Origin of the sequence: Nostoc sp. NMS9 (genome assembly GCF_017114995.1) — a bacterium.
Classification (GTDB): Bacteria; Cyanobacteriota; Cyanobacteriia; order Cyanobacteriales; family Nostocaceae; genus Nostoc.
In genome coordinates this window covers 1-88,978 of sequence record NZ_JABXKL010000069.1, presented here as the reverse complement: position 1 = coordinate 88,978, position 88,978 = coordinate 1, and the positions used below count along the sequence as shown (strand labels likewise).

Here is an 88,978-nt window from a genome sequence, read left to right as displayed (position 1 = left end):
CACTTAGGACATTGCATAGCGATCGCTCTAATTCATATTTCTATTCTGCAACGCCCTAAAGTTAGCTGTGCGTTATAGAAAATTATGATGGGAGTTTCCCATAAAACAAAGTCCACTTACACATCACAGTGTCAAGTGGACTTGTTAACTATTTTTAGTGGATCCGAGCAGAGTCGAACTGCTGTCCAAATTGGGTATTAACCCCCCGCTCATTCACAGGTTTAGCCTTTCTGATCCTCAAGGCGGGAATCGTTCATTATCCCGAACGTAGGATGCTCTGATTTGATCTTAGCTAGCAAGCCAACCAGAGAACGCTTACTAGAGCATCCGTTGGGGTTTGGTCTTCAGTCCTTAACGGAGTCAAACTAAAGACGCTCGAACCTATAAGAGGTTTTTAGGCAGCTGCTAGAGCACCCTTACGAGCAAAGCTAACGATGTTATTCGCATTTACTTTTTGTTTGAGCCTTTGATTTCCGAGAGGAGACTCACTCTCGACCTGAATCACAGAGCAGCGTTCGCCAACCTGTCGAAACCGTGACGGACCCATGCGCTTCATACTTCAATTATAATACGCAATTCTTAAAATGTGTTAATAGACAAAAATTTCTGCTTTATGCAAGTACTGCTGAGAAACACAGGGTGTCTTGGTAGGAGCTTGCCTGGAGATGATCGCTATAGTTGGCACATAGGGTGATGTCTTTATAGCCGTTTTCCCGTAAATACATAATAAATTCATCACGCCCAAACCAATGTAGGGGAAGATTTTGTAATTCTGTAGCAACAAGTTTGCCGTCTTTCCATTTTTCGTAACGAATCACAGTCGTGTTAAGTTGATTAAGCCAGTCTATCGAAGATGTAGATTGGAAAAGGATTGTTGAACCATCAGGGCAGTCTAATTGGCGTAGGCTTTGCCCGCCGTAGGCATCACTGTTTAACAATGTTCTCTATTTTAAAATCTTCGATAGGCAACTCTAAATCAATAAAGATTCGCCTTTGTGGTTCCAGATGTCAAGTAAAAGCTTGCAGAGTATTTAGTTAAAAGTCCCAAATACTAAAAATAGCCAATCGCTAATCTTAAAATAATTAGCAATTGGCTATATATTAGAACTCACTACAAATAAATAATTAGCTATACCCTAAGTTAGTGCTTCAGCACCACCTACAACCTCAAGGAGTTCTTGGGTAATTGCAGCTTGTCGGGCTTTGTTGTAAGACAGCGTGAGGGTGTTAATCAGCTCACCAGCATTTTCACTGGCATTACTCATGGCTGTCATCCGCGCTGCTAGTTCACTAGCCGCCGATTCTTGCAGCGCCCGCAATAACTGGTTACTCAGATACAGGGGCAATAGAGAATCGAGAATCTGCACTGGATCTTGCTCGAAGATCATGTCAGGAGCCAACGTGCGGACTTGGCTAGTCACTTTCTCCCGTTCGACTTCAAATTTACCGCCACGGGTTGTCAAGCGGAAGACTTCATCATCGGCTGCTTCTAGACCTTGTGGATCAAGAGGTAGTAGGGTTTGGATCACAGGACGGGAGCTAACTAATGAAAGGAATCTGGTATAGATTAATTCGATGCGGTCAACTTCTTCCGAAAGGAACAAGGAAAGTAGTTGGTCAGCAATCTGATTAGCTTCCGCTGCGGTGGGAATTTGCTCTAAGCCGCTGTAAGTAGCATCAATTGGCTGATCGCGGCGTTGAAAGTACTGTGTAGCTTTGCGTCCGACAAGTACAAATTGATAGTTTAAACCTTCTGCCTTAATTTCTTTGGCGCGGTTTTCTGCACGACGGATAACGTTATTATTGTAGCCGCCGCATAGACCGCGATCGCCTGAAATAACCAACAACCCGACTGACTTAACTTGGCGTTTTTTCAGTAGTGGTAGGTTTGCTTCTTCAAAGCGCAGACGGCTTTGCAAACCATACAATACTTGTGCCAAGCGATCGGCAAAGGGGCGAGTTGCTAGTACTTGTTCTTGCGCCCGGCGCACTCTAGCTGCCGCAACTAGGCGCATGGCTTCTGTGATTTTTTTGGTGTTTTTGACCGACTGAATGCGATCGCGTATTGCTTTTAAATTGGCCATATTCTTGAGTTAGGAGTTAGGAGTTAGGAGTTAGGAGTTAAGAGCTAGGAGTATTTCATTAACTTTTAACTCTTAACTCTTCACTCCTCACTTTAATTACGCTGTCGCTTTGAAGGTCTTCTTGTATTCGGTAAGTGCTTCCTTCAAAGCAGCTTCTTCTGCGTCACCTAGTGCTTTAGATGCTTGTACTCCTTGGACATACTGGGTTTTCCCAGTCTTTAAGTACTCACGTAAACCGGCGGTGAAGGTAGTTACTTGATTTACAGGTACATCATCTAAGTAACCATTAATACCAGCATATAAAATTGCTACTTGCTCGTATACCGAGAGTGGCGAATTTTGTGGCTGCTTGAGGAGTTCGCGCAACCGTTGACCCCGTGCCAACTGGTCTTGAGTGGCTTTATCTAAGTCGGAAGCAAATTGAGCGAAGGCTTGCAGGTCGTCAAATTGGGCTAGTTCCAATTTAATCTTACCGGCAACTTTTTTCATTGCCTTGGTTTGAGCCGCAGAACCTACGCGGGATACGGAAATACCGGGGTTTACAGCGGGACGGATACCAGCGTTAAACAAGTCAGAAGACAAAAATATCTGACCATCGGTAATCGAAATTACGTTGGTGGGGATGTATGCTGAAACGTCACCAGCTTGGGTTTCGATAATTGGTAGGGCGGTCATACTGCCTTTACCTAATTCGTCACTCAGTTTTGCGGCTCTTTCTAACAAACGGGAGTGGATGTAGAATACATCTCCAGGGTAAGCTTCGCGTCCGGGTGGACGACGCAGCAATAGGGACATTTGGCGATAAGCTTGGGCTTGCTTGGAAAGGTCATCATAAATTACCAGGGTAGCTTTGCCTTTGTACATGAAGTACTCAGCAATAGTTGCGCCTGTGTAGGGAGCTAGGTATTGTAGGGTTGCAGGTTCACTGGCGCTAGCGGCGACGACGATGGTGTAATCCATTGCGCCTTTTTCTTGCAATGTTTGCACCACGTTAGCAACTGTGGAAGCCTTTTGACCGATCGCAACGTAGACACAAATTACATCTTCTTCTTTTTGGTTGATGATGGTGTCGATCGCGATCGCAGTTTTTCCAGTTTGGCGATCGCCAATAATCAATTCCCGCTGACCACGACCAATGGGAATCATTGAGTCAATAGCTGTAATACCCGTTTGCATGGGTTCGTGTACAGACCGACGGGCAATGATACCGGGTGCTGGAGATTCAATCAAACGGCTTTCTGGGGACTTGATGTCTCCTTTACCATCGATAGGACGCCCCAAGGCATCTACAACTCGTCCAATTAGGGCTTCTCCTACTGGGATCTGGGCAATTCTACCAGTAGCAGTTACAGAACTACCTTCTTGAATTTCCAGCCCTTCACCCATCAGCACCGCGCCCACGTTGTCTTCTTCTAAGTTCTGGGCGATGCCAATTGTGCCATCTTCAAATTCCAAAAGTTCACCAGACATAGCCTTTTCCAGACCATAAATCCGGGCAATACCGTCACCAACTTGGAGAACAGTACCAACGTTAGCAACTTTGACCTCTTGATCGTATTGCTCGATTTGTTGTTGGATAATGCTGCTAATTTCGTCAGGTCTAATTGATATGCTCATGTGTCTATCTTTTTTGCTTTCGAGACGGAAAAATTCAATAGTTAGGAGTGATGAGTTAAGAGTGATGAGTTAAAAAAGCAAAGCTTAAAAGTTAAAAGTCAAAATAAATTACTATTTACTTAACTCTTAACTCCTAACTCTTAACTCCTAACTCCTAACTTCTAGCTATTAGTTAGGCGCAATGAAAGGCGGCGCAACTGACCCCGGATACTAGCGTCAATTACCTGTGAACCTACTTTAATGATCACACCACCAATTAACTCGCTGTCTACCCTGGTTTCTAGTTCTACCTGGTGAGCATTGGAGATAGCGATGACCTTTTGGATGATTGCCTGCTGTTGAGCTTCTGTGAGGGGAACGGCTGAAATTACTTCCGCTAATACGGTTTGATTCAGCTGCCGCAACAGCGCCAGATACTGTTGAAAAATATCTTCCAAGAATGCAATGCGCCGCTTATCTACCAGTATCAGCAAAAAATTGCGTAAGTAGGGATTAGCGCCTTCACCGAGTATTTGTTTGATGAGAGCTTTTTTGTTCTCAGACTGAATAAACGGGTTGCTGAAGAAGTTGTGTAGCTGTTTGTCTGCCCTGAGCAGTCCCAGGAAAGTACGCGCATCTTCCCCGAATTCTTCTGTCAAGTTTTTCGATTGTGCTATTGACAAAAGTGCCTGTGCGTAAGGTTGGGCTACTTCGGCTGACGCTACCTGACTTGTCATACATTGCCTCCCAGTTGTGCGATGCTGCGGTCAATTAAACCTTGTTGAGCATCGTCGGCAATCCCGCTTTTGAGTTGCGATTCGACTTTTTGCAATGCTAGTGTAGCTACCCGTTGCCGCAGTTGAGCGATCGCTCGATCGGTTTCAGTGTTTAAATCTGCTGCTGCTGTTTGTTTCAAGCGTTCTACGTCTTGCACTGCCTTCGCTAACAAGGCTTCTTTCGTCTTTTGGGCGTTTTCTGTGGCAGATTGGCGGATGCGTTCTGCCTCTGCCTGAGATTGCTTCAACTGCTCTTGCGCTTGGGAAAGGGCAGTCTTTGCCTCTTTTAAGCGCCCTTCTGCTTCCTGAATTGCAGTGGCAATATTGGATTGTCGCTCGTTCAGGATATTGCTTAAAACCTTACGTCCGAAGTAGAATAGTATGCCAATCAGAATCGCTAAATTAATCAGATTGGTTTCAAAAATGTCTAGGTTTAGACCGAAACCACCTTCTGCTGCGCCTTCTGCCAATTCAGAGTGAACAGCGTTCGCTTCTGCGGCAAGTAATAAGAATGTCCCCATGATACCCATTTACAAGTGCGCTGCTCGCTTGCTAATACGTTGTATTTTCCCCAAGGGAAATTAAGTATCTTTTCCCCGAAGGGAAATTAAGTATCTTTCCCCAGAAGGGGAAAAAGTGCCTTTTGTGACACTTAAATTTTGCGCTCTGGACTATGGGCCAATTGCGCGTATGCTTTCACAGAACCAGTCTAGTTAGCTTATCTAACTGGAGTTGGCCCCAATAGTTTTTCTAGAATCTGCCTGCTTAGAGCATCAACTTGTTGCTCTAAGGTGCGAAAAGCTTCTTGCTTTTGTTGTTCTATTTCAACAGAAGCTTGTTCTCGTTGAGTCTGAGCTTCCTTTTGGGCCTCAGCAATTTTCTCGGCAGTAATTTTTTTAGCTTCCAGTTGAGCTGCTTCTACAGTCGCTTGCGATTGTCTGCGAGCGTCTGCGAGTTGCTGCTCATATTCGGTAGCCAAGCGCTCGGCTTTAGCCAAGCTCTCCCGCGCTTCCAGGGTATTCGTTCGGATATAATTATCGCGATCGTCTAGTACCTTGGTCAGTGGCTTATAGAAAATTGCATTCAACAAAGCTGCTAGTAGCAGGAATTGCAATGCCATGAAGGGCAAGGTAGCATCGAAATCAAACATTTGTCTCCTCTTTGGCTGGAGTAGCAGTTTTCGTGGCTAGCAACATCATCCAACCTTTCATATTTTAGAGACCCATAGCCAATAAGGGTCAACTGAACATTAGAACTATTAAGATACCCAAAACATTTCGATTGTAGAGGCGTGATGGTTCACGTCTCCACACTCACAAAAACTTTAAGGTATTAGCCGAAGGGATTAGCAAACAGCAATACCAGGGCAATCACTAGACCATAGATAGTTAAGGATTCCATGAAAGCCAGGGTTAATAGCAGAGTACCGCGAATTTTTCCTTCTGCTTCAGGTTGACGAGCAATACCTTCTACTGCTTGTCCAGCAGCATTTCCTTGACCGATACCAGGGCCAATTGCAGCTAAACCAATCGCTAAAGCAGCAGCGAGAACTGAAGCAGCCTGCACTAATGGATCCATGTTGATTTTCCTTGCTTTGATTACAAAACTAACAGACATTACGTTAACGATTAGAAACGTGGTTTTCACGCTGCACCGGGTTCTTTAAATCGCGCTTTGCGATGTTTTGAGCGAACATGCTCTGGGAACTGTGCTATCAACTGAGAAGTTTAATGCTCCTCATGTTCTTCTCCACCATGCCCCTCCATTGCCTCATGAATATATGCTCCGGCTAGGGTGGCAAAAACCAGGGCTTGAATGGCACTAGTAAATAAACCCAAGGCCATTACAGGCAGAGGTACAAATAGAGGAACTAGCAGCACCAGCACCGCTACTACCAATTCATCCGCCAAAATATTACCAAATAGACGGAAGCTTAGGGAGAGGGGCTTGGTGAAATCTTCTAGAATTGCGATCGGCAATAAAATAGGTGTTGGCTCTATATATTTCTTAAAGTAGCCTAAACCCCGTTTGCTAAAACCTGCGTAAAAGTACGCTAATGAGGTCAGCAATGCCAATGCAACAGTCGTATTGATGTCATTAGTGGGAGCTGCCAATTCGCCTGAAGGTAGCTTGATGAGCTTCCAGGGAATTAGCGCACCTGACCAGTTCGATACGAAAATAAACAAGAACAATGTGCCAATAAATGGCACCCAAGGGCGGTACTCTTTCTCACCAAGTTGGTTTTTGGCCAAATCACGAATAAATTCTAGGGCATATTCCATCAAATTTTGGATGCCCTTGGGAATTCTTTGTGCGTTGCGAGTAGCAGCTATTGAAGCCACTACTAGAATACTAATCACAAACCATGAGGTGAGAAAAACTTGCCCATGAATTTTAAGATTGCCCAACTGCCAGTAGAAATGATGACCTACTTCTAATTCGGCGAGGGGAAAAGAATTAAAGGCGTTTAAGACACTAAGCATTTGCATTCTTCAAGCATTTTCCCCAACGAGCGAGGATTGGGATTACTATCTTTGTGAGCCTGACTTTTTAAGAATCAGGAATGAACGCAATTTGCACCATATAGACGAGGAGCGTGGCTTTGTAAGTTAGAAATCCCAAAAAAATGGGCAGAATCTGTAGCTCACGCCATTGAGTTGCCACGATCATCACTCCCATAAATAGAGCAAAACGAGTTTTGCTCAGACTGGTTTTCTCACTACCAAGCTGCTCAACATCTCTAGCCAACATTTTTAAGTAAACCACACCTGTACACGCCCCAATTAAATAATTTAGGGCAATGTTTAAGGAATAAAAAATCCACACAGAGATAAAAATAACCCCCGTCAAGACAAGCGTGATTACCAACAATCGCTGGAAGAGTTGATAGAACTCTTGCATGGAGTTACCTGATTCTGTGTCTTCAGAACCAGTTTTAGCATCTTGTTGCGTTGTCGGAGTGGGCGCAATTGATTCGTCAGACAAGCTCACGGGACTTGAAACCAGTACAGTTAAATATGATGACTGCACATTCAGTCAGCTGAATCATATCACGATGCGGTAACAATACTTTAGGAAAAAACAATTAACTTCTTGTCAACATCAGAGAGTAAGTGCCGACAGACTAACGCCTACAGCACTTTTACCAAGTCTGTCGAGGTGTACTTAGTAAAAAAGTAAAGATTTTATAGGATATTGATAAATCGAGGGCAGGCAAGATGCCCGCCCCACAATAGTCTTGGGTTGAATATCCCTCTCGATTAAATTATTTTGGCAGTCCGCAGACCGAACAGCAAACCTACAGATAAGCCAAAGAATAAACCCAAGAAGACGACATAAGATACAATTGCAAACATTTATTGCTCTCCAGAATACTTCCTAAATCTATTGAATCATTAGTTGTTGGGTATTGGGTATTGGGCATTGGGCATGGGGCATAGTGCATAGGGCATTGGGCATGAGGTAGAGGAGAAATAGTTAGTGCAACTTCTACTCTGCTTCCCTGGTTCTTACCAACTCCCCAATCCCCTATGCCCTATGCCCATTTCCTAGATTGCGATACAATACACCCCACGAGCGCTTGTTTGGGGTTGGGCAATGACTTCTGTAATTAATGTAAATTTACCAGAGCAGTCTTATGAGATTGTGATAACTTCTCTTCTCCTGTCGGAGACGCTGCGCGAACGAGACGCTACGCGAACGTTGAGCGACGCTAACGCAACTTCGAGTTTAGATCAACTGGGTCAACAGATGGCCAGTCTCCAGCTGGGCAAGAAGGTTTTGCTGGTTTCTAATCCGACGATTTTTAAGCATTTTGGCGAAAGAGCAATTACATCCCTAACATCTGCTGGATTTGAAGTTGCTAGCTGCAATCTACCACCTGGTGAACGCTACAAAACCCTCAATTCCATCCAAAAACTCTATGATGTAGCCTTGGAAAACCGCCTAGAACGTTCTTCTACGATGGTAGCTTTGGGTGGAGGTGTAGTTGGAGATATGACTGGCTTTGCAGCTGCAACTTGGCTGCGCGGTATTAATGTTGTCCAAGTACCTACCTCTTTGTTGGCGATGGTAGATTCGGCAATTGGCGGCAAAACTGGCGTGAATCATCCCCACGGTAAAAACTTAATTGGGGCATTCCATCAACCGCGCTTGGTTTTAATTGACCCAGATGTGTTAAAAACTCTACCTATGCGTGAGTTTCGAGCAGGTATGGCAGAAGTTATTAAGTACGGTGTGATTTGGGATGCCGAATTGTTTGCCCAGTTGGAAGCAAGTAAACGCCTCGACCAACTCCGCTATGTCAAACCTGACCTAATAACCAGCATATTAACGCGCTCTTGTCAAGCTAAAGCTGATGTTGTTGGCAAAGATGAGAAAGAAGGCGGATTACGCGCAATTCTCAATTATGGACATACTATCGGTCATACAGTGGAAAGTTTGACTGGTTATCGTCTAGTAAATCATGGTGAAGCGGTGGCTATTGGTATGGTAGCAGCCGGTCAAATTGCTGTGGATTTGCGACTGTGGGACAAGGAAGATACAGAACGTCAAAATGCTTTAATTCAAAAAGCGGGTTTACCTACTCAGTTACCAGATGGGGTAGATATTGAAGCAATTATTGAGGCGTTGCAGTTAGATAAGAAAGTCCAAGCCGGGAAAGTGCGGTTTGTTTTACCAACAGAGATTGGTGTAGTAACAGTTACCGATGAAGTGCCATCGGATATTATTCGGCAAGTGTTGCGAAGAATGTGAATAATTTGAAAAAGAATTCAGGAGTCAGAATTCAGGAGTCAGAATAAAAGTTAGTTGCTCTGTTCTTCAATTACGAATTAATGAGCCATGATACTCCAAGCCAAAAATCAATTAACTTTGCAAGAGTTCTTGAATCTCCCACCAGGCGAGGGAGATATCACCTATGAACTTGTTGATGGTCAAGCAATTCCTAAAATGTCACCAAAATTTTTTCACGCGAAACTTACTCGGGTTATTCTCAATTTTATTGAGCAATCGTGTGAGGGTAAAGGAGAAGTTTGCCCGGAATGGGCTGTTGCCTTAACTCGTCGGGGACGAGATTGGATGCCAATTCCAGATATTTTATATATTTCTTACGAGCGTTTACCCGCCAACTGGGATGAAAACGAAGCTTGTCCTGTTCCTCCTGATTTGGTGATTGAGATTATTTCGCCGGGACAAACCTTTGGACAAATGGCGGCTAAAGCCAAAGACTATTTGGATGCTAAGGTATTGCGGGTATGGGTGGTAGATAGTAAAGCCAGAAGCATTACTGTTTTTTATCCAGATGCAGCACCACAAACTTATATGGGAGAAGAATTACTCACAGATTCTTTGTTTGAAGGACTGCAATTTACTGTTGAGCAGGTGTTTCAAAAGGCGAAAATACGATTAGATGCTGAATAGCACACTTTTTGTATCTAGCGCAATTCTCTTGCTTTCAACATCTATAGAAATTTAAAGTGACGGAAGTTTACCTACCTTTAGAAACTTGCTTGAGCAACTTATCTGGTTAATTTAGATGGGAACTTTATTTCCGCTATACTGTACTAATAGTTTAGCTGATTAATTCATCCATTTGTAGGAGGTAATTAGCAAGGGAATAAGTATACTTTATTTATAATCAGACCAACACTAATATGGTTGGAAACTGTATTCACGCAACCGATGTATCGACTATGTTAAACCTAATATTCACCAAATCTATAAAAATAAAACCATTGGTAGTTTCAACAGCTTTTTTACTGGTTGTACAGACTTCTGCCAATGCTCAACAAGCATTTCCTAGTTTGACTCCAAGACAAGCTCAACATTTATCCCGTGACTTGGTTCCATATAATTCTCAAGAATTTTTTAGACGAGGAAAAAATTCAATTGAGAGAGAAATTCAAATTCTTAATCAAAGGCAACAGCGCCCAATTAAACCTGTTCTTAAGATTGTTCAGTACCGCAAAGCAAAAGGCCACATACTCAACAAAAACCCCAACCTCTTATCTAAGTAAAAATCATCACCCTTCTATGGTTCCTTCTTGTGCTGTTAATTCTTCAGATGTAGCACATAAACTACATCTCCACGTATCAGAATTACTATGTTTTGCTTTTATATAACAGAGGTTTTGTATTTTAAATAAATTTTGCAACATAATTTTACAATCTTATTCGTCTAGCAAACTCATCAATGCCTGAATTTCAACGTCTTGCTCTTGCGGCTCCGATAATTGAGACTGTAGCTTTAGTAATTGACTCTGTAATTCTTTTGCTACATGAGGCATATCAGACTCTTGTGCAATTTTTAGCTGATTTTCTTTAATTTTGATTTGTTTCAGCAAGTTATTTTCAACATGAATTGAATTGTAATGTTGAGCAATCATAGCTTTACATTTATTATCAATCTATGGAGAGCAATTAAGTTTACCACCTATGTATTATTCCACACTTTTCTCATTTTTTAAATATAGCTATTCTGAGTGAGCTACAAAAACCCTACCCTTAACCCCTGCAAGCAAGGAAGAGACTATCATGTACCCGATATGATTAGGAAACGTTATATAAGATTGATTGATTTAGGGCGGATTTTTAGTAAACGCATTAACTTGTCTGTTGTTCACCGAGTCTTGTAGATATGTTAAAAAATTTTTTCGTGAACAGTATGAACTTAAAGTTGATAAAGAAAAACATTTACACCTTTGTAAAAATTATATCTACAGTGCTTATAACCAGCGCAATTGGATTGGAATCGTGGAATATTTATGCACTAATAAATAATATTAATGTACCAGCCAGCCTTAATCTAGTTTTTTGGATTGAGCGTTTTGCTATGATGAGCCATTTTATTGAGAGCATTATAGCAGCTTTTTATGCACCTTCAAGACAAAAGATGCCAATAAAATATGCTACTTATACTTTTTTTGTAGGCACAATTGGGTTGTTAGAACTGTTTGATCGGCAGGAAGACTATTGACGGTTCTACGCCTTGAAGGTATGGGTTTTTGGATTAGGTTGGTTGCTAGGGTGCGATCGCAACCTACCTATAAAGATTATAAGTTGTTAAATATACCCTAGCAAGCAAAAATCAGGTGCGGGAGTTTCCCAATGAATTTAGGTAACTAATGAATCTGACACTCGGAAGGGAGTATAGTTTGTATAGTTAGCTTTTTGCTGAAATTTTAGTTTGACACTAAGGAATTAAAAAATGTCTACTGATACTGACATAGTTGTTTACGTTGAAGAAAGTGAATTTGATGTCCTTTTAAACGGAAGTGAAGAGAAAGTTGTTGTTGTTGATTTTACTGCTACTTGGTGTGGCCCCTGTCGTTTAGTTAGTCCGTTAATGGATCAACTTGCCCAAGAATATAAAGGTCGTGCTAAAGTCGTTAAGGTAGACGTTGACAACAATAAGCCGATTTTCAAAAAATTCGGTCTTCGCAGTATTCCAGCGGTTTTAATTTTTAAAGATGGTATCTTAGCAGAAACCATTGTGGGGGTTTCTCCTTACGAAGACTTTAGCAACGCTGTTCAGAAGCTTGTTTAGCTAATTCGTAATACTTCGGCTACGCTCAGGACAAGCTCAGTACAAGTTCGTAATTCGTAGAAAAGATCATTAAGGATTACGAATTATTTTAACCATTTACTTTTCGCCTATAATGTGCTTGAAGTAAACCAGTAGGATATTGTTGGGAGTTAATCAGCTCCAATTTTACTTCAGGGGTAGGTGGTGGGAAAAGATATATACCGCCACCTAAGATAGTTGGAATAGTTGAAATGATATATTCGTCAATCAAGCTGTCCTGAAGAAACGAATTGATTAATTTTGCGCCACCAACTAGCCAGATATTTTTAAAACCTTGAGCCTCTATATTAGCTAACGCCTGTTTTACTGGGTCAGAAACAAACACAACGTCCTCACGGTCAGATTGGAAATTACGCTGGGTGAATACGAAGGATTTTTTTTCTGGATAAGGCCATCGATCAAAACCCAGCCCTACTTCATACGTCTTGCTACCTAAGACGATCGCATCAATAGATTCGTAAAAATCAGTGTAACCGTAGTCTTCACCTTCTGTATCAAGGATTGATAGCCAATCAATTTTGCCATCGCTGCGAGCAATGTAGCCATCCAAACTAGCTGCAATGTAAAGTGTAACTTTCGTCATTGTGCTTGGTGAATTTGGTAGTTTGCACTCAATTAATGCAAGCGAACGCAGGCTTATTTTTTCTACAGCATTTTAGCCTTTGTTGATTTATATCACAAAAGAGCGATGTCTACGACGGGCTACGCCTACGCTTACCCAATTACTTACGTTTTTTGATTGTGCGATTTAAAACGACCTGCAATAAATTCTCGCTGAGATAAATGCTTTGTATTGCGTTTGGTGACTCGCTCTCGCCACATCTTGAAACTAGATTCTTTCATTTCGCGCCTCATTAGGGCGATTACCTGTTTCTCCAGTAGCCCAAACTGAGCTTCAATAGCATCAAAAGATGTTCTATCTTCCCATGCCATTTCAATGATGCGATCGATGGTTTGTGAATCGAGGTTAGGTAGCTTCATTTTTTTGCTGGCAATTGATAAATTCGAGCTATATATATTTTACTTTTTGTTTTGGAGAACCGTTGTGTCTGCTGCACCCAGTTGCAGAGCATAAAGGTTGGCATAAACACCCTGCTGATTGACGAGTTCGGCGTGAGTGCCCTGTTCGACAATTTGTCCCTGCTGAATTACTAAAACCTGATCTGCCTGAGTAACTGTACTGAGGCGGTGGGCAATTACGAAACTGGTACGACCTTGGAGCAAACGGGCGATCGCACTTTGCACTAGCGCTTCTGTGCGGGTATCAATACTGCTGGTGGCTTCATCAAGAATCAGAATTTGGGGATTAATTAATACCGCCCGAGCAATACTAATTAGTTGTCGCTGTCCTTGGCTCAGGGGCGCTCCCCGTTCACCTAATTGAGTTGTATAACCCTGTGGTAGTGAGGTAATGAACTCATGCACATTTGCCAGTTGTGCAGCCACTTCGATATCAGCTTGAGTGGCGTAAGGAGCGCCAAAAGCTATATTTTCGGCGACGGTGCCGGTAAACAAAATATTATCTTGCAGGACGATGCCTATTTGACGGCGCAGACTTGCTTGAGTCACGCTACGCACATCAATATCATCAATTTTCACTGCACCGCCAGATACATCATAGAAGCGCAAAATCAAATTAATAATTGTACTTTTTCCCGAACCGGTTGGCCCGACTAACGCAACCATCTGTCCTGGATAGGCGTGCAAATTTACCCCTTTGAGAACCAGTTGATCTGGGTTATAGCCAAACTTGACATTCTCGAATGTTACTTCACCTTGAATAGGCGGCATTTCTGTGGCATTGGGTGCATCTTTGAGTTCTGACGGTTCATCTAGTAATAGAAAGATTCGCTCTAATCCGGCGAAGGCAGATTGAGCTTGGGTGTAAAACTGGCTGAGAATTTGGATAGGGCGGAAGAATTGCTGGACGTAAAGTAAAAAGGATGTCACCACACCCACTGTTGCAGCTCCTGTTACCGCTAGATAACCGCCATAGGCTAGTACACCTGCGGTTGCTAGTGTGTTGAGAAAATCGATAGAGGGCAAAAAGGCTGAAGTAATTGCCACAGCGTCAACGTTGGCATCTCTATTGGCGGCGTTAAGAATGTCGAATTCTTCGATATTCATCTGTACACGATTAAATGCTTGCGCTTCTCGCACGCTGCCAATATCTTCTTCTAACTTGGCGGAAAGTTCCCCAATGGTTTGTCGGGTGACGCGAAATCTGGTTCTTGCCCAACGTGCAAATAAGCTTGTAGTAAAAATCATCAGTGGCACAACTAGATTGCTCAACAAACCAAGTTGCAGGTTGATTGAGAGCATTGCAATCACAATGCCAACCAAACTGAAAGTGTTGCCCAGCATTTGGGCGATCGTCAGTCCAAATGCTTGATTCACGGTGTTGACATCATTCAGCAATCGGCTCATTAAATCGCCTGCTTCGCTGCGATCGAAAAAGCTGAGTGGTAGACTTTGGATTTTAATGAAAATATCTTGCCTCAGTTGAGCCAGCAATCGCTGCATAATCCAGCCGACTCGAAGAATTTGCCCCCGAATTGCTAAGACGCCAAGTCCATAGTTCAGCCCTAGTAGCCCTAATAACAGCAACAGTCCTTGCAAATTCCCTTGTGCAATCAGATGGTCGATCGACCAGCCGATAAAGAATGGCCCAACTGCCTGAGTTAGGGCACCAATAAATACTAATGTCAGGGCGATGGGAATTTCTTTGCGATAAAGCAGCACGTATTGCAAAAAGCGCCGCAGGGTGGAGGGTTGCTGACTCGCGTTTTCCTCAGATGCAACAACGGGAATAGTGCCTCTCATAAAAATTTTGGATTTGAGATTTTGGATTTGAGATTAAAAGTCTTTATTAGAAAGCTGCGATCGAATTTTCCAGCTAGAGTAATTATGCTATGGCGCTTCTGGGTTGAGTGCAATACAGACCTAACAAGAACAGCCCCTTCCCTACAAAGGAATGGGAGTGAGGTTTTCCTAGATCCGGTGAAAAGTCAGCATTGTTAGTCGAAACAATGGCATTGTCAGTCGAAACAATCGCATTGTCAGTCGAAACAATGGCATTGTTAATCGAAACAATCGCATTGTTAGTTGAAACAATCGCATTGTTAGTCGAAACAATGGCATTGTCATCCGAAACAATGGCATTGCAACTCTAAAAGACTTGTGTGTACACCGTAGCTTTTTAGGAGAGAAGTCAAAGTGGATTGCGTCCAAACGAGAACCGCTATAATTGGAGATCATTTTTTCTCCTTCGGCTTTACTTGAGATTCCAAAATTACACCGTAGAGTGGGCTATTTTGCATCAATTCCTCGTGAGTGCCTTGTGCTACCAATCGTCCTTTGTCTATGAGAAAAATGCGATCGGCATTTTGGATGGTGCTAATGCGTTGAGCTACTACAAAGGTTGTACAAGCTTTTTGGCGCATTAAGCCATCTAGTTTGGCTTGAATTTGGGCAGCGGTTTTGGCATCTACAGCCGAGGTACTATCGTCCAAAATCAGAATGCTGTAATCGGTTAGTAAGGTACGAGCGATCGCAATTCGTTGTTTTTGTCCACCAGATAAGCCCACGCCCCGTTCACCCACAATCGTCTCGTAGCCATTGGGTAGACCGCTAATAAAATCGTGCATTTGGGCGGTTTTTGCAACTTCAATCACCTGCTCTAAGGTGGCATCAGGTTTGGCGTAGGCAATATTTTCGCGGATTGTGCCAGAGAAGAGGGTGGTTTCCTGAAAAACAATACCAATATGCGATCTGAGGCTTTTGAGTGTGAAACTTTTTATATCTCGTCCGTCAATGCGAACTGCTCCCGTTGTGACATCGTAAAAGCGGGGAATCAGGTTCATAATTGTGCTTTTTCCGGAACCAGTCATTCCTAAAACGGCGATTAGCTCGTTGGGCTTCGTTTCAAAGGATACTTCTTTAAGAGCTTCGGTTGTCGCTCCTGGATAGCGAAAGGAAACATTTTCAAAGGTAATTCTACCACCGCAGGTGTCAAATGGGACAGCACCAGGGCAATCGTGAATTTCTACCTCTGCATCCACAACTTCATAAACTCGTTCTGCAGAAGCAGCTGCTTGAGCGATCGCGGGTGCGGCAAATCCAATTAACAAAATCGGTTGGAGAATCAATGCTAGGTAGGAGTTAAACGCCACCAGTTCGCCAATGGAGAACCGATTTCCAATCACCTGCGCTCCCCCATAGGCGAAAACTGCCAGTGTTACCAAATTACTCAGCAAAAAGATCAACGGGAAGGTAGCACGGATGGCGCTAATGGTGTTCATGTTTGCCTTGACTAGGCCATCATTCAGAGTTGTATAACGCGACCTTTCGGTTGACTCACGCACAAAAGCTTTCACTACCCGGATTCCTAGCAAGTTCTCTTGCAATACAGCATTCAGGTTGCTCAGTTGCTCTTGTACTTGCCGAAAAAGCTTGTTATTTTGGTTGATGAATCGCGCCATTAACCATGCAGCTATGGGCACTGCTGTGAGAGTAATTAGTGCTAATCGCCAGTTCATCACCAGCAAAAGCACCGAAATACTCACCAATGTCACCATTGAACCGATGACCTGAATTAAGCTAGTGCCAATAAAGGTACGAATCTGCTCAATGTCGCTGGTGACGCGGGTTAGTAGTTGGGAAGTCTGCGCCTGGTCATGAAAGCTGAAACTGAGATTTTGAATCTTGCTGAAAATTTTGTTTCGCAGGTCATAAGCAACACCCTGAGACGCTGCTTCTGCTAAATAGCTTTGTCCAAAATTAAATACACCACGAGCGATCGCCGCGACTACCATCCAGGCAGCGCTGTATAGCACAATTTGGAGGTTTTTTTGCGTGATACCCTGATCAATTCCCCACCGAAATAGTTGTGGGGTTACAGCGTTGGCGATCGTCAACAGCAACAGGCTGACTAATGCTCCCAGTGAAGTCCAACGGTAAGTGCTTAAACTTCTTAGCACGCGCTGGGTTGACTTTATCGACGAAGTTTCCTGGAGTTCTGGTTGCTGAACCACTGCAATTCACCCCTGTATCTTTGGAAAATTATCTCGTACTTTGATTGTAAAAAACCAATTTCTTCTTTGAGAGTGGGGAATGATGAGATAGAGAACAGCCCTGTTCTTTGTGATGAAAATTCCAAGTTTTGAGACAGTGGCATGGGAGAATACATTTTTAGCAAGCATTGCAGCTAATCAATTTCAAGACCGAAGAAAACCAAAGAACAAGAATAATGGCTCAAAATTTTCATAGCAATTCCCAACTCCCCTTAGATATTTCACCTGCTATCAGTCGCACAGCAAAGCCAAGTTCTGAGTTCTACTCTCTTTTTTCTGAAGAAGAAGTTTTAGGGATAATTCATGCATTAGAAGTCAGACGAGAAATACCTCTTAAGTATTCGTATAAAGGTAGAGGTGCAAAAAATTGGGATGATTTTTACCTGAAATATGTTATTCCTAAATGGTATGGAAGAGCAAATGTAGAGATTGACCTTTTAAAAGATAATTTTAAATACCTGAATAGTAGTATCAAAACTGGTAAAAGAGTAAATATTATAGACGTTGGTGCAGGTAACTCCTATCCAGTTAAAAAGTTTATCCGCAGACTGAACAAATTAGGAAAGGTTAAGAAATATATTGCTTTAGATATTAGTGAAGAATTGCTTCATTTATCCAAAAGTAATTTTAGAAAATGGTTTCCACTAGTCGAGTTTATCAGTTCTACAATTGACATCGAAAGTAGTTGTGTACCCAAAAGTTTGTTCCAAAATCAAGCTAGCCTTGAAATTGACGACACAGCAAAAATATTTTTACACTTAGGAGTTACCATTGGGAATCATCAAAATAGAGAGGAGGTGTTCAAAAACTTTAGAGATAGCATGGGGAAAAATGATTTTCTAGTATTCACTAACGAAACAGGTTCTAACTCTAAATGGGATGGAATAGTTAGAGGTGGCTGCAAGTATCATGTAGAAGAAGTCTATGGATGGGTTAAAAAGAAGATTGGGATTAAATCTGAAGATTGTGAACTGGTGAGAAAGTACGATTTAAAAACAGATAGTATTATTGCTAATCTCAAACTACGTCATGATTACACTATAAACTTTAGTCGGATGGGGATAGATAAAAATCTTGAAATTTCTAAAGGTGAAGAGATTACTATTTGGCGACATCACAAGTATGAAATACCTAAACTGTTGCAAGAACTAGAACGTTCTGGACTACAACTTCTTCACTATACTACTAACAAATACAAATCACATATTATGGTGATTTGTAAGGTTGCTAGTAACTAAGTTCTTCACTTAGACTTACTCTGTCATATCCAAAACACTGAACTTACAGAACCTTGGCGTATACCGTGGTTCCCGCATGGATAAGGTGCAGAAAAAACAATTAACCACAGATGAACACAAATACTCGTAGGAACACAGCAATGCCCATAGGTGTCAACTTAACGTGAAAACCTTGTAATGACGTTATATCAAATTTACTCAATTACCAATCAATCCCAAGTCACTCCACCCCGGTTTTGCTGACACAAAACCTCCCCTCCCCTTGCCAAGGGGAGGGGTAAAGTGTATGTGGGACAAGCGTTTGAGCTTAAGTTAACACTAATGGGCAATACCGTGTCTCTAGCAATATATCCATTCAAATGAGAATCGCTATAACTTAGATACAATAATGGCAGCCAGTAGAATTTTTTAGGTCTTTTAGCAAAGATTTTTCTGAACAGTATCTAATATGGTATTAAATATTTCTGATGATGCTAAAAAATCAATTAAATTTGGTTTGTCTATCAATTAAATGTACATCAAACGTGGTCTAGGTTCAGGTACTGAACGCCCCAAATCCTTAGCAGTTTCTATCCATTCCTGCACAACTAATTCTACATTATGCAGGGCTTCTTGATAAGTATCACCGTCAGCAGCACAGCCTGATAACTCTGGTACTTCAGCAATAAAGGCTTGATCTAATTCACTCCAATAGAGAATAATTTCATACCGAAACATCATTTTTACTTCCTAGCTTATATTTGAGAATCACTGCCCGAACTTGTTTAATTTGATAGCTTTTGGCTTTTCCTCTTTTATGTTGCAGGTTCAATATTTCCTCAACATCGCCTTTGACAAAAATACGATGATCGCCACGAATCCGTTCTTCAAAGCCTAGTCTATATAAAAGTTGCCACAGTTGGGCAAAGGGGATATCTGTATCAGAAGTCCCAGAGAGAATTTTTTCTAAAAGTTTGTCTTGCTGACTCACGTTTTTCTGACTGCCTTAATATTTCTATAGTCTCATATTTATTTAAAATCAGGGTATCCAAAAGCAAATCTATCATTTTGCTTCTGAGTAAGAGCATCCCTGATGACAATGACTAGTCCAGTTATCAGGGCAAACTTTAGGCTTGGATACTGCTCTACTAATTTACTTGATTTTAAAAAAGACTAATTATTTAGATGTTACAGATGCTTTCTTTGAAGCGATATTTTGCAGTGAGTTTAATTTTGTGACACCAGTTTCGCCTCTAGTGGAGTGTATCATTTATCTTGACGAATGGTGCTCATTTACCCTTATTACTGGGGTTGTCAGTCTTAATATCGGCTCAATTTATACTTTCACGACTTTTCTAGAATCCTTTAGCGTAACATTCCATAGAAAAGGTATCACCAATTTATAGGTGATGTAGGCAACTACAGAGGGCAAATTGTTGAGATTGCTTATATCATAATGCTGAGGTATAAATCCATCTCAGTCAACATTGTTATTGAGTAAAAAATATTACACGAATATGAAAAACCAGTTTTTAAGTGCAGTTGCATTTTTAACCACGATTAGTTTGACAACAACCGTACAAGCAGCAAATTCTGAACATGTTAAACAGTTATTGGCAACCAAACAATGTCAAAACTGTGATTTGACGAGTGCAGGTTTAGTGATGGCTGATTTATCTGGAGCCAATTTAAGCGGTGCTAATCTCACAGGTGCTAACCTCAGCCGCGCAAACTTGAGCGGTGCAGATTTGCGGGGTGCAAACTTAAGTGGCGCGAGTTTATTTGGCGTTAACCTGAGCGAAGCTAAATTGAATGGGGCAAATTTGACGGGTGCTGATTTGAGAAATACTTATTTAGCAAATGCAGAACTAACTGGCGCTTACTTGAATGGGACTAATTTTCAAGGTGCAGTTGCTATACCATCACAAATTGCTTCACCAGCAGAATTTTATGCTTTGGGTGTAGCAGAAGGGCAAAAAGGCAACCAACAGCAAGCAATCAGTTATTTTAATCAAGCGATCGCAATTAAACCAGAATATGCGGATGCTTATCTCGCTCGTGGTGTCGCCCGTTACCAAATACTAGATAGACAAGGTGCATCCCAAGATGCTCAAGTTGCGGAAAAATTGTTTACATCTCAAAACAACAGTACTGGAACCCTAACAGCCCAAGCTTTTATAAAAGAACTGCAAACACCCGTCAATGAGAAGGTAAGTACTGGTAAACCCAACTTCGTCGACTTTTTGGGAAGTATTGGCTCAGTCTTGCTCCAGTTCTTCCCTTTTTAAAGGGGATAATAACAGTTGACAAATAACAAATGACAAATGACCTTATCTAACGAATTATGGGCAGCAAATCAAGACTTAGCCCAAGCTTGCTTAGAGCATCCTTTCGTTCGAGGCATTGGCGATGGCACTCTTGAGCAAGCTAAATTTGCTTACTACGTAGGGCAAGATGCTTTTTTCTTAGAAGCTTTTGCGCGTGCCTACAGTATCGCCGCAGCTAAAGCACCAGACTGGTTAGGTTTCACCACATTTCATAATTTAGCTAGTGGAGTTTTAGAAGAATTACGGCTGCATAGTAGCTATGCTTCTGAGTGGGGAGTCAATTTGTATTCTGTAGAACCTGCATCTGCCACCCGCCGCTATACTGATTTTTTGTTAGCAACTGCTTGGAGTAAAGATGTGGGTTTAACTGCTGCGGTGATGTCTCCCTGTATGCGTTTGTATGCCTTTTTAGGAGAAAAATTGGCTTGTAACGGTATTCCTAATCATCAATATGCAGACTGGATTCGTACTTATAGCAGTGCAGATTTTCAACCACTAACTCAACAATTAGAAAATTTGGTTGACAATTATGCCGTTAACAATTCCGTTGTGCATTCAACTTATCGTTATGCGATGTTTTGTGAGCGCGACTTTTTTCAGGCTGCGTGGATGTTCAGTTGAGCAAATTCATATCTAGCAACCTTTTTGACCTTTCCTATCCGTCGAACTCACATTGTTTTAAGATATCAAGCCCAGTAAAAATGCTGGGTTCTATTTTTAAACCTATACACAAACACGACTTACGCAACTGTCACAAGCAATGGCACGGTGTAACCGCGCCGTGCGCCTATAACAACTAGGCGATAAACATAGGAACAGCCGGACGTTTTAGTTGCTGAACTAAATAATTGGATAACAATCCATGCTTAATTTGATAAATTGTTTGACCAGTTCTATAAGCTAAATCTTTGAGCCTAAACCAGACTAAAATAGCGCAGGCAATATGATTTCTTTGAATACGACCCTTACGGCATTGACATGATTCAATGCCAGTCAATTGCTTGCTCGTTGCCACTATATTGCCGTTTAGTTATTTATATTTCTACGGCATATCGTTTATCAATTACTGTGTCATCAAAAACTAGATATGCGTTCTCACTCACTTGGATGATATCTTTAACATTATCCCAAAGCAAACGTGGTGTTAACTTTTCATTCTTCAGATAGCGGTTAATTTTATCATGACTAATCTGCTCCAAATGCTCTGCTAAATTTGTGAGAGTATAATTAATCTGACTACTTAACAAGTACTGGCAATAGTTAAGTTTAGTAAATTTCATAAAATACAAGATTTATTTTATGCATCCTTAACTAATTTTCTCATGATTTGAAGAATACTTAACACAGCCGATTACTGTTACTAATTTTCGCAATGCCTTATGAGTATGAGTACGCCACTTTTATACAGTACAGCAGTACTATAAAATAGCGATCGCACTGTGCTAGTTGCGTAAGTTCTGTGATAGAATTTACGTCTTCCCACAAGCGACTGGTGTACATTACAACGATACCGATCTTACTCATCGCCCAACGACGGTGGAACCGCGCGCAGCAGGTGCCTATGGTTACGGAAGAACAGTAGCCGAAGGTAGCACAGGAGCAGACATCTGGGTTCGAGGTGAGAAGGCACTTATTTCTGCCGCCGAACGCCTGCGTCAGCCGCGCCCGCCGACGGGCGTCGGCTGCACGCAATGGTTGGGCTATCCATCAGACTGAAAATGCCTTACCGTCAGTTTGACCTTTTGGTGTCGTCCCATGCGTGGCCCGATTGATCCGGGGCCAGACCTCGTTCGCCATGAGCTCCATGGAGCGCTGGGCGAGCGCTGGATCGGTCCAGTCGTGGCCCGTGTAGAGCAGTGTGCCGAACGCGCCGACCTCGTTGCGGAATGCAAGAATCTGGTCCGCGACGCTCTGGGGGGTTCCCGCGATTACGAGACGCTCGATGCACCGCTTCGTAGAGAGATCGGAATCCGGCTGGTCGGGAAAGTCGCGCTGGACGTCCAGCGCGCCGGCCTTCGCGAGCTTGGTCCTCATGACGTGGAAGTAGAAGTCGTGCGCGCCGTCCTCGCGATGCACGTAGCGATGTGCTGTGGCCTCGTCATCGGCCACGAAAACGCTGCGCGCCACGCGCCACCCGGAAGCATCGGCACAGAGGCCCGCCGATCGCCGGCCTTCCAGGTAGTTCTTAATGTGGGCCCGGACGACGTACGCACCCACGTAGGTCGCCGAGATTCCGGACCAGCCGCGCGCTCCCGCGGCGTGCGGTCCCTGAGCGTCCGGTCGGATCGAGGTGATGGCGATGGGCGGATGGGGCTCTTGCAGCGGTCGGACAGCGACACCCACTCCGATGTTCCGATCGAGCGAGCGCTCCGTGGTGGTCCGGTAGAACTTGCCTTCGATCCGGTACGGCGGCTCTTCGCTCCAGATCCGGCACATGTGCTCGAGCGCCTCCTGGGTCTTGCGATTTCGGTCCGAGCCCAAATCTCCAATGGCTTCTGCGTCACCGGCAACGCCGGGTCCGACTCCCAGGATCAATCGACCCTGCACCAGGTGGTCCACCATCGCGACCTGCGCCGCCACCATCGCCGGGTGGTAGTTGGCGAGCGGAAGCACGCCGGTACCGAAGGTGATCGACGGGCACGCATCGGCGAGATTCGCAATGAAAGCGAGGCTCGAGGTGATCGTCTCGGCCGAGTCGACGAGATGCTCGCCGATGAAGGCCTCGCGGTAGCCGAGCCGGTCGGCGAGCACGACCGCTTCGCGATCCTCGCGGAGAACGTCCCCATAGGAACGGGACGGCGGGTGGACGGGCTGGATGAAGAATCCGAGCTTCAGGGAGTTCTGCATTGAGTCTTTATAGTCGTTCATTCGTTCCGCGCCGCCCAACTATTTTATTATACGGAAAGTTTCCGTATAATCTTTTTTTAATCCTGATATATCAGGCATTCTAAGGAAATCCTGTTTGAATATACGGAAAACTTCTTTTTTACCCCCTTATTTGGGTATTATACCGAATTTTTCCGTATAACCACCCTTCACAGGAGGATTATATGGAATTTTTCCTTATATCCCTTGGTGTTATCAAGAACTTTTCTGTGTAACATCCTGATTTAGAGTATTAAACGGAATTTTTCTGTATAACACCGATGGAACAACGCCCAAAGAAACTGCTTGAACAAGTACAAGATGTTATCCGGCTTAAACACTATTCTTACCAAACAGAGAAGACTTACATTTACTGGATTCGACGCTATATCCTTTTTCATAATAAACGCCATCCTAAAGATATGGGAAGTACCGAAATAGAAACGTTTTTAACGCATCTTGCGGTTAATGAAAATGTGGCTGCATCAACGCAAAATCAAGCACTTCAGGCTGTTCTAAGGAAACGATCACCTTCTGATTTTAATTTAGCGATCGCACTGTGCCAGTTGCGTAAGTCCTGACAAAAAGAAGACGCAAAGGATAAATTTGCGTCTTCTTTTAATATTTTAAAAAATTAGAAACTGAATGTGGTTCTCAATGCACCAATAACAACATCATCATTAGTGTCGTTGTGATCTGGAGATGTTAACCAGATGACTCCAGGAGTAATGGTGATATTGTCACTCAGCTTATACTGGTAGAAAGCCTCAAGATGATAGGATGTATCAGGATCTTTATCTAACCCTGCGATGTTAGAACTTGTTAATTTAGGCTCCACACCAGCGATGATACCTGCTAAGTTACCTTTTTTACCGAGGTCAGGGAAGCCGAGAGTGACAGCATAGTTCCAAATATCAACGTCTCCACGGGTTCCTCTCAAGCTTTGGCTGTTGGTGTATCCAGCCCAACCACCCAAGACGATATTATCAGTAATGCCAATGGATGCTTCGACACCGTAAGAATTACTGGAAAATCCTACTTGCTCTTCTGGTAAACCCTGGATAGCTGCTATATCCTGGAAAGTGGCGGCATTACTACCTGTGAGTAGTGGTTGGTTATAGGAATTGATGTAAGTTAAACCGATAGAAATGCGATCGCTTGGTTTAACTGTTAGCTGCGCCAACGCCCCGTAAGAACCATTAAACAAACCATTATTGGGCGTAGGGTCATTAGCTGTACCACTCAAATACCCTAGACTCAGTGCCAATTTATCACTGAACTCGTGCGTTACTGCCAACCCCGCGCCATTTATCTGGCCATAAATTGGGTTGCGTGTACCAAAGGTGGACAAAGCACCAAAAGCGCCATCACCGTCAAAGAGATTGACAGTACTGGTAATATCATCTGCTGCAGCTGCGTTGGCAAGAGCAGTAACTTGTGTTCTTTCACCCAGAGGGAATTTGTAATACAAGGCATCTATAAAAGCATTAGTGGTACCATCACCAGCAAAAAATAAGTTACCCTCTGGTGTACCAATGTTAGGGCTGAGAATATTATTAGCCTGGATTCTGGTGAACAGCGTATCTTTCCCTGTGAAGCTGGTTACTAATTCTATGCGTGCCCGTACCCCTAAAGTTGTATTCTCGTCTGTAATTTCTGCACCGTTGACTGTATTTCCTGACAACACATCGCTGACAACTGCAACAACTTGTCCTTGCAATTTAGTTGTAGTTGAGAACTGATTCGCCTCCAATTCAGCACTTCGCACTTCTACTGCATCCACACGACCTCGGAGTGTCGCCAGTTCTGCGGAAAAATCTTCTTGCAGCTTTTGTAATGTGGCTAAATCTTGTTTATTAACTAAATCGCCAGTGGCTGTAGCAATAAGTTCGTTAACGCGATCAAGACAAGCATTCAAACCAGCAGCAAACTCATATCGCGTTAATGCCCGATTACCGCGATAAGTGCTATTTGGGTATCCTGCAATACAGCCATAGCGCTCAACTAAGGACTGCAATGCTTGAAATGCCCAGTCAGTGGGTTGTACGTCAGAAAATTGAGATACGGAGGTAACTTGTCCCATTCTCTGATCTGGCGCGATGTTCGTAGCTCTTGCATCTGGATTAGCTAAAACTTGCGGTTGATTGATTTCAGACTTACCCGATGTTTCACCTGCAAATGTAGCAGTATTCACAAATAGCATGACAGCGCAGACTGCTGGACTAACTAGCAGATATTTCCAGAATTTTTGCATTTCTCTCCTCACATTGATCTGCAACTCACACCCAAACCACGTTTTTTTTAACGGGTATTTTATGAGAATATTTGTCAGCAATCTTATCAGAAGTAAGCAACCTTTTTAACAAAAAAAGTCAAGAAATCCTAATTATTTAGGGAAAACTAAATTGCAGAGGGCTGTACCGTCTGAAAAAGCTTTGTTGTTACTCATTACACAGGAAACCCAAAATGATATTATGTACTTAAAATGAGAATGAGAATTATTTTAATATAAAATTTAGAATACGTCCCATTGTCAATAGCGATGATGACAGAGGTAGAGTAAGCATCCGTTTTGAGGAGAAATATTGTGATTGTGAATTGCAGAGAAATTAGAACAGGTAGGCAAAGAAGCGGCATCTTGCCCATAATTGCTCTGCTAATGTTGTCGATGGCTACTGGGTGTAGCCAATCGAATCCAAATCAAGGAACACAAGGAACAACTTCCGAACAGTCGCCGCAAGCACAGGAAGCTGCTTCTACCCCACAAGCACAGTCGGGAAAAACTAAAGTAGTAGCGACATTTTTGCCGATATATTTGTTTACTAAGGCAGTAGCTGGGGATGTGGCAGATGTAGAAATTCTAGTGCCACCTGGTACGGAGGTACATGAATACCAAGCGACACCAGGAAATGTCAAAGTGATCGCTACTGCTAAGGTGTTAGTAAAAAATGGTTTAGGCTTGGAGGAATTTCTGGAAGGTACTGTCAAAAATGCCCAAAATCCCAAATTAACTGAAATTGATGCTAGTAAAGGTATTAAACCCTTAAATGAAATTTCACCTATTGTAAAAATGACGACAGATGAAAAAGGCCACGAACATAGTCAGGGTAATCCTCACGTTTGGTTAGATCCAGTTTTAGCAAAACAGCAGGTAACAAATATTCGAGATGGATTAATTGCTGCTGACCCGGCGAACAAAGCTACTTACGAAGCAAATGCTACGGCTTATATTAAAGAATTAGAAAGTTTAAACAGTGAATTTCAGCAGACTTTGCAGAAAAATCCCAGTTGTACCTTTATTACCTTTCATGATGCGTTTCCATATTTAGCCAAACGCTATAACCTCAAGCAAGTTGCTGTGGTACAAATTCCCGAAGATCAACTTTCACCAACAGATGTCCAAAATGCCGTCAGCGCTGTGAAAAAATACAAAGTTAAAGCTTTATTCAGCGAACCAGGAGTAGATAATAAACTGCTGACCAGCCTCTCTAAAGACTTAAAAATAACTTTGCGTACTCTCGATTCTCTAGAAACTGGCGAAACAGATCCACAGCATTATTTCAAGGCAATGAAAGCTAATCTGCAAACTCTGGAAACATCATGTAAATAGATTAGTCATTTGTCCTTTGCAAATGACCAATGACTAATGACCAATGACTAATGACCAATGACCAATGACTAATGACATTCCTATTTTGAAAGTAGAAGGATTAACTGTCTATCAAGGCAGCTATCTAGCTGTTGGAGATGTTTCCTTTGAATTATTACCAGGAACAGATACAGCCATTGTTGGCCCCAATGGTGCTGGTAAAAGTACCCTGGTAAAAGCGGTTTTAGATTTGATACCTCGAAGTGCTGGAACGATTGAAATCTTGGGTCGTCCAATTTCCAGATTGGGGCATTTACGCTACACGTTGGGCTATATGCCGCAAAACTTCATTTTTGACCGCAGCTTTCCTATTTCTGTCAGCGAATTAGTAGGACTGGGATGGACTAAGGAAGGGAAAAAAAAGAATTCATTTTTTTCCAAGTTGTGGAGACAAGATCGGGAAAAATCGGCAGCAGTAACAGAAGCTTTACGGCGAACTGATGCTTATCATTTACAGCATCAAGCTATTGGTACTCTTAGTGGCGGTCAACTCAAACGGGTTTTATTGGCTTATTGTTTGGTAATACCTCGGAAACTCTTGGTACTAGATGAAGCCTTTGCTGGTGTTGATGTGCAGGGTACAGCAGATTTTTACGCTCTGTTAAATGAATTAAAGCGAGAGGAAGGTTGGACAGTATTACAAGTTTCTCACGATATTGATATGGTAAATCGGCATTGCGATCGCGTGCTTTGCCTGAACCAAAGCATTGTTTGTACTGGTAAGCCAGAAATTGCCCTTTCACCGCAAAACCTGTTAGCAACCTATGGCCCAGGTTTCAGCCGCTACCAGCACCAACATTAAAAGAATTCGTAATTCATAATTCGTAATTAAAGAATGAAAAATGCCAGTAATTATAGATTTCTTCAATGATTGTCAGATAACTTGGCTAGCGATCGCTAGTAGTAATGACTTGCTAGAGTTGTTACAACTTGCCTCAATACAGCGTGCGATCGTCGGTGCTGCTTTGATGGGAATACTTGGCGGGATGTTGGGTAGTTTTGTCACCTTGCGCCAGTTGTCATTTTTCAGTCACGCGGTTGGTCATGCAGCATTAGTAGGTGTGGCATTAGGTGTGCTGCTACAAATAAATCCTACTTGGATGCTGTTACCTTTTACTTTAGTTTTTGGGGTTATTGTCCTCTACTTTATCGACAAAACCGACTTAGCTAGCGATAGCATACTTAGCATAGTGCTATCTGGGGCATTAGCGATCGGTTTAATTCTCACGAGCCTAATTAAAGGATATCGTGGCAACTTGATGGCTGTGCTGTTCGGGGATATTCTAGCGATCGACACCACAGATTTAATTTTGACACTGCTAGTCCTTGTGGGAGGTAGCATATTTTTACTATCAACTCTGCGACAGCAAATTTTATTGACCCTTAACCCCGATGTTGCCCAAGTTCAAGGCGTTCCCGTCCAATTGTACCGCTACGCCTTTGTGGTCTTGCTTTCACTCGCCGTTGCTGTCGCAATTAAAGCTGTCGGTGTTTTACTGGTGAACGCCTTTTTGGTCATTCCCGCCTCCACCGCCAAACTGATGAGTCACCACTTTAGCCGCTTTCTAATCATGTCGGTGATAGTTGGTTCCATCAGCAGCATTGCTGGCATCATTGTCTCAGGTATTTTCAACCTGGCTTCTGGACCAAGTATTGTTCTTGTCCAATTTCTACTATTTGTAGCCGTTTTCATCGGGTTTAAGTTCAGTTTGAAAGCTGCATAACTATTTTTCTCCAAAGACTTGCTATATTCTTTTATCTTTGCTACATTGATTAATCGTGGCTCACAAAAGCAAAAGCCGGGATAGCTCAGTTGGTAGAGCAGAGGACTGAAAATCCTCGTGTCACCGGTTCAAGTCCGGTTCCTGGCACTATCTTAAACCCCTTGAAATTTAATGGTTTCAAGGGGTTTGTGGTTTGTAGGTACTAGCTTATATAGAAAAAGAAAAACTGTTGTAGCTTGGACTTAAATGTGGGGTATTTTTGGATACATTTAGATAGAGAATGGGTGTAAACAAGCTAAGAAGGGGGAGATTTACCAAGTAGTTGAAATCTTGTTAACCTTTATGCTTAAAATTGCACAAGAGGTTTATTTAGCATCTACTCACAGCTAAAGTTGACTCTTTGCAGGACTAACCCCAAGCAATGCTGACTGAAATTTTGCCTTTCCGTTTTGAGTTAGACACGATCGCGATCGCTGGAGCGAGTTTGTGGTCATTGGCGCTATATCTAGGTTTTTCCAAAGTCAATGAATGGGTAATCGAGCAACTCAATCGCTGGTTTAACTTTGCCGAGCGATCGCTTTACACCAGCCAGTCAGAATTTGAAAAGACTCGTAAAGCCAGAGAATCCCAAAATGCTTTCTACGCCTCACTGTTTAGCATTGTGCCTTTTTTGGTAGTCGGCACTTTATGTAACTGGGTTCTGGAAATTAGTTTAGGTGAGAGTTGGGGAATTAGTACAGGTATATTAGCCTGTATGGGTGCTGGCATTTATGAACTTGGGCGCAGGGATGGAGAATCTTCGGATTAAGCCAGAGTAAAAATGAGGTAGATATTGCTCCCATTACTCCCTCATCTCTCCCTACTTCCCAATTTCCTCACCAACAATCTGTGCTATCTTCTGGGCTGCACCGCTTTCACCACGAATATTACGGAGTTTAGCGCGCATATCATCCAATTTTTCTGGATTTGCCAAAAAGTCTAAAACCATTTCCCCAACTTCTTGCGGTTGAAGTTTACCCATAAGTTCTGGCACAATCTCTTCCTGTGCCCAGATATTTGGCCATGCTAATAAACCTTTATGTCTCACAAATCTCAGAAATGACCAATTAATCACCTTAGCAAAGGGCGTACCGACTACTGGCAGATTTGCCAACAATCCAGGTAAACCATCCCAAGAACGCATAGCGTCAAGTTGCTGCGTTGGTAGCAAAACAATCATTGGCACTCCTAAAGCACCGAGTTCAGCAGTGTTTGCCCCCACCGTAGTTAAGCAGATGCAGCACTGGGATAATAAGTGATATGCAGGGTTTTCTTGCCACAGTTCCACAATTAAGCCCGTTGCTGTTTTGAGCAATGCCTTGCCTTTGGCATCCTCTGGGACAATTAAGGAAGCACCGCCAAAGCCAAAGGTTTCAGCCATAGAGTTCTTTTGGGGATCGGCAAAACTAGCTAAAGTTTGTAAATCCAAAGTTGGGGCTACAGGAATCACAAATCTGGTTTGCGGTCTTTTTGCATGAAGGTATTCGGCAATAACTAGAGTTAATGGTACTCCTTGAGCTAATTTTGCTGCTTTTGAACCAGGGAGTAAACCAATGATCGGGGAGTGGGGAGTAGAGAGTAGGGAGTAAGGAGTGCTTACTTGTTCTTGTGCTTCTAGCATCAAATCACCGACAACAGTGAATTTGTGAGAATATTTTTGGGGGATACCGGCTGCAACTTCGGGTTTCATGATTCCAAAGCGATCAATCCAGTTATGCCAACGAGCTTCCCATTCGGCGTAAACAACTGTGCGATATCCGAGCTTTTTGCCTATAATCACTGGAAAAATTTGATCGCCGCCCAAAAAAACAATAACACCGCGACTTCTCCAATCCCAATTTTCAAATGTTTTGCCCCAAAGCAAAAATTGCCAAAAATGTTCTGCTCCCTGAACTCTATCTACTTCTGGGTAAGAAAGAGCGATCGCAGCTTCTTTACCACTGGCATTTGAGCAAGGCGATAATACCACAGAAATCCTCGCTAAAGAACGATCATCCCCTAATTCTTTCCGCAACGCCTTTACTACTGGACGCACCCAGGTTGTTACTTCACCTGGGCCATTTGAAAGGATAAGAATATCTACTTGAGTCATTAGTCAAAAGGCAAATATTACCTAATTTGTTCTTATGTTATAGGTATATACTGTAGCTTGTTAGTGAGATTTGATAACCTGTTTCACATTGATTTTGCATAGAGTCGGCAGTCATTTAATCGCCTCCACTGTCACCTATATAGTGTTTCCCATTCAGATGCGGTACAACGTTATATCCCAATATGTAGGGAACATGCCGTGCCCCTACGGGTGTATCTCACGTAAACGATAACCGCTATATAACAACTATTGGCTTTCACGTGCCTTTAGTTGATGTTACCAAATAATCCAGAATTTTTGATTTTCAATACCTGTTTTAATGGATAAAAATTGACCATTTTCAGATACTTAAATATCAGTAATATTGTCTACTTTATCAAGGAAAATATAGCAATAAAGTTGATTATTATATTTTCTATAAAATGTATATTTTTGAACTTACCCGGTGGTAAGCCTATACGTCCTTCTCAATACAGGTCTTTAAAAGATGGTTAGCAAAGTTTAGGGTGTTGACAATCGCAGCTATGGATAACAATCATAGCTGCGATTATTAATAATTTTTTGGGCAATCTAAAATATAGCCCTTTTTTTTGCTTACCAAACCCATTGTTTAGAGGGTAAACCCTGTGATAAAAGGCAACTACAGCCCATCTGACACTAAAATGTATTCCTCACGCAATTTGCTAATCCGATTTATTCTCGGCGGCACTACTCTGATTGTGAGTATTTCTGCTTATTTTAGCTATCAGGCTGCTCGGAAAATAACGCTAGAAGACTTGAGAGGAAAAGCTTTTTTAGAGGTAAAAATAGGGGTTGATGAAATTGAGGAGTGGTTGCATGTCCGCAAAGTAGAGGTGCAAACCCTTGCTTATACTTCAACTGTACGCTCCTTAGACTGGTCTATCACAGAACCCTATTTAAAGTCAGAAGTTGAGCGGATCGATGAATTTTTCTTTTTCCTAATAGCTACCCCGGATGGTTCATATTTTAATACTAAGGTTGGTCGGTCAAATAAGAATATTAAGGATCGAGACTACTTTCAAAAAGCACTAGCCGGAAAAAGCAACATTTCTGATCCCTTTATCAGTCGTTCCACAGGCATTCCTTTAATTGCGATCGCCACTCCAATCTGGTCAAATTCTCCTACCAATCGTTCACCGATTGGGGTTTTCAACGGCAATGTTAAAGTCGATGGCATTGCTAAGGTGGTCAACTCGTTGCGCTACGGCAATAACAGCTATGCATTCGCCCTCAATTCCCAAGGAGAAGCGATCGTCCATCCCAACTCAACCTTAATGTCAACTGTAGAAAAACCCGCACCCAGCCTGCTGAAAATTTCAGATCGTAATTTAAATGCGATCGCGCAGCAGATGGTAAACAAACAACAGGGAATTCAGTTGATGGAAATTGACGGCACCAAAAAGTATGTTGCTTATATGCCGTTGCGAGAAGTTAATTGGTCTGTAGCTTTGGTAATTCCGCGCCAAAATATTGAATCTCGGCTACAATTCCTCGATCTGATCGCCCTAATTGTAGGTGGATTGACAGTGACGATGATCGCTGTCTTGTGGCAGGTACAAGCCTTTGAACAAGCTCAACTGAAAAAATCTAAAGCAGCGGCTGATACCGCAAACCGGGCTAAGAGCGAATTTTTAGCCAACATGAGCCATGAACTGCGAACGCCCTTGAATGGTATTTTGGGTTGTGCTCAAATTTTGCTGCGTTCTCAAGGTTTGCCGGAGCCAGAGCAATATCATGTAAACATCATTGAACAGTGTGGCTCTCATCTGCTGACTTTAATTAATGACATTTTGGATCTTTCCAAAATTGAAGCGCGAAAACTGGAACTGCATCCTCAAGATGTGCATTTTCCATCTTTTTTACAGGGAATTGGGGAAATTTGCCAGATTCGGGCAGAACAAAAAGGCATTTTATTTGTCTATGAACCCGCAAGCAACTTACCCACAGGGGTTCATGTTGATGTCAAAAGGTTACGTCAGGTTCTCTTGAATCTGCTGGGAAATGCCATTAAATTTACTGATGAGGGTAAGGTTAGCTTCAAGGTTGAGGTAATCGATCAACTTCCTGCTGATGGGCAGACAGAGAAATATCGCATTCACTTTAGTGTAAAAGACACAGGAATTGGCATAACTCCAACCCAATTGGGCAACATTTTTTTGCCATTTGAACAAGTAGGTGAGAAAAAGCATCAGATAGAAGGGACAGGGCTGGGTTTAGCTATTACTCGGCAGTTGGTGCAGATGATGGGTAGCGATATTCAGGTTAAAAGTGAGATCGGTCAGGGTAGTACTTTCTGGTTTGAAATTGCGATCGCCGAAGCCAGCGAATGGGTACAGTCTGCTATGGCTGCATCCCAGGGACAAATCATTGGCTTTGCAGGTAGTTCCCGCACCATCCTGATGGTGGACGATCGCTGGGAGAATCGCACAGTAATTACAAACTTATTGCAACCATTGGGTTTCAATGTGGTTGAAGCCAGCAACGGTAAAGAAGGTTTTGAAAAAGCGATCGCCCTTAAACCAGACTTGGTGATTACAGATTTGCTGATGCCAGAAATGGATGGGTTTGAATTGATTAAACACCTGCGTCATACCCCAGATATCCACGATGTCAAGATTATCGTCTCTTCCGCTAGTGTCTTTGAAGCCGACCAACATCGCAGTCTGCAAGCAGGAGGTGACACCTTTTTGAGCAAGCCTGTACAGGCAGATGAATTACTGCGTCAATTAGAGTGCCATTTAGGTTTGGCATGGATTTACCAGCAGTCTGAGGAACAAAAAATCAACTCTTCGGCTACAACACTTGATAGTTCATCAGATAAATTGACTCCTCCTTCCCCTGATGTATTGCGGGAACTGATGAATTTAGCCAGTAAAGGTAACTTCAATGACATTCTCAAATGGGCAGATAAACTAGAGGAGACAGACACAAAATTCGCTCTCTTTGCTAACCAATTGCGACAGTTAGCGAGGCAGTTTGATGAAGATTTAATCCTCAAGTTTTTGACCGAAAAAGAAAAGGATTAATTTCCCTAAATTTATTTATGGGGATTGTAATGTCTGAATTTTGAATTTGGAGTCTTCGCCTTTGACGTCTCGCAAAGAAGCAATGTGAATCAATATAGGGTAAAAATATTATGACAGCAACGATAGGCGATCAAAAAAATTCCCTAAATAGCGATCCTAGCAGAGGAATTATTTTAGTCGTTGACGATAACCCTGCCAACTTACAAGTTTTATCGAGCTTTTTGGATCAGTCTAGCTTTGAAGTTTGGGCAGCTCGCAGTGGTGAAAAAGCCATTCAGAGATTAGACAATGATAATTTACCTGATTTAATCTTGCTTGATATCATGATGCCGGGTATCGATGGGTTTGAAACTTGTAAATACTTAAAAAGTGAAAGCAATCCTCGTGTCCAGGATATTCCGGTCATTTTTATGACTGCTCTTTCAGATACTGCTGATAAGGTTAAAGGATTGCGATTGGGAGCCGTAGATTATATTACTAAACCTTTTCAGTATGAAGAGGTATTGGTGCGAATAGAGCATCAACTGAAACTGAGAAATTTGACGAAAACCTTGACTGCCAAAAACGCCGAATTACAACAGATTCAAACCCAACTGATTCAAGCAGAAAAGGTAGCAACCTTGGGTCAAATGACAGCAGGAATTGCCCATGAAGTAAATAATCCCATCAATTTTATTGCTGGCAACTTAAATTTTATTGAAGAGTATTTCCAAGAGGTTGTTAATTTACTCAAACTATATCAAAAGTATCTGCCCGATCCACCAACTGAAATTCAAAATGTTATTAAAACAAAAGATATAAATTATTTGTTAAATGATTTATCCAAAATTATTCAATCTATGCAACTAGGTACAGATCGCGTTACAGAAATTGTGTCATCGTTGAATAAATTCTCTCGACACGGAGAAGCAGGGAAAAAACTGGCTAACCTGCATGAAGGTTTAGAAACTACGCTACTCATACTTGGACATCGACTTAAATCAAATGCTCATCGTCCAGCAATTAAATTAATCAAAGAATATGGAGAATTACCACTTATTGAGTGCTATCCAGGCGAACTCAATCAAGTTTTTATGAATTTGATTGGCAATGCGATCGATGCAATTGAAGAAATCCAAAAAAATCAATATTTTGATGAAAACTTTAGACATATTGGGATGATTTGGATTAAAACTGAAGCAATTGGAGAGCGAGTTCTTCTCAGAATTGCAGACAATGGCTCAGGAATCAGCGAAGCAAACCGGACAAAGATATTCGATGCTTTCTACACTACAAAAGTCATTGGTAAAGGAACAGGACTAGGTTTATCTATTGCTTACCAAATTGTAGTTAACAATCATTGCGGCAAGCTAAGTTGCCATTCAACACAAGGTGAAGGTACAGAGTTTGTGATTGAATTACCTATACGATAAATTATACAAATTCAAAAAATGTTTGCAACAGATACCCCACCCCGCCAAAGCGCGCGTGTGGTGCTTATTTGTGATTTATGTAAGAGGTCTAATACCTGAATTCTGGATTAAAACAAGGAAATTGCCATAAATATGCTTAATCAAGGAGTTGCGATCGCCTACAGCGGGCGGTTACGCCATCGCATTACCCTGAACTCTATCGACTTCTTGGTAAGAAAGAGCGATCGCGGCCTCGTTAGCACTAGTATTTGGACAAGGCGATCGCTCTTGTTGATTCCATTCCCAACAAAACACCTATAAACGCGATAGGATCAATACTTATAGATTAATATTTGATCATATTTATAATGTCTTATGGTGACTTCTCGCTGTCAAAAGTAAAACGCGATTTTAACTTAACTACGGTTGAAAATGGACGGTTTTACCCGAAACGCAGTCTATAGAACCTAGTCTTTACCTCAAAGAAGCACTAAGTGAAGGACTACCACTAGCAACAGCAACTGGTTCAGAAAAAGCTCGCTCAGAGTTAATTATTAGTCCAATACTCGTAGAAGTTCGGAAAATTCTGGAGCGCAAAGTCAGCTTTTTTTCTGGTGAAGATTTTACCGTGGCATCGGAACTAGGCTTAAGTGGAGTATGTGATTTTTTAATTAGCCGCTCACCCGAACAAATATTTATTGAAGCTCCTGCGATCGTGATTATTGAAGCGAAAAAAGGTGATTTAAAACCTGGTTTAGGGCAATGTGCAGCAGAAATGATTGCCGCACAAAAATTTAATGAAACCAATAATATACCGATTCAGACAATTTATGGCAGCGTCAGCAGTGGTACAGCTTGGCGATTTTTAAAATTACAAGGGCAAACACTGAGTATTGATTTGAATGATTATCCCGTTCCACCAGTGCAAATACTATTGGGAATGTTGGTTTGGATGGTGCGGGAAGGGTGATTCAGAATCAATTAGTGGTGGATTCAGCAGAAAGTTAAGCCAGTCGCTTGGGCAGGTTTTGAACAAAAAGCTCAGGAGATTGCAAGAAATATGCTGAATGAAGAAGTTGCGATCGCCTACGGCATCGCATTAATTATCCATATCACTGGTTTAACTGTCGATCAAGTTCAGCAATTACAGGATATTTTTGGTGATCAAGATTTAATTATTGTGGAGTAAAAAAGTATGTTTGACCCAATTTCACTTTTGATTGGTGGTGTAATATGTGCAATGGCAGTTTGTGAAATTGTGTATTATGCTTACCTTACCTGGACAATAGTTGTTAATTGGTTTCAAGACTATGAACATTTTGCTACTCAACCTAATAATGTAGCTGCAACTATCAAAACGAAACTAGATAGTGGAGAACATGCTGTTGTTCAGGGTATTTTTAATAAGAAAACTGCTGATGCTGTAGAAACACGTACTGTTAAGTATGATCAGATCGATTCAAATATTGGAGATGCTCACAGAGGAAGTAAAGTTGTTATTTGGCAATAGAATCACACAGAAGTTTTTTTAATAATTGGCATTTATCAAATGAAAGTATCTCAAAATCTAATAATTCAGGGTATAACACCCATTTCATCAATGAAGACTAAGTTTTCTGGGTCTATTTGTTGGACTTTTTGCCAATACTCAGTTCTCAAATTTTGGACTCTTTCTGTTTTCCCTTGGCTGCTGCGTAACGTCTTTTTTTTACTGTTAGTTTTTGTTTTTGCAATGCACGACACATTGTACTTGTACTTACCCAATTATTGTGAGTTGTAGCCTAATGCTCACAGTATTCTAATAATGTTGCATCTGGGTATTGTTCAACCATTGCAGCTAGTTGAACTGAATATCCATGCAACTCACCCTTGATTGCTCCACCTTGTTGTCTCGGTTCTACATGACCTTGAGTCTTTTTTATTGAAAGTAGTTTTTGCACAAAGCTTTTAGCTACACCAAATCTTTGCGCCACTTTTCTGATTGAGGTATCACCTTGAGAGTAAGCCAAAACTATTTTTTCTCGCAAGTCGATTGAGTAAGCTTTCATTTTAAGAGTTGATGCACTGAAATTACTGTACCTCATTTACTTGCAATTTGCTGTAAGTGATTTACTTGACTCAATTAACAGAATTAAATCAGCAAGAATTAATGTTTTGCAATCAGATGATTTATCTCCACATACAAGGGAAAAAATTAGCCAGCAGTTAAAAGAAGCTCTATCTCAAAAAGAGCTAGAAAGTAAGTAATCTGTTAGCTGATTCTCGTCAAAAAAATCCTGTTTATACTTTTTGTTTTTTAGGTTTCTCAATTTAATCCAAAATAAATCCGGTTTATCTAACCAATGTTTTGTGCTAATACAAGGAACAAGCTATGAGTATCTTACCCGAAAGATTACGCCAAAATGCTCTTACCCTATAAGACTAGGACTAGACTCGCAAAATCTTTATACACACTGTAAAAAATACTTAATCAACCCGCACAAGCGGGTTTTGTTTTGTAACTGCGATAATATATAGCCAAATAGGTATTTAACCATTAAAAATAAGTATTGCAAAAATTTTACAAACAAATGAGTTAATACTTTTGGTTAGAGTCAACAATTACAAAGAAATATTTCGTTTTTTATATCGATTTGTGTCATATAGGGGATAAAATGCCTACTGGGCAAGCGTTTTCTGATAAAAAACATATATTGCCTAAAGATCACAAGTTACCTATGGCTAATGATGCCGCTAGGAACTTCCAGAGAGAACACGCATCAAAGGAGCCGAAGAAGCATGTTCACACACGTCAAGTCCACCATTAGACACATTGCGCCTGATAACTTACACGGACGTAGTTTAATCAAGGTGGTCTATGTCGTGCTTGAGTCCCAGTACCAGAGTGCTTTGTCGCAAGCAGTTCGCACGATTAACGCGAACAATCCCAACTTGGCGATTGAAATCAGCGGGTACTTGATTGAGGAACTCCGCGACCCAGAAAATTATGAAGAGTTCAAACGAGAAATTGAGAGTGCGAATATCTTCATCGCTTCCCTCATTTTCATCGAAGACTTAGCACAGAAAGTAGTAGCAGCAGTAGAACCACATCGCGATCGCCTGGACGTTTCTGTTGTCTTTCCCTCAATGCCAGAGGTAATGCGCCTGAGTAAAATGGGCAGCTTTTCTCTGGCACAGTTGGGTCAGTCAAAAAGTGCGATCGCCCAATTCATGCGGAAACGCAAAGAAAAATCTGGTGCGGGATTCCAAGATGGGATGCTGAAGCTTTTGCGAACCCTGCCGCAAGTGCTAAAGTTTTTACCGATGGACAAGGCACAAGATGCTCGAAATTTCATGCTCAGTTTTCAGTATTGGCTAGGTGGTTCTCCAGAAAATCTGGAAAACTTCTTACTGATGCTAGCTGATAAATATGTATTTAAAGGTTTAGAGAAACAAAATTTTGCACCTTCTACATACGAACAGCCGGTGGTTTATCCCGATCTAGGGATTTGGCATCCTTTGGCTCCCAGTATGTTTGAAGATGTCAGAGAGTACCTCAATTGGTATACAGCTCGTAAGGATATTTCTAGCGATCTCAAAGATCCCTTAGCTCCTTGTGTCGGGTTAGTGTTGCAACGCACCCACCTAGTTACAGGGGATGATGCCCATTATGTAGCAATGGTGCAGGAGTTAGAAGCACTAGGCGCACGGGTACTACCTGTGTTTGCTGGTGGTTTGGATTTCTCCAAGCCTGTTGAAGCCTACTTCTATGAACCAAATACCAATACACAGTTGGTAGATGCAGTGATATCACTGACTGGTTTTGCTTTAGTTGGTGGCCCAGCCAGACAAGACCATCCCAAGGCAATTGAGTCACTCAAACGCTTAAACCGTCCTTACATGGTGGCGTTACCCTTAGTATTCCAAACCACAGAAGAGTGGATGGATAGCGATTTAGGGTTACATCCAATTCAAGTAGCTTTGCAAATTGCAATTCCTGAATTGGATGGAGCAATTGAGCCGATTATATTATCGGGTAGAGATGGAACTACAGGGAAAGCGATCGCACTGCGCGATCGGGTTGAAGCAGTAGCCGAACGCGCCTTAAAATGGGCTAACCTCCGCCGCAAGCCGAAGCTGGATAAGAAAGTCGCTATCACCGTTTTCAGTTTCCCGCCAGATAAAGGCAACGTCGGAACCGCCGCTTACTTGGATGTATTCGGCTCGATCTACGAGGTGATGAAAGCCCTCAAAAATAACGGCTACGACTTACCAGACTTGCCAGAATCAGCCGAAGCGTTGATGCAAGAAGTCATCCATGACGCTCAAGCGCAGTACAATAGCCCAGAATTGAACATTGCTTACAAAATGTCGGTTCCTGAGTATGAGGCGCTGACCCCTTATTCTCAACGCTTAGAGGAAAACTGGGGCCCACCTCCCGGACATCTCAACAGCGACGGGCAAAACCTGCTAATTTATGGTAAGCAATTCGGTAATGTCTTCATCGGTGTCCAACCCACATTTGGTTACGAAGGCGACCCGATGCGGTTGTTATTCTCTCGTTCAGCTAGTCCTCACCACGGTTTTGCTGCTTACTACACTTACCTAGAGCAAGTTTGGAAAGCTGACGCTGTACTCCATTTTGGTACACATGGTTCCTTGGAATTCATGCCAGGTAAACAGATGGGGATGTCTGGCGATTGTTATCCAGATAACTTGATTGGTTCAATTCCTAACCTGTATTACTACGCAGCCAATAATCCGAGTGAGGCGACAATTGCCAAACGTCGGAGTTATGCCGAAACAATTTCCTACTTGACACCGCCTGCAGAAAATGCTGGTTTATACAAAGGTTTGAAGGAACTCAGCGAGTTAATTGCTTCCTACCAAACTTTAAAAGATAGTGGACGTGGTGTTTCCATTGTCAACAGCATTATGGATAAATGCCGGATCGTGAATCTGGATAAGGATATTAACCTGCCAGAAACCGATGCCAGAGACATGAGTGCCGATGAGCGGGATAATATTGTTGGCAATGTCTACCGCAAGTTGATGGAAATTGAGTCTCGGTTGTTGCCTTGTGGGTTGCACGTCATTGGTAAACCGCCAAGTGCAGAAGAAGCGATCGCAACTCTCGTCAACATTGCTAGTCTAGATCGTCAAGAAGAAGGACTTCAAGGCTTACCGGGAATTATCGCTAACAGCATTGGGCGTAACATTGACGATATTTACCAAAATAGCGATCGAGGCATTTTAGAAGATGTCCAGTTATTGCAAGATATCACCTTGGCAACCCGTGCAGCAGTTACCGCCCTTGTCCAAGAGCAAATCGACGCGGAAGGACGAGTTTCTCTGGTTTCCCGGTTGAATTTCTTCAACATGGGTAAAAAGGAACCTTGGGTAGAAGCATTGCATAAAGCAGGTTATCCCAAAGTCGATGGCGCAGCCCTCAAACCCCTATTTGAGTATTTGGAATTCTGCCTGCAACAAGTTTGTGCCGACAACGAACTAGGAGCATTACTCAGAGGCTTGGAAGGTGAATACATCCTACCTGGGCCTGGTGGCGATCCCATCCGCAACCCGGATGTATTACCCACGGGTAAGAATATTCATGCACTCGATCCGCAATCTATCCCCACAACAGCAGCAGTACAATCAGCCAAAATTGTCGTAGATAGGCTTTTGGTACGTAACAAGGCAGAAAACGAAGGAAAATGGCCAGAAACCATTGCCTGCGTCCTTTGGGGAACCGATAACATCAAAACTTACGGTGAATCCCTAGCGCAAATTATGTGGATGGTGGGTGTGCGTCCAGTTCCCGACGCCTTGGGACGGGTGAACAAGTTGGAATTGATATCTTTAGAAGAGTTGGGAAGGCCCAGAATTGATGTGGTAATCAACTGTTCTGGTGTATTCCGCGACTTGTTCATCAACCAAATGAACCTGCTAGACCAAGGCGTGAAGATGGCGGCTGAGGCAGATGAACCCTTAGAAATGAACTTTGTTCGCAAACACGCTTTGCAACAAGCTGAGGAAATGGGGATTAATCTGCGTCAAGCAGCGACGCGCGTCTTCTCTAACGCATCTGGTTCCTACTCGTCAAATATCAACTTGGCAGTAGAAAACAGCACTTGGGATAGCGAAGCCGAGTTGCAGGAAATGTATCTCAATCGGAAATCCTTCTCCTTCAATTCCGATAACCCTGGAATGATGGACGAATCTCGGCAGATTTTTGAAAGTACTTTGAAAACTGCTGATGCAACTTTCCAAAATCTCGATTCTTCTGAGATTAGCTTAACGGACGTTTCCCACTACTTTGATTCAGATCCCACTAAGCTGGTGGCAAATCTGCGGGGTGATGGTAAAAAACCAGCATCTTATATTGCAGACACTACCACAGCTAACGCTCAAGTGCGGACATTATCAGAAACCGTGCGCTTAGATGCGCGTACCAAATTGTTAAATCCCAAATGGTATGAGGGGATGTTGAATCACGGTTACGAAGGTGTGCGTGAACTCTCCAAGCGATTGGTAAATACAATGGGTTGGAGTGCGACAGCCGGCGCTGTGGATAACTGGATTTATGAGGATACTAACGAAACCTTCATCAAAGATGAAGAAATGCAAAAACGGTTGATGAACCTTAATCCCCATTCTTTCCGCAAGGTTGTATCAACTTTGTTGGAAGTGAATGGACGCGGTTATTGGGAGACTAGCGAGGATAATTTAGATCGCCTACGCGAGTTGTACCAAGAAGTTGAAGACCGGATTGAAGGCATTGAGTAGGTTTATACATAACCAATAAGGTAGGAGGCATGGTGATACCGTGCCTTTTTCATTTATCTGACTTTTCACGGCAGAATCAAGTTACCGCTAGGTTATTTGTAGGACAATGCTTCGAGATAATCGGTAATTTTTCAGTACCTAACCCTGTGGGCTATCTTGGTATAAACTAGCTACTCTTTTTTAGCTAGAGTTTATCAAGTTTGATTATCTGAACTAAACCTCATCCATCTTGAGAACTGGAGTTTTTCAAGAAGATATATTACTTTAAAGAAGTGGGTGTAGCTGAGAACGAAACAGGGATGCTCAAAGTAGAATGCGATCGTTGGAATCAAAGTAGCTCAATATTCAGGGAAGAAGCGTTAAAAGCAAATCATGCTCGTACCGGCGAGCGTTTAATGGCACTGTACGAGATATGTAAAGGAAAAAGTGCGACAAAGGTAGGCACAGACACAGGGCGTAATCCGCAGACAGTAATGGAGTGGGTACATCGTTATAATCTTTCAGGTATGGAAGCACTGCAATATCAACACACAGGCGGTCATCCCCCCTTTTTCCCCAGAGATCGGGAAAGCTTTGCGAATCTCAGAATCGCAAAGCTTTAGAACAGGCAGCAACACCACCCCAGAAGCAGCAGCAGAATCAAGAATTTTTACCGCGTTGGACATTAAAGCGTTTAGTCGCTTGGATTGACAAGCAATTCGATCTCAAATGTTGCCGTGAATCAGTACGTAAAACTCTCAAAGATTTAGGATTTTCGTGGAAAAAAGCACGTAAACTATTAAACAAAGCTAATACCAAGAAACCTGCCGAGTATCTTGAAAAACTTCAAATTCTCCTCGATGATGCTCTTAACGAAGGACGTTTACTAATTTTCATTGATGAAGGACACATTCATCTTGATTGTGATCAGGGTTATGGTTGGTCAATAAAAGGTGAGCGTTTTTGGGTTAGTTCTAATTCCCCAGGAAGAGAAAAGGCTTCGTTCTATGGAGTCTATGTTTACAACTATGCCAAAGTTAAGATTTTTCCTTACCTAAAGGCAGACCAATTCAATAGGATCGACCTTTTAAAGCATCTGAGAACTGAATTTAGCGAGCGCGACATAACTTGAATTTGGGATGGTGCTCCTGATCACAGAGCGCAATCTGTAAAAGAAGCATTGTCAGTGTTACAAATAGACCTGGAACCATTACCTGGTTACAGTCCTGATTTTATGCCTGTCGAACACCTGTGGCAATGGTTCCGTGAAGATGTGACTTATCATACATACTATCAATCTTCTACAGAACTGATTGAACGGGTTGATTCATTTGAACAAGATATTAATTCCAATCCGTTTGAAATTAGCGTAGGCGTAGCCCGCCGCAGGCATCGCTTCTGGGTGAAAAATCATCTTGAATAAGATGAGGAAAAACTACGGGTTTCAACGTAGACGAGGTTTAACTTGCAAAAATTTGTACACAAAGCTCTAGATGAAGAAAATGCCGATTGATAGCATTAATCAATAGCGTAGGTGTAGCACATCGTAGACATTGCTCTCCATCCTGTGCCCAGAAGCAAGAAATTTAGTCACGAAGGCTGAAAAAATTCATCATCGGTTAGATGGCCACCATCTTGAAAATAAGTAAGATTACATACTGGTGAATCCGTCAAAATCCTTTTGTAATGGAGTGTCGAAATGACATTAGCCAGTCCTCCACAAACAAAGCCTTTAACAGATGAAGAATTACATAAGATAAACGCCTACTGGCGTGCAGCTAACTATCTTTCCGTTGGGCAAATCTATCTACTGGACAATCCGCTACTAAAAGAACCGCTAAAGCTGGAACACATTAAACCAAGACTTTTGGGGCACTGGGGAACAACACCAGGGCTGAACTTTATCTATGCTCACCTGAATCGGGTTATCAAAAAATATGACTTAAACACAATCTACATTGCTGGCCCCGGTCATGGAGGCCCTGGACTGGTAGCCAACACCTACCTAGAAGGCACTTACACTGAGTACTACCACAGCATCTCCCAGGATGCTGAGGGAATCCAGAAACTCTTCAAACAATTCTCTTTCCCTGGTGGTATTCCCAGCCACGTTGCACCGGAAACTCCTGGTTCGATCCACGAAGGCGGTGAACTAGGTTACTCCCTCGTCCACGCTTTCGGTGCTGCCTTTGATAACCCTGACTTAATTGTTGCTGCTGTTGTCGGTGACGGCGAAGCTGAAACAGGTGCTTTAGCGACTAGCTGGCATTCCAACAAGTTTCTCAACCCCGTGCATGATGGGGCTGTACTGCCGATTCTGCACTTGAATGGATATAAAATTGCTAATCCAACAGTACTGGCACGGATCAGCCATGAGGAATTAGAAAGCTTATTTGTAGGCTACGGCTACAAGCCATACTTTGTTGAAGGTGACGATCCCGCAGATGTCCACCAGCAGATGGCGGCGACTCTAGATATAGCGATCGCCGAAATTCAAAGCATCCAAAGGGAAGCCCGCGTACATGGTTTCACTGAACGTCCCCAGTGGCCGATGATTGTTATGAGAACCCCCAAAGGTTGGACAGGGCCCAAGGAAGTTGATGGTAAAAAAACTGAAGGTTATTGGCGATCGCACCAAGTTCCTTTTGGGAACATAGCCAAACAGCCAGACCACCTGAGACTCCTAGAAGATTGGATGAAGAGTTACAAACCAGAAGAACTCTTCGACAGCAACGGTAAACTCATTCCCGAACTAGCAGAACTGGCTCCTAAAGGGCATCGCCGCATGGGTGACAATCCCCACGCTAACGGCGGTATCTTACTGTGCGACCTGAAGATGCCCGATTTTCAAAGCTACGCCGTAGATGTTCTTGAACCTGGGAAAGCGATCGCTGAAGCTACCCAAGTTGCCGGAAATTTCCTCCGGGATATCATGCAACTTAACCAAGAAAGCCGCAACTTCCGCATCCTCGGTCCAGACGAAACGGTATCGAATCGCTTAAGCTCTGTGTTAGAAGTCACAGACCGGGATTGGGTAGCCCAGATCCTCCCGGAAGATGACCACCTTTCCCCCGACGGTCGAGTGATGGAAATTCTCAGTGAAACTTGTTGTCAAGGATGGTTAGAAGGCTACCTCCTCACAGGACGCCACGGGTTTTTCTCTTGCTACGAGGCCTTCATCCACATCATTGACTCCATGTTCAACCAACACGCCAAATGGTTGAAAACTACCAGAGATATTCCCTGGCGTAGACCAATAGCTTCTCTCAATTACCTACTCACCTCCCACGTTTGGCGGCAAGACCACAACGGCTTCTCCCACCAAGACCCCGGTTTTATTGACCATGTAGTTAACAAAAAAGCAGAAATCGTTCGCGTGTATTTGCCGCCCGATGCCAACACTTTGCTATCAGTAACCGATCACTGCCTGAGAAGCCGCAACTATGTCAACGTCATCGTTGCTGGAAAGCAACCAGCATTGCAATACCTCAACATGGATGCTGCCATCAAGCACTGCACCAAAGGCATCGGCATTTGGGAATGGGCAAGCAACGACCAAGATGGCGATCCAGATGTAGTAATGGCTTGTGCCGGGGATATTCCCACCTTAGAAACCTTGGCGGCTGTGGACATTCTGCGCCAGCACTTCCCTGACTTAAAGGTGCGGGTGGTGAATGTAGTCGATTTAATGACACTACAGCCAAAAAGCGAACATCCCCACGGTTTGAGCGAAAAAGACTTTGACACGATTTTCACCACCGATAAACACATTATCTTTGCCTTTCATGGCTATCCCTGGTTGATTCATCGCTTAACCTATCGCCACACTAACCACGATCAGCTGCATGTGCGTGGCTATAAAGAAGAGGGAACTACCACCACTCCCTTTGATATGGTTGTTCTTAACGAACTTGATCGCTTCCATTTAGTGATGGACGTAATTGAGCGCGTACCAAAATTAGGATATAGGGCAGCTTATGTCAAGCAGCATCTGCAAGATAAGCTGATCGAACACAAACATTACATTGAGAAGTACGGCGACGATATGCCGGAAATTCGTGATTGGAAGTGGCCCTATTAAGAGGGGATGAGAGAGACAAGGGAGACAAGGAGGATAAGGTAAAATTTTCTCCCTTGTCTTCTACATCTGCCTTGTTTCTTTTTATCACTGTAATGCTTGTATAGCGCTTTTTGTTTGCGTGAGGTACACCCGTAGGGGCACGACAGTGCCCATTGGTGTCAACTTAACGTGAAAGCCAGCCTAGAACCTAGCTTTTAGATATTGTCTCGTTGCCGTCCTAGAGGCTCTGCCTCCCTTGCTGGCGGCGGCAGAGCCACCAGGAGCAGCATTTCCAGCCTCTGGCTGGAAACGAGGTTTTGGTTTTAAAGGAGTTTCAGCTTAAGTTGACACCTATGGGCACTGCCGTGCCCCTACACCCCGCGATATAATGTTGTACCGCATCTGAATGGGAACCGCTATATAAAGCAATACGCTTAGGTTAAGGGAATTTATCTGTTGAGGTAGCCTGTTCTTGAGCAAAGGGAAAGCTAGCATCTTGTGTATCCACCAGAACTCCGTCCATCCACCTCAGAACTCCGTCCATCCACCTCAGAACTCCGTCCATCCACCTCAGAACTCCGTCCATCCACCTCAGAACTCCGTCCATCCACCTCAGAACTCCGTCCATCCACCTCAGAACTCCGTCCATCCACTTCAGAACTCCGTTCATCCACTTCAGAACTCCGTTCATCCACTTCAGAACTCCGTTCATCCACTTCAGAACTCCGTTCATCCACTTCAGAACTCCGTTCATCCACTTCAGAACTCCGTTCATCCACTTCAGAACTCCGTTCATCCACTTCAAAACTCCGTTCCTCCACTTCAAAACTCCGTTCATCCACCTTTGAACTTCAAACTCCTAACTCCGCACTTCCCACCCTTTTGGATTAGTTGAGTACTAGTGAAACCCAAAAGCATCTGCATAATTTTTTAATTTTGCAGTCAGAAGTACTTAAAGTTACTTAATGCATCAAACGCTACTTACTTTCATGGTTAGCGCTAGGATAGCTATGTATTTTATAAAAGTATAAATATGGCTCAAGCTTTTTACGTAAATCCAGTATCAGGGAGCAATACCAACCCAGGTAGTCAACAAGCCCCATTCAAAACTATTACGCAAGCACTCAAGGTAGCTACTGTTAATACCAAAATTCAACTGGCAGATGGTAATTACAATGCTGCTAGCGGTGAAGTCTTTCCGTTAACGATTCCGTCTGGCGTAACAGTCGTGGGTAATGAAACCAATAAAGGCAATGGCATTTTGATTGAAGGGAGTGGTAGCTATCTGAGCCGTACTTTTGCTGCTCAGAATGTCACATTTGTGTTGCTGGATAAAGCCGAACTCCGGGGAGTGACTGTAACAAATCTAGCTAGCCGTGGTAGTGGTGTTTGGATTGAATCAACTGCCCCTATTGTTGCTAATAGCACCTTTATCAACAATAAGCGGGAGGGAGTATTTGCTACAGGCGATGCTAATCCTGTGATTCAAGGTAATGTGTTCAGTGAGAATGCAGCTAATGGAATTGCGATCGCTAAAAATTCTAAAGGTCAAATTGAAAATAACACCTACTTCAAAACAGGTTTTGGCATTGCCATTAGTGATACTGCATCACCTATCCTTCGAGATAACAGAATTTATGAAAACCGTTCTGGAATCATCATCTCTGGTAGCGCTCGTCCCGTATTACGTAATAATGTCAGTGAAAATAATACTGAAGATGGTATCACAGTGATTGGAACTGCTCTACCGGATATCGGTGGTAATAATAATCCAGGAGGCAATACTCTACGCAATAACGGTAAATTTGATTTACAAAATGCCAGTTCCAACAAGCTGGTTTCTCTAGGAAATAAAATAGATGCGTCTAAAGTCGCCGGAAACATAGAGTTTGCAGATAGTTCGGTTCCAACACCAACTCCAACACCGACACCGACACCAACACCAACACCAACTCCAACGCCAATTCCAACGCCAACGCCAACTCCAACACCAATTCCAACTCCAACGCCAATTCCAACGCCAACGCCAACACCAATTCCAACACCAATTCCAACACCGACACCTACTATTGAATTAACCGATATTGCGAATCATTGGGCAGGTGGGTTTATTCGGGAATTAGTCAAATTGGGGATAGTTAATGGTTTTCCCGATCGCACTTTTAAACCCGATGCAACGATGACACGGGCACAATACGCGGCAATACTGGTAAAAGCTTTCAATCCACCACCAAGCCGTTCCGCAATCCAATTCAAAGATGTACCAGCAGACTTCTGGGCATCCAAGGTAATTCAGCAGGCATATCAAGGTTTATTTCTCTCTGGTTTTCCCGACAATACCTTTAGTCCCAACAAAAATATTCAGCGCGTGCAAGTGATTGTCTCTCTGGTAAATGGACTGGGATTATCTAGCGATGGTACGGCAACTATCAAAGTTTTCGATGACCAAGCTAAGATTCCTGAATATGCTAAGGATGAAGTGGTAAAAGCTATAGACAAGGAAATTATCGTCAATTACCCAAACCTGAAACAACTCAATCCTACCCGCGATGCTACACGCGGTGAGGTAGCGGCGATAGTGTATCAAGCTTTGGTAGATGCTGGTCGTGTAGCAGCGATCAATTCGTCTTATATAGTGACTGCTTGATTAGTCATTGGTCTATTGGTAGTTTTGTGGGGTGTGTTATCGCGTTAGCGTAAGGCACCGTCAAAGATTTTCGGTGCGTTAGGACTAAAGTCCATAACGCACCCTACCAAATTAAAGCTCATCTGGAGCAGGTTTTTTGATTTGTGTGTACACCGTAGCTTTATAAGAGAGAGGTTTTCTAGATGCCGTGAAAAGTCAAAAGAGCGATCGCCACCAAATATTGGCTGCTTTTAATCGTGTTTTTACTTGCCTCACTTTCCTGGAAACCCAGATTAAATCAGGCTTTCTTAATTTTGAATTTTGAATTTGTATTATTACCATCTTCCAGTAATAGAATTGATAACGAAGCCTTTGTAAAGTCTTCAACTATCAAAAGATAGAAGCTCTAGTAGCAGATTTTACCTGTAGAAAAACAAAAATCTGTATTCAAAGTAAGCTTGTAGCATATAAAACGCTTGTAAGATTTTTATGACTTCCCGGATTCGCTTTTTAATGTGCCCTCCTGACCACTACGACGTGGACTATGTGATTAATCCTTGGATGGAAGGGAATATTCACAAATCATCGCGCGATCGCGCCGTGGAACAGTGGCAGGGACTACATCAAATCCTCAAACAACACGCCATTGTAGATTTAGTACCACCTGAAAAAGGCTGGCCTGATTTGGTTTTTACCGCCAATGCTGGCTTAGTTTTGGGCGATAATGTCGTCCTCAGTCGCTTTTTGCACAAAGAACGTCAGGGAGAGGAGCCTTTCTTCAAGCAATGGTTTGAGGCAAATGGTTATACAGTCAATGAACTTCCCAAAGATTTGCCCTTTGAGGGAGCAGGAGACGCACTGCTAGATCGGGAAGGACGCTGGTTATGGGCGGGATACGGTTTCCGCTCGGAATTAGATTCTCACCCTTATCTAGCTAAATGGCTGGATATTGAGGTGCTATCCCTGCGATTAATAGACGAACGTTTCTATCACCTGGATACCTGCTTTTGTCCCCTAGCAAATGGCTATTTGCTATACTATCCCGGCGCTTTTGATTCTTACTCCAATCGCTTAATTGAAATGCGAGTCGCATCAGAAAAGCGAATCGCAATTGAAGAGGCTGATGCAGTCAACTTCGCTTGTAATGCGGTGAATGTGGATAGCATCGTCATTATGAACAAGACGAGTGATGCTTTGAAAACCCGTCTTGCGGATGCAGGTTTCCAAGTGCTGGAAACGCCACTTACCGAATTTCTCAAAGCTGGTGGCGCAGCTAAATGCTTAACTTTGCGGGTGACAGAACCAGTTAGAGATGAAATTCATGCCAATGTCTCGGTAGAAAGCCGCGTCATTCGGATGGAAGGACATTTGCTAGATGCTGGCTTAATTAACCGCGCTTTGGATTTGATTATAGATGCCGGAGGAAGTTTCAAAGTCCTGAATTTCAATTTGGGAGAACAACGGCAAAGTACTTCAGCCGCCGAGGTGAGAGTATCAGCACCATCCCATGAGGTGATGGAAGAAATCATCTCCCGATTGATTGATTTGGGTGCTGTAGATTTACCGCATGATGAGCGAGACGCCAAACTGGAGCCGGTAATCCAAGATGGCGTTGCGCCTGATGATTTCTACGTCAGTACCATTTATCCCACTGAAGTGCGAATTAATGGCCAGTGGGTGAAGGTAGAAAATCAGCGGATGGATGGCGCGATCGCCATTACTCAAACTCCCACAGGTTTAGTTGCTCGGTGTAAAATCCTCCGCGATTTAAAAGTTGGCGAACAGGTAATTGTAGACGTTTTAGGTATCCGCACCATCCGCAAAACTGAATCGCGCGAACTCCGCAGCACTCAAGAATTCAGCTTTATGTCGGCGGGAGTTTCCAGCGAACGGCGCGTAGAATTGGTTGTCGAGCAAGTGGCTTGGGAATTGCGTAAAATCCGCGATGCTGGTGGTAAAGTAGTTGTCACGGCTGGGCCTGTGGTAATTCACACTGGTGGCGGCGAACACTTGGCGCAACTGGTTCGGGAAGGATATGTACAGGCATTGCTGGCTGGTAATGCGATCGCAGTTCACGACATTGAGCAAAATATCATGGGCACTTCTTTGGGTGTAGATATGAAGCGGGGTGTCGCTGTGCATGGTGGACATCGCCATCACCTGAAGGTAATTAATAGTATCCGCCGTTATGGCAGCATTCCCAAAGCTGTGGAGGCGGGGGCAATTAAAAGTGGCGTGATGTATGAATGTGTCCACAATAATATACCTTTTGTGCTTGCGGGTTCAATTCGAGATGACGGGCCTTTACCTGATACCCAAATGGATTTGATTCAAGCACAAGAGCAATATGCCAAACACCTAGAAGGTGCAGAGATGATTTTGATGCTGTCATCGATGCTGCATTCCATTGGCGTGGGAAATATGACCCCGGCAGGGGTGAAAATGGTATGTGTCGATATTAATCCAGCTGTGGTGACTAAGTTAAGCGATCGTGGTTCTGTAGAATCGGTGGGTGTGGTGACGGATGTGGGATTATTCTTGAGTCTGTTGATTCAGCAGTTGGATAAGTTGACAAGTCCTTATGTAAATAAGGTAGGTTAAGAAAACGAACCGCAAAGGACGCGAAGGGCGCGAAGAAAGGGAATGACAAGAGTAGCTTTCAGTGAAGAGTTGCAGATTAATTGGGTCAGTTTTATAGCTGATTTCTTGTTGGTAGGGATGGTTTTTGGCCCGCCTATCGCTCCCTTTTTGGCTGCGTCTGGGGTGTCTTTGCTTCCTGAGATTGCGGACATCATTTATTTCATGGGTAATCATGTATGTCCGCAACCAGATATGGGGTTAGATTTAGCACCACCGTTTATTATGGCTGTGTGTATGCGCTGCTATGGTACTGTCACGGGTTTGCTAGTTACTCGTCTGTTGTATGGGGTAACTGGTGGTAAAGGTTTTTACTGGTTAAGCCAGTATGGCTGGAGTGGTGTGGCTTTAGCTAGTGTGCTGATGATGGCTTATCCTTTGGAATTGGCAGCACAGGTTTTCGGTTTGTGGAGTTTTAATAATTATGTGGTTACGCCTTTTGGGTTAATTACGGGTTTGGCGTGGGGATTGTTTACTATGCCAATCTTGCATGGGTGGCAGGATGCTAAAACTAGCTTGACCCAATTGTAAATTTGCTCGAACAACTTGTAGAACTTCCCTCCACCAATGAATTTAATTTTGCCCAACTGCTTAAATATTGGCAAAATCTTCTAAGGGTGCGATCGCATATTTTCCCCGTTCATCTTGACTAACTAAACATAAAGCTAGTAAGTCTCTATCAATAAACAACTTTGTGGCTTTACCACCTGCATCAATCTTGGCGTTAATCAACTGCATGGCATAGCAGATAGTATCGTAAACCCGTTGGGGATTCATGGCAGTTGTAATAGGTTGATATTTGCTAACTGATTCACACAGTCGGTAAACACCGTGTTCTTGGGATTGGGGGTAGCCATAATGTTTGACGGCTCGTGGTAAGAAGTATCCAGCAGTAATTAGCTGTTTTCCTGACGGACGTACACAGGAATAGCTGCAATCACCAACTGTATCAGCAGCCATACTCCCAGGCATAAATCGTAGAATATTGAAATTTAAAAAATCTGGGTTGCACTTTTCGATGCCAAAGTGAATTGCCTGGATATCGTCTGCAAAAGTTGTCGGTTCATAACCGATAATCTCAGTTTTATCATTGTTGAATTGAACTTTTGGTAATCCCAAAATCAAAAAATAACTACTAGGCAATCCAGCTTTATTCATATCTTGAAAAACTCTTGCAATCTTGGCTGGATAATCAAATGCTTGCTTAATTTGACTGGCAACAGAGCCATTAAATTTGTGGCTGGCTAATGACACTTCTGGTAACGTATGCTCAACTCCAAAAAACATATACACACAGTTATGTTCTACTAGATAACGCATCTGTTCGTAGTTGATTTTATCAATTCTAGTATTTGAACCCCAAACAAATCCTTCTTCTCTCAGAATTTCTGCTTCCCTTTTTGCAGCTTTATCGTGAACTGTAAAAGTATCTACATCTAAATAAACTGCTTCATAATTACGTTCCTTTAATTGCTTTAATTGCCTGCGAAATGAGGCTTCGCTTAATCTCACAACATTATTACTTTCGCTACTTTTATTACAGAAATAACATCCCCAAGGACATCCTCGCTGAGTAAAGAGTTGGGCTGTTTTTAATTGCCTTTTATCTGAAGTTTTAAAAATATCCATATCATGTACTTGTGGTATGTGAATGAAACCAAAATTTTGGTCAATATCATCAAAGTTATTGACTCTTGGTGCAATGGCACGATGAAATATCACATTTCTAGTATCATCAGAAGTGACGCGGTGAAATTTACCGTCTTGATTCAAGAAACACAATCCTGGCAAATATTTCATCTCTTCATAGAAAGTGCCTCTGGCAACGGCATGAGCAATTTCTACAATTGATTCTTCCCCTTCACCATCACAAAAGGCTGTAATCCAAGGTGTGATGCGGGCAATATCTTCAACACTTTTAGTTGCATAACCACCAACTAAAATTGGCACGGTTTCCCTGCTATGTTTCTGAAGCTGTGCAAAAATTTTTTTACTATGCTCGTCAATTTCTGACCATTGAGTTGTTAGACAACCAGCAAATATAATTAAATCAGCATTTATAATTTCATTTAAAACATCATCAAGATGCAAATCAAGACGTTCTAAATCTAGTTGTACAACTTGACTAAATCCAGCATTAACTAAACTAGAAGCTAAAACTGGTAAGGCTTTGTTAGCTCCATTAAAGCTTCTGTGCTTGATAAATTCGCCAATTAATACAATTTTTGCTGAATTAATATGAATGGATGTTTGTATACTTTTAGTTTCAGATATTAACACTATTACACACCTAAAATTACTGTTTTTTGATGGCGTAAAACCCTGGTGATTGAAAAACAATATTAGATTGGATAGAGCGAAAGCAAAACCCAACAAAGTCTTGAGAATGTTGAGTTTACTTAGTCAACCCAATCTCCACTTAAAAAGAGAAAAAGACTCATTAACAATTCAAAATTAAAGACATTTTCAAACGTGGATTTAAACCCCGACTGAAAATGATGCTACCTGTAGAGGTAGGGGTCTTAAACCCTTTGATTTCCGATAAATTATCTCAATAAATAAACAGAAAAACAGAATTATCTATTTGTATTCATATATCCTCAGAAAGATTTTAGAAACAAAATTGCATCATCAATTTATTCACTTTTGAGAAACCTACTGCCTGAAAGCTCAGAGTTTATTCAATAGCACCCAACATTTTTAAAGAAGCTGTTTCAGCATCGGTCAAACCTGTAATACCGCTAATATTCATACGTTCATACAGGCGATCCGGTTTAAGCGATCGCCATCTACTACAAGTTTGCATATCCCACAGCTGAATCTTCTCGTCTTCACCACCACTAGCCAATAACTTGCCATCGGCACTAAAAGCTAGAGAACGAATCGCTGCTGTATGTCCCAATTTCAGGATTTCTACACACTCACCTGTGCTAACTTCCCAGAGAATGACCGTAGTATCAGCACCAGCACTAGCTAAAATCTGCCCGTTGGGACTAAATGCTACTGAGTGGACTTGTTTATCATGCATTGTTAAGGTTTGACTACATTCGCCCGTGCTAAGATTCCATAACTTCACAGTTTGGTCTTCGCTACCACTGGCTAAAAGTTGACCATCTGGACTGAATGCCACTGACCAAATCATGTCTTGATGGTCTGTGAAAGTTTGGATACATTCTCCGGTGGCGACATCCCAAAGCTTAATTTGACTGTCAGCGCTACCACTGGCTAGAGTATTGCCATCAGGATGAAACGCAACTGTCCACACCCAATGGCTATGTCCTTTAATTTTTTTCAGGCACTCACCGCTAGAGATGTCCCAAATGCGAATGCTGCGGTCTTCGCTACTACTGACTAGGGTTTGCCCATCGGGACTAAAACCAACTGTCCACACCCAGTTACTGTGTCCTGTGAGGGTTTGAATGCATTTGCTGTGGCGAATATCTGTGATATCCCAAAGTTTGATAGTATTGTCAGCACTACCACTAGCGAGTATTTGCCCGTTGGGATGAAAGGCTACAGAACGAATCCGTCCTTGATGTTCTCTAAGAATGTGGCATTCTCCTGTTTGTAAATTCCACAGACTGATGGTGTAGTCATCCCTTCCACTGGCCAAGATTTGACTATTGGGACTAAATTTTACTGAATAGACATCACGGGTATATCCTTGCAACACATTGAGGCAATTACCTGTATTTACATCCCACAGCCTAGCTGTTTGATCGTCACTGCAACTGATCAGAGTGCGACCATCTGGACTAAAGGCGATCGCCCATACCTGGCTGTAATGACCTTGTAAGGTTTTCAAACATTCACCCCGTTGGATATCCCAGAGTTTAATAGTTCTGTCTTCACTACCACTGGCCAGGGTTTGCCCATCGGGACTAAATCGTACAGAGTAAATTTTTTTACTGTGTCCCTGCAATATTTCCTCGCATTTACCTGTGTTTGCGTCCCACAGTCTCAGGGTGAGGTCTCTACTACCACTGGCTAGTATTCGCCCATCGGGACTGAAGGCTACAGAAAGAACATCACTGCTATGACCATTCAGCGTTTTTAAGCATCTACCTGTGTTGATATCCCACAGCTTAATTTTGTTATCAGCACTGCCACTGGCAATTAAAGGAGTATTGTTAGTAGTTGTAGACGGTCTGAAGGTGACCGACCACACCCAACCATCATGACCAAGGAGTGTTTGCTGGCAAATTCCTGTAGCAATATCCCAGATTTTAATAGTTTGATCTTCGCCGCTACTGGCTAAGGAAGCACCATCTGGACTGAAACTTACTGAGTAAACTTTATTAGTATGTTCTTTGAGTGTATGCACACATTGGCCTGTTTGCACATCCCAGATTTTAATTGTGTAGTCAGCACTACCACTGGCGAGGAGTTTACTGTCTGGGCTAAAGGCAAAAGCCCAAACCCAAGCAGTGTGACCTGTATAAATGCGAAGTTGTTTAGTATCATAAGTGCGCCATAGCCGAATTTCTCCGGTCATTAAACCTGTAGCAAACAATTTGCCATCAGGACTGAATCTCACAGAAACGACACTAGACATCGTTTCTGTGAATACGGAACCAGTTAAATCAGCATTGGCAAAGCTGGTGTCTTGTAAATTGACACCTTTGAGATAAGCTTGCCAAATAGTCAAACCAGAAAAATCACGCCCACTTAAATTAATTTCGGAATCGTGCCGGGATTTATCTATCTGGAGTTGTCGCAGTAGATTGATTAAGTTACCAGCTGCATAACCTTTGTTTGGGGGCGACTCCTGCTGTAAAGTCCTGAGCATTCGCCGTAAATAAGATTCTAGTTGTGTTGTTGTACCAAAAGCTGTGATTAGCTTTTGCTTAACGGGTTCTAGTATGAGCCGTTCTTGTGTATGCCGGATATAATCAAGCGATCGCACCTGCATTAAAGGGTGGGCGTTAACAAAGTCCAATTTTTTTTTTCGCTCAATTCATCAGCAAACTGTTCGATGTGGCGTTTACTGATATATTCCATCACCACAGATTGCTGGCGGAATCTGCTGGCGGTTGGTTCTTTTTCAATTAGCGATCGCCGTAACAATGACTCAACAACTTCCAGTATTTTGGACTCGGCGTCTGTGGTTTTGAAATCATTTTTCAGTTGTGTCAGAGAAACATATTCCCGATGAAGCGCCAGCCGATACATCACTTGTTTTTCCAATTCTGACAAGCGTTTAAATTGTGTATCTAAAAGCGTGCGAATATCTCCGTAAACAGCGCTTGCTTCCTGGATTTCTTTTAAAAACTCTGTAATGTTATTGCTAAATAAGCCATAAACTGTAGTGGCAACTATCTTTAACGCTAAAGGGTTGCCAGAATATCTTGTGACTAGTTCTTGCAATTGTTCCTCAGTACAATCGCATCCTTTATCCTGCAAAATTTCTTTAGCTTCTGCTAAATTCAGGCTAGATAACTGCAAAACTTTGACTGGCAGATTTTTACCTTCTAGGGCGGCTACTTCTTTTGGTTTTTCCCGACTAGTTAGTAGTAAACAACTATCATGTGATGCTTCTGCCACCTTTTTAAAAAAGTAGCCATAGTTTTCATACTCAGGTTCATATTCACCTGCCCATTCTTCAGTTTTGCCTTCGCCACTGCGTAGCACTGATTCAACATTATCTAAAATGACTAGGCATCGATGTTTTCTTAAAGCATCAATTAGTAAAAGTATTTTGTTATTTTCACTAACTTTTAAGTAATCTTCTGAATCATTAGGTAAAAAACGTAAAATTTGGGTGAGAATGTCATCTAATGATGGGGTATTACGGAGCGATCGCCAAATCAGATAATCAAACTGTGACTGGACTTTTTTGGCAACTTTAGCCGCGATCACAGTCTTACCAATTCCACCCATTCCCAATACTGCTACTAACCGACACCGCAGTGAATCATTACCGACTATCCATTCCTCTAAATCTTGAATTTCTCCATCTCGACCCCGAAAACCCTCTACATCAACAGCTTCACCCCAGTCTTCTTTTGAAGAAATTACGTTTTCATGAGTACCTTGATACTGAGCATATAGCTTCTGTTTCAGGTTATAAATTTTTTTATTACCGCTCCCTTCTATACCTAATTTGCGATAGCTTTCTCCTAATCTTTTTCTCACTGCTGCTTGAGAAATATTCAGTTTCTCGGCAATTTCCGCACCAGAACCATTTTTTAATGCTAACAATAAGGCATCTAGCTCTGCTTTCGTCACACCACGACTATTGGCGACTCCTGTAATGAAATCATCAGGAACCAAAGGCATATCAGCTGCGCTGTTCATCTCATCTAAGCTCCACACAATCTCAGCTCCACACAATATATTTGAGTTATCAGTATGTGAGAATATTTTTTTATAGCATGACTCTCAAGTTTAGAAAAGAGCTTTATTTAGCATTTTGGTAGATTTTACAGTAACTACACAATTTGTTAGCTATGCTATTTCAGTTTATACTCAGTGTCTTTCTATATTTTTATACCAAAAAATAAAAATATAGTCTATTTTTGTCGGGTCAAACCATCTAATTAAAATCTTTTTTGTATAAAAACCTACTTATAGTATAACTTTTTATATCTACGTGAGACAAATTCTCGGCAAAACTATATATATATTTACAAGATTGGATATTTATTAAAAAATATTCCTTGTAAATGCTTGATTTTTTAAAGTAGATATGCTTATCTTATATACAAGTATCTATATGTGAGATACAAAGATAGGTCTAAACTCAACAGCCAACATTAGGGGGGAACTAACATGACTAGCTTCTCACGACTGCCAGACTTTATCAGGAGTTCTAACACCATCAAAACCGTCTTGAAAATAGGAGAACAATCCCCAGAAACCTTACCTACATTGAAACCACAAGAAAGAGGCAGCCCAGAAATTTTAGGAAAACCCAAACATTTGTATGCAGTTGAGTTACCGCTAGTCTTTTCTCACATGAGTCTTCTGCTGATTGAAACCTTGTCGGAAACTCAACACGGCCAGTTAACTATTTCTAGTAAAAAGGGGAAATACGAAACCATCGTAGAACTGAGTGGTCATATTAGCCACCGTCACAAGTTGAGTCAAGAAGAACTGCAAGAAATCCAACAATTACACGAACACATTCTTGAAACTTGGATAGCTTGTAGGCATTTCCACAATCGGAAATAATGCACTACATCGCCACAGCTATCCACAGTTAAGAATACTGCTAGCTTGGTGAAGTCATTAAATTCAATATCTATTTTTCTGAAGACATTTGGCTTTTGATAAATGAGAAGTTTACAAGCCGGTGGTGTATTCTTACACACCCGGCTTTTTGCTTAGGTTTTTTTCCCGGAGGAAATTCTATGAACAGTAACAAACACGATAAAAAGTCTCTTGCTCAACTCCCATTTGAACAGAAGAAAGAAACTATGAAAACCGATCGCACCAATAACGACAATCGACTTTTAATTTTGACTGGCAAAGGACTGAAGTATTTTGTGTGGGCTTTGGCTGGTTTTGCGATCGCTTTTCTTGTGTTTCACGTTTTCGGCGCATCCTTCCTCGCTCAAAGCCTGCTATCTGTTGATGTCTGGATCTGGTTTTTAAGGGTTGCAGCTTCGTTATTTTGTTTGTTTGCGATCGCTATGATTTTTGAGTCTTGGCGTTAATACAAATTTACGGTACTGCTTCAGATAATGCCTTTGGCTTATTTCCATTCAGCCAAAGGCTTCAAATCACAGGAGGTCATATCATGTCAGATAACGGCAACGGCATCAAAGGTGAAGCACTCTCACCAATTTTGCTAATCTTAGTTGCAGGATCGATATCTTTAGCAATTACTAGTTAGCGATCGCAAATATTGTAAATACTAGCGATCGCCATATTTCTTATCGCTGTGGTCTTATACTGGTTGTACCTACCTCCACCTTCTGCGCTCCTTCAACGATTTGGTAAAGTTTTTGTTCAAATTTCTGCATACATGACGACCAATCAAAGTCAAGTATAGAGGGGCGAGCCTGTCTAGTCATATCTGCTTTCAAACTGGGATTTTCCAGAATCGCAATTACCTTTTGGGCGAAATCTGTAGGATTGTTAGGTTGGGCGAGGAAACCGTTACGACCAGGAGATACCTGTTCTGAGGTTGAGGGTGCAACAACAGCAACCAGAGGGGTTCCAGACGCTAATGCTTCGTTATTTGTTGTGCAGAAGTTCTCGGTGACGGAGGGGTTGACAAAAATATCTGCTCTAGCAAACCAACCCAGAAGTTCCGTACCGTGAGATTCACCCCATACAGTAATACCCGCTCCAAACTTTTTAGCACGCTCACGGATCTCTTCATCTAGCGGGCCACTACCAACAATCACCAGATGGACATCAGGAATTTTGGCAGCTATGACTGGAAATATATCAAGTAATTGGTTGACATTCTTTTCAGGTGTGATGCGTCCGACAAACAAAAGAGTCGGTCGGTTATCATTGGGAATTGGATCGTAACAGATGTTTCGCGGATGAAATTTTTCGCAATCGATACCTTGATAAGCGACGTATTCAGCACGTTGACATTTCAGTTCTTCGTATTTAGTCAGTTGTTCTTTAGAAGAGAAGTAATTGAAGTCATAAAACTCAGTAAATTGCTTGACTAAAACAGGAATAATGGGACGAACCAAACTGAAGAACCGATCTCCAAAGTAATATTTGATATACGCAACGATATCTGTATGGAAGAGTGATATTATTGGCGTACCTGTTCGTTTTGCGTATTGAGTGCCGATAGGGCGACCATAACCTTGCAAGAAAAATGAGTATAAACCTCTCATTTGCGCTGCTTCTTCAACCACGATAATATCGGGCTGAAATTTTTCTAGCAACTTGGTATCGCTCCAATGTCGATAGTTCAACGGTTGAGGAAGAGACTTGTAGAATATCAGTGGTTCTGTAGGGAATGCGTAAGCAGAAAAATTGGGGAAAGATTGAATTTCCTCTAAACCAGGCATGGGGCGATCGCCAACATTTTTGGGGTAGCGATCGTTGATTTGCGGATGGATTAAAAAAACCTCATGTCCCTGCTCTAGCAACCAACGAACTCGTTGGTGAACTGCAACGGAAACACCAGTTAAGAAAGGAGCGTACAATCCTGTAAACAGTGCAATGCGAAGTTTTTGCTTAGTCATAATAAAGGGGAATATTTCACAAAATTGCTGGTTTTTAACTTAGGATTTACGCAGCTTATGTTTCATGAACATCCTGATTATTTGGCTCAGAAATTCCCACTAATACAGTTAGACTAAGGATTTACGTATCGTCAAATAGCTGAAATTTTCGATTTTGAAGTGGATGTTTATAGTGCTTCTAGTTTGTGTGCAATAGATTCTGAACTCTCTCCTTCTACAAGAGATGCTTTGAGGCACTCCCCTGACAGCAACAAAAGTTTTTCCGCTTTTCTCTCCTCTTAGGCTACGGTATACACACAAGTCCTTCTGACCCCCTCTAACTCCCCTGATGCCTTGGGGGAGAACCGGATATTTCCCCCCAAGGCATCGCTACCGTGTATACACAAGTCTGAAATAGCTGATTAACCAAGGTTTTACCCCACCCTAACCCTCCCCTTGGAAAGGGGAGGGAACTAAATTTCCGGTCTCCCCCCTTTATAAGGGGGGATTAAGGGGGGTAATTCGACTTGTGTATACACCGTAGATTGGCAAGAGAGGGGAGTAAATCCAGGGTTTGGGCTTCATTACCAAGATGTGTGTACACCGTAGCTTCTTAAGAGAGAGTTAGAGAAAGGTATGGAAAATGTTGGGGATTAAGTAGACTCAATTGCAAACCCGTATATAAACCTGGGCTATAAACTATCAAAACATCCAAAATGCTAAGTTAAAATTCCCCTTAATATATTTGTCTAAACCCTTGCCAAAAATGTAAATGCATTTTGGTAATCAACAAGTAAAAAGGTATATTTTTACAAGGGTTATAGCTAATATAGTTCTACTAAATATAAGATAATATAAGTTGAAGACTAGGGAATGTTTAGTGTAATAACTTTCATGCCCTAGTTGATATTTAGCGATTTAATTCAAAGAGAAACCTTGCTATTAATCGGCTGATCCAACCATTGATAAGGGCGATATTCCACTAAGCGGACATTCCAACGCCCTTTAACGCGATAGCTGACACCGCGCCAGGTAACTGTTGATGTCCGCAGGGATGATAGCATCGCTAACCCATAAACCCACTGTGTTAAGGGAATCCCAATCAACATTTTAATGATTGTAGCAGCTGATAATTTGGCGATCGCCTGGCCATTAGAGCGAACCACTCGCTGTATCTCTAATTCCAACACCAGCATTATCAAGAGTAATCCGACAGTGTAAACTCCATAGCAGACTAACAACACAGCCGCAGCTTCCCATTTTGCCTCTAACAACGACTCTAGAACTAACACGATCAGTAGAGTCGGAAACAAAATGCTAGAAACAGCTTCACTAACAAGAGCCAACCAACGGGGATGATACAGTCGAGAAAAAAGGATAAGGCGCTTGAGATAGTCTATTAAGTTGAATAAATCAGTCTCTTCACGATTGACTATTAGCAGCGAAGGCACAAACTTTACCTGAAAACCATGTTTTTTCAGGATGTCGTGCATCATAAAATCTTCGCCTAAAGCTTGTCCCCACTTATCTAGTAGTTCTGTTTGGCGAAGTACTTCTGTTTTCACAGCCAAAGTTCCACCCCAAGGAATCTGGAAGATAAACATTTGCACTACTGTGGACACATTGCCGACGTACCGCACTAAAGAACCCCAATACCTGCCTGTTGGCACATACCACCGATTGCCGGTTGTTGCGCCGACTTTCGCATCGCCTAGAGGACTGACTAATTCTCGCAGCCAATTCACATGGACTATAGTATCAGCATCTACTAAAGCAACCACCTTATAAGAATCGTCCAACTCACGGACAGCTTGGACTAGAGAACTGCATTTGAGACTACAATTGTTGCGTACTATTCTCAAAGGGCTGATTTGAACATTAGTTGCTTCTTGCTCAGTGATCGTTTCACTAGCAATTTTCCAAGCGGGATCTTCGTGACTATCAACGATCAACTTTAAATCATACTGTGGATAGTTTTGATTTAGGAGCGCTCGCAAACATCTAGGCAAAAACGGATCGGCTCCACGTAAGCAAAGAATTACTGCTGTTTTGGGCAACTGGTCATCTGGTAATAAGTTTTTTTTAGACGAGCGCAGATACCATATAAAGACAAGCGTAAAACACACCTGAATAACCAGCCAACCCATCAAAGACTTAGACAGAAATATTGCCAAATCTTCCATTAAATTTTTAATCTCCGACAGAATAAGGGATTGGGCATGGGGCATTGGGCATGGGGCATTGGGCATGGGGCATTGGGCATTGGGCATTGGTTATTCCCCTCATCCCCCTCATCTCCCTCATCTCCCTCATCCCCACTCCCCACTCCTTTACGAATCCAGCGAATATTTCATGATGATGTTGACTGTTGTATTTTTGTTTACAACAAAACTGGCATCACGAAACTTTGGTGTACCTGTTTGTATGGACACAGTTGGATTTTTGGAAATTCCAAAACCTTCTTTGGGAATACCGAAAAAGTCTTTATTAAGTTTGCGATCGCCATTTTGATCGTCAACCACAGCGACAGCATAAGTTCCAGGCTTCAAACCGGAGAATTCTTTTTTTACAGAAGTGCCATTAATCTTAGCGCAGCCACTTTGAGCTTCACTAGTACTACTCATAGGAAATCCTTTTTCATTTGCATAAACTCGGAAGCAAATCTCACCTTTTTTATGATGTATTCCATTTACTACAACATTAAGTGTTGCAGTTGGCTCTGCGTTCACTGTTTTAGCAAAGCTGATGCTCACTAAAGTAGCAAGCAAAACATGAGATAGTTGAGATAGTTTCAGCATAATTTTGTAGTCAAAATAGGTGATTTTGGGGTTGATAGAAAGCTGCGTTAGTCAGCTTTTATTTGTGACCTGATTCTTTGAAAGAATCACTTGCTCTTTTTTAATTGATGCTGGTTGCCAACCTTTCCAAAGTCTTTGCAACGCCATTAGCAAATCTTTCAGCAAAAGATATTCTGTCCCTTTTAACTGCTGTTGTAGACTTATATGACAAAAGAGCCGCTCATTCAAACTCAGGGGACTACGCCATATAGAGAGTATATACTCCCAGATTATTCTCCAATGTGGCAATAAAACTTGTCCTTTCTTTGCTGAATCAAACCACACTGTATACCCATAAAAATCAGGCAGCATACTCAAGAATGATGTTTGGTTTGTATTTGTTAACAACAAATAATTCGGGAAAAACATACTCATTGATTGTTGCGGATGACTTCTGAAGAAAAACAGGTATTCAGGGATTTCATAAAACCTACCGAGAATACCAAGTCTTAACAATAAAATTCCATCTGCATTACCATAACCACCCATAGGCGGTATCTTTTTCAAAACACTAGCACGAATTACCCCGTAACATTGATAACATAAATGCTTGGTCAGTAATTCGTGAAAACGCTCGTGTGGTTTTAGTGCATCTGCCTTGACTTTGATATCGTAATTTTGGATAAAATTCCCCTGTTCATCAATGAAATATGCCTGGGAGTGACACAAGATTATAGTCGGATCTTGGTCAAGTACCTCAACACACTTCTTGATAAAATCTGGAGAATGTAGATCGTCATAGGCTGCCCATTTAAAATACTCACCCGAAGACAGTTTCAAAACGCGATTAAAGTTACCAGCACAACCGATATTCTTGTCATTGCGGTAGTAACAAATACGTTGGTCTTGCTCGGCATAAGCTCTACAAATTTCTTCAGTTTTATCTGTAGATGCATTATCTGAAATAATTAGTTCAAAATCTTCAAAAGTCTGAGCCAAGAGTGAATCTATGGCTTCTTTGATAAATTTTTCACCATTGTATACAGGTAATCCGATGCTCAATCGTGGCTGATTGCTACTCATAGAAAACAAGTATTCGGAAAATCTGTGGATTAGTTTATGCTTAATCGTAGTTAGGTAGATGCAACGTAAAAAGTTAGAATTTAGAATCCAGAAGTCAGAATTAAGAATACTTTGATACCAAGCTTAATGATTTCAAGTAAATCGAGTCTCTTCTAGCTTATTCATTTTGCAATCATTCTGAATTCTGACTCCTGACTCCTGAATTTCCAAAAATATGTGAACTATTTCATCAAGCTTTGAATATCTGTTTTTTGTAGCCATTCATGTGTTTGCTGCATTCCTAATTCTAGGTCAACTGCTGGTTTGTAATTTAACAGATTTTGGGCTTTGACAATGGAACAAGCGTAAGGACGAGTCATAAAATCTATAGACTCTGGTAAAATATCAACTTTTTTCCGAAAAAGCTTTTGTCCTTGAACACGTAGCTTTAGAAACAACTTAATTTCATCTTTCGATAATGAAAGGGGTGCTTGTAAACCTTCCATTGCTGCTAAACGCATAAAATACTCTTTCCACGAAGTTTCTTGTCCGTCGGTGATATTAAATATTTCACCGTAGATTTCTTTTTCTATTGCGAGAAAGATGCCATCAATCAGGTTATCTATATATACATGATTGATTACTCCTTTAGCATCATTGGCGCAAGCAAATAATTTTTGGCGCATCATCAGAATTGGTCTGACTATCCAGGGGATACTTCCTGGTCCGTAAACATCTCCGGCTCGAATAACGATGATGCCAAAATCTGGAGGATTATTCAGTTCTAAAAGTGCTGTTTCGGCTTCTATTTTCGTTTGACAGTAGGGATTATTTTCGCCAGATAGTGGCCCGGATTCTGTAACACCATCAGGATAATTGAAACCATAAACCATTACACTGGATAGATGCACAAATGTTTTGACACCAGCTTGTTTAGCGGCTTTAGCCATGTTGACAGTACCGCCAACATTAACATCACGAAAATGCTTAATTGCACCAGCTTCTTCGGCAATTTGCTCTGTATGTAAAACGATATCTACTCCCTGACAAGCCTTTTGAGCAATAGTAGAATCGGTGATACTACCAATAATTACCTTTACACCTAAATTCTGTAATTGTTTGTTCTGTTCTGTAGAACTTTGTAGTCCATGAACCTTCATCCCTTGCGCTATGGCTAACTCGGCTATACGCAAACCGACAAATTCATTAATCCCGGTAATTAGGAGAGTTTTGTCTTTGAGGTTCATAAAATCGAAATTATTGTTAAATAGGTGAATTTGAGTTCTTAGATCAAAGACTTTAAGTAATACCAAATTTAAATATTGGTAAATACTTTTAATCTAGAATCTAAAATTGGTATAAGAAGAATTTTTCTGTGGATAGGCTGCACTAATATTCAGATATCAGTCTATATCGTGGCAAAACAATCAAGTCATTTTACTGCCATGAATCAGTTAGAAAATGTCTCCTGGATCTGCGGAGCGGAGTTTATTGATAGCAAGCGCTCCTGATGTTATACACATTAAAACTGTTGAAGTTAAGACAATCACTGCATTATTAGTGGTCATAACTATTGGTAGTTTAGTTGCTTCTGCGGCAAAACTATATAACAATACAGAAGTAATAAATCCTGGGATATAACCTAAGATTGCCAAAATCAAAGCTTGCTGAAATACCACATTTAGTAAATAGCTATTGGCATAACCTATGGCTTTTAAAGTGGCGTAAGCAACAAACTGTGTAGCAATATTGCTGTAAAGAATTTGATAAACAATAACTACACCAACAACCGCAGCCATTGTTAACATCAAATTAAGAATAAAACCAATGGGTGTTCTGACAGCCCAATATTTTTTTTCAAAATCAATGAAGCCTTGGCGTGTAAAAACTTGGACATCATTAGGCAAACTTGCTTGTAAATTTTTCAGTACTGTTTCTGCATTAGTACCAGGTTTGAGGGAAATCAAACCAATATCTATCATATCCGCCGGACGAGTATTGGGATTTATCCTCAAGAAAGTGGAGTCACTAACAAGTAAATTTCCGTCTACACCAAAGGAAGGCCCTAATGTGAATAAGCCACCAATTCTCACTCTATAACCAATTAATGAATTGAAGGGAAATATTTCAATTGTCTGTGCAGTCTCTCCCGCATTAAATTTTTCAGCTATTGGGCCAAACTCTGGGCGAGAACCCCGGTCAAAAAGCATGACATCAGGAGTTTTGAGTTTATCTAAATTTTTCTCAACTTCTGGTAGATTTATCACAGGTCTACCTGGATCGAAACCAATAACGTATATTGAATATTTCTCACCAGTTGCCGGATTTTTCAGTTTGGCAAATTGCAAATACATGGGGCTAACTGACTTTACGCCATCAAACCCCAGAGATTGGTATAAACGAGTCCGCGAAAAACTTTGATTTGAGGTCAAAGATTTATATTGCGAACTAACTAAAAATAAATCTCCTTTGAGATTCTGATGGACTGCGGTTGCACTGGAATAGAGGGCATCCTGAAAACCAAGTTGCACAAACATTAGCAGCACAATAAAACCAATTCCGGCTACAGCTACTAGTAAACGAACTTTTTGCTGGGCTAGCTGTAGCCATGCTAAAGGAATTTTGAAAATCATGGATTTATTTATTATTTGTCATTTGTCATTTGTCATTGGTCATTTGTCATTTGTGAATGACCATATATCCTATGACTAAATATGAATGGCGACATCCACTTGTAAGTTAGTTAAACGAGCGACCTTTTCACTGTCTGCGGGATTATCGATGGAGATTTTCACTTCAACTATTCTGCGGTCTGTATCTGAACCAGGGTTTAAGCTGAAGATGTTTTGCTTGTCAACTTGCCAACCAATCTCTTTTACAGTTCCTTTTATTGTTCCAGTAAATGCAGTGCTGGTAATTGTGGCTTTTTGTCCTACACGCACTTTTTGAACATCGGTTTGATACACCTCTGCAATCACATACATTTGAGATGTTTTACCTATCTCAGCAAATCCTTTGCTGGTGCTGATTACTTCTCCAGTTTTGGCGTGAATTTTCAAAATTTTGCCATTTATGGGAGATTTGATGTAACTTAAATCCAAGTCGGCTTTTGCTTGTTGAACAGAAGTTGTTGCACTGTTGACTTCGGTTTGTGCTACTTGAACATCTACACTACGCACTTCACTAATACTGGTTAGTTGCGCTTGTGCTTGCTTGCGTTGTTCTTGGAATGTGTCTTGAGTTCGCTTGAGGGTGGCTTGGGCTTCTGTTAGTTGCTGTTGTGTAGTCTTTAGTTGCAAAGCTTTGGTATCTGCTATAGAAGCTGCGATCGCACCTTGTTTGTATAATTGCTGATAGCGATCGTTCTCGGCTTGAGCGTTGTCTACTTCAGCCTGGATGCGGGCAATTGTCGCCTCTTGGGTAGCAACGTCCCCTTTATATTGTGGCTCTAAACGGGCGATCGCAGCCTTTTGAGCATCGACATCTCCGGTTTTAGCTCCAGATTTCACCTGCGCTAATTTAGCTTTGGCAACTTGCAGTTGGTCTAAAGCCTGTTGTAAAGCTGTTCTAGAACGACCATAATTTTCAAGATAGGCTAATAATTGCCCTGCTTTAACCGCATCTCCTTCTTTCACCAACAATCTATCTACTCGTACCCCATTATTAGAAGCAGGAGCAGTCAAAGAAGTAACTTCGCCTTCTGGCTCCAAACGTCCTAAGGCAGTCACAGCAACTTTCGCAGGAGTAGCAGCTTTTGGAGGATTCGCTGGTGCTGTCACAACTTTCGGTTTAGACCAATACGGTGTCAAACTATAGAAAGTGATTAATCCAGCCGCTAAAGTCAGAGAAGCTGCTAAAATTACTTGCGATCGGCCTACGGGTTTTGTGAATAATCGACTTTCTTTATTTACTGCCATATTTTCATTCCAATTCTGCTTTTTTAGGGGATAACTTGGTTATATTTAGTCGATTAGAATAGACTCATCCGCAAATTACCAAGAGGGTTTTTCCTCTAGTTTTTCTACCTTAATCAAGTGGATGGGTCTAAATTGGTTTTATATGAATTGTTGTACGCTTTTACCGCCCAAACTTACTATTGTGGCGTGAAAATTAATGGCGTGTTACTTCAAAGCTTCCTAAGTTATATCCTAATTTGATATCTAATCCCGTAGCGTAAAATACAATAGCGCCAGTCAGAAAACTTAACTTTCAAGAACAACGAAGCGCTAAAAAAATGAGAGCAAAAACTGGATAAACTTGTTATAAAGTATGGACTAAAAGTTGATTATTGTCAACTAATTGAATTTGCATAAGTCCTGATTCTATCACTAAAATATTTGATCACAGTAAGATTAGGTGCTGAAAAAATGTACCAATCGCTAATCTATTGTCTAGCAATTGAATACCGACAAATAGTTAGTTATTAAGCAGATTTGATATTACTAACAGATTATAGCGGGGTGTAGGGGCACGGTACATTGGTGTCAACTTAACGTGAAAGCCAGCCTAGAACAAGCTTTTAGATATTGTCTCGTTCCGCTGCTCCGACTGGGAATGCCGTCCTTGGGGCTGCCGCCAGGAGCAGCATTTCCAGCAAGATACTGGAAACGAGGTTTTAAAGGAGTTTCAGCTTAAGTTGACACCAATGGGCACGGTAGTACCCCTACGGATGTAGCTCACGCAAATGAAAAGCGCTATATTATTATCAAGCTTGTGTAATATAAGACACTCTTATAGCGATTTTTAGTAGTGGTAATTCATCAATTACCCTTACTTAAGCTATTAGCCCTGTAATTGATTGCGAGCGGGTCAGTTGGTAGATGAGATACAAAACCTGAGCTTTGCTTCAGTTTACTTTTTACTGAAGATTCATTTAACTCATATTATGTTTATCAAGCAACATACTTAAAATTAATATTTGCTTTATAAATAACTACTTTGTTTCTTAACTTGACTTATATTAAAAAATAACCAAAAACTTTGACTCAATTATGATATTTCTCTGAGAAATAATACTTATAGTTATTAATTTTATCTATGTATTCATTGAATTGTTACTTACTAGACAACAGATTTGTAGTGTTAACTTAATCAAGAGAATATTTATGTTTAACCCGTAGATATCAAAGTCCCTCATCTATTTATTTAGTCATAAATTATACTTTGATGCTGAATTTTATTCAAAATTTATATCAGTAAGAGTATATGGTTATTTATAAAATAACTTTAAAGGAATGATTTAGTTTCTGTAAAGTATGTTAGTGTTTTTATTAATTCAATGCTTTAAAGTGGTTAGACAAACTAGTTATTTAATTGAAATTTTTAAATTAAAAATAACTAAAGATAACTGCTTTGTCATTACCTAGCGATCGTTTAATTACTTTTTCAAATTGCATAAATTCGGATTAAAGGTGGTGTCTTTTCTGTAACGAACTTGTCAACTTTACTGGGTCAAATACCATAAAATATATTATCCCGGACGTTGAAACTAGCTATGACATTGATTGAGATACAGAACGTTGTTATTAACACCAGCTATGTTGCTGTGTTTAGGCTAGATAATCAAACGGTTTCGGGTGAAAAAAATGTTTCTGTTTCCTTAGCTACTCCTCAGTTTTCCTCGCTCCAGTAGGATACCATTGCTCAAAATATTTTAGATTTTGGATTTTGGATTTTAGATTTTTTTGGTTCGTCCTATACCCATTGTGGGTGTAACAAATCTAAAAGAGGCTCGTACCAACGCTCGATTACTCGCTAACGCAAATCTAAAATTGCAAATCTAAAATCCAAAATTGGTTGACCTATTGCCACAATATCAAGAGTCTAGCGTTGTATAACATTTTTTCGCGATCGCAGTGTGCCAAAGTCGCCTGGAAACATAAGGCTTTACCCCGGCAGTATGTATCGTGTGGTGTCGATTTGGAGAAAAGCATTTAGCAAAGATAGGATAGCTAGCTGCTTTACAAAACGAGAGATTTTCATTATTTAGTAGGCAACAGAAATTACTGTAGCTACACAATCCACAGTACTAACTATGCCCTATGTCTGCTTATTCAATTGATACTGCCTTAGCGGAGTTAGAGAGCCTTATCAATAATTGTGAAAAGGCTGTGATGAGGTCTATAGAGGAAAAAAACATGAAGTCAGATAAATCAGATAAATCAGTGTCAATCAACAAAATTAACAGACAATTACAACACAATCCTATAGCCATTGTTGGGATGGCTTCTCTATTGCCTCAAGCCAGAAATTTGCGGGAATACTGGCAAAATATAGTAAACAAAATTGACTGTATTACTGATGTTCCTTCTACTCACTGGAATGTCGAAGATTATTACGATCCAAATCCCAGAACTACTGAAGATAAAACCTACTGTAAAAGAGGTGGGTTTATTCCAGAGGTTGATTTTAATCCGATGGAATTCGGCATTCCACCCAGCATTTTGGAAGTTACAGATGTATCGCAACTATTAAGTTTAGTGGTTGCGAAAGAGGCGATGGAAGATGCAGGCTATGGCGAGAAACGTGAGTTTAGCCGTGAAACTGTTGGCGTAATCTTAGGCGTGGCTATGGCCAAGCAATTAGGAATGCCACTTTCTGCGAGATTGGAATATCCGATTTGGGAAAAAGCACTCAAAAGCAGTGGTTTATCTGACGAGGATACCCAAAAAATCGTTGAGAAAATCAAAAGCGCTTACGTTAAGTGGGATGAGAACGCTTTCCCTGGAATGTTAGCTAACGTAGTCGCCGGACGAATTGCCAATCGCCTAAATTTTGGCGGGATGAATTGCGTAGTTGATGCCGCTTGCGCTAGTTCCTTTGGTGCTTTAAAAATGGCAATTAGTGAGCTAGTTGAGCATCGTTCTGACATGATGCTGACTGGTGGTGTTGATACCGATAACACCATCATGGCTTACATCTCGTTCAGCAAAACACCGGCGGTTTCTCCCAGTGAAAATGTTAAACCTTTTGATGCTAAATCCGATGGGATGATGCTGGGTGAAGGTATCGGGATGATTGTCCTCAAACGGTTAGAAGATGCTGAACGGGACAACGATAGAATATATGCCGTGATTAAAGGTATTGGTACTTCCAGCGATGGGCGTTACAAGAGTATTTATGCTCCCCGCAAAGAAGGCCAAGTTAAAGCTTTAGAACGCGCTTATGAAGATGCTGGTTTCTCTCCCGCTACCGTTGGTTTGATGGAAGCACATGGCACCGGTACAATGGCTGGAGATCCGACAGAATTCGGATCTTTAAAAGACTTCTTTGATGTACATGATGACAAAAAGCAACACATCGCTTTGGGTAGTGTGAAATCGCAAATTGGACACACAAAAGCGGCTGCGGGTGCGGCAAGTTTGATTAAAACTGCTTTGGCTTTACATCACAAAGTATTACCGCCAACAATTAACATTACCGAGCCAAACCCCAAACTCAACATTAAAAATTCATCCTTTTATTTGAATACCGAAACTAGACCTTGGATTCGTCCAGAAGGGGAAGCACCAAGACGCGCGGGTGTGAGTTCCTTTGGCTTTGGTGGAACCAACTATCACGTCGTTTTGGAAGAATATGAAGCCGACCAAAACCACGCTTACCGCTTACATAGTGATGCTAGTGAAGTGCTGTTGTTTGCTCCTACATTAGAGCAATTGTTGAGCAAATCGGAAGAGATTTTAGGTAAGTTGCGATCGCCAGATGCAGCTACACACTATGCACAATTAGTCAAGGAGTGCAAGTCGCCACAGATTCCCCTCTCTGCTCCCAGATTTGGGTTCGTCGCTGAGAATCTGGAAGAAGCTTGCAAGTTTTTGCAAACTAGCATTGACTGGCTGAAACTCAAAGGATCAGCAGCATCTTGGGAACATCCCCAAGGGATTTATTACCGTTCCTCTGGTATGGAGTTGGGTGGAAAAGTTGTCTCTCTGTTTTCTGGTCAAGGTTCGCAATACTTGGAGATGGGACGCGAACTGGTAATGAATTTTCCTTTAATGCGCCGTCTTCATGGCTATATGGATAGCTTGTTGCTCAAAGATAATTTGCAGCCGTTGTCAGAAATCGTTTTCCCTCATCCTGTGTTTGGAGAGGCAGAAAAAAATGTCCAAATTGCTGCCTTGCAACGCACAGAATACGCTCAACCAGCCATCGGGGTGTTGAGTGCAGGGATGTACAGCATACTGCAACAAGCTGGGTTTAAGTCAGATTTTGTTGCCGGTCATAGCTTTGGTGAACTAACAGCGCTATGGGCTGCGGGAGTTTTGAGTACGGAAGATTACTTGTTTCTGGTGAAAGCTAGGGGTCAAGCAATGGCTGCACCTGAAGATCCAGATCATGATGCGGGTAGTATGTTGGCTGTCAAAGAAGACATCAGCAAAGTGGAAGCAGTGCTGAGACATTTTCCTCAAGTTGCGATCGCTAATCAGAATTCTCCCACTCAATTTGTCTTGGCTGGGCCTACCGCAGAAATAGCGAGAGTCAGAGACGCTTTACACGAGAAAGGATATACAGCTGTATTGTTACCTGTATCAGCAGCGTTCCATACACCGCTAATTGCCTTTGCTCAGAAATCCTTTGCGATCGCTACTAAGTCTGTCAAGTTCCAAACTCCCAGAATCCCTGTTTACAGCAACGTCACCAGTAAGCAGTATCCCAAGGAAGCCCAAAATATTCAAAAAATCCTGGAAACGCACCTTTCCAACTCAGTGCTGTTTAAGCAGGAAATTGAAAATATCTATGCGGCTGGTGGTACTTGCTTCGTGGAATTTGGGCCGAGGAGAATTCTCAGCAATTTGGTGAAAGAAATCCTTGGCGATCGCCCACATATTACCGTATCTTTAAACCCCAGCACTCAAAAGAATAGCGATCGCTCCTTACGGGAAGCAGTTGTACAGTTGCGGGTAATTGGTCTGACTTTGAATAACCTCGATCCTTACCAACTTCCCCAAACTATACCCCCAATTGAGACGAAGAAGACATTAAATGTCCGTTTAAACGGGATAAACTACAGATCCGAAAAAACGAAAAATGCCTTCGCTCTAGCTTTGCAGGATGGGCACAAAGTCACATTACCCACACCCGAATATTCTGATGCGGCTCCTTTATTTAGCAGCCCAGGTGTGACTCCAACTCTCGCTGCGATCGAGACTAACGGACATAAAAAATCCACCGCAACAATGAACGGTGTGATCGCGCAAACAGAGCAACAAATGAATCCTGTGACCCTTTCACAACCAGCCCAGGAATCTAAGATGCAACCAACGCCAGAAAAACTTACAAATTACCAACAACTTTTAGAAAGTTTAGAATATCTTCTGACACAGTTCCAGGAAAATCAAGCCGAGAATTTACAAGTTCACGGTACTTATCTCAACCATCAAATGGAATACGCTAAAGCATTTTTCCAACTGATGCAGCAGCAGAATTCTTTGTTGAGTGAAAGTAAATCAACAGCCGAAACTGCCAAAATGAAGCTAGTTGTCATGGAAAGCTTAGAGCGCAGCATGATGCAGTTTCACTCCCAACAAGGCGAAACCCTACGCATCCATGAACAATATCTTCAAGAGCAGTTGGAATATACCAAAAACTTTTTCCAACTCATACAGCAAGAGTATTCTCAAATCATCTCTGGTGAGGGAGCAACTCAACTAACAGAGAAACTCAGCAATTTCACTCCGTTCACCACAGAAACAACTGTTACTGATGCACCAGTACCTCCTACTACCAAGATAGTAGAAAGCCAGCCTTTGCCTGTAACTGAGCCTGTAGCTAAAAATGGCTTAAATGTTACCCAAGCACCTCTCCCGGCTGCTATAGAGCCTGTAGTTGAAACTCCTGTATCCTCAGAGACGCGATCAATCGCGTCTCTACTACCCACTCCCCACTTCCCCACTGTCGAGACAGTAGAGCCTGTAGTCGCGCCACCTATCCCAGTTGTAGAACCCCAAGCCGAGGTTGTAGTCAAAATTAGCTCACCTCCAGTCAACGAAGTTGTTGCATTCACCCCAGAACCAGCACCCACAACTGCTGCACCTGTATCTGGCGCAACCATCGATATTGTTGACTTGGATAAAAACCTGTTAGCCATCACCAGCGACAAAACCGGCTACCCAGTCGAAATGCTGGAAATGGACATGGACATGGAGGCTGATTTAGGAATTGACTCCATCAAACGGGTGGAAATCTTAGGGGCGCTACAGGAAATGTACCCCAACCTACCCAAACCCAATTTAGAAGAACTGTCAGAAAAACGCACCATTGGTCAAGTTGTAGAGTATCTGCAATCCCACGCTTCCAAAAGTGTTTCTGTAGAAATTGCAATTCACGAAGTACAACAAGCAACTGAGATTTCAGTAGAGGCTGCACCAGTAGTTGAGGTAGTTACTGCACCAGAACCCAGCGTAGTTGTCGCATTCACCCCAGAACCAGAAGCCGCTACAAGTGATGAATTTACAAACTTAGGTGAAACCCTGTTAGCCATCACCAGCGATAAGACTGGCTATCCAGTCGAGATGCTGGAACTGGAAATGGACATGGAAGCGGACTTAGGGATTGACTCGATTAAACGGGTGGAAATCTTAGGGGCGATGCAAGAAATGTACCCCAACTTACCCAAGCCAAATATCGAAGAACTCGGAGACCTCCGCACCATCGGTCAAATAGTTGATTACCTACAGCAGTTGGCTGGAGGTGAAAAAAAAAAGTCTGAGCCTGAGTTTGTCCAACAGCAGCCACCGGAATTAGAGCATAATATCCAGCGCCATCCGGTCAAACTCAGAAGTTTAGCAGAGCCAGATTACTTGGATTTCACGTTACCAGAGGGACACATCGGTTTAATTACCGATGATGGTTCCCTCACCACTTATAAATTAACTGAATCCTTAATCGAGAAAGGCTGGAAAGTAGTAGTTATCAGCTTTCCCCAATCGCTCATCGCTCAACAAGCGCCCTTACCCACAGGAGTAACCCGCGTTACCTTAGCAAACTTAAGTGAAGAACATCTTCAACAACAATTGCAAGCGATCGCATCTCACTGCGGAGCGATTGGGGCCTTCATCCATCTACATCCGATGTTTGTAGCAAATCACACCGGAAGTATTTCTTATAACGAATCAGAAAAGGCGATCGTCAAGCACGTATTTTTGATGGCGAAACACCTTAAACCCTCTCTAAACGAAGCCGCAAAGCATGGACGTAGTTGTTTTTGCACAGTTGCTCACCTTGATGGAGCCTTCGGGTTAGAGTACAAAGTTAACTTCGGTGCGATCGGCGCTGGTTTATTTGGATTGACGAAAACTCTGAGATGGGAATGGCCAAAAGTTTTCACCCGTGCGATCGACCTAAGTCCCAGACTTGATGCTAAACAATCAGTACAAAACATCATCGCCGAACTTCACGACCCCAACCTTTATATAAGTGAAGTTGGCTACAGCTCACAAGGACGAGTTACCATCATCGCTGATTAAAAAGCAGATTAACGCCGTGTGCAACTTTCTCTCAAACCTAACCCCCAACCCCTTCCCTACAAGGGAAGGGGAGTAAGAATCAAAGCCTCTCCCCCACAGGGAGAGGTTTGGAGAGGGGTTTCAAGAATAAGTTACACATCAAACCCAATTTATGCAGGTATTCACGAGGATTTATGACACAAACAGCCCAGCTTAGTCCATCATCTGTCTTTGTCGTGAGCGGCGGTGCAAAAGGGATTACGGCTGAGTGTACTATCAGATTAGCCCAACAGCAACCCTGCAAATTCATCCTTCTCGGTCGCTCAGAACTATTAGAAAACGAGCCAGATTTTGCTCAAAATTCTGATGAATCCGCATTGAAAAAATGCATCATGGAAAATCTTCTTTCTCAAGGAGAGAAGCCCACACCCATGAATGTGCAAAAAATATATAACAAAATTACTTCCAGTCGTGAAATTAAAAAGACTCTAGCAGCAATTGAAAAAACGGGAGCTAAAGCAGAATATATCAGCGTCGATGTCACAGATATGCAAGCTTTACAAGAAAAACTTGCCGCTGCTGTCCAACATCAGGGCCCAATTACAGGAATCATCCACGGCGCTGGAAATTTGGCTGATAAATTAATTGAAAAGAAAACAGAAGAGGATTTTGAAAAAGTTTACACCGCCAAAGTTCAAGGCTTAGAAAACCTGCTAACTTGCGTCAACCCTAATCAACTTCAGCATTTGGTTTTGTTCTCTTCAGTAACAGGCTTTTACGGAAATCCTGGACAATCTGATTATGCGATCGCAAATGAAATTCTCAACAAATCAGCCCATATATTTAAGCAAACTTATCCCTCATGTCATGTAGTCGCTATCAACTGGGGCGCTTGGGATAGTGGGATGGTGACAGCAGAATTAAAGAAGATTTTTCAAGAGCGAAAAATTGAAATAATTCCCATTGCAGTTGGAGCGCAAATACTCGTCAAAGAAATGGATAATACCAATCATGCAACTGCACAAGTTGTTATTGGTAGTCCACTAGTTCCACTTGCGGCAGAGTTAGATTTAGAACTACGAACCTATCGTATACGCCGCCAAATGACATTGGAGGCTAATCCATTTTTACACGATCATACTATTGCTGGTTCTCCAGTTTTACCAGCAACTTGTGCAATGACCTGGATTATCAATGCTTGTGAACAATTATATCCCGGTTATCGGTTGTTTAATTACCAAGATTTTAAAGTTTTAAAGGGGATTACTTTCAATGAAACATTAGCGAAAGAACATATTTTAGAAATAGAAGAAATTTCTAAATTTAATCTTGAAGGAATCGAACTTAAAGCCAAAATATCGAGTAAAAACCCAGAAGGGAGAATCCATTTTCATTTTAGCGCTCAACTCAATCTCCAGCGAGAAATCCCATCTGCACCAACTTATGAATCTCTCAATCTCGAACAAGATAACATCATCACCGCTACAGGAAAAGCTTTTTACCAAAATGGGGGAGCTACATTATTTCACGGCCCCGCTTTTCAAGAAATCAAAAGAGTTTTAAACATCACTCCTGAAAAAATCACTACAGAATGTCTTTGGCCAGAACTCACCCCACAGCAACAAGGACAATTCCCTGTCCAATGGGTAAATCCTTACACCACTGACTTGAGTATGCACGCCTTATGGGTTTGGACACAACATTTTCATCAAGAAGGTTGTTTACCTGGAAAAGTAGAAAAATTTGAACAGTTTGCAATGATACCACATAACGAAACATTTTACGTTTCTTGTGAAGTAAAAGCTAAGACACCAAGTAGTGCGATCGCAAACTTTATCATACACGATCGCCAAGGGAAAATATACTCACGAATGCTCGGCGCTCATGCCATTATTTGGTCAATGAAAATGCTCAGAAGCTAGTAATCTTCCTTTAAAGCTCAACACCTATAGCATTCCTAAAATCTCTGTGAAATTCTTTCTCTTCTTAACGTCCTTTGCGCCCTTTGCGGTTCGTTAAAAACAGTAATTTTCACAACTCAAATAGTATTGCTATAACTTGCCACTTCAAAGTTTGGGGAACAGCGTAAATCCTGCCTTTTAATTATCTCTTGCTAAATACCCAAACTCGGAGCATATAAATCGTGGAAAAAATAGCCATCATCGCATTATCATGCCTATTCCCCGATGCAAAAAATCCTGAAGAATACTGGCAAAACATCGTTAATCAAAAAGATTCCACATCCTCTGCAACCGTCGAAGAAATCGGAGTAGATCCGACAATCTTTCACAATCCAGTTAAAGGGACACCAGACAAAACCTATTCCCTCAAAGGCGGATACATCCGCAACTTCCAGTTTAATCCTTCTGAATACTATTTACCATCAGAACTTGTTGCTGGTTTAGATAACACCTTCAAATGGTCATTGTATGCAACTAAACAAGCAATTGTACAGAGTGGTTATTGGGGTAATCAAACTGTCCTGGCAAAATGTGGCGTAATTTTAGGTAATTTGTCATTCCCGACAAAATTATCTAATCAATTATTCTCTCCAATTTACCAGAAAGCTATTAATCCTGCTGTCAGAGAACTTTTGCAGTATGAAGACTTTGATTTAGCTGCTCTCGCAAGTGCAACTAAAGCGTCTTTATACAATGCGATGATATCTGGTTTACCAGCATCTATCATTGCTCAAGCCTTCTCCCTCTCCCAGATTAATTTATGTCTGGATGCTGCTTGTTCGTCATCATTTTATGCTATTAAACTAGCATCTCATTACTTATGGTCACACAAAGCTGATGTCATGTTAGCTGGAGCCATCAGTTGTGCAGATTCCTTATTCGTGCGGATGTTATTTTCCGGTGTTCAAGGGTATGCAGAAAACGGCATTAGCCGCCCCTTAGATAAATCCTCTAGAGGGCTAATTCCTGCCGATGGTGTTGGGATGGTGATGCTGAAGAGATATTCTGATGCCGTCAGAGATGGTGATAAGATTCTCGCCACTATCTGCGGTAATGGACTCTCGAATGATGGCAAAGGTAAGCACTTACTGAGTCCGAATCCTAAAGGGCAAATCCTAGCCTTTGAAAGAGCCTATAATGAGGCAAAGTTTAGTCCCAAAACCATCGATTATTTAGAGTGTCACGCCACCGGCACATTGTTAGGAGATACAACTGAATTCAATTCAATAGAAACATTCTTTGGTCAAAATCAAGCTGCGCCTCTGGTAGGTTCTGCTAAGGCAAATACTGGTCACTTGCTAACTGCTGCTGGCATGGTTGGCTTGACTAAAGTGATTTTGAGTATGTCTCATGATGTAATTCCAGCAACCATGAATGTTTCTGAACCTTTAACTTCAGAAAAAAGTACAGTTTCCGCCGATAAAATTGTTAGAACAGCTACGGCATGGCCGAATAATAACGCACCAATTAAACGGGCGGCTATTAGCGCTTTTGGTTTTGGTGGTACTAATTCTCATCTGATTTTAGAACAAGGAACCACAACACAACCAGTTGAATTAACAGCACCTCTTCCAGCTGTGAAAGTCGCCATCGTCGGCATGGATGCCTTTTTCGGTAACTGCAATGGCTTAGATGCTTTTGAACGCAGTATTTACGATGGAACCCAGCATTTTACTTCCCTACCGCCTCAAAGATGGCATGGGATAGAAAATCAAGAAAGTGTCCTGAAAGAGTACGGTTTAGCAGATGGAAAAGCACCACTAGGGGCATATATCAAAGATTTTGAAATCGATACTTTATCGTGCAAAATCCCACCAAATGAAATAGAGAAGTTAAACCCACAACAATTATTGCTCCTGAAAGTTAGCGATCGCGCCGTGAAAGATGCGAAACTACAGGAGGGTGGCAATGTGGCTGTGATTGTCGCTGCCGAGACAGAATTCTCTGTGCATCAGTTACAGCAAAGATGGAATCTATCTTGGCAAGTTAAGGATGGCTTACTCAACCAAGGAATTTCTCTACCTGCTGAACAACTGGCACAACTGGAAACCATCGTCAAAGATAGCATTCACCAACCAGTAGAAATCGGCGAATATGTGAGTCACATCGCCAACATCATGGCAAGTCGGATTTCTGCTTTATGGAATTTCACTGGCCCTGCATTCACCGTCAGCGCTGGCGAAAATTCTGCCCTCAAAGCGTTGGAAGTTGCCCAAATGCTACTCGCTACTGGAGAAGTTGATGCAGTGGTTGTGGGTGCAGTAGATTTAGCCGGTGGTGTGGAAAATGTCTTGTTCCGCAGCCAATTTGCCCCAATTAATACGGGTGTGAATACGTTGGGTTATGACCAGCAAGCTAATGGCTGGACAGTTGGCGAAGGTGCGGGTGCTATCGTCCTCAAGCGCTACGAAGCTGCTAAGGAAGACAACGAACGCATCTATGCAGTAATTGATGCCATGAGTTTCGCACAAGGTAATTCTACTTTGAGTAACGCTCTGGTAAAACCTGATGCCTCAGCTATCAGCAATGTATGCAAGCAAGCTTTCGAGATGGCAGATATTCAACCCACAGAGGTTAACTATGTGGAAGTCTTTGGTAGTGGCATTCCCCAGGAGGATGAAGCCGAAATCACAGGTTTACTGCAAGCTTATCCGAAAGTGGGCAATGGTTTGCATTGTGCATTGGGCAGCGTCAAAGCCAATATCGGCCACACCTATACAGCATCGGGAATTGCTAGCTTAATCAAAACCTCTCTCTGTCTTTATTACAGGTATATTCCCGCCACACCCAAATGGTCTGGTGTCAAAACACCGCAAGTATGGTCAGGTAGCCCCTTCTATGTGGCGATGGAATCAAGACCTTGGTTTGTCGATAAAGGCGGCACACGCAGAATAGCAGCAATTAATAGCATAGGTATAGATGGCAGTTACGCCCATTTAATCTTGTCGGAAGAACCCAGCCAAGAGGAGCGCGACAACAGATATTTGCAACAAATGCCTTTTCATCTGTTCCCTATAGCAGTTAGCGATCGCTCCACCATCCCCGATCTTCTCAACAATCTCCAAAATACCATAGAAGCTAGTTCTTCTTTAGCAGCTACCGCTAGTCAAACATTCGCTACCTTTGAACAGCATTCTAATCCGAAATACGTATTATCAATCACAGGACGTAACACAAAAGATTTACTCAAAGAAATTGAATCTGCCCGCAAAGGTGTAAATAATGCCTTTGAAAACGGCACAGATTGGCAAACACCTTTAGGAAGTTATTTCACAGCGAAACCATTGGGCAAAACCGGAGCGGTTGCTTATGTTTACCCCGCAGCAGTCAATTCTTATATCGGCATTGGTCGCAGCGTCTTCCGCTTATTTCCGAAAGTCTTCGAGGACTTAAAAAGTAACAATCTCTACAATCGGGCAGCCGATGTTGAAAAGCTAGTTTATCCCAGAAGCTTGCCTAAATTGACAACCAGGCAACTAGAAACACTCGAAAAGCAATTGTTAGATGATTCACTGGCAATGTTTGAAAGTGAAATCGCCTTTGCTAGATACATGACAGCAATTTTCCGAGATGATTTTCAAGTCAAGCCGCAATGCGTTTTTGGGTATAGTTTGGGTGAAACTAGTATGATGGTTGCCCAAGGGGTTTGGAGTGATTTTGAGGGCGGAAGTAACACCTTAAACTCATCACCTTTATTTGGCGATAAGTTATCTGGGCCGAAAAATGCTGTGTGTGAATATTGGGGATTAACAGATTCACCAAACAATAATTTTTGGAATACCTATGTTCTCATGGCTACTCCATCGCAAGTTAGAGAATGCCTGAAACATGAGAATCGCGTCTACTTAACTCAAATCAACACACCAGAAGAAGTATTAATTGCTGGTGATGATGCAGCCTGTAAGCGAGTGATTACAACTTTAGGTTGCAACTCTTTCCCCGCTCCCTTCGACCATGTGATACATTGTGAGGCGATGCGATCGCAGTTCGAGGAAATCAAGAAGGTAAACACCTTACCATCGCAAAATCTTCCTGGTATTGTGTTTTATTCTGCCGCCGACTATCAACCAATCGCACTAGAAAGTGATACCATCGCGCATAACATAGCCAAAGGATTGTGCCAAGAACTTGATTTTCCGCAATTAGTTAATCGTGTCTACGGTGATGGTGTCCGAATATTTCTAGAAGCAGGCGCAGGTAACGTCTGTTCACGATGGATTGATAAAATTCTCGGCAACAAAGAACATATCACAGTCTCTCTAAATCGTAGAGGGATGGATGATCATGCTTCAATGGTCAAAGCATTAGCAAAACTACTCAGTCATCAGGTGAATGTGGATTTATCACCTTTGTACAACAAAGCCCAAGAAATCACTAATCAAAATAAAGCAACATTGAGAACAGTTACCTTGGGTGGAAAAGCAATTGCAGCTACAATTTTGAGCGAAGAAAATCGCAAATTTGTTGAAAATTTGGTTGAGGATATTAAGTGCGATCGCTTCAAAAAACAGCATCCAAACATACCTAATCTTCATCAATCTGAAATCACAGATTCTCTTAATACTTACAACCAAATAACCCAAGAAGAAAATTACTCCTCTAACATCTTGCGTCAGCCAGAAGAAGTAAAACCGAAAAATATCATTGATAACGTTTTTGAAACGAAAGAACAATTACAATCTTCTGAGTCAAGTGCAATTAGACAGCAAATTCCTCTTTCTTCACCACCTGTCATCACTCAAAAAATTAGTAGCATCATCAGCATGTTCGATTTAAATAAGACCCAGTATCAAAAACTCAATGCTAATAATTCAAAAATAACTAAAGCGCACACTGCCTTCTTACAAGCTAGACAAGATTACAGTCAGCAAATGAGCGAAATAATTCAATTGCAACTAGCTTGCGCCCAAAACTTGCTTAACGACGAATCCTGATAATTCCAAATGTAAACTCTTGTCAATATGGTTCGGATAAGATCCCCCCGCCTACGGCGACCCCCTTAAAAAGGGAGTAAAAAAAGAAAATAGCCCCCCTTTTTAAGGGGGGTTGGGGGGATCTTCGAGCGATAAACAAGCTAACCGAACCTTATTGAAACTTTTTCTAAGAGTTTACATCCTTCAACCTTCAACTTTATCATCCATTGCTTGTAATCCGAGGGATAACTGCCGTGACAACCGTAGATACGGTACTAAGTAAACACGATAATGGCCTTAATTTCTCTGCCTGGTCTTATAACAAAAACCAGGTTTGGAAAGGTTCTTTAGAAACTGTATCTTTCGAGAAACAAACCATCAAAGATAAATTGATGGTATTAGATAAACCCTGCTACATCGTGAAAGTTGCCGGAAAAATCGGTGTCACGAATGAGGGGTATTTATCCCCTGGTGATAATGGCACAACCGCACAAGTAGAACTGTTAACATTTGCCGCCCCAATCCGCATTCAACAATTTGGAGATCCGAATTTTCTCTCCTCTCATGGAGTAAAATATGCTTACGTTACCGGCGCAATGGCTGGCGGAATTGCTTCCGAAGAAATGGTCATTGCACTCGGAAAACAGCAAATTTTGAGTTCCTTTGGTGCAGGTGGTTTAACTCCAGAACGTTTGGAAGCAGCCATAAATCGCATTCAACAAGCTTTACCTCAAGGGCCTTATGCATTTAATTTAATTCACAGTCCGAATGAACCTGCAATTGAACGTCGGGCTGTCGATTTATACCTCAAATACCAAGTGAGAACAGTAGAAGCATCTGCATTTCTCGACTTGACCCCCAACATTGTTTATTACCGTGTTGCTGGATTGGGTTTGAATAACGCCAATCAAATTGAAATCAAAAATAAAGTCATTGCCAAAATTTCTCGCCGAGAAGTTGCTACTAAATTTCTGCAACCAGCACCAGCCAGAATACTCAAAGAACTTCTGGAAAAAGGATTAATTACTGAGTTACAAGCAACCCTTGCAGCCAAAGTTCCAATGGCTGATGATATTACCGTTGAGGCTGATTCTGGAGGTCATACAGATAACCGTCCCCTGGTTTGTGTGTTACCTTCTATTATTGCCTTGCGGGATGAAATTCAGGCACAATATCATTACCAAATACCCATTAGAATCGGAGTAGCAGGTGGAATTGGGACACCACAATCAGTATTAGCAGCCTTTATGATGGGTGCTGCTTATGTAATGACCGGTTCCATTAATCAGTCATGCGTTGAATCTGGGGCTTGTGAACATACCAAAAAATTATTAGCCCAAGCAGAAATGGCTGATATGATAATGGCCCCGGCAGCAGATATGTTTGAAATGGGAGTCAAATTGCAAGTTCTCAAACGGGGTACAATGTTCCCCATGCGAGCGCAGAAATTATTTGAACTCTACCGCGCTTATGATTCCATTGAAGAGATTCCTTTGGCAGAAAGAGAGAAATTAGAAAAACAAGTTTTTCGCAAAACTATTGCCGAAGTATGGGAAGGAACTGCGGCTTATTTGTCCCAAAAGAATCCTGAGAAACTTGGGAAAGCAGTCAATAATCCTAAACTGAAAATGGCGTTGATTTTTCGCTGGTATCTAGGATTATCTTCTCGCTGGTCTAGTTCTGGTGAAAAAGGTAGAGAAGTCGATTATCAAATTTGGTGTGGCCCGGCAATGGGCGGTTTCAATGACTGGGTACGCGGTTCCTATCTGTCTGAACCAAATAATCGTCAGGTAGTTGATGTTGCTAATCAAATTATGACTGGTGCAGCCTTTTTGTATCGTGTCCAAAATTTGAAAATTCAAGGACTACAAGCTTCCGATTATTACAGTCAGTATCACCCTGTTCGTTCTACATCATTGTTGGAGATTTAAAAATGACTATAAAACAGTCTTTCACAGCAGACGATATTCAAATATTTTTGGTATCTAACTTAGCTAAGTTACTAGGAGTAGCAACTGATGAAATAGATGTCAAAGAACATTTAGAAAACTATGGGTTGGATTCAGCCCAAGCAATGATTCTAGTAAGTAACTTAGAAAAGTTACTCGGATTTCAACCCTCTCCATTGCTTCTGTGGCATTATCCAAATATTGAGGCTCTTTCACAGCGTTTAGCTGAAGAAGTGCAAGATGGTTCACCGATTCAAGATACAAAGGCAGCATCCTCTAATGCCAACGCTGCACCCTCAATTCTAGATTTAAGTGCCGAGGCTGTTCTTGACCCTACCATCCATCCCAGTGCTGCATCTAATGTGCCTTTGGGTGAACCCAAGAACATCTTTTTAACTGGAGGAACAGGCTTTTTAGGAGCTTTTATCATCCGGGAATTGCTACAAGAAACCAATGCGGATATCTATTGCTTAGTGCGTGCTGCTAATGCCGAAGAAGGCAAAAGCAAACTCCAAAATAATCTGCAACAGTATGCAATTTGGCAGGAAGAATTTAATTCCAGAATTATTCCTATTGTCGGCGATTTATCTCTGCCATTATTAGGTGTTGGCTCTGAACAGTTTCAAATTTTAGCTACCAATATTGATACTATCTATCATAGTGGTGCTTTATTGAATTATGTTTTTCCATACTCAGCGCTGAAAGCAGCCAATGTTTTAGGAACTCAAGAAGTTTTGAGATTGGCATGTCAAATTAAAGTCAAGCCTGTACATTACGTTTCTAGTGTGGCTGTTTTTGAATCCACTGCTTATGCTGGCAAGGTTGTTAAAGAACAGGATGAATTCAATCATTGGGAAGGTATTTATCTTGGTTACTCTCAAACTAAATGGGTAGCTGAAAAGTTAGTCAAAATTGCTCGTGACCGTGGACTTCCTGTAACTATCCACAGACCACCACTGATTTCAGGTGATAGCAAAACAGGCATTTGTAACACACATGACTTTATCAATTTGATGACTAAGGGCTGTCTACAAATGGGAAGTTTCCCTGATGTAGATTATATGTTGGATATGTCACCTGTGGACTATGTAAGTAAAGCGATCGTTTATCTATCACGGCAAAAAGAATCCATAGGTAAAGCTTTCAATTTACAACATCCTCAACCCGCCGCTTTGAAAATGCTAGTTGAGTGGATACGCTCTTTTGGTTATTCAGTTGAGATGATTCCTTATGAAAAATGGCAATCAGAGTTAATCAATAATGTGTCTTCTGTAGACAATCCTTTGTATACTCTGCGACCCTTTTTGCTCGAACGTTGGTCTGATGAACAACTGACTATTCCTGATTTGTACTTGCAAGCTAGAAGACCCCATATTAGCTGCCAAGATACTCTCCATGCACTAGCAGGTAGTTCTATTGCTTGTCCCCCAATTGACTCTCAATTATTTCTGACTTATACCGCCTATTTGATTCAAAGTGGCTTCTTAAATATCGCTTAGTAATTCACAACTTAGGTAGGGTGCGTTATGGAAGCTGTAACACATCCTACAAAATAGTTTTATTTAGTCCATGTTTTTAAAACTCAGTACTACTGAATAGCCAATCTTTTAGATGCCAGAAACAACTCATAGACTAACAGCGGCAATTATATTGCCCTGTTTTTTTATGCTCAATCATGTAAATTTTTAGTATTCACCTCTTGACAGAAGTAATTGAGGATAGAATGGTTAGTGTCGGGCATGAAAGTTTGATTTTACCTGCTGCCTTTTGTGAGTAATTAAAAGCCAGCGCTAGCAGTTTTAAATAACTGAACTTTTTTAATGCCCAACTTATTCGATGCATAAATCCTAAATTTGCGTTTGGACTACTACATATATCCAAGGCATCACACAAGCATTTGAAAGGGTAATAACTCAAGACATTTATCGTCAGTTGAGATATTACGCATACTTAATTGTAGAACGAGAACGACTGTAAATGCAACGCAGCTTCATCAAATTGAATTCACCAACATTCTTACATGAACAAAACACATCAAGGACAGAGCAGACAAACTGCCCTTATTACTGGGTCAGCTGGTGGAATTGGCTACCAATTAGCGTGTATTTTTGCTGCTCATGATTATAATCTAGTCTTAGTAGACAGAAATGGGCCAAAGCTAGTAGAAATTGCTGTTAAATTCCAAGAAGAATTTGGAATTTTTGTCAAACCTATTGTTAAAGATTTATCTATATCAACGGCTCCTGAAGAAATTTTTACAGAGTTGCAAAAAGCCGATATAAATGTTGATGTCCTGGTAAATAATGCCGGATTTGGGATTTATGGATTATTTCACGAAACTGACCTAGCAACTGAATTGGAAATGCTACAGGTAAATTTGGTGTGTCTCACCCATTTAACCAAGCTATTCGTGAAGCACATGGTAAAGCAAGGTGAAGGTAAAATTTTAAACGTTGCCTCAGCTGCTGCCTTTCAACCAGGGCCTTTGATGGCGGTTTATTTTGCTACTAAAGCTTATATCTTATCTTTTTCAGAAGCGATCGCTAATGAATTAGAAGGTACTGGCGTCACTGTGACAGTTCTTTGCCCAGGCTCAACCGCATCAGCCTTTCATGAAAGAACTGGGATGGCTGACTCTAAGTTGCTCAAGGGTAAGAAGATGATGGATGCACGAACAGTAGCCGAAATTGGTTTTCACGCCTTAATGAAGGGGAAAACCATTGTTATTCCTGGTTTTATCAATAAACTACTTGCAAAAAGCGTCAGATTTGTACCCAGAAAGCTGGTGACAAAAATTGTCAGAAATATGCAGGAAGATAAGTAGGGGCATTGGGCATTGGGCATTGGGAAGAAAAACTAATGACAAATGACAAATGACAAATGACTAGGATTAATACTGCCAACACTTTAAATTCCAGCCAAAATTCTCTACAGCAATAGCAGCAACATAATTGTTAGCAGGCACTAGTTCAAAAAGACTCCAGTCTTCAGTTATCTGTAACTTGGCTGGTTCTGTGGGAGTCAGCGAGACTTCAACTTGCTCTAACTGGGATAGTCCATCTCCAGTTGCCTTTAAATAAGCTTCCTTACAAGTCCAGTAACGAAAAAATATCTCTTGCTGTTGGTTGGGAGATAGCGATCGCAACATCTCATATTCTCTCGGTAAAAAGAACCGTTTGGCAAGAGCTTCTAGATCAGACATCGGGCGAATATATTCTAGGTCTACACCAATTTGGCGGGTGCAATTCACCGCACACAAACCTAAATCCTGCGAGTGAGACAAGTTAAACGCCAGTCCACTATCGGCAAATGTATCTGCTAATAGTGGTTTGCCACGGTGTTGATAATTAAACCGCACTTGTGACGGCTGGACACCCAAATAGCGACCTAATATAGTTCTGAGAATACCGCGACCAGCGATGAAACGCTGTCGATGTTCCTGAAAATAAAACCGTTCAGCACGAGCCGTTTCGTCACTGGAAAGAGTTGCTGCTAAATTTTGCAACTGTGTTTCTGGTTGGTCAAGTTCTATGCGCCAGACATGAATCTTATCCGGTAACAAAGTTAAATCTGTCGGTGCAGGTAGCCAGAGATGATTCATTGTAATTCGTAATTCGTAATTCGTAATTCGTAATTTTTATCTTTGCCATTGATTGAGCCAGCGCACTTGACCAATCCAATCAGCAGTTTGTGTCTCTACAAGCAGACAATCTAAAGCAGTAATCAAACTAGATAAAGTCCAACTATTTTGGGCAGCTAAAATAATACCATTATGGTTAGGATAACTTTGTGCCAAAACTAAAAAATCGCGGATATTGAAATTCAGCAGGCAGGAGGCTCAGTTGGAACCCACGTTTAAAAACGTGGGATTGATCTTGAACGCAATGCAAGTCGTTGCACTCTACTCGATACAATTCTTCTTTTAAACTGCGGCTCTAAACCCTGCAAATGCAAGTTTTCATTCATACTTCTTTCCTCCTGCCTCGTGCCCTCAGCATAGCTGCCTTTTATTGTAAAAATACACCTTCTTCTAGCAGTAGCCCCTAACAACTGAGTTTCATCAGTTGCATCTAATGGCATCCAATCTGTGGGAGTTCGGGTGACATCATGACCCTGATTAAGCAAAGCTAAATGTAAAGCTTTAATTAGACATCTCCGAAAACAGTCAAAACTGCTTTGTGACTAGCTTACAAGGCGCATT

Annotated in this window: 70 protein-coding genes, 1 tRNA gene, 1 other RNA gene and 2 pseudogenes; 38 read left to right on the top strand and 36 right to left on the bottom strand. The window is 41.8% G+C overall.

The genetic code is table 11. The annotated features are described in order from the left end of the window. Nucleotides 1-155: 155 nt before the first annotated feature. The 11 genes from ssrA to petL form a co-directional block, all read right to left on the bottom strand. Nucleotides 156-545, bottom strand: a transfer-messenger RNA (tmRNA) gene (gene ssrA / locus HWQ40_RS20770). Nucleotides 546-611: 66 nt separating this feature from the next. Further along, nucleotides 612-938 (bottom strand): hypothetical protein, encoded by a 327-nt coding sequence (locus HWQ40_RS20765; protein ID WP_292781185.1) that lies wholly within the window; start codon nucleotides 936-938, stop codon nucleotides 612-614. A 198-nt stretch (nucleotides 939-1,136) separates the two neighbouring features. Then, the gene (locus tag HWQ40_RS20760; protein WP_292781182.1) at nucleotides 1,137-2,084 is read right to left on the bottom strand and encodes a F0F1 ATP synthase subunit gamma; all 948 of its coding nucleotides are present in this window, start codon (nucleotides 2,082-2,084) and stop codon (nucleotides 1,137-1,139) included. Nucleotides 2,085-2,180: 96 nt separating this feature from the next. Next, nucleotides 2,181-3,701 carry a F0F1 ATP synthase subunit alpha gene (gene atpA / locus HWQ40_RS20755; RefSeq protein WP_292781180.1) on the bottom strand — a complete coding sequence of 507 codons (1,521 nt, stop codon included), beginning with the start codon at nucleotides 3,699-3,701 and terminating at the stop codon, nucleotides 2,181-2,183. 161 nt (nucleotides 3,702-3,862) lie between these two features. Further along, nucleotides 3,863-4,417: an ATP synthase F1 subunit delta gene (gene atpH / locus HWQ40_RS20750; RefSeq protein WP_292781178.1), complete on the bottom strand. Its 555-nt coding sequence runs from the start codon at nucleotides 4,415-4,417 to the stop codon at nucleotides 3,863-3,865. After that, a complete protein-coding gene (locus HWQ40_RS20745) occupies nucleotides 4,414-4,986 on the bottom strand; it encodes a F0F1 ATP synthase subunit B (protein WP_292781176.1) in 573 nt (190 codons plus the stop codon). The genes atpH and HWQ40_RS20745 overlap by 4 nt, the downstream gene beginning before the upstream one ends. Nucleotides 4,987-5,174: 188 nt before the next feature. Beyond that, entirely contained in the window at nucleotides 5,175-5,606 is a 432-nt protein-coding gene (locus HWQ40_RS20740) for a F0F1 ATP synthase subunit B' (protein WP_292781174.1), read from the bottom strand. Between the two features lie 182 nt (nucleotides 5,607-5,788). After that, nucleotides 5,789-6,034 carry an ATP synthase F0 subunit C gene (gene atpE, locus HWQ40_RS20735; protein ID WP_012411162.1) on the bottom strand — a complete coding sequence of 82 codons (246 nt, stop codon included), beginning with the start codon at nucleotides 6,032-6,034 and terminating at the stop codon, nucleotides 5,789-5,791. A gap of 149 nt (nucleotides 6,035-6,183) precedes the next feature. Continuing rightward, nucleotides 6,184-6,945 (bottom strand): F0F1 ATP synthase subunit A, encoded by a 762-nt coding sequence (gene atpB, locus HWQ40_RS20730; protein WP_273762315.1) that lies wholly within the window; start codon nucleotides 6,943-6,945, stop codon nucleotides 6,184-6,186. Nucleotides 6,946-7,006: 61 nt separating this feature from the next. Next, complete coding sequence (locus HWQ40_RS20725) at nucleotides 7,007-7,447, bottom strand: ATP synthase subunit I (protein WP_292781172.1); 441 nt, start codon at nucleotides 7,445-7,447, stop codon at nucleotides 7,007-7,009. A gap of 269 nt (nucleotides 7,448-7,716) precedes the next feature. Then, nucleotides 7,717-7,812, bottom strand: a complete 96-nt coding sequence (gene petL, locus HWQ40_RS20720) for a cytochrome b6-f complex subunit PetL (protein ID WP_084227316.1) — start codon at nucleotides 7,810-7,812, stop codon at nucleotides 7,717-7,719. Between the two features lie 241 nt (nucleotides 7,813-8,053). Between petL and aroB the strand changes: the two genes are divergently transcribed. The 3 genes from aroB (at nucleotide 8,054) to HWQ40_RS20705 (ending at nucleotide 10,473) form a co-directional block, all read left to right on the top strand. Further along, a complete protein-coding gene (gene aroB, locus HWQ40_RS20715; protein WP_292781169.1) occupies nucleotides 8,054-9,211 on the top strand; it encodes a 3-dehydroquinate synthase in 1,158 nt (385 codons plus the stop codon). A gap of 87 nt (nucleotides 9,212-9,298) precedes the next feature. Further along, nucleotides 9,299-9,877 (top strand): Uma2 family endonuclease, encoded by a 579-nt coding sequence (locus HWQ40_RS20710; protein WP_292781166.1) that lies wholly within the window; start codon nucleotides 9,299-9,301, stop codon nucleotides 9,875-9,877. A gap of 272 nt (nucleotides 9,878-10,149) precedes the next feature. Then, nucleotides 10,150-10,473, top strand: coding sequence for a hypothetical protein (locus HWQ40_RS20705; protein ID WP_292781163.1), 324 nt, complete (start codon nucleotides 10,150-10,152; stop codon nucleotides 10,471-10,473). A gap of 153 nt (nucleotides 10,474-10,626) precedes the next feature. Here HWQ40_RS20705 and HWQ40_RS20700 read toward each other — a convergent pair whose 3' ends face one another. Further along, a complete protein-coding gene (locus HWQ40_RS20700; protein ID WP_292781160.1) occupies nucleotides 10,627-10,842 on the bottom strand; it encodes a hypothetical protein in 216 nt (71 codons plus the stop codon). A gap of 278 nt (nucleotides 10,843-11,120) precedes the next feature. On the opposite strand from HWQ40_RS20700, the gene HWQ40_RS20695 reads away from it, so the two are divergent. Both HWQ40_RS20695 and trxA read left to right on the top strand, forming a co-directional pair. Beyond that, on the top strand, nucleotides 11,121-11,432 hold the full coding sequence (locus HWQ40_RS20695; RefSeq protein WP_292781157.1) for a hypothetical protein: 312 nt from the start codon (nucleotides 11,121-11,123) through the stop codon (nucleotides 11,430-11,432). A 231-nt stretch (nucleotides 11,433-11,663) separates the two neighbouring features. After that, nucleotides 11,664-12,002, top strand: a complete 339-nt coding sequence (gene trxA / locus HWQ40_RS20690; RefSeq protein ID WP_292781155.1) for a thioredoxin — start codon at nucleotides 11,664-11,666, stop codon at nucleotides 12,000-12,002. An 88-nt stretch (nucleotides 12,003-12,090) separates the two neighbouring features. On the opposite strand, the gene HWQ40_RS20685 is transcribed toward trxA, so the two are convergent. From HWQ40_RS20685 to HWQ40_RS20675, 3 genes are all read right to left on the bottom strand, one after another. Beyond that, the gene (locus HWQ40_RS20685; RefSeq protein WP_292781153.1) at nucleotides 12,091-12,624 is read right to left on the bottom strand and encodes a dihydrofolate reductase family protein; all 534 of its coding nucleotides are present in this window, start codon (nucleotides 12,622-12,624) and stop codon (nucleotides 12,091-12,093) included. Between the two features lie 143 nt (nucleotides 12,625-12,767). Next, on the bottom strand, nucleotides 12,768-13,022 hold the full coding sequence (locus HWQ40_RS20680; RefSeq protein WP_094351153.1) for a TIGR03643 family protein: 255 nt from the start codon (nucleotides 13,020-13,022) through the stop codon (nucleotides 12,768-12,770). A gap of 39 nt (nucleotides 13,023-13,061) precedes the next feature. Further along, on the bottom strand, nucleotides 13,062-14,864 hold the full coding sequence (locus HWQ40_RS20675) for an ABC transporter ATP-binding protein (protein WP_292781149.1): 1,803 nt from the start codon (nucleotides 14,862-14,864) through the stop codon (nucleotides 13,062-13,064). Nucleotides 14,865-15,055: 191 nt separating this feature from the next. On the opposite strand from HWQ40_RS20675, the gene HWQ40_RS20670 reads away from it, so the two are divergent. Further along, nucleotides 15,056-15,214: a hypothetical protein gene (locus HWQ40_RS20670; protein WP_292781147.1), complete on the top strand. Its 159-nt coding sequence runs from the start codon at nucleotides 15,056-15,058 to the stop codon at nucleotides 15,212-15,214. Nucleotides 15,215-15,295: 81 nt separating this feature from the next. Here HWQ40_RS20670 and HWQ40_RS20665 read toward each other — a convergent pair whose 3' ends face one another. Further along, nucleotides 15,296-17,074, bottom strand: coding sequence for an ABC transporter ATP-binding protein (locus tag HWQ40_RS20665; protein ID WP_292781144.1), 1,779 nt, complete (start codon nucleotides 17,072-17,074; stop codon nucleotides 15,296-15,298). 215 nt (nucleotides 17,075-17,289) lie between these two features. Between HWQ40_RS20665 and HWQ40_RS20660 the strand changes: the two genes are divergently transcribed. Next, nucleotides 17,290-18,351: an L-histidine N(alpha)-methyltransferase gene (locus HWQ40_RS20660; protein WP_292781141.1), complete on the top strand. Its 1,062-nt coding sequence runs from the start codon at nucleotides 17,290-17,292 to the stop codon at nucleotides 18,349-18,351. Nucleotides 18,352-18,858: 507 nt separating this feature from the next. Here the strand turns inward: HWQ40_RS20660 and HWQ40_RS20655 are convergent. Continuing rightward, nucleotides 18,859-19,071, bottom strand: coding sequence for a type II toxin-antitoxin system HicB family antitoxin (locus tag HWQ40_RS20655; protein WP_292781138.1), 213 nt, complete (start codon nucleotides 19,069-19,071; stop codon nucleotides 18,859-18,861). Further along, nucleotides 19,055-19,321 carry a type II toxin-antitoxin system HicA family toxin gene (locus HWQ40_RS20650; RefSeq protein ID WP_292781136.1) on the bottom strand — a complete coding sequence of 89 codons (267 nt, stop codon included), beginning with the start codon at nucleotides 19,319-19,321 and terminating at the stop codon, nucleotides 19,055-19,057. The genes HWQ40_RS20655 and HWQ40_RS20650 overlap by 17 nt, the downstream gene beginning before the upstream one ends. 526 nt (nucleotides 19,322-19,847) lie before the next feature. On the opposite strand from HWQ40_RS20650, the gene HWQ40_RS20645 reads away from it, so the two are divergent. Beyond that, nucleotides 19,848-20,618 carry a pentapeptide repeat-containing protein gene (locus tag HWQ40_RS20645; RefSeq protein WP_292781133.1) on the top strand — a complete coding sequence of 257 codons (771 nt, stop codon included), beginning with the start codon at nucleotides 19,848-19,850 and terminating at the stop codon, nucleotides 20,616-20,618. A gap of 36 nt (nucleotides 20,619-20,654) precedes the next feature. Next, complete coding sequence (locus HWQ40_RS20640) at nucleotides 20,655-21,278, top strand: TenA family protein (protein ID WP_292781130.1); 624 nt, start codon at nucleotides 20,655-20,657, stop codon at nucleotides 21,276-21,278. A 175-nt stretch (nucleotides 21,279-21,453) separates the two neighbouring features. On the opposite strand, the pseudogene HWQ40_RS20635 reads toward HWQ40_RS20640, so the two are convergent. Beyond that, nucleotides 21,454-21,937, bottom strand: a pseudogene (locus HWQ40_RS20635) (hypothetical protein). A gap of 427 nt (nucleotides 21,938-22,364) precedes the next feature. Then, nucleotides 22,365-23,525: an LLM class flavin-dependent oxidoreductase gene (locus tag HWQ40_RS20630; protein WP_292781127.1), complete on the bottom strand. Its 1,161-nt coding sequence runs from the start codon at nucleotides 23,523-23,525 to the stop codon at nucleotides 22,365-22,367. 278 nt (nucleotides 23,526-23,803) lie between these two features. On the opposite strand from HWQ40_RS20630, the gene HWQ40_RS20625 reads away from it, so the two are divergent. Continuing rightward, the gene (locus HWQ40_RS20625; protein WP_292781125.1) at nucleotides 23,804-24,103 is read left to right on the top strand and encodes a phage integrase N-terminal SAM-like domain-containing protein; all 300 of its coding nucleotides are present in this window, start codon (nucleotides 23,804-23,806) and stop codon (nucleotides 24,101-24,103) included. Between the two features lie 53 nt (nucleotides 24,104-24,156). On the opposite strand, the gene HWQ40_RS20620 is transcribed toward HWQ40_RS20625, so the two are convergent. Continuing rightward, nucleotides 24,157-25,776, bottom strand: a complete 1,620-nt coding sequence (locus tag HWQ40_RS20620; protein WP_292781122.1) for an iron uptake porin — start codon at nucleotides 25,774-25,776, stop codon at nucleotides 24,157-24,159. A gap of 333 nt (nucleotides 25,777-26,109) precedes the next feature. On the opposite strand from HWQ40_RS20620, the gene HWQ40_RS20615 reads away from it, so the two are divergent. The 5 genes from HWQ40_RS20615 (at nucleotide 26,110) to HWQ40_RS20595 (ending at nucleotide 29,703) form a co-directional block, all read left to right on the top strand. Further along, complete coding sequence (locus HWQ40_RS20615) at nucleotides 26,110-27,132, top strand: metal ABC transporter substrate-binding protein (RefSeq protein ID WP_292781119.1); 1,023 nt, start codon at nucleotides 26,110-26,112, stop codon at nucleotides 27,130-27,132. Nucleotides 27,133-27,196: 64 nt separating this feature from the next. Next, nucleotides 27,197-27,973 (top strand): metal ABC transporter ATP-binding protein, encoded by a 777-nt coding sequence (locus HWQ40_RS20610; RefSeq protein ID WP_292781117.1) that lies wholly within the window; start codon nucleotides 27,197-27,199, stop codon nucleotides 27,971-27,973. Between the two features lie 40 nt (nucleotides 27,974-28,013). Then, nucleotides 28,014-28,895 (top strand): metal ABC transporter permease, encoded by an 882-nt coding sequence (locus HWQ40_RS20605; RefSeq protein ID WP_292781114.1) that lies wholly within the window; start codon nucleotides 28,014-28,016, stop codon nucleotides 28,893-28,895. A 74-nt stretch (nucleotides 28,896-28,969) separates the two neighbouring features. Next, a tRNA-Phe gene (locus HWQ40_RS20600) sits at nucleotides 28,970-29,042 on the top strand. A gap of 274 nt (nucleotides 29,043-29,316) precedes the next feature. Continuing rightward, nucleotides 29,317-29,703 carry a hypothetical protein gene (locus tag HWQ40_RS20595; RefSeq protein ID WP_292781112.1) on the top strand — a complete coding sequence of 129 codons (387 nt, stop codon included), beginning with the start codon at nucleotides 29,317-29,319 and terminating at the stop codon, nucleotides 29,701-29,703. 51 nt (nucleotides 29,704-29,754) lie between these two features. On the opposite strand, the gene HWQ40_RS20590 is transcribed toward HWQ40_RS20595, so the two are convergent. After that, a complete protein-coding gene (locus tag HWQ40_RS20590; protein WP_292781110.1) occupies nucleotides 29,755-31,026 on the bottom strand; it encodes a lipid-A-disaccharide synthase in 1,272 nt (423 codons plus the stop codon). Between the two features lie 626 nt (nucleotides 31,027-31,652). Between HWQ40_RS20590 and HWQ40_RS20585 the strand changes: the two genes are divergently transcribed. The 6 genes and pseudogenes from HWQ40_RS20585 to HWQ40_RS20560 all read left to right on the top strand — a co-directional run bounded on the left by HWQ40_RS20585 (nucleotide 31,653) and on the right by HWQ40_RS20560 (nucleotide 36,974). Next, the gene (locus tag HWQ40_RS20585; RefSeq protein ID WP_292781107.1) at nucleotides 31,653-34,073 is read left to right on the top strand and encodes a hybrid sensor histidine kinase/response regulator; all 2,421 of its coding nucleotides are present in this window, start codon (nucleotides 31,653-31,655) and stop codon (nucleotides 34,071-34,073) included. A gap of 110 nt (nucleotides 34,074-34,183) precedes the next feature. Continuing rightward, the gene (locus HWQ40_RS20580) at nucleotides 34,184-35,485 is read left to right on the top strand and encodes a response regulator (protein WP_292781105.1); all 1,302 of its coding nucleotides are present in this window, start codon (nucleotides 34,184-34,186) and stop codon (nucleotides 35,483-35,485) included. A 132-nt stretch (nucleotides 35,486-35,617) separates the two neighbouring features. After that, on the top strand, nucleotides 35,618-35,785 hold the full coding sequence (locus tag HWQ40_RS20575) for a hypothetical protein (RefSeq protein ID WP_292781103.1): 168 nt from the start codon (nucleotides 35,618-35,620) through the stop codon (nucleotides 35,783-35,785). A 47-nt stretch (nucleotides 35,786-35,832) separates the two neighbouring features. Continuing rightward, a pseudogene (locus HWQ40_RS20570) lies at nucleotides 35,833-36,434 on the top strand (hypothetical protein). Between the two features lie 90 nt (nucleotides 36,435-36,524). Next, nucleotides 36,525-36,653: a hypothetical protein gene (locus tag HWQ40_RS20565; protein ID WP_292781100.1), complete on the top strand. Its 129-nt coding sequence runs from the start codon at nucleotides 36,525-36,527 to the stop codon at nucleotides 36,651-36,653. A 6-nt stretch (nucleotides 36,654-36,659) separates the two neighbouring features. After that, complete coding sequence (locus HWQ40_RS20560; RefSeq protein ID WP_292781097.1) at nucleotides 36,660-36,974, top strand: hypothetical protein; 315 nt, start codon at nucleotides 36,660-36,662, stop codon at nucleotides 36,972-36,974. Between the two features lie 271 nt (nucleotides 36,975-37,245). Here the strand turns inward: HWQ40_RS20560 and HWQ40_RS20555 are convergent, their stop codons facing one another. Continuing rightward, nucleotides 37,246-37,512 carry an IS630 transposase-related protein gene (locus tag HWQ40_RS20555; protein ID WP_292781094.1) on the bottom strand — a complete coding sequence of 89 codons (267 nt, stop codon included), beginning with the start codon at nucleotides 37,510-37,512 and terminating at the stop codon, nucleotides 37,246-37,248. 730 nt (nucleotides 37,513-38,242) lie between these two features. On the opposite strand from HWQ40_RS20555, the gene HWQ40_RS20550 reads away from it, so the two are divergent. The 5 genes from HWQ40_RS20550 (at nucleotide 38,243) to HWQ40_RS20535 (ending at nucleotide 46,289) form a co-directional block, all read left to right on the top strand. Beyond that, nucleotides 38,243-42,229: a magnesium chelatase subunit H gene (locus tag HWQ40_RS20550; protein WP_292781092.1), complete on the top strand. Its 3,987-nt coding sequence runs from the start codon at nucleotides 38,243-38,245 to the stop codon at nucleotides 42,227-42,229. 299 nt (nucleotides 42,230-42,528) lie between these two features. Next, nucleotides 42,529-42,831, top strand: coding sequence for a helix-turn-helix domain-containing protein (locus HWQ40_RS20545; RefSeq protein ID WP_292781087.1), 303 nt, complete (start codon nucleotides 42,529-42,531; stop codon nucleotides 42,829-42,831). Next, a complete protein-coding gene (locus HWQ40_RS35690) occupies nucleotides 42,750-43,340 on the top strand; it encodes a winged helix-turn-helix domain-containing protein (protein WP_366934016.1) in 591 nt (196 codons plus the stop codon). The genes HWQ40_RS20545 and HWQ40_RS35690 overlap by 82 nt, the downstream gene beginning before the upstream one ends. Continuing rightward, the gene (locus tag HWQ40_RS20540) at nucleotides 43,341-43,631 is read left to right on the top strand and encodes a transposase (protein ID WP_292781191.1); all 291 of its coding nucleotides are present in this window, start codon (nucleotides 43,341-43,343) and stop codon (nucleotides 43,629-43,631) included. 276 nt (nucleotides 43,632-43,907) lie between these two features. Beyond that, on the top strand, nucleotides 43,908-46,289 hold the full coding sequence (locus HWQ40_RS20535) for a phosphoketolase (RefSeq protein ID WP_292781085.1): 2,382 nt from the start codon (nucleotides 43,908-43,910) through the stop codon (nucleotides 46,287-46,289). Nucleotides 46,290-46,756: 467 nt separating this feature from the next. Here the strand turns inward: HWQ40_RS20535 and HWQ40_RS20530 are convergent, their stop codons facing one another. Beyond that, on the bottom strand, nucleotides 46,757-47,110 hold the full coding sequence (locus tag HWQ40_RS20530; protein ID WP_292781084.1) for a hypothetical protein: 354 nt from the start codon (nucleotides 47,108-47,110) through the stop codon (nucleotides 46,757-46,759). Nucleotides 47,111-47,301: 191 nt separating this feature from the next. Here HWQ40_RS20530 and HWQ40_RS20525 point away from each other — a divergent pair, with 191 nt between their 5' ends. From HWQ40_RS20525 to HWQ40_RS20515, 3 genes are all read left to right on the top strand, one after another. Next, a complete protein-coding gene (locus HWQ40_RS20525) occupies nucleotides 47,302-48,915 on the top strand; it encodes a DUF1565 domain-containing protein (RefSeq protein ID WP_292781083.1) in 1,614 nt (537 codons plus the stop codon). 468 nt (nucleotides 48,916-49,383) lie between these two features. Continuing rightward, nucleotides 49,384-51,495 (top strand): TIGR00300 family protein, encoded by a 2,112-nt coding sequence (locus tag HWQ40_RS20520; protein ID WP_292781081.1) that lies wholly within the window; start codon nucleotides 49,384-49,386, stop codon nucleotides 51,493-51,495. Nucleotides 51,496-51,537: 42 nt separating this feature from the next. Next, nucleotides 51,538-52,062, top strand: coding sequence for a DUF2085 domain-containing protein (locus HWQ40_RS20515; protein ID WP_292781078.1), 525 nt, complete (start codon nucleotides 51,538-51,540; stop codon nucleotides 52,060-52,062). 60 nt (nucleotides 52,063-52,122) lie between these two features. On the opposite strand, the gene HWQ40_RS20510 is transcribed toward HWQ40_RS20515, so the two are convergent. From HWQ40_RS20510 to HWQ40_RS20500, 3 genes are all read right to left on the bottom strand, one after another. Continuing rightward, a complete protein-coding gene (locus HWQ40_RS20510) occupies nucleotides 52,123-53,811 on the bottom strand; it encodes a radical SAM protein (protein ID WP_292781075.1) in 1,689 nt (562 codons plus the stop codon). A gap of 397 nt (nucleotides 53,812-54,208) precedes the next feature. Then, a complete protein-coding gene (locus tag HWQ40_RS20505; protein WP_292781073.1) occupies nucleotides 54,209-56,470 on the bottom strand; it encodes a pentapeptide repeat-containing protein in 2,262 nt (753 codons plus the stop codon). Further along, a complete protein-coding gene (locus HWQ40_RS20500; RefSeq protein ID WP_292781070.1) occupies nucleotides 56,443-57,828 on the bottom strand; it encodes an NB-ARC domain-containing protein in 1,386 nt (461 codons plus the stop codon). Before HWQ40_RS20500 ends, HWQ40_RS20505 begins: the two co-directional genes overlap by 28 nt. Before the next feature lie 474 nt (nucleotides 57,829-58,302). Here HWQ40_RS20500 and HWQ40_RS20495 point away from each other — a divergent pair, with 474 nt between their 5' ends. From HWQ40_RS20495 to HWQ40_RS20485, 3 genes are all read left to right on the top strand, one after another. Beyond that, complete coding sequence (locus HWQ40_RS20495; RefSeq protein ID WP_292781068.1) at nucleotides 58,303-58,704, top strand: hypothetical protein; 402 nt, start codon at nucleotides 58,303-58,305, stop codon at nucleotides 58,702-58,704. Nucleotides 58,705-58,883: 179 nt separating this feature from the next. Continuing rightward, on the top strand, nucleotides 58,884-59,189 hold the full coding sequence (locus HWQ40_RS20490) for a hypothetical protein (protein WP_292781066.1): 306 nt from the start codon (nucleotides 58,884-58,886) through the stop codon (nucleotides 59,187-59,189). Beyond that, a complete protein-coding gene (locus HWQ40_RS20485; RefSeq protein ID WP_292781063.1) occupies nucleotides 59,180-59,368 on the top strand; it encodes a hypothetical protein in 189 nt (62 codons plus the stop codon). The genes HWQ40_RS20490 and HWQ40_RS20485 overlap by 10 nt, the downstream gene beginning before the upstream one ends. Before the next feature lie 40 nt (nucleotides 59,369-59,408). Here the strand turns inward: HWQ40_RS20485 and HWQ40_RS20480 are convergent, their stop codons facing one another. The 7 genes from HWQ40_RS20480 to HWQ40_RS20450 all read right to left on the bottom strand — a co-directional run bounded on the left by HWQ40_RS20480 (nucleotide 59,409) and on the right by HWQ40_RS20450 (nucleotide 68,427). Further along, nucleotides 59,409-60,692, bottom strand: a complete 1,284-nt coding sequence (locus HWQ40_RS20480) for a glycosyltransferase (RefSeq protein WP_292781060.1) — start codon at nucleotides 60,690-60,692, stop codon at nucleotides 59,409-59,411. 902 nt (nucleotides 60,693-61,594) lie between these two features. Further along, on the bottom strand, nucleotides 61,595-62,854 hold the full coding sequence (locus HWQ40_RS20475; RefSeq protein ID WP_292781188.1) for a glycosyltransferase family 2 protein: 1,260 nt from the start codon (nucleotides 62,852-62,854) through the stop codon (nucleotides 61,595-61,597). A gap of 147 nt (nucleotides 62,855-63,001) precedes the next feature. Next, on the bottom strand, nucleotides 63,002-63,469 hold the full coding sequence (locus HWQ40_RS20470) for a DUF2141 domain-containing protein (protein WP_292781057.1): 468 nt from the start codon (nucleotides 63,467-63,469) through the stop codon (nucleotides 63,002-63,004). A 51-nt stretch (nucleotides 63,470-63,520) separates the two neighbouring features. Then, the gene (locus HWQ40_RS20465) at nucleotides 63,521-64,531 is read right to left on the bottom strand and encodes a glycosyltransferase family 2 protein (RefSeq protein WP_292781054.1); all 1,011 of its coding nucleotides are present in this window, start codon (nucleotides 64,529-64,531) and stop codon (nucleotides 63,521-63,523) included. Between the two features lie 221 nt (nucleotides 64,532-64,752). After that, nucleotides 64,753-65,757, bottom strand: coding sequence for an NAD(P)-dependent oxidoreductase (locus HWQ40_RS20460; protein WP_292781051.1), 1,005 nt, complete (start codon nucleotides 65,755-65,757; stop codon nucleotides 64,753-64,755). Between the two features lie 207 nt (nucleotides 65,758-65,964). Then, the gene (gene devC / locus HWQ40_RS20455; protein ID WP_292781048.1) at nucleotides 65,965-67,143 is read right to left on the bottom strand and encodes an ABC transporter permease DevC; all 1,179 of its coding nucleotides are present in this window, start codon (nucleotides 67,141-67,143) and stop codon (nucleotides 65,965-65,967) included. A 75-nt stretch (nucleotides 67,144-67,218) separates the two neighbouring features. Continuing rightward, nucleotides 67,219-68,427, bottom strand: a complete 1,209-nt coding sequence (locus HWQ40_RS20450; RefSeq protein WP_292781046.1) for an ABC exporter membrane fusion protein — start codon at nucleotides 68,425-68,427, stop codon at nucleotides 67,219-67,221. Between the two features lie 2,124 nt (nucleotides 68,428-70,551). Here HWQ40_RS20450 and HWQ40_RS20445 point away from each other — a divergent pair. The 6 genes from HWQ40_RS20445 to HWQ40_RS20420 all read left to right on the top strand — a co-directional run bounded on the left by HWQ40_RS20445 (nucleotide 70,552) and on the right by HWQ40_RS20420 (nucleotide 87,601). Further along, nucleotides 70,552-75,975, top strand: coding sequence for a type I polyketide synthase (locus HWQ40_RS20445; RefSeq protein WP_292781044.1), 5,424 nt, complete (start codon nucleotides 70,552-70,554; stop codon nucleotides 75,973-75,975). Between the two features lie 173 nt (nucleotides 75,976-76,148). Continuing rightward, entirely contained in the window at nucleotides 76,149-77,876 is a 1,728-nt protein-coding gene (locus tag HWQ40_RS20440; protein WP_292781041.1) for an SDR family NAD(P)-dependent oxidoreductase, read from the top strand. Between the two features lie 221 nt (nucleotides 77,877-78,097). Further along, a complete protein-coding gene (locus HWQ40_RS20435) occupies nucleotides 78,098-82,849 on the top strand; it encodes a PfaB family protein (RefSeq protein ID WP_292781038.1) in 4,752 nt (1,583 codons plus the stop codon). Nucleotides 82,850-83,082: 233 nt separating this feature from the next. Then, nucleotides 83,083-84,759 carry a PfaD family polyunsaturated fatty acid/polyketide biosynthesis protein gene (locus HWQ40_RS20430; RefSeq protein ID WP_292781034.1) on the top strand — a complete coding sequence of 559 codons (1,677 nt, stop codon included), beginning with the start codon at nucleotides 83,083-83,085 and terminating at the stop codon, nucleotides 84,757-84,759. 2 nt (nucleotides 84,760-84,761) lie between these two features. After that, nucleotides 84,762-86,276: a thioester reductase domain-containing protein gene (locus HWQ40_RS20425; RefSeq protein ID WP_292781032.1), complete on the top strand. Its 1,515-nt coding sequence runs from the start codon at nucleotides 84,762-84,764 to the stop codon at nucleotides 86,274-86,276. A gap of 521 nt (nucleotides 86,277-86,797) precedes the next feature. Further along, nucleotides 86,798-87,601, top strand: coding sequence for an SDR family oxidoreductase (locus HWQ40_RS20420; RefSeq protein ID WP_292781029.1), 804 nt, complete (start codon nucleotides 86,798-86,800; stop codon nucleotides 87,599-87,601). 66 nt (nucleotides 87,602-87,667) lie between these two features. On the opposite strand, the gene hetI is transcribed toward HWQ40_RS20420, so the two are convergent. Together hetI and HWQ40_RS20410 are read right to left on the bottom strand one after the other, a co-directional pair. Beyond that, nucleotides 87,668-88,378, bottom strand: coding sequence for a 4'-phosphopantetheinyl transferase HetI (gene hetI / locus HWQ40_RS20415; RefSeq protein WP_292781026.1), 711 nt, complete (start codon nucleotides 88,376-88,378; stop codon nucleotides 87,668-87,670). Between the two features lie 36 nt (nucleotides 88,379-88,414). Next, the gene (locus HWQ40_RS20410) at nucleotides 88,415-88,573 is read right to left on the bottom strand and encodes a hypothetical protein (RefSeq protein ID WP_292781023.1); all 159 of its coding nucleotides are present in this window, start codon (nucleotides 88,571-88,573) and stop codon (nucleotides 88,415-88,417) included. Nucleotides 88,574-88,978: the final 405 nt, after the last annotated feature.

Excerpts from the sequence above, each read along its gene's own strand:
- HWQ40_RS20705 (WP_292781163.1), top strand. The coding sequence starts at position 10,150 with ATGTTAAACCTAATATTCACCAAATCTATAAAAATAAAACCATTGGTA.
- HWQ40_RS20525 (WP_292781083.1), top strand. The coding sequence starts at position 47,302 with ATGGCTCAAGCTTTTTACGTAAATCCAGTATCAGGGAGCAATACCAAC.
- HWQ40_RS20550 (WP_292781092.1), top strand. The coding sequence starts at position 38,243 with ATGTTCACACACGTCAAGTCCACCATTAGACACATTGCGCCTGATAAC.
- HWQ40_RS20640 (WP_292781130.1), top strand. The coding sequence starts at position 20,655 with ATGACCTTATCTAACGAATTATGGGCAGCAAATCAAGACTTAGCCCAA.
- HWQ40_RS20740 (WP_292781174.1), bottom strand. The coding sequence starts at position 5,606 with ATGTTTGATTTCGATGCTACCTTGCCCTTCATGGCATTGCAATTCCTG.
- atpH (WP_292781178.1), bottom strand. The coding sequence starts at position 4,417 with ATGACAAGTCAGGTAGCGTCAGCCGAAGTAGCCCAACCTTACGCACAG.
- HWQ40_RS20590 (WP_292781110.1), bottom strand. The coding sequence starts at position 31,026 with ATGACTCAAGTAGATATTCTTATCCTTTCAAATGGCCCAGGTGAAGTA.
- HWQ40_RS20555 (WP_292781094.1), bottom strand. The coding sequence starts at position 37,512 with ATGAAAGCTTACTCAATCGACTTGCGAGAAAAAATAGTTTTGGCTTAC.
- atpA (WP_292781180.1), bottom strand. The coding sequence starts at position 3,701 with ATGAGCATATCAATTAGACCTGACGAAATTAGCAGCATTATCCAACAA.
- HWQ40_RS20500 (WP_292781070.1), bottom strand. The coding sequence starts at position 57,828 with ATGAACAGCGCAGCTGATATGCCTTTGGTTCCTGATGATTTCATTACA.
- HWQ40_RS20450 (WP_292781046.1), bottom strand. The coding sequence starts at position 68,427 with ATGGCAGTAAATAAAGAAAGTCGATTATTCACAAAACCCGTAGGCCGA.
- HWQ40_RS20475 (WP_292781188.1), bottom strand. The coding sequence starts at position 62,854 with ATGGAAGATTTGGCAATATTTCTGTCTAAGTCTTTGATGGGTTGGCTG.
- HWQ40_RS20425 (WP_292781032.1), top strand. The coding sequence starts at position 84,762 with ATGACTATAAAACAGTCTTTCACAGCAGACGATATTCAAATATTTTTG.
- HWQ40_RS20745 (WP_292781176.1), bottom strand. The coding sequence starts at position 4,986 with ATGGGTATCATGGGGACATTCTTATTACTTGCCGCAGAAGCGAACGCT.
- aroB (WP_292781169.1), top strand. The coding sequence starts at position 8,054 with ATGACTTCTGTAATTAATGTAAATTTACCAGAGCAGTCTTATGAGATT.
- HWQ40_RS20605 (WP_292781114.1), top strand. The coding sequence starts at position 28,014 with ATGCCAGTAATTATAGATTTCTTCAATGATTGTCAGATAACTTGGCTA.
- HWQ40_RS20535 (WP_292781085.1), top strand. The coding sequence starts at position 43,908 with ATGACATTAGCCAGTCCTCCACAAACAAAGCCTTTAACAGATGAAGAA.
- HWQ40_RS20560 (WP_292781097.1), top strand. The coding sequence starts at position 36,660 with ATGTTTGACCCAATTTCACTTTTGATTGGTGGTGTAATATGTGCAATG.
- HWQ40_RS20440 (WP_292781041.1), top strand. The coding sequence starts at position 76,149 with ATGACACAAACAGCCCAGCTTAGTCCATCATCTGTCTTTGTCGTGAGC.
- hetI (WP_292781026.1), bottom strand. The coding sequence starts at position 88,378 with ATGAATCATCTCTGGCTACCTGCACCGACAGATTTAACTTTGTTACCG.
- HWQ40_RS20545 (WP_292781087.1), top strand. The coding sequence starts at position 42,529 with ATGCTCAAAGTAGAATGCGATCGTTGGAATCAAAGTAGCTCAATATTC.
- HWQ40_RS20680 (WP_094351153.1), bottom strand. The coding sequence starts at position 13,022 with ATGAAGCTACCTAACCTCGATTCACAAACCATCGATCGCATCATTGAA.
- atpB (WP_273762315.1), bottom strand. The coding sequence starts at position 6,945 with ATGCAAATGCTTAGTGTCTTAAACGCCTTTAATTCTTTTCCCCTCGCC.
- HWQ40_RS20460 (WP_292781051.1), bottom strand. The coding sequence starts at position 65,757 with ATGAACCTCAAAGACAAAACTCTCCTAATTACCGGGATTAATGAATTT.
- HWQ40_RS20470 (WP_292781057.1), bottom strand. The coding sequence starts at position 63,469 with ATGCTGAAACTATCTCAACTATCTCATGTTTTGCTTGCTACTTTAGTG.
- HWQ40_RS20580 (WP_292781105.1), top strand. The coding sequence starts at position 34,184 with ATGACAGCAACGATAGGCGATCAAAAAAATTCCCTAAATAGCGATCCT.
- HWQ40_RS20480 (WP_292781060.1), bottom strand. The coding sequence starts at position 60,692 with ATGACTAAGCAAAAACTTCGCATTGCACTGTTTACAGGATTGTACGCT.
- HWQ40_RS20660 (WP_292781141.1), top strand. The coding sequence starts at position 17,290 with ATGGCTCAAAATTTTCATAGCAATTCCCAACTCCCCTTAGATATTTCA.
- HWQ40_RS20515 (WP_292781078.1), top strand. The coding sequence starts at position 51,538 with ATGACAAGAGTAGCTTTCAGTGAAGAGTTGCAGATTAATTGGGTCAGT.
- HWQ40_RS20610 (WP_292781117.1), top strand. The coding sequence starts at position 27,197 with ATGACTAATGACATTCCTATTTTGAAAGTAGAAGGATTAACTGTCTAT.
- HWQ40_RS20490 (WP_292781066.1), top strand. The coding sequence starts at position 58,884 with ATGAACAGTAACAAACACGATAAAAAGTCTCTTGCTCAACTCCCATTT.
- HWQ40_RS20695 (WP_292781157.1), top strand. The coding sequence starts at position 11,121 with ATGAACTTAAAGTTGATAAAGAAAAACATTTACACCTTTGTAAAAATT.
- HWQ40_RS20420 (WP_292781029.1), top strand. The coding sequence starts at position 86,798 with ATGAACAAAACACATCAAGGACAGAGCAGACAAACTGCCCTTATTACT.
- HWQ40_RS20655 (WP_292781138.1), bottom strand. The coding sequence starts at position 19,071 with ATGATGTTTCGGTATGAAATTATTCTCTATTGGAGTGAATTAGATCAA.
- HWQ40_RS20445 (WP_292781044.1), top strand. The coding sequence starts at position 70,552 with ATGTCTGCTTATTCAATTGATACTGCCTTAGCGGAGTTAGAGAGCCTT.
- HWQ40_RS20575 (WP_292781103.1), top strand. The coding sequence starts at position 35,618 with ATGCTTAATCAAGGAGTTGCGATCGCCTACAGCGGGCGGTTACGCCAT.
- HWQ40_RS20710 (WP_292781166.1), top strand. The coding sequence starts at position 9,299 with ATGATACTCCAAGCCAAAAATCAATTAACTTTGCAAGAGTTCTTGAAT.
- trxA (WP_292781155.1), top strand. The coding sequence starts at position 11,664 with ATGTCTACTGATACTGACATAGTTGTTTACGTTGAAGAAAGTGAATTT.
- atpE (WP_012411162.1), bottom strand. The coding sequence starts at position 6,034 with ATGGATCCATTAGTGCAGGCTGCTTCAGTTCTCGCTGCTGCTTTAGCG.
- HWQ40_RS20620 (WP_292781122.1), bottom strand. The coding sequence starts at position 25,776 with ATGCAAAAATTCTGGAAATATCTGCTAGTTAGTCCAGCAGTCTGCGCT.
- HWQ40_RS20465 (WP_292781054.1), bottom strand. The coding sequence starts at position 64,531 with ATGAGTAGCAATCAGCCACGATTGAGCATCGGATTACCTGTATACAAT.
- devC (WP_292781048.1), bottom strand. The coding sequence starts at position 67,143 with ATGATTTTCAAAATTCCTTTAGCATGGCTACAGCTAGCCCAGCAAAAA.
- HWQ40_RS20520 (WP_292781081.1), top strand. The coding sequence starts at position 49,384 with ATGACTTCCCGGATTCGCTTTTTAATGTGCCCTCCTGACCACTACGAC.
- HWQ40_RS20565 (WP_292781100.1), top strand. The coding sequence starts at position 36,525 with ATGCTGAATGAAGAAGTTGCGATCGCCTACGGCATCGCATTAATTATC.
- HWQ40_RS20700 (WP_292781160.1), bottom strand. The coding sequence starts at position 10,842 with ATGATTGCTCAACATTACAATTCAATTCATGTTGAAAATAACTTGCTG.
- HWQ40_RS20595 (WP_292781112.1), top strand. The coding sequence starts at position 29,317 with ATGCTGACTGAAATTTTGCCTTTCCGTTTTGAGTTAGACACGATCGCG.
- petL (WP_084227316.1), bottom strand. The coding sequence starts at position 7,812 with ATGTTTGCAATTGTATCTTATGTCGTCTTCTTGGGTTTATTCTTTGGC.
- HWQ40_RS20760 (WP_292781182.1), bottom strand. The coding sequence starts at position 2,084 with ATGGCCAATTTAAAAGCAATACGCGATCGCATTCAGTCGGTCAAAAAC.
- HWQ40_RS20685 (WP_292781153.1), bottom strand. The coding sequence starts at position 12,624 with ATGACGAAAGTTACACTTTACATTGCAGCTAGTTTGGATGGCTACATT.
- HWQ40_RS20495 (WP_292781068.1), top strand. The coding sequence starts at position 58,303 with ATGACTAGCTTCTCACGACTGCCAGACTTTATCAGGAGTTCTAACACC.
- HWQ40_RS20625 (WP_292781125.1), top strand. The coding sequence starts at position 23,804 with ATGGAACAACGCCCAAAGAAACTGCTTGAACAAGTACAAGATGTTATC.
- HWQ40_RS20630 (WP_292781127.1), bottom strand. The coding sequence starts at position 23,525 with ATGAACGACTATAAAGACTCAATGCAGAACTCCCTGAAGCTCGGATTC.
- HWQ40_RS20645 (WP_292781133.1), top strand. The coding sequence starts at position 19,848 with ATGAAAAACCAGTTTTTAAGTGCAGTTGCATTTTTAACCACGATTAGT.
- HWQ40_RS20675 (WP_292781149.1), bottom strand. The coding sequence starts at position 14,864 with ATGAGAGGCACTATTCCCGTTGTTGCATCTGAGGAAAACGCGAGTCAG.